This is a genomic window from Rhizobacter sp. P2_D12 (assembly GCF_056404395.1).
The window spans coordinates 1-91,199 of sequence record NZ_JBFUEB010000010.1; the positions used below are offsets into that span (position 1 = coordinate 1).

At 70.4% G+C, this 91,199-nt stretch carries 77 protein-coding genes, 4 tRNA genes and 1 pseudogene; 47 read left to right on the forward strand and 35 right to left on the reverse strand.

Annotation, left to right across the window (positions count from 1 at the left end; genetic code table 11):
• The 18 genes and pseudogenes from AC1DYN_RS04780 to AC1DYN_RS04865 all read left to right on the forward strand — a co-directional run.
• On the forward strand, positions 1 to 1,375 hold a 1,375-nt coding region (locus tag AC1DYN_RS04780; RefSeq protein WP_477957967.1), incomplete at its 5' end, for a motility hub landmark protein FimV.
• Positions 1,372 to 2,184 (forward strand): tRNA pseudouridine(38-40) synthase TruA, encoded by an 813-nt coding sequence (truA, locus tag AC1DYN_RS04785; RefSeq protein WP_477957968.1) that lies wholly within the window; start codon positions 1,372 to 1,374, stop codon positions 2,182 to 2,184. The genes AC1DYN_RS04780 and truA, both read left to right, overlap by 4 nt.
• Positions 2,181 to 2,828, forward strand: coding sequence for a phosphoribosylanthranilate isomerase (locus AC1DYN_RS04790; RefSeq protein ID WP_477957969.1), 648 nt, complete (start codon positions 2,181 to 2,183; stop codon positions 2,826 to 2,828). Before truA ends, AC1DYN_RS04790 begins: the two co-directional genes overlap by 4 nt.
• Positions 2,829 to 2,841: 13 nt before the next feature.
• Positions 2,842 to 4,086 (forward strand): tryptophan synthase subunit beta, encoded by a 1,245-nt coding sequence (trpB, locus tag AC1DYN_RS04795; protein WP_477957970.1) that lies wholly within the window; start codon positions 2,842 to 2,844, stop codon positions 4,084 to 4,086.
• Positions 4,083 to 4,910: a tryptophan synthase subunit alpha gene (gene trpA, locus AC1DYN_RS04800; protein WP_477957971.1), complete on the forward strand. Its 828-nt coding sequence runs from the start codon at positions 4,083 to 4,085 to the stop codon at positions 4,908 to 4,910. Before trpB ends, trpA begins: the two co-directional genes overlap by 4 nt.
• A complete protein-coding gene (accD, locus tag AC1DYN_RS04805; RefSeq protein ID WP_477957972.1) occupies positions 4,907 to 5,779 on the forward strand; it encodes an acetyl-CoA carboxylase, carboxyltransferase subunit beta in 873 nt (290 codons plus the stop codon). The genes trpA and accD overlap by 4 nt, the downstream gene beginning before the upstream one ends.
• Positions 5,780 to 5,871: 92 nt before the next feature.
• Positions 5,872 to 7,173, forward strand: a complete 1,302-nt coding sequence (gene folC / locus AC1DYN_RS04810; protein WP_477957973.1) for a bifunctional tetrahydrofolate synthase/dihydrofolate synthase — start codon at positions 5,872 to 5,874, stop codon at positions 7,171 to 7,173.
• Positions 7,174 to 7,205: 32 nt separating this feature from the next.
• Complete coding sequence (locus AC1DYN_RS04815; protein ID WP_477957974.1) at positions 7,206 to 7,997, forward strand: SPOR domain-containing protein; 792 nt, start codon at positions 7,206 to 7,208, stop codon at positions 7,995 to 7,997.
• Positions 7,998 to 8,006: 9 nt separating this feature from the next.
• Entirely contained in the window at positions 8,007 to 8,495 is a 489-nt protein-coding gene (locus tag AC1DYN_RS04820; protein WP_477957975.1) for a CvpA family protein, read from the forward strand.
• 34 nt (positions 8,496 to 8,529) lie between these two features.
• Positions 8,530 to 10,053, forward strand: coding sequence for an amidophosphoribosyltransferase (gene purF / locus AC1DYN_RS04825; RefSeq protein ID WP_477957976.1), 1,524 nt, complete (start codon positions 8,530 to 8,532; stop codon positions 10,051 to 10,053).
• Positions 10,053 to 11,279 carry an O-succinylhomoserine sulfhydrylase gene (locus AC1DYN_RS04830; protein WP_477957977.1) on the forward strand — a complete coding sequence of 409 codons (1,227 nt, stop codon included), beginning with the start codon at positions 10,053 to 10,055 and terminating at the stop codon, positions 11,277 to 11,279. The genes purF and AC1DYN_RS04830 overlap by 1 nt, the downstream gene beginning before the upstream one ends.
• Before the next feature lie 12 nt (positions 11,280 to 11,291).
• A complete protein-coding gene (gene gltX, locus AC1DYN_RS04835) occupies positions 11,292 to 12,683 on the forward strand; it encodes a glutamate--tRNA ligase (protein ID WP_477957978.1) in 1,392 nt (463 codons plus the stop codon).
• Between the two features lie 99 nt (positions 12,684 to 12,782).
• Positions 12,783 to 12,858: transfer RNA gene (locus tag AC1DYN_RS04840), tRNA-Ala, on the forward strand.
• Between the two features lie 79 nt (positions 12,859 to 12,937).
• Positions 12,938 to 13,013 (forward strand) — tRNA-Glu (locus AC1DYN_RS04845).
• A 79-nt stretch (positions 13,014 to 13,092) separates the two neighbouring features.
• Positions 13,093 to 13,169: transfer RNA gene (locus AC1DYN_RS04850), tRNA-Asp, on the forward strand.
• Positions 13,170 to 13,516: 347 nt separating this feature from the next.
• A pseudogene (locus AC1DYN_RS04855) lies at positions 13,517 to 13,667 on the forward strand (transposase); the annotation flags it as partial.
• A gap of 88 nt (positions 13,668 to 13,755) precedes the next feature.
• Entirely contained in the window at positions 13,756 to 16,611 is a 2,856-nt protein-coding gene (locus AC1DYN_RS04860) for a response regulator (protein WP_477957979.1), read from the forward strand.
• A 31-nt stretch (positions 16,612 to 16,642) separates the two neighbouring features.
• On the forward strand, positions 16,643 to 17,392 hold the full coding sequence (locus tag AC1DYN_RS04865) for a substrate-binding periplasmic protein (protein ID WP_477957980.1): 750 nt from the start codon (positions 16,643 to 16,645) through the stop codon (positions 17,390 to 17,392).
• Between the two features lie 135 nt (positions 17,393 to 17,527).
• On the opposite strand, the gene AC1DYN_RS04870 is transcribed toward AC1DYN_RS04865, so the two are convergent.
• From AC1DYN_RS04870 to AC1DYN_RS04895, 6 genes are all read right to left on the reverse strand, one after another.
• Positions 17,528 to 17,923 (reverse strand): hypothetical protein, encoded by a 396-nt coding sequence (locus AC1DYN_RS04870; protein WP_477957981.1) that lies wholly within the window; start codon positions 17,921 to 17,923, stop codon positions 17,528 to 17,530.
• A 93-nt stretch (positions 17,924 to 18,016) separates the two neighbouring features.
• A complete protein-coding gene (locus AC1DYN_RS04875; RefSeq protein ID WP_477957982.1) occupies positions 18,017 to 18,370 on the reverse strand; it encodes a hypothetical protein in 354 nt (117 codons plus the stop codon).
• Between the two features lie 91 nt (positions 18,371 to 18,461).
• Positions 18,462 to 19,127: a biliverdin-producing heme oxygenase gene (locus tag AC1DYN_RS04880; RefSeq protein WP_477957983.1), complete on the reverse strand. Its 666-nt coding sequence runs from the start codon at positions 19,125 to 19,127 to the stop codon at positions 18,462 to 18,464.
• Positions 19,128 to 19,161: 34 nt separating this feature from the next.
• On the reverse strand, positions 19,162 to 19,521 hold the full coding sequence (locus AC1DYN_RS04885) for a hypothetical protein (protein ID WP_477957984.1): 360 nt from the start codon (positions 19,519 to 19,521) through the stop codon (positions 19,162 to 19,164).
• Positions 19,518 to 20,537 carry a GlxA family transcriptional regulator gene (locus AC1DYN_RS04890; protein ID WP_477957985.1) on the reverse strand — a complete coding sequence of 340 codons (1,020 nt, stop codon included), beginning with the start codon at positions 20,535 to 20,537 and terminating at the stop codon, positions 19,518 to 19,520. The genes AC1DYN_RS04885 and AC1DYN_RS04890 overlap by 4 nt, the downstream gene beginning before the upstream one ends.
• A 292-nt stretch (positions 20,538 to 20,829) precedes the next feature.
• Positions 20,830 to 21,972: an ATP-binding protein gene (locus tag AC1DYN_RS04895; protein ID WP_477957986.1), complete on the reverse strand. Its 1,143-nt coding sequence runs from the start codon at positions 21,970 to 21,972 to the stop codon at positions 20,830 to 20,832.
• 59 nt (positions 21,973 to 22,031) lie between these two features.
• Between AC1DYN_RS04895 and AC1DYN_RS04900 the strand changes: the two genes are divergently transcribed.
• Positions 22,032 to 23,915 (forward strand): diguanylate cyclase domain-containing protein, encoded by a 1,884-nt coding sequence (locus AC1DYN_RS04900; protein ID WP_477957987.1) that lies wholly within the window; start codon positions 22,032 to 22,034, stop codon positions 23,913 to 23,915.
• Between the two features lie 54 nt (positions 23,916 to 23,969).
• Here the strand turns inward: AC1DYN_RS04900 and AC1DYN_RS04905 are convergent, their stop codons facing one another.
• The 5 genes from AC1DYN_RS04905 to AC1DYN_RS04925 form a co-directional block, all read right to left on the reverse strand.
• Positions 23,970 to 25,013, reverse strand: coding sequence for a type II toxin-antitoxin system HipA family toxin (locus tag AC1DYN_RS04905; protein ID WP_477957988.1), 1,044 nt, complete (start codon positions 25,011 to 25,013; stop codon positions 23,970 to 23,972).
• Positions 25,014 to 25,220: 207 nt separating this feature from the next.
• Complete coding sequence (locus AC1DYN_RS04910; RefSeq protein WP_477957989.1) at positions 25,221 to 25,472, reverse strand: hypothetical protein; 252 nt, start codon at positions 25,470 to 25,472, stop codon at positions 25,221 to 25,223.
• A complete protein-coding gene (locus AC1DYN_RS04915; RefSeq protein WP_477957990.1) occupies positions 25,469 to 26,362 on the reverse strand; it encodes a DMT family transporter in 894 nt (297 codons plus the stop codon). Before AC1DYN_RS04915 ends, AC1DYN_RS04910 begins: the two co-directional genes overlap by 4 nt.
• Positions 26,359 to 26,895, reverse strand: a complete 537-nt coding sequence (locus AC1DYN_RS04920; RefSeq protein WP_477957991.1) for a methylated-DNA--[protein]-cysteine S-methyltransferase — start codon at positions 26,893 to 26,895, stop codon at positions 26,359 to 26,361. Before AC1DYN_RS04920 ends, AC1DYN_RS04915 begins: the two co-directional genes overlap by 4 nt.
• On the reverse strand, positions 26,892 to 28,400 hold the full coding sequence (locus tag AC1DYN_RS04925; protein ID WP_477957992.1) for a DNA-3-methyladenine glycosylase 2 family protein: 1,509 nt from the start codon (positions 28,398 to 28,400) through the stop codon (positions 26,892 to 26,894). Before AC1DYN_RS04925 ends, AC1DYN_RS04920 begins: the two co-directional genes overlap by 4 nt.
• 137 nt (positions 28,401 to 28,537) lie before the next feature.
• Here AC1DYN_RS04925 and AC1DYN_RS04930 point away from each other — a divergent pair, with 137 nt between their 5' ends.
• The 5 genes from AC1DYN_RS04930 to AC1DYN_RS04950 all read left to right on the forward strand — a co-directional run bounded on the left by AC1DYN_RS04930 (position 28,538) and on the right by AC1DYN_RS04950 (position 34,750).
• On the forward strand, positions 28,538 to 29,929 hold the full coding sequence (locus tag AC1DYN_RS04930; RefSeq protein ID WP_477957993.1) for a phosphomannomutase/phosphoglucomutase: 1,392 nt from the start codon (positions 28,538 to 28,540) through the stop codon (positions 29,927 to 29,929).
• Between the two features lie 13 nt (positions 29,930 to 29,942).
• Positions 29,943 to 30,914 (forward strand): lipopolysaccharide heptosyltransferase I, encoded by a 972-nt coding sequence (waaC, locus tag AC1DYN_RS04935; protein WP_477957994.1) that lies wholly within the window; start codon positions 29,943 to 29,945, stop codon positions 30,912 to 30,914.
• A gap of 4 nt (positions 30,915 to 30,918) precedes the next feature.
• Positions 30,919 to 32,214: a 3-deoxy-D-manno-octulosonic acid transferase gene (locus AC1DYN_RS04940; protein ID WP_477957995.1), complete on the forward strand. Its 1,296-nt coding sequence runs from the start codon at positions 30,919 to 30,921 to the stop codon at positions 32,212 to 32,214.
• 257 nt (positions 32,215 to 32,471) lie between these two features.
• Positions 32,472 to 33,245, forward strand: coding sequence for an alpha/beta fold hydrolase (locus AC1DYN_RS04945; RefSeq protein WP_477957996.1), 774 nt, complete (start codon positions 32,472 to 32,474; stop codon positions 33,243 to 33,245).
• 71 nt (positions 33,246 to 33,316) lie between these two features.
• Complete coding sequence (locus tag AC1DYN_RS04950) at positions 33,317 to 34,750, forward strand: HD domain-containing phosphohydrolase (RefSeq protein ID WP_477957997.1); 1,434 nt, start codon at positions 33,317 to 33,319, stop codon at positions 34,748 to 34,750.
• A 6-nt stretch (positions 34,751 to 34,756) separates the two neighbouring features.
• Here the strand turns inward: AC1DYN_RS04950 and AC1DYN_RS04955 are convergent, their stop codons facing one another.
• The 4 genes from AC1DYN_RS04955 to AC1DYN_RS04970 all read right to left on the reverse strand — a co-directional run bounded on the left by AC1DYN_RS04955 (position 34,757) and on the right by AC1DYN_RS04970 (position 39,593).
• Positions 34,757 to 37,507 (reverse strand): carboxypeptidase regulatory-like domain-containing protein, encoded by a 2,751-nt coding sequence (locus AC1DYN_RS04955; RefSeq protein ID WP_477957998.1) that lies wholly within the window; start codon positions 37,505 to 37,507, stop codon positions 34,757 to 34,759.
• Positions 37,508 to 37,553: 46 nt separating this feature from the next.
• Positions 37,554 to 38,459: a c-type cytochrome gene (locus tag AC1DYN_RS04960; protein WP_477957999.1), complete on the reverse strand. Its 906-nt coding sequence runs from the start codon at positions 38,457 to 38,459 to the stop codon at positions 37,554 to 37,556.
• A 14-nt stretch (positions 38,460 to 38,473) separates the two neighbouring features.
• Positions 38,474 to 39,160 carry a hemerythrin domain-containing protein gene (locus tag AC1DYN_RS04965; RefSeq protein WP_477958000.1) on the reverse strand — a complete coding sequence of 229 codons (687 nt, stop codon included), beginning with the start codon at positions 39,158 to 39,160 and terminating at the stop codon, positions 38,474 to 38,476.
• Positions 39,161 to 39,248: 88 nt separating this feature from the next.
• Positions 39,249 to 39,593 carry a cupin domain-containing protein gene (locus AC1DYN_RS04970; RefSeq protein WP_477958001.1) on the reverse strand — a complete coding sequence of 115 codons (345 nt, stop codon included), beginning with the start codon at positions 39,591 to 39,593 and terminating at the stop codon, positions 39,249 to 39,251.
• Between the two features lie 135 nt (positions 39,594 to 39,728).
• On the opposite strand from AC1DYN_RS04970, the gene AC1DYN_RS04975 reads away from it, so the two are divergent.
• Complete coding sequence (locus AC1DYN_RS04975) at positions 39,729 to 42,425, forward strand: winged helix-turn-helix domain-containing protein (RefSeq protein ID WP_477958002.1); 2,697 nt, start codon at positions 39,729 to 39,731, stop codon at positions 42,423 to 42,425.
• Positions 42,426 to 42,544: 119 nt separating this feature from the next.
• On the opposite strand, the gene AC1DYN_RS04980 is transcribed toward AC1DYN_RS04975, so the two are convergent.
• Together AC1DYN_RS04980 and AC1DYN_RS04985 are read right to left on the reverse strand one after the other, a co-directional pair.
• The gene (locus AC1DYN_RS04980; protein WP_477958003.1) at positions 42,545 to 43,513 is read right to left on the reverse strand and encodes a Bug family tripartite tricarboxylate transporter substrate binding protein; all 969 of its coding nucleotides are present in this window, start codon (positions 43,511 to 43,513) and stop codon (positions 42,545 to 42,547) included.
• Positions 43,514 to 43,577: 64 nt separating this feature from the next.
• Positions 43,578 to 44,645 (reverse strand): tartrate dehydrogenase, encoded by a 1,068-nt coding sequence (locus tag AC1DYN_RS04985; RefSeq protein ID WP_477958004.1) that lies wholly within the window; start codon positions 44,643 to 44,645, stop codon positions 43,578 to 43,580.
• 101 nt (positions 44,646 to 44,746) lie between these two features.
• Here AC1DYN_RS04985 and AC1DYN_RS04990 point away from each other — a divergent pair, with 101 nt between their 5' ends.
• Positions 44,747 to 45,655: a LysR substrate-binding domain-containing protein gene (locus tag AC1DYN_RS04990; protein ID WP_477958005.1), complete on the forward strand. Its 909-nt coding sequence runs from the start codon at positions 44,747 to 44,749 to the stop codon at positions 45,653 to 45,655.
• Here the strand turns inward: AC1DYN_RS04990 and AC1DYN_RS04995 are convergent, their stop codons facing one another.
• On the reverse strand, positions 45,656 to 48,349 hold the full coding sequence (locus AC1DYN_RS04995) for a winged helix-turn-helix domain-containing protein (protein WP_477958006.1): 2,694 nt from the start codon (positions 48,347 to 48,349) through the stop codon (positions 45,656 to 45,658). It abuts the gene before it with no gap.
• Between the two features lie 31 nt (positions 48,350 to 48,380).
• Entirely contained in the window at positions 48,381 to 49,904 is a 1,524-nt protein-coding gene (locus tag AC1DYN_RS05000) for a fumarate hydratase (RefSeq protein WP_477958007.1), read from the reverse strand.
• 93 nt (positions 49,905 to 49,997) lie between these two features.
• On the opposite strand from AC1DYN_RS05000, the gene nhaA reads away from it, so the two are divergent.
• Entirely contained in the window at positions 49,998 to 51,161 is a 1,164-nt protein-coding gene (gene nhaA, locus AC1DYN_RS05005) for a Na+/H+ antiporter NhaA (protein WP_477958008.1), read from the forward strand.
• Between the two features lie 61 nt (positions 51,162 to 51,222).
• Here the strand turns inward: nhaA and AC1DYN_RS05010 are convergent, their stop codons facing one another.
• On the reverse strand, positions 51,223 to 51,825 hold the full coding sequence (locus AC1DYN_RS05010; RefSeq protein WP_477958009.1) for a YqhA family protein: 603 nt from the start codon (positions 51,823 to 51,825) through the stop codon (positions 51,223 to 51,225).
• 142 nt (positions 51,826 to 51,967) lie between these two features.
• Between AC1DYN_RS05010 and acs the strand changes: the two genes are divergently transcribed.
• Positions 51,968 to 53,938: an acetate--CoA ligase gene (gene acs / locus AC1DYN_RS05015; RefSeq protein WP_477958010.1), complete on the forward strand. Its 1,971-nt coding sequence runs from the start codon at positions 51,968 to 51,970 to the stop codon at positions 53,936 to 53,938.
• A 63-nt stretch (positions 53,939 to 54,001) separates the two neighbouring features.
• Here the strand turns inward: acs and AC1DYN_RS05020 are convergent, their stop codons facing one another.
• A complete protein-coding gene (locus AC1DYN_RS05020; protein ID WP_477958011.1) occupies positions 54,002 to 54,310 on the reverse strand; it encodes a c-type cytochrome in 309 nt (102 codons plus the stop codon).
• Between the two features lie 127 nt (positions 54,311 to 54,437).
• On the opposite strand from AC1DYN_RS05020, the gene AC1DYN_RS05025 reads away from it, so the two are divergent.
• Entirely contained in the window at positions 54,438 to 54,695 is a 258-nt protein-coding gene (locus AC1DYN_RS05025; RefSeq protein ID WP_477958012.1) for a TIGR04438 family Trp-rich protein, read from the forward strand.
• A gap of 31 nt (positions 54,696 to 54,726) precedes the next feature.
• Here the strand turns inward: AC1DYN_RS05025 and ilvD are convergent, their stop codons facing one another.
• A complete protein-coding gene (ilvD, locus tag AC1DYN_RS05030) occupies positions 54,727 to 56,415 on the reverse strand; it encodes a dihydroxy-acid dehydratase (protein ID WP_477958013.1) in 1,689 nt (562 codons plus the stop codon).
• Positions 56,416 to 56,519: 104 nt separating this feature from the next.
• Between ilvD and AC1DYN_RS05035 the strand changes: the two genes are divergently transcribed.
• The 9 genes from AC1DYN_RS05035 (at position 56,520) to ligA (ending at position 67,620) form a co-directional block, all read left to right on the forward strand.
• A complete protein-coding gene (locus AC1DYN_RS05035; protein WP_477958014.1) occupies positions 56,520 to 57,455 on the forward strand; it encodes a LysR family transcriptional regulator in 936 nt (311 codons plus the stop codon).
• Between the two features lie 27 nt (positions 57,456 to 57,482).
• Complete coding sequence (gene lgt, locus AC1DYN_RS05040) at positions 57,483 to 58,307, forward strand: prolipoprotein diacylglyceryl transferase (RefSeq protein WP_477958015.1); 825 nt, start codon at positions 57,483 to 57,485, stop codon at positions 58,305 to 58,307.
• Complete coding sequence (gene dnaQ, locus AC1DYN_RS05045; protein WP_477958016.1) at positions 58,304 to 59,008, forward strand: DNA polymerase III subunit epsilon; 705 nt, start codon at positions 58,304 to 58,306, stop codon at positions 59,006 to 59,008. The genes lgt and dnaQ overlap by 4 nt, the downstream gene beginning before the upstream one ends.
• A gap of 48 nt (positions 59,009 to 59,056) precedes the next feature.
• Positions 59,057 to 59,131 (forward strand) — tRNA-Val (locus AC1DYN_RS05050).
• A gap of 126 nt (positions 59,132 to 59,257) precedes the next feature.
• Positions 59,258 to 59,887, forward strand: coding sequence for a hypothetical protein (locus AC1DYN_RS05055; protein WP_477958017.1), 630 nt, complete (start codon positions 59,258 to 59,260; stop codon positions 59,885 to 59,887).
• 426 nt (positions 59,888 to 60,313) lie between these two features.
• Positions 60,314 to 62,383 (forward strand): right-handed parallel beta-helix repeat-containing protein, encoded by a 2,070-nt coding sequence (locus AC1DYN_RS05060; RefSeq protein ID WP_477958018.1) that lies wholly within the window; start codon positions 60,314 to 60,316, stop codon positions 62,381 to 62,383.
• A gap of 131 nt (positions 62,384 to 62,514) precedes the next feature.
• The gene (locus AC1DYN_RS05065) at positions 62,515 to 64,650 is read left to right on the forward strand and encodes an Ig-like domain-containing protein (protein ID WP_477958019.1); all 2,136 of its coding nucleotides are present in this window, start codon (positions 62,515 to 62,517) and stop codon (positions 64,648 to 64,650) included.
• A gap of 226 nt (positions 64,651 to 64,876) precedes the next feature.
• Positions 64,877 to 65,470 (forward strand): hypothetical protein, encoded by a 594-nt coding sequence (locus AC1DYN_RS05070; protein ID WP_477958020.1) that lies wholly within the window; start codon positions 64,877 to 64,879, stop codon positions 65,468 to 65,470.
• A 38-nt stretch (positions 65,471 to 65,508) separates the two neighbouring features.
• Positions 65,509 to 67,620, forward strand: a complete 2,112-nt coding sequence (gene ligA / locus AC1DYN_RS05075; protein WP_477958021.1) for an NAD-dependent DNA ligase LigA — start codon at positions 65,509 to 65,511, stop codon at positions 67,618 to 67,620.
• 67 nt (positions 67,621 to 67,687) lie between these two features.
• Here ligA and AC1DYN_RS05080 read toward each other — a convergent pair whose 3' ends face one another.
• From AC1DYN_RS05080 to AC1DYN_RS05095, 4 genes are all read right to left on the reverse strand, one after another.
• Positions 67,688 to 68,437, reverse strand: coding sequence for a metal ABC transporter permease (locus AC1DYN_RS05080; protein ID WP_477958022.1), 750 nt, complete (start codon positions 68,435 to 68,437; stop codon positions 67,688 to 67,690).
• The gene (locus AC1DYN_RS05085) at positions 68,434 to 69,339 is read right to left on the reverse strand and encodes a metal ABC transporter substrate-binding protein (protein ID WP_477958023.1); all 906 of its coding nucleotides are present in this window, start codon (positions 69,337 to 69,339) and stop codon (positions 68,434 to 68,436) included. Before AC1DYN_RS05085 ends, AC1DYN_RS05080 begins: the two co-directional genes overlap by 4 nt.
• Before the next feature lie 8 nt (positions 69,340 to 69,347).
• On the reverse strand, positions 69,348 to 70,739 hold the full coding sequence (locus AC1DYN_RS05090; protein WP_477958024.1) for a hypothetical protein: 1,392 nt from the start codon (positions 70,737 to 70,739) through the stop codon (positions 69,348 to 69,350).
• A gap of 82 nt (positions 70,740 to 70,821) precedes the next feature.
• The gene (locus AC1DYN_RS05095) at positions 70,822 to 71,148 is read right to left on the reverse strand and encodes a hypothetical protein (protein ID WP_477958025.1); all 327 of its coding nucleotides are present in this window, start codon (positions 71,146 to 71,148) and stop codon (positions 70,822 to 70,824) included.
• 117 nt (positions 71,149 to 71,265) lie between these two features.
• Between AC1DYN_RS05095 and def the strand changes: the two genes are divergently transcribed.
• Together def and AC1DYN_RS05105 are read left to right on the forward strand one after the other, a co-directional pair.
• A complete protein-coding gene (def, locus tag AC1DYN_RS05100) occupies positions 71,266 to 71,808 on the forward strand; it encodes a peptide deformylase (protein ID WP_477958026.1) in 543 nt (180 codons plus the stop codon).
• A 349-nt stretch (positions 71,809 to 72,157) separates the two neighbouring features.
• Positions 72,158 to 74,275, forward strand: coding sequence for a DUF6600 domain-containing protein (locus AC1DYN_RS05105; RefSeq protein WP_477958027.1), 2,118 nt, complete (start codon positions 72,158 to 72,160; stop codon positions 74,273 to 74,275).
• A gap of 8 nt (positions 74,276 to 74,283) precedes the next feature.
• Here the strand turns inward: AC1DYN_RS05105 and AC1DYN_RS05110 are convergent, their stop codons facing one another.
• The gene (locus AC1DYN_RS05110; protein WP_477958028.1) at positions 74,284 to 74,925 is read right to left on the reverse strand and encodes an arylesterase; all 642 of its coding nucleotides are present in this window, start codon (positions 74,923 to 74,925) and stop codon (positions 74,284 to 74,286) included.
• A gap of 19 nt (positions 74,926 to 74,944) precedes the next feature.
• Between AC1DYN_RS05110 and AC1DYN_RS05115 the strand changes: the two genes are divergently transcribed.
• On the forward strand, positions 74,945 to 75,616 hold the full coding sequence (locus tag AC1DYN_RS05115) for an ABC transporter ATP-binding protein (RefSeq protein WP_477958029.1): 672 nt from the start codon (positions 74,945 to 74,947) through the stop codon (positions 75,614 to 75,616).
• 18 nt (positions 75,617 to 75,634) lie between these two features.
• Here the strand turns inward: AC1DYN_RS05115 and AC1DYN_RS05120 are convergent, their stop codons facing one another.
• From AC1DYN_RS05120 to AC1DYN_RS05155, 8 genes are all read right to left on the reverse strand, one after another.
• Complete coding sequence (locus AC1DYN_RS05120) at positions 75,635 to 77,119, reverse strand: NAD-dependent succinate-semialdehyde dehydrogenase (RefSeq protein WP_477958030.1); 1,485 nt, start codon at positions 77,117 to 77,119, stop codon at positions 75,635 to 75,637.
• A complete protein-coding gene (locus AC1DYN_RS05125) occupies positions 77,116 to 78,771 on the reverse strand; it encodes an ABC transporter ATP-binding protein (protein WP_477958031.1) in 1,656 nt (551 codons plus the stop codon). The genes AC1DYN_RS05120 and AC1DYN_RS05125 overlap by 4 nt, the downstream gene beginning before the upstream one ends.
• Positions 78,771 to 79,625 (reverse strand): ABC transporter permease, encoded by an 855-nt coding sequence (locus AC1DYN_RS05130; RefSeq protein ID WP_477958032.1) that lies wholly within the window; start codon positions 79,623 to 79,625, stop codon positions 78,771 to 78,773. Before AC1DYN_RS05130 ends, AC1DYN_RS05125 begins: the two co-directional genes overlap by 1 nt.
• On the reverse strand, positions 79,622 to 80,578 hold the full coding sequence (locus tag AC1DYN_RS05135; protein ID WP_477958033.1) for an ABC transporter permease: 957 nt from the start codon (positions 80,576 to 80,578) through the stop codon (positions 79,622 to 79,624). Before AC1DYN_RS05135 ends, AC1DYN_RS05130 begins: the two co-directional genes overlap by 4 nt.
• 9 nt (positions 80,579 to 80,587) lie before the next feature.
• Positions 80,588 to 82,207 (reverse strand): ABC transporter substrate-binding protein, encoded by a 1,620-nt coding sequence (locus tag AC1DYN_RS05140; protein WP_477958034.1) that lies wholly within the window; start codon positions 82,205 to 82,207, stop codon positions 80,588 to 80,590.
• A 57-nt stretch (positions 82,208 to 82,264) separates the two neighbouring features.
• Positions 82,265 to 83,554: an NAD(P)/FAD-dependent oxidoreductase gene (locus tag AC1DYN_RS05145; protein ID WP_477958035.1), complete on the reverse strand. Its 1,290-nt coding sequence runs from the start codon at positions 83,552 to 83,554 to the stop codon at positions 82,265 to 82,267.
• A 7-nt stretch (positions 83,555 to 83,561) separates the two neighbouring features.
• Positions 83,562 to 84,227 carry a haloacid dehalogenase type II gene (locus AC1DYN_RS05150; protein ID WP_477958036.1) on the reverse strand — a complete coding sequence of 222 codons (666 nt, stop codon included), beginning with the start codon at positions 84,225 to 84,227 and terminating at the stop codon, positions 83,562 to 83,564.
• Positions 84,228 to 84,419: 192 nt separating this feature from the next.
• A complete protein-coding gene (locus AC1DYN_RS05155; RefSeq protein ID WP_477958037.1) occupies positions 84,420 to 85,907 on the reverse strand; it encodes an aldehyde dehydrogenase family protein in 1,488 nt (495 codons plus the stop codon).
• Positions 85,908 to 86,185: 278 nt separating this feature from the next.
• Here AC1DYN_RS05155 and AC1DYN_RS05160 point away from each other — a divergent pair, with 278 nt between their 5' ends.
• The 6 genes from AC1DYN_RS05160 to AC1DYN_RS05185 all read left to right on the forward strand — a co-directional run.
• A complete protein-coding gene (locus AC1DYN_RS05160) occupies positions 86,186 to 87,004 on the forward strand; it encodes a GNAT family N-acetyltransferase (RefSeq protein ID WP_477958038.1) in 819 nt (272 codons plus the stop codon).
• 6 nt (positions 87,005 to 87,010) lie between these two features.
• Positions 87,011 to 87,937 (forward strand): 2-hydroxyacid dehydrogenase, encoded by a 927-nt coding sequence (locus tag AC1DYN_RS05165; RefSeq protein WP_477958039.1) that lies wholly within the window; start codon positions 87,011 to 87,013, stop codon positions 87,935 to 87,937.
• 292 nt (positions 87,938 to 88,229) lie between these two features.
• A complete protein-coding gene (locus AC1DYN_RS05170; protein ID WP_477958040.1) occupies positions 88,230 to 89,627 on the forward strand; it encodes an aspartate aminotransferase family protein in 1,398 nt (465 codons plus the stop codon).
• A 71-nt stretch (positions 89,628 to 89,698) separates the two neighbouring features.
• Positions 89,699 to 90,193, forward strand: coding sequence for an Lrp/AsnC family transcriptional regulator (locus AC1DYN_RS05175; protein ID WP_477958041.1), 495 nt, complete (start codon positions 89,699 to 89,701; stop codon positions 90,191 to 90,193).
• 25 nt (positions 90,194 to 90,218) lie between these two features.
• On the forward strand, positions 90,219 to 90,566 hold the full coding sequence (locus AC1DYN_RS05180; protein ID WP_477958042.1) for a (2Fe-2S)-binding protein: 348 nt from the start codon (positions 90,219 to 90,221) through the stop codon (positions 90,564 to 90,566).
• Positions 90,563 to 91,199 (forward strand): NAD(P)/FAD-dependent oxidoreductase (locus AC1DYN_RS05185; protein WP_477958043.1); only part of this gene is annotated, 637 nt, incomplete at its 3' end. The genes AC1DYN_RS05180 and AC1DYN_RS05185, both read left to right, overlap by 4 nt.

Below are 91,199 nucleotides of genomic sequence, written 5' to 3' on the forward strand. Positions count from 1 at the left end.
CCCGGTCCCCGCGCCGACGCCGGCGCCCGTGGCCGCCCCCACGCCGGCCCCGGCGCCGGTCGCGCTGCCCGCATCGGCACCGGCTGAAGCCACGCCGCCCGTCGTCGCTGCGCCGGCGCCCGAAGTCGTTGCCAGCGCCCCAGTCGTCGCGCCGCCGCCGCCCAAGCCGGCTCCGGCGCCTGCCCCGGTGGCCGAGCCGCCGGGCTTCTTCGCCTCGCTGTTCGAAGACAACCTGCCGGCCGTGCTCGGCGGCCTGGCCGTGCTGCTGCTCGGCGGCTTCGCGGCCTGGCGCTTCAGCAAGCGTGCCAAGCGCGACAGCGGCGAGACCTCGTTCCTCGAAAGCCGTCTTCAACCCGACTCGTTCTTCGGCGCCAGCGGCGGTCAGCGCATCGACACGCGCGATGCCGGTGGCGCCTCGTCGTCGATGAGCTACTCGCTGAGCCAGCTCGATGCGATCGGCGACGTCGACCCGGTCGCCGAAGCCGATGTCTACCTGGCCTATGGCCGCGACCTGCAGGCCGAGGAAATCCTCAAGGAAGCGATGCGCGCGAGCCCGGAGCGCCTGGCGATCCGCACCAAGCTGCTCGAGGTCTACGCGAAGCGCCGCGACACCAAGGGCTTCGAGCTGCTGGCCACCCAGCTGTTCGGCCTGACCGGCGGCCAGGGCGAGGACTGGGCCAAGGCGCAAGAGATCGGCCAGCAAATCGATCCGGAGAACCCGATGTACCGCCCGGGCGGCGCGCCGTCCACCGGTGCCGGCGAGGCCCGTCCGTCGGCCGAGCTGCTGGGTGCCAGCACGATGCCGCAGTCGGTGCTGCCGTCGCCGTCCGAGTTCGGCACCAGCGGATCGCATGGCAGCGGCTTCGACACCACCGGTGGTGGCGGCATGGACCTCGACCTCGACCTGGCACTGCCGGGCAGCACCTCGTCGCACGCCTCGCGCCTGCCCGAAGAGACGCAGCCGCTGCCGACCGCCGAGGCCGTGCATTCGCTGGACGACATGAGCTTCGACCTGCCGCTCGAGCCGCCGTCGGCACCGCCGCCGCCGGCCCCGCGCAGCGCCGTGGGCAGCGGCTCGATGGACTTCGACCTGTCCAGCATCTCGCTGGACCTGGGCGACGCGACGATCCCGGCACCGCCCGCGGCGTCGCGCGCCGCACCGGCGCCCGCATCGGCCAACGAGTTCGGCGACATCGACCTGGGCGACGCGCCGGACGACGGCTCCGACCCGATCGCGCGCAAGCTCGAACTGGCCGACGAGTTCCGCCAGATCGGCGACATGGAAGGCGCCCGCGACCTGCTGCAGGAAGTGGTGGCCAAGGCCAGCGGCGCGACAAAGTCCCGCGCGCAAGCCATGCTGAACGATCTCGGGTGAACGGCGAGAGACTGGCCCTCGGTATCAGCTACCAGGGCCAGGCCTACCAGGGCTGGCAGAGCCAGCCGGGCGGGCAGACGGTGCAGGACCACCTTGAACGGGCGTTGTCGCAATTCGCGGCCACGCCCGTTCGCACGATGTGCGCCGGGCGCACCGATGCGGGCGTGCACGCGCTGAACCAGGTGGTGCACATCGACGCGCCGGTGCCGCGCGAGACCGAATCGTGGATGCGCGGCAGCAACCGCTTCCTGCCGTCCGACATCGCGGTGCAGTGGTGCCGTCCGGTGCCGGACGACTTCCACGCCCGCAACAGCGCGCGCGGGCGCCGCTATGCCTACCTGCTGCTCGAGTCGCGCGTGCGCGCCGCCATCGAGGCCGGCGCGGCCGGCTGGGTGTTCCGCCCGCTCGATGGCGATGCGATGCGCGAGGCCGCCCGGGCGCTGATCGGCGAGCATGACTTCAGCGCCTTCCGGGCGGCAGGTTGCCAGTCGCCGACGCCTGTCAAGACGTTGCACGCGATCGGCATCCGCCGCTTCGGCGCCTACTGGCGTTTCGACTTCGACGGCAACGCCTTCCTGCACCACATGGTGCGCAACATCATGGGTTGCCTGGTGGCGATCGGCGCCGGCCAGCGCGCGCCCGATTGGATGGGCGAGGTGCTGGCCTCGCGCACGCGCAGCGTGGCGGCACCGACCTTTGCCCCCGACGGGCTGTACTTCGTCGGGCCGTACTACGATGCGCGCTTCGAGATCCCGAGCCACACGCCGCCGATGGACTGGCTTCCCGGTGGCGCCGACCCGACCCGATGAGCCTTCGCACCCGAATCAAGATCTGCGGCCTGACGCGCGAGGCCGACGTGGATGCCGCCGTCGAGGCCGGCGCCGATGCCGTGGGCTTCGTGCTGTATGAGCGCAGCCCGCGCCATGTGACGATCGAGCGCGCCGCCGAACTGGCGCGCAGGCTGCCGCCCTTCGTCACGCCGGTCACGCTGTTCGTCAACGCGGCGCCGGCATCGGTCGAGCGCGCGGTCGCCGCCATCCCGAACCTGCTGCTGCAATTCCATGGCGACGAGACCCCGGACGACTGCAGCGCGGCCGGCCGGCCCTTCCTGCGCGCCGCGCGCATGGCGGGGGATTTCGATTTGCTAGACTTCGCCGCTCAGTACCCGCTCGCCCAGGGGCTGCTGCTCGACGCCCATGTCGATGGGTATGGTGGGGGCGGAAAGGTCTTCGATTGGTCACTCATTCCTCGAAACGTGCGCTCTCCAGTCGTTTTGTCTGGTGGGTTGCATGCCGGAAATGTGATCGAAGGAATTCTTCGGGTGCGGCCCTGGGCCGTTGACGTGAGTTCCGGCGTCGAACAGGCCAAAGGCATCAAGGATGCCGAGGCCATCCGCCGATTCTGCGATGCCGTGCGCGAAGCCGATGCGCGCATCGCGGCCACCCCGACCTGAAGCGAGTCATTCCATGTCCAAGTACCAGCAACCCGATGCCAACGGGCATTTCGGGCCTTATGGCGGCACCTTCGTCGCCGAAACCCTGATCCACGCGCTCGATGAGCTCAAGGCTGCCTACGCCGAGGCGCAGCGCGACCCGGCCTTCCAGGCCGAGTTCCAGAGCGAGCTGAAGCACTTCGTCGGCCGGCCCAGCCCGGTCTACCACGCCGCGCGCATGAGCCGCGAACTGGGCGGCGCGCAGATCTACCTGAAGCGCGAGGACCTGAACCACACCGGTGCGCACAAGGTGAACAACACCATCGGCCAGGCGCTGCTGGCGCGCCGCATGGGCAAGCCGCGCGTGATCGCCGAGACCGGCGCCGGCCAGCACGGCGTGGCCACCGCCACCATCTGCGCCCGCTACGGCATGGAGTGCGTGGTCTACATGGGCAGCGAGGACGTCAAGCGCCAGTCGCCCAACGTCTACCGCATGAAGCTGCTGGGCGCGACCGTCGTGCCGGTGGAAAGCGGCTCGAAGACGCTGAAGGATGCGCTGAACGAGGCGCTGCGCGATTGGGTCACCAACGTCGAGAACACGTTCTACATCATCGGCACCGTGGCCGGGCCGCACCCGTACCCGGCGATGGTGCGCGACTTCCAGCGCGTGATCGGCGACGAATGCCTGCTGCAGATGCCCGAACTCGCGGGACGCCAGCCCGACGCGGTGATCGCCTGCGTGGGCGGCGGCAGCAACGCGATGGGGATCTTCTATCCGTACATCGAGCACGAGGCCACGCGGCTGATCGGCGTCGAGGCCGCAGGGCAGGGCCTGGACACCGGCAAGCATGCCGCGAGCCTGAGCGCCGGCTCGCCCGGCGTGCTGCACGGCAACCGCACCTACCTGCTGCAGGACGAGAACGGCCAGATCATCGAGACGCACTCGATCTCCGCCGGCCTCGACTACCCGGGCGTCGGTCCCGAGCATGCGTACCTGAAGGACACCGGCCGTGCCGAGTACGTCGGCATCACCGACGACGAGGCGCTGAAGGCCTTCCACCACCTGTGCCGCACCGAGGGCATCATCCCGGCGCTCGAGTCGTCGCACGCGGTCGCGCATGCGATGAAGCTGGCGCCGACGATGCGCCCCGACCAGATCCTGCTCGTCAACCTGTCGGGCCGCGGCGACAAGGACATCGGCACCGTGGCCGACCTGTCGGGCGAGAAGGTGTACGACCAGCCCTCGGCCGCCGGCCAGGCCGTGAAGGGGCTGAAATGAGCCGCATCGCCACCCGTTTCGCCGCGCTGAAGAAGGAAGGTCGCAAGGCGCTGATCCCGTACATCACCGCCGGCGACCCGTACCCGGACGCCACCGTCGAGCTGATGCTCGCGATGGCCGAGGCCGGTGCCGACGTGATCGAGCTCGGCGTGCCGTTCTCCGACCCGATGGCCGACGGCCCGGTGATCCAGAAGGCGGCCGAGCGTGCCCTCGCCAAGCAAATCGGCATGCTGCAGGTGCTCGACTACGTGCGCGGCTTCCGCCGGCGCGACACGACGACGCCGCTGGTGCTGATGGGGTATGCAAACCCGATCGAACGCTACGACCAGCGCCATGGTGCGGATGCCTTCGTGCGCGACGCCGCCGAGGCCGGCGTCGACGGCGTGCTGGTCGTCGACTACCCGCCGGAAGAGTGCGAGGCCTTCGCCGCGCGGCTGAAGGCCAGGCAGCTCGACCCGATCTTCCTGCTGGCACCCACGTCGACCGAGCAGCGCATGAAGGACGTCGGCCGCATCGCGACCGGTTACGTCTACTACGTCTCGCTGAAGGGCGTGACCGGCGCCGGCCACCTGGACACCGCGGCGGTGGCCGCGATGGTGCCCCGGATCAAGGCCCATGTCGGCGTGCCGGTCGGTGTAGGCTTCGGCATCCGCGATGCGCAGACGGCGATCGCGGTGGCCCGGGTATCCGACGCGGTCGTGATCGGATCCCGCATCGTGCAATTGCTTGAAACCCAGACGCGCGACAATGTCGTTCCCGCGGCCGCGGCGTTCATCGCCGAGATCCGGACCGCCCTCGATACCCTGAAAGGAGCTCCTGCATGAGTTGGCTTGAGAAACTGCTTCCGCCGAAGATGCAGCAGACCGACCCGAGCGAGCGCCGCACGGTGCCCGAAGGTCTGTGGATCAAGTGCCCGTCCTGCGACACCGTGCTCTACAAGAGCGACCTCGAGCAGAACATCAACGTCTGCCCGAAGTGCAGCCACCACCACCGCATCCGCGCGCGTGCGCGGCTCGATGCCTTCCTCGACGGCGAAGGCCGCTATGAGATCGGCCAGGAGGTGCTGCCGGTCGACGCGCTGAAGTTCAAGGACAGCAAGCGCTACCCCGAGCGGCTGAAGGAATCGCTGGAAAGCACCGGCGAGACCGATGCGCTGGTGGTGATGGGCGGCGCGGTGCACAGCATCCCGCTGGTGGCCGCCTGCTTCGAGTTCGACTTCATGGGCGGCTCGATGGGCTCGGTGGTCGGCGAGCGCTTCGTGCGCGGCGTCGAGACGGCCGTCGAGCAGAAGGTGCCCTTCGTCAGCTTCGCGGCGACCGGCGGGGCGCGCATGCAGGAAGGGCTGCTGAGCCTGATGCAGATGGCCAAGACCAACGCGGCGCTGACGCTGCTGGCGAAGGCGAAGCTGCCCTACGTCAGCGTGCTGACCGATCCGACGATGGGCGGCGTGTCCGCGAGCTTCGCCTTCGTCGGCGACATCGTGTTCGCCGAGCCGAAGGCGCTGATCGGCTTCGCCGGCCCGCGCGTGATCGAGAACACCGTGCGCGAGAAGCTGCCCGAGGGCTTCCAGCGCGCCGAGTTCCTGGTCAAGACCGGCGCGATCGACGGCATCGTCGACCGGCGCGAGCTGCGCGGCGCGATCGCCCGTTCGCTGGCGATGCTGCAGCGGCAGAGCGCCGACGCGGTGGCCTGAAACACGCCGCGCCCCCACGGAAGGCGGCCTCGGCCGCCTTTGTTTCTTTGCAGTCCGGATGCCCGTCCGGGGATCGTCCTCCACGAATCGACATGGCAACGCCCACCACCCTGGCCGATTGGCTCGCCCACTGCGAGCGCCTGCACCCCAAGGAGATCGACATGGGGCTGGAGCGCAGCCTCCTGCTGAAGCAGCGCCTGGACATCGCCTTCAAGGTGCCGGTGATCACCGTGGCCGGCACCAATGGCAAGGGGTCCACCTGCGCGATGCTCGAGGCCATCGGGTTGCAGGCAGGCTACCGCGTCGGGCTGTACATCAAGCCGCACTTCGTGCACTTCGAGGAGCGCTGCCGCGTCAACGGCCGCAGCGTCGAGGCCGCCGAGCTGATCCCGCACTTCGAGGCGGTCGAGGAGGCGCGCGCCGGCATGGCGCTGACCTACTTCGAGTTCACGACCATGGCGATCCTGCGGCTGCTGGCCAGCGCGCCGCTGGACATGGTGATCCTCGAGGTCGGCCTGGGCGGGCGGCTCGACACCGTCAACGCGATCGACACCGATTGCGCGGTGATCACCAGCATCGACATCGACCACACCGCCTACCTGGGTCCCGACCGCGAATCGATCGGCCGCGAGAAGGCCGGCATCATGCGCGCCGGCAGGCCGGTGGTGGTGGGCGACCCGGTGCCGCCGGCCAGCATCGTTGCGCGGGCCGCGGAGCTGGGCGCCGACCTGCGCCTGCTGGGCCGCGATTTCAATTACGCCGGCGACAAGCAGCAATGGGGCTGGGGTGGGCGCGACAAGCGCTTCAGCGGGCTGGCCTACCCGGCCCTGCGCGGCGCCAACCAGCTGCTGAATGCCTCGGCCGCGCTGGCGGCCTTCGAGGCGCTGCGCGACCGGCTGCCGATCACCGCGCAGTCGGTGCGCAACGGCTTCGCGACCGTCGAGCTGACCGGCCGCTTCCAGATCGTTCCCGGGCAGCCGACGCTGGTGCTGGACGTCGCGCACAACCCGCATGCGGTGGGCGCGCTGGCCGAGAACCTGGACCAGATGGGCTTCTTCCCGCGCACCCACGTCGTGTTCGGCGCGATGGCCGACAAGGACCTGGAGGCCATCCTGCGCCGCATGGCACCGCTGGTCGATGCGTGGCATTTCACCGACCTGCCGATCCCGCGCGCGGCCAGTGCCGAGCACCTGCAACAAATGCACGAGCGCCTGGCGCTGAAAGGCCCCGGCCCGGTCGCCACATTCCGTCACGACAGCCCCGAGGCCGCGCTGCGCGCCGCGCTGGAGGGCGCGGACCCCGCTGATAGAATCGTGGTCTTCGGCTCGTTCTTCACCGTGGGCGGCGTGCTGAAGGACGGCATCCCCCGTCTGTCCGCCAAGCACCTGGGCTGATCACCGCTCTGCTCACCTGGAATCAGCTCTTCATGGGTCTGCTGTCTTTCCTGAAGCGCACGCCGGGCAATGCGTCCAACGCGAAGGCGAAGGCGCCGCCGGCCGCAGAATCCCCCGACACCGTCGCGCAGGCCCGCACGCGCGCCCGCCAGCGGCTGATCGGCGCCGCGGTGCTGGTGATCGCCGGCGTCATCGGCTTCCCGCTGCTGTTCGAGACCCAGCCGCGGCCCTTGCCGGTCGACACGCCGGTCGAGCTGAAGCGCGATGGCACCGCCGCCCCCGTGCCGGCCGCCACGCCGAAGCCTGCTGCGGCCAAGCCGGCGCCGCTGCCGCCGAGCGTGATCACCGAGAGTCCGGCCGATGCCGGGCGCGAGCTGGCGGCGTCTGCGCCGGTGGCTGCACCGGCTCCGCCGGTGGTGGCCGCCGTCGCGCCGAAGCCGGCGCCGGTGGAGCGCAAGCCGGCCGAGAAGCCTGCTGACAAGCCGGCAGAAAAGCCCGCCGAGAAGCCCTCCGAGAAACCCGCCGCCAAGCCCGCTGCCGACAGCGCCCGCGCCCAGGCCTTGCTCGACGGCAAGCCCGCCGTTGCCGAGGCACCCGGTCGCTTCGTCGTGCAGGTCGGCGCCTTCGCCGAGGTCACCGCCGCGCGCGAGGCGCGCCACAAGGTCGAGAAGCTCGGCCTGAAGACCTACACGCAGGTCGTCGAGACCTCGGCCGGCAACCGCATCCGCGTGCGCGTCGGCCCGTTCGCGTCGCGCGACGAGGCCGACAGGGCGGCCGTGAAGATCAAGTCCGCCGGCCTGCCGTCGGCCATCCTGACGCTGTGACGGCGCACGATGGGCTGGGTCGATGGCATCCTCCTCGGCATCCTGGCGATCTCGGTCGTCGTCGGCATCGTGCGCGGCCTGGTGTTCGAGCTGCTGTCGCTGCTCGGCTGGTTTGCCGCCTGGTTCGCGGCCCAGTGGCTGACGCCGATGGTCGCGCCGCACATCCCGGTCGGCCGCATCGGCTCGGGCATCAACCAGGCCGCGGCCTTCGCGATCACCTTCGTCGCGGCGCTGATCGTCTGGGGCATCGTCGCGCGGCTGCTGCGATTCGTGATCCATGCCACGCCGCTGAGCTTGGTCGACCGCCTGCTGGGCGCGTTCTTCGGGCTGTTGCGTGGCGTGATCGTGCTGCTGGCCATCGGGCTGGTGGTGGGCATGACGCCGCTGGTGACATCGCCGGCCTGGCGCGCATCGATCGGCGCGCCGTGGCTCAATGGTGCGTTGGCGGGCTTGAAGCCGCTGCTTCCGCCTCAACTCTCTTCCCATCTGCCTGCCTGACCCGGGCGGGCTGACCCACCAAGGAAACCCTCCCATGTGCGGCATCGTTGGCGTGATATCCAGAACGCCGGTCAACCAGCTGATCTACGACGCGCTGCTGCTGCTGCAGCACCGCGGCCAGGATGCGGCCGGCATCGTCACCATGCAGGGCACCAAGTGCTTCATGCACAAGGCGCGCGGCATGGTGCGCGACGTCTTCCGCACCCGCAACATGCGCGGGCTGCCGGGCACGGTGGGCCTGGGCCAGACGCGCTACCCGACGGCCGGCAACGCCTACAACGAGGAAGAGGCGCAGCCGTTCTACGTCAACGCGCCGTTCGGCATCGTGCTGGTGCACAACGGCAACCTGACCAACGCGCACTCGCTGAAGCAGGAGCTGTTCGACATCGACCGCCGCCACATCAACACCGAGAGCGACACCGAGGTGCTGATCAACATCCTGGCGCACGAGCTCGAGATGGCCGCGCGCGACCTGCCGCTCACGACCGAGGAAATCTTCAAGGCCGTGAGCGCGGTGCACAAGCGCATCAAGGGCTCGTACGCGGTGGTCGCGCTGATCGCCGGCTACGGGCTGCTGGCCTTCCGCGACCCGTTCGGCATCCGCCCGCTGTGCTTCGGCGAGGCGATGACGCCGGACGGCCCCGAGGTGATGGTGGCCAGCGAATCGGTGGCGCTCGAAGGCACCGGGCACAAGCTGGTGCGCGACGTGGCGCCGGGCGAGGCGGTCTTCATCGACCTGGCCGGCAAGGTCCACACGCAGCAGTGCGCCGAGAACCCGACGCTGAACCCGTGCATGTTCGAGTTCGTCTACCTGGCACGCCCCGACTCGGTGATGGACGGCGTGTCGGTCTACCAGGCGCGGCTCAACATGGGCGAGACGCTGGCGCAGCGCCTGATCTCGACCATGCCGCCGAACGAGATCGACGTGGTGATCCCGATCCCCGAATCGAGCCGCCCGTCGGCGATGCAGCTGGCGCAGAAGATCGGCAAGCCGTACCGCGAAGGCTTCGTGAAGAACCGCTACGTCGGCCGCACCTTCATCATGCCGGGGCAGGGCGTGCGCAAGAAATCGGTGCGCCAGAAGCTGAACGCGATCGCGGTCGAGTTCAAGGGACGCAACGTGCTGCTGGTGGACGATTCCATCGTGCGCGGCACCACGTCGAAAGAGATCGTGCAGATGGCGCGCGAGGCCGGTGCGCGCAAGGTCTACATGGCCTCGGCCGCGCCGCCGGTGCGCTTTCCCAACGTCTACGGCATCGACATGCCGACCAGCGAAGAGCTGATCGCGCACAACCGCAGCATCGAGGAGATCCGGCAGTTCATCGGCGCCGATGCGCTGATCTACCAGGACGTCGCCGCGATGAAGAAGGTGGTGGGCGCGCTGAACCCGTCGCTGAACGGCTTCGAGGCCTCGTGCTTCGACGGCTATTACGTGACGGGCGACGTGTCGGCCGCCGACTTCGACGCCATTGCCACGCAGCGCAAGTCGCAGGGCGACGAGGAAGAGGGCGGCGACCGCTCGCGCCTCGCATTGCAGAGCGCGACGGAGCAGGGTTGATGGTGCAGGGGCGCATCCCTCGCGTGGCGCTGCCGGCCGACGCGCGGCGCGACACGCTGGCCGTGCGCGAAGGGCTGCCGCCGAGCGCCTGGGGCGAGAACTCGGAAGCGCTGTTCCTGACCAGCAGCTTCGTGCAGCCGGATGCGGCCAGCGCCGCGGCGCGCTTCGCGAACGAGGAAGAGGCGTTCATCTACTCGCGCTTCAGCAACCCGACGGTGACGATGTTCGAGCGGCGCCTGGCGGCGCTCGAAGGCGCGCAGGCCTGCATCGCCACCGCCAGCGGCATGAGCGCGATCCTGCTGCTGGGCATGGCGCTGCTGAAGGCGGGCGACCACGTGGTCTGCTCGCGCAGCGTGTTCGGCGCGACCATCATGCTGTTCGGCCGCGAGTTCGCGAAGTTCGGCGTCGAGACCAGCTTCGTGTCGCAGACCGATCCGGCACAGTGGCGTGCGGCAATCAAGCCGAACACGAAGCTGCTGTTCGCCGAATCGCCGACCAACCCGCTGACCGAGGTGTGCGACATCCGCGCGCTGGCCGCCATCGCGCACGAGGCCGGCGCCTTGCTGGCGGTCGACAACTGCTTCTGCTCGCCGGCGCTGCAGCGGCCGATCGAGTACGGCGCCGACCTGGTCGTGCACTCGGGCACCAAGTACCTGGACGGGCAGGGCCGCGTGATCGCGGGCGCCGTGTGCGGGCCCGAGTCACTGATCAACGACAGGTTCGTGCCGGTGATGCGCAGCGCCGGCATGTCGCTGTCGCCGTTCAACGCCTGGGTGGTGCTGAAGGGGCTGGAGACGCTGTCGATCCGCATGCAGGCGCAGGGTGCGCGCGCGCTGGAGCTGGCCGGCTGGCTGGAGCAGCAGCCGCAGGTCGAGCAGGTGTTCTACCCCGGCCTGCGCTCGCACCCGCAGCACGCGCTGGCGATGGCGCAGCAATCGGGCTCGGGCGGCGCGGTGCTGTCGTTCACCGTGAAGAGCGGCGACGCGGCGAGCGCCCGCAGGAATGCCTTCCACGTGATCGACCGGACGCAGGTCTGCTCGATCACCGCCAACCTGGGCGACACCAAGACGACCATCACGCACCCGGCCAGCACCTCGCACGGCCGGCTGACCGAAGAGCAGCGCCAGGCGGCCGGCATCACGCAAGGCCTGGTGCGCGTGGCCGTCGGCCTGGACGACGTGCAAGACCTGAAGGCCGACCTGCTGCGCGGCCTGGATACCCTTTGATTCCCTGACCCCATGACCCGACCGATCCGCACCCGCATCGCCCCGTCGCCCACCGGCTTCCTGCACCTGGGCACGGCCCGCACCGCGCTGTATTCGTGGGCCTTCGCGCGCCACCATGGCGGCGAGTTCGTGCTGCGCATCGAGGACACCGACGTCGCGCGTTCGACGCAGGATTCGGTGGACCAGATCCTCGCGTCGATGCGCTGGCTGGGGCTGGACTGCGACGAGGGGCCGATCTACCAGATGCAGCGGCTGGACCGCTACCGCGCGGTGGTCGACCAGATGCTGGCCGAGGGCAGCGCGTACCGCTGCTACACGACGCCGGCCGAACTGGACGCGATGCGCGAGGAACAGCGTGCGCGCGGCGAGAAGACGCACTACGACGGGCGTTGGCGCCCCGCGCCGGGCAAGACCTTGCCGGCACCGCCGGCGGGTGTCGAGCCGGTGATCCGCTTCGCCAATCCGCAGGACGGCATCGTCAGCTGGGACGACCTGGTGAAGGGCCCGATCAGCATCGCCAACAAGGAGATCGACGACCTGATCATCATGCGTGCCGACGGCGTGCCGACCTACAACTTCGCGGTGGTGGTCGACGACTGGGACATGGCGATCAGCCACGTGTTCCGCGGCGACGAGCACGTCAACAACACGCCGTGGCAGATCAACATCTTCCACGCGCTGAAGGCGCCGCTGCCGCTGTTCGGCCACGTGCCGGTGATCCTGGGGGACGACGGGCAGAAGCTGTCGAAGCGGCGCGGCGCGGTCAGCGTGACGGCGTACGAAGAGAACGGCTTCCTGCCCGARGCGATGCTSAAYTACCTGGCGCGCCTGGGCTGGAGCCACGGCGACGAGGAGCTGTTCTCGCGCGAGCAGCTGGTGTCGTGGTTCGACGGCAGCCACCTGTCGAAGAGCCCGGCGCAGTGGGACGCGGCCAAGCTGGCGTGGGTCAATGCGCACTACCTGAAGACCATCGACGAGCGGCGCCTGGCGGCCCTGGTGGTGCAGCAGTTCGCGCGCCGCGGCGTCGTGGTGGCGCAGGCCGACGTGGCGCCGCGCTGCACGCTGTTCAAGGACCGCTGCTCGACGACGGTGGAACTGGCCGACTGGCTGCAGATGTTCTTTGCCGACGTGTCACCGAGCGCGGAAGACCTGGCGGCGCACGTGACCGATGCGGTGAAGCCCGCGCTCGCGACGCTGCGCGAGAAGCTCGCCACGGCGGAGTGGAGCAAGGCCGCGATCGCGGCCGCGATCAAGGAAACGCTGGCGGCGCACGGGCTCAAGATGCCGCAGCTCGCGCATGCCGTTCGCGTGCTGGTGTGCGGGCGTGCGCAGACGCCTTCGGTCGATGCGGTGCTCGAGCTCTTCGCAAGAGAAAAAGTTTTGAGCCGTTTGCAGACCGCCTGAAAAGCTGCCTATAATCGTGGTCTTCGCTAGTGAGAACAGCGCAGCGTTCTGAAAGAGGTTTGAAAGAGCTTCCGACAGAACCACCCAAGAGGATTCATTGGGGGTATAGCTCAGCTGGGAGAGCGCTTGCATGGCATGCAAGAGGTCAGCGGTTCGATCCCGCTTACCTCCACCAAGACTCTAAAGTTTTGGGGCGCGCTGTTCGAAACGGTGAAGGCGGTTGGCAACAACAGATAGCAAAATCGAAGGTTTCAGTCCCCTTCGTCTAGAGGCCTAGGACACCACCCTTTCACGGTGATTACAGGGGTTCGAATCCCCTAGGGGACGCCAAGTTTGGCAGGGCTTGCGCGAAGAACTAAAGTCGAAAGACGGTAGTTCGATGCGGAACCTGCTGCGGTAAGAAGAAACTGGAGTGGTAGTTCAGTTGGTTAGAATACCGGCCTGTCACGCCGGGGGTCGCGGGTTCGAGCCCCGTCCACTCCGCCAACAAAAAGCCCTTGTGAGTCAATGACTTGCAAGGGCTTTTCCGCTTTCGAAGGGGCCATCTTTTTTGCTGCCGCTCGCGAACGTCAGCTTCTATGAGGCCTCGTTCGTCAGTCCGCCTTTTGATCTGAGCCTCGACGGGTGGGTGCACCACATGCTCAATGCTTGCCGTGCTGGAGGTAACGCCACAGTGCGATGGCCAGGCGGCGCGCGAGTGCGACGATGCCCACGCGGCGCATGCACTGGTCCCCTGCCGCGAAGCGCCGGTGGATTCACTGGGTCAGCCAGCTGGCGGGCTGCAAACGCAGCCATCCCCACGGCAGCCAACGCCGAGTGAGCTTCTTGGTCGCGGCTGGAGGTGCTTCGCCCACCGGTGCGAGCTCCCCGGCTGCCTGGGGCTGACGCCCATGCCTTTCGACAGTGGTGGCAGCCAGTGGTGGCAGCCAGGTCGAGCAAGGCATCAGCAAGGCGGGCAACAAGCGAGCGCGGAGGTTGCTGGTGGGGGTCCGACTGGAGCCGCGCAGCAAGGCGCCGGTGCTGCTCGCCTTGCGGCGCGCAGCGGCACGTCACGCCGCTGCACGGCAGGCGCATGCGAGAGGAAACACGCGCACGTCCGCGCCGACAAACGCGGGAGAATGAGTGCCTCAACGACGCCCGGGCCCCGCCTGGCGAAAAGGCCATGCAAGTCAGTCTTCGCGCAGCCAGCTTGCACACGAAGCTGATGCTCGCGCTTGCGGTGGTCGTCTGCGCGATGGCCATCGTCTCGGTCGCGCTGCTGACCGAGCGGGAGCGCGGGCGCCGCATGCAGGAGCTCGATGCGCGCGCCGAGCGGATCGCGGACCTCTTCAGCCGCTCGCTCGCCCCGACGCTCTGGACGGTCGACTGGGGCGAGATCAAGGGCCAGCTCGAGGCGCTCGCGCCCAACCCGGAGGTCGTGTACTTCCGCGTCACGGCGGTGAATCACGGCACTGTCGCCGAGGTCGTGCGCCAACCCGACGCCGATCTGTCGCGCGCGGTGATCCGCCGCCGTCCGATCGTCTACACGCCGCCGGGCGGAAAGCCGCGGGTGCTTGGCGAAGTGGAGACCGCGTTCACGCGCGACGTCGCCGAGCGTGCGATCGAGCAGGCGCGCAACACGATCGCAGCGCTGATCGTCACGGTGATGCTCGTGGTCTACGCCGTCACCTTCTGGCTGCTGCGCCGCCTGGTGACCCGGCCGATCATGCAGATGCAGGCCACGATCGACCGCATCTCGTCGGGCGACCTGACCGCCCGCTGCAGCGTGCACAGCCAGGACGAGTTCGGTCAGCTCGCCGGGCGGGTCAACACGATGGCCGATGCGCTGGACCGTTCGAACCAGCGGCTGCGCGAGCACCTGGACACGCTGGAGCACACGGTCAAGGACCGCACCGCGCAGCTCGAAGACGCCAAGGAGCGCGCCGAGATCGCCAACCGCGCGAAAAGCGACTTCCTCGCGAACATGAGCCACGAGGTCCGCACGCCGATGAACGCGATCCTCGGCATGTCGCACCTGGCGCTGCAGACCGGGCTCAGCGCGCGCCAGGGGAACTACGTTCGCAAGATCAACGCCTCGGCCAAGGCGCTGCTCGGCATCATCAACGACATCCTCGACTTCTCGAAGATCGAGGCCGGCAAGCTGGACATCGAACGTGCCGACTTCGACCTCGGCGCCGTGCTCGACAACTTCGCCCATGTCGTCGGACTGAAGGCCGAGGAGAAGGGGCTGGAGCTGCTGTTCGTCCAGCCGCCGGACCTGCCGACCGCGCTGGTGGGCGATTCGCTCCGCCTCGGCCAGGTGCTCCTGAACCTGGGAAACAACGCGGTCAAGTTCACCGAGCGGGGCGAGTTGATCCTGGCGCTATCCGTGGATGAGCGCGGCGACGGCTGGGTCTCGCTGCGCTTCGAGGTGCGCGACACAGGCGCGGGCATCGACGCGGACCTGCAGCAGCGGCTGTTCCGGCCGTTCGAGCAGGCCGACGCATCGACCAGCCGGCGCTACGGCGGCACCGGCCTTGGCCTGGCGATCTGCCGCCAGCTCGTGCGCCTGCTGGGCGGCGAACTCGAGGTGGCGAGCGAGCCGGGCCGGGGCAGCCGCTTCTTCTTCACGCTGCGCCTGGAGCTGCAGCCCGCAAGCGCGGCCGCGGCATCGCTGAGCGCGGACGGCCTGCGCGGCAGGCTCGCGCTCGTCGTCGACGACAACGCGGCGGCGCGCGAAGTGCTCGCCGAAATGCTCGCCTCGCTGGGCTTGCGGCCCGAAGTCGCCGCGGACGGTGGCGAGGCGCTCACGAAGGTGGCCCGAGCGCAGACCCGCGGCCGGCCTTACGACTTCCTCCTGCTCGACTGGAAGATGCCGGGCATGGACGGTGTCGAATGCGCCCGCCGCATCGCCGGGACCACGGCGCCCGGCGCGTGTCCGCCGACCGTGCTGATGCTCACCGCCTTCTCGCGCGAGGACGTGGTGCGGCGCATCGACGAGTCCGGCGTCAGGGTGGCTGGCCTGCTGAACAAGCCGGTGACGCCATCGACGCTGCTCGACGCGTGCTGCCGGGCGCTGGGCTTCGCGTCGCCGGCCGCGTCGAGTTCCGTGCGGCGCAAGGGCGTGCAGCGGGCGAACCGGGCCCAGCTGAAGGGGGCGCACCTGCTGCTCGTCGAGGACAACGACATCAACCGCGAACTCGCGCTCGACCTGCTGCATCGCGAAGGCATCACCGTGGAGGTCGCCCGCGACGGGCGCGAGGCGCTCGATGCCTTGCGCTCGAGCAGCTTCGACGCCGTCCTGATGGACTGCCAGATGCCGGTGATGGACGGCTACGCCGCGACCCGGGCGTTGCGCGAGCGCGCCGAGTTGCGTGACCTGCCGGTGATCGCGATGACGGCCAACGCGATGGTCGGCGACAAGGAGAAGGTGCTCGCGTGCGGGATGAACGACCACATCGCCAAGCCGATCGACGTCGAGCAGCTGTTGGCGACGCTGGTCCGATGGATCGCACCGCTGCGCGCCGCCGCTTCGCCGCCGCCATCGCAGGCGTCGGCCGCCTCGGCCGCCGACCTCCACGCGTTGCCGGGCGTCGATGCGGACGAAGCACTCGACCGGCTCGGCGGCGACGAGCCGGTGCTCAGGCGTACGCTGCTGCGCTTCCTTGCCACCTATCGCGACTTCCCCGCGCAGTTCGCCGACGCCTGTGCCGCCGGCGACCCGGCCCGGGCACAGCGCATGGCGCACGACCTCAAGTCCGTGGCTGGCACGCTGGGCATGCATGAATTGCAGGAGCGCGCTCGCGCACTGGAGGAGGCCTGCATGGCCGGCGGCGAGGCCCGGGTGCTCACCCGGCTCGATGACCTTTCCGGCACGATCCGGCCGATCCTGGACGGCCTCGAAGCGTGGTGCGGCCAGCAGGCGGCCTCGCCCGCAGGAATGACTTGAAGGAGTTCGCATGCGTCACCCATCCTCTCCCGTGCCCTCGCGATCCGGCGTGACGAGACGGCGCTTCGCGGCCTTCGGCGGCGCGTGCCTGCTGGCGCGGTTCGGCATCGCGCGTGCCGAGCCGGCGCTGCAGCTCGCGCGCCTGGAGAACGTGCCGGACCAGGCGCTCGGCGCCGAGATCCTGAAGGCGGTCTACCGTCGGCTCGCGATCCAGGTCGAGTTCGTCGACCTGCCGGCCAAGCGCTCGCTGCTCGAGTCGAGCGAGGGCCGCGTCGACGGCGAAGTGCAGCGGATCCTCGCGGTGCAGACGCAGTACCCGACGCTGGTCGCGCTGCATCCTTCGTTCAATTACATCGAGCCGTCGGCCTTCGTCAAGGACGTGGAGCTGCGCGTCGAGGGCTGGCCCTCGCTCGCGCCGCACTCGGTGGGCATCGTCCGCGGCGTCGGCTCGTCGGAGGCCGGCACCCGGGGGATGCCGCGTGTCGAGGCGGTCAGCACGATGGACCAGCTGATGCAGGCGCTCGCCGCGGGCCGCTACGAGGTGGCGGTCAACGACCGCTTCAGCGGCCTGCTGATCATCGAGCGCCTGGGCCTCGGTGGGGTCGTGCGGGTGGTCGAGCCGCCGCTCCAGCACATCCCGCTGCATCACTTCCTGCACGAGCGACACCGCGCGCTGGTGCCGCGCGTCGAGCAGGTCCTTCGCAGCATGCAGGCCAGCGGCGAGCTGCAGCGGGTGCGGCAGGACGCCGTCGCGGCGATGTTGAGCAGCGCCCGGCGCTGAGGCGCTTGTGGACGTGAAAAAGCCGCTGGGGCTTGCGCCCGCAGCCAAACACCCGCCCGCATCAATGCGCAAGTGTTGGCGACGCATGGCGCCCATCGTCGCCAAGTTCGAGCCCGGAATCCGCATCTCCTTGTCTTATTCCTTGTCGGCCCGCTGTGAGGCGGACGCCTTTCGGGGAAGCAGGCCGAGGGCGCCTGCAGCCATCAGAACTGCTGCGACCCAAAAGGTGAACATCGCCGGCAGGAGGAAGAAGACCACGAGGTAGGTCTCGTGCGTCACGAACGTGCCCGCGAAGGCGACGATGGTGAAGGCGACCCAGCCAAGCAGGGACTTGACGGCAAACATCCTCTTGGCTGGCTGCGCCAACATCACCAGGAACATCAAGACAGCCACTGTCGCAGGAAAGTAGAAGAACCCGATCAGGAAGTCCGGGCCCTTCTCAAGGTTGAGCTTCTGGCAGTTCGCATCGGTGCACGCCAGCAGCAGCGGCAGATGGATGAAGTACTTCGTGGTCGAGGCGGTCGCATGCATGCGGGCGACTCTACGACACTGCAGATCAACGCCCTGTGATCGTCGCCCGCGTGGCCGCAAGGCCCGCAGCGCCCGCCTGCCAAGCGTCCGGCCTCAGTCCTTCACCCAGCTCATCGCCCCCGCCCCACGCGGCACCCCGCGCCGCGTGCGCAGCACCGCATCGAAGCCCTGCCGCCCGCCATTGCGCGTCGCAACCATCAGGCTGACGACGTCGTCGCGCGTCAAGGCCTCGGTGTCGGCCCGGTACTGCTTCACGGCGACGGCCAGGATCTCGAGCGGCAGCCCATGGTGCGTGGCCAGCACGACGAACACCGCACCGAACAGTTCCGTGTGCATCGCGCAGATCTGCCGGATGCGGTCCAGCGCCTCGGCCGGTGCGGCCCGGTAGGCGGGTCCCAGCCATTCCAGGTTGGATGGCGGATCGGATGAGGATGACGTTGACTGCATGTCACACCTGTGAAGCCTGAAGGACGGGTCGGCGCGGGGCAAGCGCCGACCGCATTCGATCGCTATCGGCTCCGCGGGCGGAAGCTTGAGTTCAGGCGTTCGCCGTGCGCGGCCGCAGCGCCAGCGACAACAGCTCGTCGAAGCGGTGGTACGCCAGGCTCGCCCCGGCGACGAACTCCGTCCCCTGTTCCTGCGAGAAACGCGACGAATCCAGCGCCTTGGCCAGACTGCGCCACGCGCGCGTGCGGCCGTCCACCGGCGACAGCAGGTGCCGCCCCCCATGCGCCTCGCTCAGCCCCAGCTGCACGCCCAGGTCCTGGGCCTGCGCCACCATGTGCAGGCTCAGCATCAGGCCCTCGGCCGTGTGCAGCCAGCCCAGCGCCTCCATCAGCCCGAGGCCGCTGCTCGCCGGCGCCGGTGTCACTTTCAGCGGCCAGGCGCCCAGGTCGCGCAGGTCGGCCTCGATGCGGCTGGCGCGCGGCGGGTCGGCCAGGCCGGGGTCCGGGATCACGCGCCAGATGTCCTCGTCGGCATACAGCCGCCGCACGTCGCACAGCATGTGGTACTGCACCGTCAGGAAGCCGGCATAGTGCGCGCGCGTGCGGAACGGCTCGATCAGGTTCAGGCCGTCGCGCAGGTAGGCGTGCAGGAAGCCGGCGTCCTCGTTGAGACGCTGCGTCAGCGTCCGGCTCGACGGCGGCGGCGCGAACGGCGCCGGCACGGTCGGGAACTGCAGGACGATGGGGCTGTGTTGCATGGCGTGCGTCCGTCGGGGCCTCGTTGGCGGGTCGTCAGTTGCTGGTGTAGCGCATCGGCCGCGTGGTCGCGAAGGCACGCTCGGCGGCCTTGCGCGACAGCGGCGCCGATCGCCCCGTCGAACGGGCATGGGCCTGGGCCTGCGCCAGCTTGTCGGCCGCCTCGCGCAGCCCCTGCTTCACGCGCGCTTCCTTCAGCTCGCGGGCCTGCTTCGCGAACGTGGTGTGAAAGCGGTCCAGCTCCTTCCTGTGCCGGCGTTCCACCTGCCCCAGCACGATGGCCACGCGCTGCGACACGCGCTTCATCTCGCGCGAGCGTCCCAGGTGCCAGCCGGTGGCCACGCCGGCCGCCGTGAACACCACCGAACTGCCCAACCAGATCAGCCACTCGATCATGCGGGTTCTCCTTGCGCCTGGGTTTCATGCCGAAGGTCCGCGGCCCGTCGCACCTGGCGCAGGCGCGCGCGGTAGTCGGCCGGCGTGCAGCCGAGCTGGCGGACGAAGGCGCGGCGCATGCGCTCGTCGTCGACGAAACCGGTCTGCGCCGCGATCGCCTTGATCGACACCGCCGACGACTCCAGCAGGTGACAGGCGCGCTCGACGCGCAGCTGCTCCACCACCTTGGCCGGCGTCTGCCCGGTGCTGCGCACGAAGAAGCGGGCGAAGTTGCGCGGGCTCATGCCGGCGCGCCCGGCCATGTCGCCCACCGTGATGGGCTGGCTCAGCCGCGCCGCCACCCAGCCCAGCAGGTCGGTCAGCAGGCTGTCGGCACCGCGCTGCGCCACCCGCTCCTGCAGCGTCAGCAGGCTGCTGCGCTGCGCCTGGCTGCCCGAACGCGCCATGAACACGACCAGCGTGCGTGCCACGTCCAGCCCGAGCTGCGACCCCAGGTCGGCGCGCACCAGCGCCAGCGCCATGTCGATGCCGGCCGTCATGCCGGCCGCCATCCAGTACTTGCCCGACTGCACGTAGATCGGCTCGTCGTCCACCTGCACGCGCGGAAAGCGTGCCCTGAAATCGTCGCCATAGCCGGCCTGCGTGACGCTGCGCCTGCCGTCCAGCAGGCCCGTCGCGGCCAGCAGGAACGAGCCGGTGCCGATCGAGCCGGCGCGCCTGGCCCTCGGCGCGACATGGGTGATCCAGCCGGTCAGCGCCGCATCGCGCAGCGCCGTGCCGATCTCCGGGCCGCCGCACACCAGCAGCGTGTCGATGGCCGCGGGCGCGATGGAGTCCAGCGGCTGGGTCTGCAGCGCCAGCCCCGACGAGGTGCCGACCCAGCCCCCTGCGCGCGAGAGGCAGGCGACGCGGTAGGCCGGTGGGCGGCCCGCGCGCGCCAGCAGCGCATTGGCGACGGTGAACACTTCGGCCGGTCCGGCCACGCCCACGATGCTCGATCCGTCCGGCACGAGCATGGCGATGCATCGCACATCAGAGATGGCTTCCATTCTTTTTTTGCTCCCTGTCCCAACATTGTTGCTGTTCGTAACGAACCTATCTTCACCGCCCAGTGTGGAATGCGACTGTGCAATTTCTCGCATCTTTGCTTTCCTTGGCGGGAATGGAGGCCGCATTGGCCTTAACCGATGCCTGCAGTCGGCCTCGGCGGCCAGCGATCCCGTGTCGGGCCACGCGCACTCAGGAGAACGATATTGGAAGCGCGCGCGAGGCGCTCCAGGAAGACGGCCTCGTCGTCCGGCTGACGTTTTACGCCGACCGCACGCAGAAGCGCGGCAGCCGAAGCTCGAAGCGCGTGGCCGACGCGTCGGAGGTGACCTCGACCGTTCCGCCGTGCGCACCGGCAATCTCGCGCACCACGTACAAGCCCAGGCCCAGGCTGGCACCGGCCACCTGCGAATCCGCGTGGCCGTCGTCGCCCCCGGCGCGCACGAGCGGGTCGAAGAGCGAGGGCAGCAGTTCGGGCGGGATCGGCTTGCCGCTGTTCTGCACCGCCAGCACCACCTCCTGCGTGTCGTCGCCATCGAGCGTGATGCGGATCGCGGAACTCGGATGGCCGTACTTCAACGCGTTGAAGACCAGGTTGGACAAGGCCTGGTGCAGGCGCCTTGCATCCCATTCACCCTGCATGTCGCCACGCACCTCGAGTTGCAGGATGCGCCCGGAGCTGATGGCATCGATCTCGTCCAGCGTGTTGCGTGCAAAGTGGTCCAGTGCCAGTGGTGCCGGGTCGATCGTGAGGCCGGATCCGAGCCGGTGCCGGGTGTACTCGACCATGTCGTTCAGCAGGGCCTTCATCTGCCCGGCGCTGCGCAGGATCATCGCGGCCTGCCGCGGGTCGTCCGGCCAACGCCGCAACTCCAGGCTCGCGCAGCTGACGATGGTGCTGAGCGGCCCGCGCAGGTCGTGCCCCAGCATGCCCAGGAACAGGTCGCGGGTCTTGTCGACCTCGGCCGCGAAGATGGTCACCGATTCGGCCACCGCCTGGTCGATGGCCTCGTTGAAGCGGGTCATGTCCTCCAGGTCCTGGACCCGGTCCCCGCCGGAGGACGGGTGCCACTGGCGCAACACGGTGGCACGCAGCGCACGGTACTCCGCGATCATCTGCTCGAGCGCGAATCCCTGGCGTTCCCGCTGGCGGGCATGGCTGCCGGAAGGCAGGTTGGGGGCGGTCGAAGGCTGCGCGGCCTGGCCTTCCGACTTGGCCTGGCGTTCTTCGTCGTTCTCGGGCCGCTCCATGTCGGCCGCGATCTCGGCCAGGATCAGCTTGCCGTGGTCGAGCAGCGCTGCTTCGTCCATGCCCGTTGCGGCCGGCAGCTGCCTGCGAGCGAAGGCGACCCAGTCGACGAGGATGGCATCGGCGTTCGCGGTGATGAAGCTGGACAGGCGCACACCCCATTTTGCGCCCGAGCCCTTGATCTTTGTCTGGAAAGGACGATAACGCTGGCGTCATGTTCTCGACAGCCCCAGCCCGTCCCGACGCCTTCCAGCTGCGCAGGCTGGCGTTCGCCCTGGTGGCCGGCAACGTGGCGATCCTGCTCGTGCTCGTGCTGGCCGCCGTGCTGGCGCTGCGCGCCGGGCGGGCCTCCGAAGAGGCGCGCGCCAAGGAATCGGTCGAGAACCTGGCCAACGGCCTGGCGATGGAGATCGGCGCCGAGCTGAAGCAGCTGGACAACGCGCTGTCGACGGTGGCGTTGCGCTTCCGGTCCGTCGATGCGTCCACGCCGGCGGGGCGCGCCGAGATCGAGACCAGCCTCAGCGAGCAGCGTTCGCTGCTGCCGCAGGTCGACGTGATCGGCATCGCGGACGCGAGCGGCGCCGTCCGCTTCGGGCCGGGGCAGGGCGGCGCCATCGACCTCTCCGACCGCGACTACTTCCGCCAGGCGAAGGACAGCGACGGCATGGTGGTCTCCGAACCCATCCAGGGCCGCATCGTCCCCAAATGGGGCATCGCGGTGGCGCGCCGGCTGCAACGGGTCGATGGCTCGTTCGCCGGTGTCGTCTTCACCAACCTGTCCAGCGAGCACTACGCCGAGCGCTTCAACCGCATCGCGCTGGGCAGTGCGGGCGCGATCTCGCTGCGCTCGCCGGGCCTGCGGCTGGTCACGCGCTACTCCGTCATCGACGGCGCGCAGGAGAAGAACCTCGGCTCGACCACCGTGTCCGACGAGATGATCCGCCGCATCGCGGCCAATCCGGAGAAGGGCGCCTACCTCACGCCCACCGCGCTCGACGGCATCGAGCGCTACACCGCCTACCAGCGCGTGCCCGGCCACGCGCTGCGGGTGTTCGCCGGCCTCAGCGCGCGCGATTTCCTCGCCAGCTGGTACCGCGAGGTCTGGCAGATGGTCCTGCTGCTGTCGCTGGCGGTGCTGACCATCGCCGGCTTCTCGGCCCAGCTGTTCCAGCAGCAGCGCCGGCAGATCCGCGCGCGCCGCGAGATCGCCCGCCTGGCGCAGGAGCAGAGCGTGATGCTCGACAACGAAGTCGTCGGCATGGCCAAGCTGAAGAACCGCCGGATGCTGTGGAAGAACCGGGCACTCGACCGCATCTTCGGCTACGAGCCGGATGAACTGGTCGGCGAATCGGCGCGCATCCTCTACCTGGACGACGCGTCGTTCGACGACATCGGGCAGCGCGCCTACCCGCTGCTGCAGTCGGGGGGCCGCTTCCGCGAGCAGCTGCGCATGCGCCACAAGGACGGCCACGCGATCTGGATCGACCTCGGCGGCGCCGCGGTGTCGGGCGACGAATCGCTGTGGTCGATGACCGACATCACCGCCATCAAGGACAGCGAGGCGCACGCGCGCCACCTGGCCTTGCACGATGCGATGACCGGTCTGCCGAACCGCGTGTCGTTCTCGGAGCGGCTGGTCTACATCCTGGCCGATGCCGACCGGCGCCGCCAGATGACCGCCGTGTGCTACCTCGACCTGGACGGTTTCAAGGCCGTCAACGACGCGCATGGGCACGACGCCGGCGATGCGGTGCTGCGCGAGGTCGCGAAGCGGCTGCAGGGCTGCATCCGGGCCAACGACGTCGTCGCGCGCTTCGGCGGCGACGAGTTCGCGCTGGCCCTGGGCGGCATCCAGGACGTGCGCGAGGTCGACCTGGTGCTGCGCCGCGTGCTGCAGGCCATCGAGCAGCCGATCCACCTGCCGCAGGGCGGCAGCGCGAGGGTCGGCGCCAGCATCGGGGTGGCCATCGGCCCGGAACACGGCAGCGACCCCGACACGCTGATGGGCCGCGCCGACCATGCGATGTATGTGTCCAAGCGGGCCGGCAAGCACCGGGTGTCGGTACATCGCGAGGAGCCGGCTGCCGAGCTGACCTGAGCGCGTTTGCGTCGCTGTCCCGGATGCCCATCCGGGGCCCGGTCACGCCAAGCGCTACCTGATCGTCGCCGCCACGCGCGCCGGCGCGTCCGCCAGCAGCGCCGGCCACAACTCTCGCGCCCGTTCGCGCGTCTCGCGCACGACGCGCCGGAACCGGTTGAACGCCAGCAGCCCCGCCGCCTTGGCCAGCGCCTCGGCGGCGTCCTCGTTCCAGGCCTTCAGCGATTCGTCCATGTGCCGGTTCTGCGCCAGCGCGCGCGGGTCGGCCGGATCGAAGTACGCCGCCACGCACACCATGTCGTAGGCCGGCGCGAGCCGCGGGTGCACGCCGTCCTCGTACAGCAACGCCCAGTTCTTCGTGTGCGCATCGGTGTTGCCCATCAGCGCATAGGCGGTCCAGCGCCGGAACACCTCGTCGAGCTCGCGCACGTCGCCCGCCGGCGACTGCTTCAGCAGCACCAGCAGGGCCCGCATCGCGGCCGGCAGGTCGCGGACCTTGCGGCGGCTGTCGATGCCCAGGGCCTGCGCCAGCTCCTCGAAGTGGATGCGCTGCGTGCGCCCGTCCAGCAGGCGCCGCCGGTCGAAGCGCGGCACGTGCAGGTAGTGCGTGAACGGCAGCGCGACGCCCGGCAGGTCCAGTTCGGCGATCGGCCGGGCCGTCGCGCCCGCGGTGCGCACGCCGGCGGCCTCGTTGTGCACCAGGTCGGGGTACTGTGTGGACGGCAGCTTGGCCAGCAGTTCGCCGGCCTCGGTGCCGCTGCGCACCACGTAGCGCCGGCCGCGGTTCACCATCGAGAACTTGGTGACGAAGCCACCGAGTGAGAAGCCGTCGTCGATCGGCGCTGCCACGGCCGACGGTTCCAGCGGCTCGAGCCGCTTCGTCGCATGCAACTCGACGACGGCCGAGGGCACGTCGTGCGCCGGCAGCACCTCCAGCGCGCCGGGCAGGTCATGGCCGGCGGCGGCCAGCAGTTCGAACTCGTCCTCGCGGGCGACGCCGCGCCGCTCGGCCAGCCGGTCGCGGTTGTGGCCCTCGGGCAGCAGGTTCTCGAAGAACACCGGCAGCCGGCCGATGCGCACCARCCGCTCGTCGTTCACCGCGGCGAGGATCGCGCGCGTCTGCGCCTCGTCCGCCCCGGTACAGCTGCGACAGCGTCGGCCGTGCGGTGTCGCCCGCGTAGCCGTCCTCGAACGACACGCGGATGTTGTCGCCGACCTGGGACAGCCAGCCGACCCGGCGCGGATGCGCGGCATCCGGCACGTGCAGCCGCAGCTCGGCCATCGTGATGGGGCCGGCGATCCTGCTCATGACAGCTCGTCGCCATCCCCCGACGCCGCAGCCTCCAGGAAGGCCTGCTGCCCGACGCCCAGCGGCGCGCTGACGCCGGCCGGCAGCGACACCGACTGCCCCTGGTTGTTGATGAAGGCTGCCGTCTTGGCCAGCAGCGGCTTGGGCACCGGCAGCAGCACGTAGCCCAGCTCGTCGAACAGCGCGACCATCGACGACAGCCGCGTGTCGGACTTGCCCTCGGCCGCCGCCACCGTCAACCGGCTCAAGCGGAATGTCTGGAAAAGTAGGCGGGCAGCTTCAGGATGCCGGTCGTCAGGCTGGTGCCCAGCAGGATCACCGCGCAGCCCACCAGCATCTGCGCCGTGAGGCCTTCGTGCAGGAACATCCAGCCCCACAGCACCGCGAACACCGGGATCAGGAAGGTCACCGACAGCGCATTGGCCGGGCCGATGTGCGCGATCAACCGGAAGAACAGGATGTAGGCGACGCCGGTGCAGCCGACCGCGAGCAGGGCCGCCGCCGACCAGGCGGTGACCGACGGCATCCCCGACGGCCACCACAGCACCGCCGGCACGGCCAGCAGCAGCGCCGACGACAGCTGGCTGCCGGTGGCCACCGCGAGCGGTGGCACGCCGGTCAGGAAGCGCTTCGTGAAGCTGCCCGAGAAGCCATACAACAGCGTGGCCGCCAGGCACGCGAGCACCGCCCAGCCGCTGCTCGCGCCGGGCTTGAAGCTCGCCTTGTCCCAGGCCAGCCACAGCACGCCGAGGAAGCCGATCGCTAGCCCGAGCGTGCGCGACGGCGTGAGCCTGTCCTTCAGCCACAGCCATGCGATCAGCGCGCCGAACAAGGGTGTCGACGCGTTGAAGATCGACGACAGCCCGGCCGTGATCGACAGTGCCGCATAGCTGAAGCACAGGAAGGGCAGGGCCGAGTTGGTGATGCCGACGATGAAGATCGGCCGCCAGTGCGTGCGCAGCGCACCGGTCTGGCCGCGCAGCGCGAGCAGCGGCAGCAGGAACAGCGTGGCGCCCCACACCCGCACGGCGGCCAGCGCGACCGGGCCGAACTCGGCCGCGCCCATGCGCATGAAGAGGAATGAGGCGCCCCAGATGGCGGCCAGCCCGGTCAGCTCGATCGTGTCGGCGCGCTTCAAGAGGTGGCCTCCAGCACGCCTTCCATCTCCAGCAGCGCCTGCTTGCGGTGCAGGCCGCCGGCATAGCCCGTCAGGCTGCCGTCGTGCCCCAGCACGCGGTGGCACGGCACGATCACCGACACCGGGTTGCGTCCGACCGCCGCGCCGACCGCGCGCACCGCCAGCGGCGCGCCGACCTCGCGCGCGATCGCCGCATAGGTGCGCGTGCCGCCCGGCGGGATGCGCAGCAGCGCCTGCCAGACGATCTGCTGGAACGGCGTGCCCTGCAGGTCCAGCGGCAGGTCGAACTGCTCGCGCCGGCCGGCGAAGTAATCCTGCAGCTGCTGCGCGGCCTCTTTCAGCAGCGGGTCGTGCGGGTCGTGCGGCACCGCAGGCAGCTCGCCCGGGTGCGCCTTCTGGCCTTCGAACCACATGCCGGCCACGCCGGTGGCGGTGCGCGCGAGCAGCATCGGGCCGAGCGGCGAATCGAAGCCGGCCTGGGCGGTGCAGACGGCCTGCAGGCGGCGCGACAGGGTGGAGGAGGTCGTGTTCATGTCGGTTCTCCGGTCGGGGACGAGGAAGGTGCGAGGCTGTTCCACAGCCTGAGCACCGCATAGGAGCGCCAGGGCCGCCAGGCCTCGGCACGGGCGTCGGCTTCGCGCTGGTTCTGCGTGCCGAACAAGGCCTTCATCGCGTTCAGCACCGCAATGTCCTTCGGCGGGAAGGCATCGGGCCAGCCGAGCGCGCGCATCGCGAGGTAGTGCGCCGTCCACGGGCCGATGCCGGGCAGGTCGTTCAGCGCCGTCATCAGCGCCTCGGGCCGGTGCGGCAGCGCCAGCAGGCGCGACAGCTCGGGCCAGGCATTCGCCAGCGCCTGGATCGCGCCGGTGCGGCTGCGGATGATGCCGAGCTCGGCGATGCGCTCGACCGGCGCCGCTGCCAGCACCGCCGGCGACGGGAAGCAGCGCACCACCTCGTCCCACGGCGTCGCGATCGGCTCGCCGAAGCGCTCGATCAGCCGGCGCGCCAGCGTGCGGGCCGCGGCCACGGTGACCTGCTGGCCCAGCACCGCGCGCACCGCCATCTCGAACGCGTCGAGGCTGCCGGGCAGGCGCAGCCCAGGCGCGCCGGGCAGGTCGTGCAACGCTTCGTCGATGGTCTGCGGCGCGGCATCGAGGTCGAGCCAGCGCCGCACCGCCATCACGACGCGCCCGCTGTGCGGCGCGAGGCTGGCCGCGTAGCGCAGCCGCAGGTGGGCCGGGCGGGTGGGTGTCTCGGCGATGAACTGCGCCTCCAGCCAGCCCGCCTCGGGGCCCAGCACGCCGGCGCGCACGCTGCGCCGCACCTGCATCGCGGCGACCGCCTCGACGCCCGGCACCGCACGCGCGGCCAGGAAGCGCAGCATCGCCGCCGTGTCGTACGGCGAGCGAAAGCCGAGCGACACCGAGACCGCGTCGTCGGTGAACTGCGTGTCGACGGCCGCATCGCCGCGCAGCCGCGTCGGGCTCATGCGGTAGCTGTCGGCGAAGGCCTGGTTGAAGCGGCGCAGGCTGCGAAAGCCGCTGGCCAGCGCGACCTGCGCCACCGGCAGCCGCGTGTCGGTGAGCAGCTGCTTGGCGAGCAGCAGCCGGCGCGTCTGCACGTACTGCAGCGGCGTCACGCCGTGCTCGGCGGCGAAGATGCGGCGCAGGTGGCGGTCGCTGACGCCCAGGTGCGCGGCCAGGTCGGCGATCGACGGTGTTTCTTCCTCGCCTGCCGCATGGTCGAGCCAGTGCGCGGCCTGGCGGGCCAGCGTGCGCGAGGCATCCATCACCGTCCAGGCGAGGCCCGGGCCCGGGGCCACCTCGGGGCGGCACTTCATGCACGGCCGGAAGGTGGCGGCCTCGGCCTGTGCCGGCGTGTCGAAGAACACGCAGTTCTCGCGGCGCGGCGTGCGCACGCGGCAAATCGGTCGGCAATAAATGCCGGTGGACGTGACGCCGACGAACCAGCGGCCGTCGAAGCGGGCGTCGCGGGCCTTCAGTGCCAGGTAGGCGGCATCGGGGTCGATGTGTGACATGGCCTCATTATCGAACCCTGGCTGCAGAAGACTCGCCGTTTCCGGACATGTCGCGATGGGGCCGGCGGGCCCCGGTTGGCCTGAAGCCTGCATGGGCTGGCGCTCTCTACAATCCCCCACTCTCCAGGAGAATCTGCATGCAAGTCACCGCTTCCAACTTCAAGGCCTATGACATCCGCGGCATCGTCGGCAAGACCATCGACGAAGCCTTCGCGGAACACCTGGGCCGCGCCTTCGGCAGCGAGGCGGTGAAGGCGGGCGAGAAGGCGGTCGCCGTCGGGCGCGACGGGCGCCTGTCGGGGCCGGGGCTGGTGGCGGCGCTGATCCGCGGCCTCGCGTCGACCGGCCTCGACGTCGTCGACCTGGGCGCGGTGACGACCCCGATGCTCTACTACGTGGCCGCCACGCGCGGCAAGCACGGCTGCAACAGCGGCATCCAGGTCACCGGCAGCCACAACCCGAAGGACTACAACGGCTTCAAGATGGTGCTGGCCGGGCGCGCGATCTACGGCGACGAGATCCAGGCGCTGCGCATCCGCATGGAATCCGAGAACTACACGACGGCCACGGGCCGCACCGGCGCGATGGACGTGCTGGCCGAATACCGCGCCCGCATCGTCGGCGACTGCAAGCTGGCCCGCAGGATGAAGATCGTGGTCGACTCGGGCAACGGCATCCCCGGCGCCTCCGCTCCGGGCATCCTGCGCGCGCTGGGTTGCGACGTGACCGAGCTGTACTCCGAGGTCGACGGCGACTTCCCGAACCACCACCCGGACCCGAGCAAGCCCGAGAACCTGGCCGACCTGATCCGCACCGTGAAGGAGACCGATGCCGAGCTCGGCCTCGCGTTCGACGGCGACGGCGACCGCCTGGGCGTGGTCACCAAGGACGGCAGCATCATCTACCCGGACCGCCAGCTGATGCTGTTCGCCACCGACGTGCTGACGCGCAACCGGGGCGGCACCATCATCTTCGACGTCAAGTGCACCCAGCGCCTGGCACCCGCGATCCGTGCTGCCGGCGGCAAGCCGCTGATGTGGAAGACCGGCCACTCGCTCGTGAAGGCGAAGATGAAGGAGCTGAAGGCGCCGCTGGCCGGCGAGATGAGCGGCCACATCTTCTTCGGCGAGCGCTGGTACGGCTTCGACGACGCCACCTACACGGCGGCGCGCCTGCTGGAGATCCTGTCGCGCGGCAAGAACCCGAGCAAGGTGCTCAACGAGTTGCCCACCAGCTTCAGCACGCCCGAGCTGAACGTGCCGTGCGCCGAGGGCGAGCCGAAGGTGGTGGTGCAGAAGCTGCTGGACGAGGCGAAGTTCCCCGGCGCCAAGGAGATCATCACGATCGACGGCCTGCGCGCCGAATACGACGACGGCTTCGGGCTGATCCGCTCGTCCAACACGACGCCGGTGCTGGTGCTGCGTTTCGAGGGCCACACCGAAGAAGCGCTGCACCGCATCGAGCGCGACTTCATGGCGGCGCTGCGCGTGGCCAAGCCCGACGCGAAGATCGCTGCCGCCGCGCACTGAACGCGCTGCCTTCGTGCGTGTCCTGATCGTCAAGCTGTCGTCGTTGGGCGACGTGGTGCACGCGATGCCCGTCGTCCACGACATCCGCGCGGTCTACCGCAATGCGCAGGTCGACTGGGTGGTCGAGCCGGGATTCGCGCCGCTGGTGCGGCGCGTCCACGGTATCGATGGCGTGATCGAGTGCGCGCAGCGGCGCTGGCGCCGCGCCTGGTGGACGCGCGCGGTGCGCGCCGAGTGGCGCACGTTCCGCGAGCAGCTCGGGCGCCACCGCTACGACGCGGTGCTCGACCTGCAGGGCCTGACGAAATCGGCGCTGGTGGCGCGGCTGGCCGACGGCCCGAGCTTCGGCCTGGGCAACCGCACCGACGGGTCGGGCTTCGAGTGGCCGGCGCGCTGGCTGATCGACCAGCCGATCGCGATGGAGCCGCACGTGCATGCGCTGGACCGCTYGCGCAAGCTCGCGGGCCTGGCGCTGAACTACACCGTGCAGGGCGCGCCGCAGTTCGGGCTGCGCGCCGACGTGGTGCCGCTGCCCTTGCCGACGCTGGTGTTCGTGCACGGCAGCTCGCGCGACGACAAGCTCTGGCCCGAGAACCACTGGATCGATTTCGGCAAGCGCTGCATCTCGTCGGGCTACCGCATCGCGCTGCCGCATGCCGGCGCGGCCGAGCTGGCGCGCGCGCAGCGGCTGCAGCAGGCGCTGGGCGCGAACGCCGAGGTGTGGCCGGCGATGTCGCTCGACGCGCTGGTCGACCGCATGGCGGCCACGCAGGGCGTGATCGGCGTCGACAGCGGGCTCAGCCACATCGCGGTGGCGCTGGGGCTGCCGCACGTGCAGCTGTACAACTTCGCGACCGCATGGCGCACCGGCCCGCAGATCGCGCATGGGCACCGGCACCAGGTGTCGGTGGAGCGCGCGCCGACGCCCGAGGTCGACCTGGTGTGGGCCACCTGGCAGGTCGTGCGGACCGCAGCGCGTGGATGACGTCGTGAGACAGTCCCAGGGCACGTGGCGGCAATGGTTGGCGCGGCAGGCCTACTCGGGCCTGCTGCGCTCGCTGAAGCCGGTCTACCTGGTGCGGCTGTGGCTGCGCGGGCGTGCCGAGCCGCTGTACCGGCACCGTGTCCGCGAGCGGCTGGGCGACTACCGCGGCGAGCGCTGGTCGGGCGACGTCTGGGTGCATGCGGTGTCGCTGGGCGAGACGCGGGCGGCATCGGCATTGATCGACACGCTGCGCGCCGAGCGGCCGGGCCTGCGGCTGCTGCTGACGCACGGCACGGCCACCGGGCGCGAGGCCGGGCAGGCGCTGCTGCGCGACGGCGACGTGCAGGCCTGGCTGCCCTACGACACGCCGGGCGTGGTACAGCGCTTCTTCGAGCAGTTCAGGCCGCGGGTCGGCGTGCTGATGGAGACCGAGATCTGGCCCAACCTGTTGCGCCGGGCGCAGGGCACGGGCGTGCCGATGGTGCTGGCGAACGCGCGGCTGAGCGAGAAGAGCCAGCGCCAGGGGCAGCGCCTGGCGGCGGTGCTGAAGCCGGCGGTCGAGGCGATCACGCTGGTGCTGGCGCAGACCGAGGCCGATGCGCAGCGCCTGCGCGCGTCGGGCGCGCGCGACGTGGTGGTCTGCGGCAACCTCAAGTTCGACATGGCGCTCGACCCGGCGCTGCTGGCGCGCGGGCAGGCGTGGCGCCACGCGCTGGCGCGGCCGGTGCTGCTGGCGGCGGTGATGCGCGAGGGCGAGGAGGCGATGCTGCTGGCCGAGTGGGCGAAGCGTCCGGCCGCCGACCGGCCGCTGCTGGTGATCGTGCCGCGCCATCCGCAGCGCTTCGACGAGGTCGCGGCGCTGGTGCAGGGGGCCGGGCTGTCGCTCGCGCGGCGCAGCAGCTGGGGCGACACGCTGCCGGACGAGGCCTTGCGGGCCGACGTGTGGCTGGGCGACTCGATGCGCGAGATGCCGCTGTACTACGCGGCGGCCGACGTCGCGCTGCTCGGCGGCAGCTTTGCCCCGCTGGGGGGGCAGAACCTGATCGAGGCCGCGGCTTGCGGCTGCCCGGTCGTGATGGGGCCGCACACCTTCAACTTCGCGCAGGCGGCCGAGCTGTCGCTGGCGGCCGGCGCGGCGCTGCGGGTGGCGGACATGGCCGAGGGGGTCGAGACGGCGTGCACGCTGCTGGGCAGCCCGCAGCGCGAGCAGCGCGCCGCGCAGGCGCGGGCCTTCGCGGCGGCGCATCGCGGCGCGGCGGCGCGCATGGCGCAGCATCTCCTCAAGTGGTTGCCGGCCTGACGCCAACGCCCCGCTCGCCCTGAGCGATGTAGCCCGGATGCCAAGCCGGGACGAAGCAAGCGCAGCGAAGCGACCCATCAAGCAACGCGCCGGGATCCGGCTTTGCCGGGCCCAGGCGTGGCGCCCCTCGGGGGCAGGAGGAGCGCAGCGACGACTGGGGGGCCAACATCCTCATCGGATATTCGTCCAATGGCCCGAATCCTCCCGCGAGACGACAGTCTGGGCTCCGACAACTCACTGACCCACCGGAGAACATCATGAACTTCATCAAGCTGGCCACCCTCGGCCTCACCGCCTCCATCGTTTCCGCCTCGGCCGCAGCCGCCACGCCGGCCGCGCCGGACACCGCCAAGCCCAGCGTCGTGATCGTCCACGGCGCCTTCGCCGACGGCTCCGACTTCGCCAAGGTCATCCCGCTGCTGCAGGCCAAGGGCGTGCACGTGGTGTCGGTGCAGAACCCGCTGACCTCGCTGGCCGACGACGTGGCCGCCGCGAAGCGTGCCATCGAAGCGCAGCCCGGCAAGGTGGTGCTGGTCGGCCATTCGTGGGGCGGCATGGTCATCACCGAAGCCGGCGACAACCCCAAGGTCTCGGGCCTGGTCTACGTCGCCGCCTTCGCGCCCGATGCCGGCCAGTCGGTCGGCGACGTCGGCAAAGGCTTCGCGCCCGGTGCCGGCCTGGCCCACCTGGTGGCCGATGCGTCCGGCTTCCTGTCGCTGACGCAGGAAGGCATGAGCAAGCATTTCGCGCAGGACCTGCCGGCCGCCGCCACCGCGGTGATGACCGCCACGCAAGGACCGATCTTCTCGAAGGCCTTCGAGCAGAAGGTGTCGGTCGCCGCGTGGAAGCAGAAGCCGTCGTGGTACCTGGTGGCCGACGCCGACCACATGATCGTGCCCGAGCAGCAGCGCGCGATGGCCAAGGCGATCAACGCCAAGGTCAGCAGCGTGAACAGCAGCCACGTGCCGCAGCAGTCGCAGCCGGCCAAGGTGGCCGCGGTGATCCTCGACGCGGTGCAGGCCGCCAGGTAAGCGCGGCATGATGGGCGGTGCGCGCTGCCGCCGGCCGTGCGCACCGCCCGTTGCCATTGTCGAGTCCGTCCATGTCGCTGCCGTCTCCCTCCTCCCAGGTCCAGGTCTTCGATGCCGTCAAGGCACTCGCCTTCGTCGGCGACCTCAGCATGGGCCAGCCGATCGACCACTCCGCCCGCACCGCGTGGATCGCCGCGCAGCTGGCGGCCGCGCTCGGCTGCGAGGCCGAGGTCTGCTCCAACGCCGCCTACGTGTCGCTGCTGCGCTGGTCCGGCTGCACCGCGAACGCGCCGGAGTTCTCCGAGCTGATGGGCGACGACGTCGGCGGCCGCGAGGCCATGCTCGCCGCCGGCCTGCCGGCCCACCTGACCGGCTCGATCGCCCCGCTCGCGCAGATCCACTGCGAGGTCTCCGGCGACGTCGCCCGCACGCTGGGCATGCCGGCCGCCGTCGAGCTGCCGCTGCGCCGCATCTTCGAACACCTCGACGGCAGCGGCACGCCCAACGGCCTGCGCGCGCCCGACATCCCGATCGAGGTGCTGCTCGTCAACGCCGCCAGCGACCTCGAGATCTTCAGCCGCGTCTACGACCTGCAGCGCGCGCTCAGCTACCTGGCCGCACGCGCGGGCAAGCACTACCCGGTGGAACTGGTCGACGCCGCGCGGCGCCATGCCGCCGACTGGCTGCACACGCTGGAGCAAACCCCGGCCTGCGTCGACGACGCACCCGCGGCCACCGGCGGCAGCACCTCGCTGGAGCTGGTCGCCGACGTGATCGACCTGAAGCTGCCCTGGCTCACCGGCTTCTCGCGCCGCGTCGCCGACGTGGCCGCCGCCTGCGCTGCGCGCCTGGGCCTGCCGGCCCCCGCGCAGCAGCGGCTGTACCGCGCGGCACTGATCCACGGCATGGGACGCGCGGCGGTGCCGAACGCGATCTGGAACCAGCCCGGCCCGCCCAGCGAGGCCGCGATGGAGCGCCTGCGCCTGGTGCCTTACTGGACGGCGCGCGCCGCGCGGCGCATCGGCAGCCTGGCCGGCGAGGCCGAGCTCGCGTCGTATGCCGACGAACGGCTCGACGGCTCGGGCTTCTTCCGCAATGCATCGGGCGTCGCGATCGGCCTCGAGGCGCGCGTGCTGGCCGCGGCCACGCACGGCGTGATGCTGCAGACCGAGCGGCCGGGGCGGGCAGCGCTGTCGCTGCCCGACGCGATGCGCGAACTGCAGCGCGGTGCCGAGCGCGGCTGCTTCGATCCGGCCGTGGTCGCCGCGATGGGGGATGGTCCGGTCGCCGCATCCCGCGACGCCGAGACTCCCACGCAGCTCACCGGCCGCGAGATCGAGGTGCTGCGCCGCATCAGCCACGGCGAGAGCAACAAGGAGGCGGCGCGCACGCTGGGCATCAGCCCGAGCACCGTGCGCGCCCACCTGGAGAACATCTTCCGCAAGCTCGAGTGCACCACGCGGGCCGCGGCCACGCTGAAGGCGTTGACCACCGGCCTGCTGTGAAGGCCCTCAGAACCGCCGGCGCAACTGCTGTGCGACGGCCTTCGCCGCCTGCGCCTGCGCCGGCGGCAGGCTGCCCAGCAAGCCGCCGTTGACGATCTCGACCACCAGCCCGCCGGCGGTGCCGCGCACGCGGCCGATCACCTGGCCGTTGCCGCTGACCGTCACCGTGCCGCTGCCGCCGTTCGGCAGGCCTTGCCCGCCGAAGTCCAGCTCGAAGAAGCCGTCCAGCACGTAGCTGACCCCGCCGCGCGTGAAGCTCAGCTGCGCGTACTCCTGGCGCGTCAGCTGCGGCAGCTGCTGCGGCGACGTGCCGGTCATCACCGTCTTCAGCAGCGCGTTGCCGCCGGTGAAGGTCGCGACCGCCTGGCTCGCCACGTCGGTCACCGTCAACCCGTTGGCCGGGATGTAGCGCAGCTGGCTGGTCTCGGTGTTGCCGACCAGGCTGCCGTCCAGCTCGACCTTGGCATTGCCCTGCACGCGGCTGGTCTTCTCGGCGCCGTTGATGTCGGTCGCGGTGACGCGGAAATCCGTCGTCGTCGACTGGCCGGAGCCGGCGCGGTGCGCCAGGTCGGCGAAGGTGTAGGCGAGGCTGCTGCCGCCGTCGTAGGTCGACAGCGATTCGGTCTGGCAGCCGCTGAACTGCGCGGCCAGCGTGTGCGTGCCGGTGGGCAGCGTCGTGCCCGCGGCCGGAGCGGCCGCGCCATCGAGCTTGAGCGTCGCCGTGCCGCCGGCACACACCGCCCCCAGCGCCAGCACCTTGAAGTCGTCGTCGGCGAACTGCAGCGGCGCGCCCGCGCCCTCGAGGCCCGGAGCCCAGGTCATCATCAGCGCCAGCAGCTTGGCCTGCTGGTCTTCGCTGGCCTGGCCGACCGTCAGCGTCGCGGCCGCGCTGGTCACGCTGCCCTTGGCATTCTTGACGACCACGCGGAACTGCGCGCCGTCATCGGCCGCGGTCACGCCGGCGAGCGTCAGCACCGGGCCGGTCGCGCCGGCCACGTCGGCGCCGTTGCGCTGCCACTGGTACGACAGCGGGTCGCTGCCCACCGCTTCCACCGCAAAGGCCGCGGTGCCGCCGACGTTGACGACGATGCCCTGCGGCTGGGTCGTGATCACCGGCGCCGATTGCGCCGGCACCACCGTCAGCGTCGCCGCGCTGCTCTGCACCTTGCCGCCGGCGTTGCCGACCTCGACGCTGAACTGCGCGCCGTTGTCGGCATCGGCCGCCGTGAACGCGTACCCGGCCTGCGTGGCGCCGGCGATGGCCTGGCCGTTGCGCTTCCACTGGTAGCTGAACGGCGCACTGCCCTTGGCGGCCACCGAGAAGGCCGCGGTCTCGCCGCTGTTCACCGTGCGGTCCTGCGGCTGCGCCAGCAGCGTCGGCGGGATCGGCGTCGCGCTGACGGTGAGCGTCGCGGTCAGGCTGGTGATGGTGCCGGCGGCGTTGGTCGCGCGCAGGCTGTAGACGGCGCCGTTGTCGGCCAGCGTCGCTTCGGTGATCCACAGCCAGGCGTCGGTGGCACCGGCGATCGGCTCGCCGTTGCGCAGCCACTGCAGCGTCATCGGCTGCGTGCCTTCGACGGTCGCCGAGAACCAGGCCGTCTCGCCGATCGCGATGGTCTGGCTGCGCGGGTTGCCCATCATCTTCGGTGCCAGCTTGTTGCCGCTGGTGGCGGGCTCGAGCACCATGCATTCGGTCATCGCGCCGTTCTCGCCTTGCATCGTCACCTCGTGGATGGCGGTGACGAGCTTGTCGGTGGCCGCCCACACGCCGGTGGTCGAGTCCTTGCGCACCTGGATCACGAAGTGGCCGGTGCTGTCGGTGATGGCGGTGTTGCGGCCCGAGTAGTCGACGCCGCTGCTGCTGACGATCACGTTGGCGGCCGGCTTGCCGTCGGCGGTCTGCACGCAGCCTTCCAGCTCCACCGTCTCGGCGATCCGGTCGGCGTTCCAGTAGCTGAAGTGCGTGACCGTGCCCTCGTAGTACTGGTTCGCGCCGCTGCCGGTCAGCGTGGCGCTGCCTTCCTGCACCCAGCGCGCGCTGGCCTCGTCGAAGTGCCACAGCGGCAGCGTCGCCGGCGGGTTCGGCGAGCGCGTCGACAGCGGGATGCGCAGCGTCGCGCTCTTGCCGGGGGCCAGGTTCAGGCGCTTGCCGGCGGCGTCGCGCAGGTCGACCTTGACGGCGCCGAAGCTCTCGATCGAGCGCACGTTGCCGTCCTGCAGCGTCGTGTAGCCGCCGGGCATGCGCTCGGGGTCGCGCGCCGGGTCGACGCTGGTGACGCTGACCGACACGGTGCCGGTCGCGGCGGCGCCGGTGGCGGCGTCGACCAGGCCGGCGGCCGGCAGGCTGACCTGCGCGGTGCCGGCGGCATTGCCGATGGTGGCGGCGCTGGCGGCGTCGAAGGCCTGCGGCGCGGCCAGCTTGAGCAGGCGCACGCGGATGTCGGCAGTGCTGCCGGAAGCCAGCTTGACGACGGCGGCGTTCGGGCCGTGCTGCGCGGCCTCGACCTGCACCGCCAGCCGCTCGGACGCGGCCAGGCCGTTCAGCGTGAAGCTGCCGTCGGCCGCGGTCTGCGTGCTGGCGCTGCCGGCGCTGACGGTGGCACCGGCCAGCGGGGTGTCGCTGTCCATGTCGACGACGTGGCCGGTGACGCTGGCGCTGGCAGGGGGCGTGTTGCTGCCCGAATCGCCGCCGCCGCAGGCGACGAGGGCCAGGCTGCCGATCAAGGCAGCCAGCCAATGGGTGAAGGGTTTCTTCATGGGTGTCTCTGGTTTGAAGGTGAATCCGGGGATCGTTTCAACAGGCTCAGCGTTGTCCCGCGGCGCGCGGTGCCAGGCCTTTCAAGTGCAGGTACAGCGCCTGCACGTCGGTGTCGTTCATCGCCTGCAGCGACGCGAACGGCATCACCTGGCTGACGGCGCTGCCGTCCGGCCGCCGGCCGCTGCGCAGCATCGCGGCGAAGGCCTCGGCGTCCGGGTAGTGCGCCATCGCGCTGCCCTGGCCCGGCGTCAGGTTGGCCGCGGCCGGCCACTCGGGCGGCGCGCCGGGGATCCGGCCGCCCGACAGGCCGGCGCCATGGCAGCCGATGCAGGCATTGGCGACATAGCCACCGTGCGCCGCGGTGGCCGCTTCCGGAATCGGCTGCGACGACGGCAGCGCATGGTCGATGGTCTCGGCCGCGTCGTGGATCATCCCGGCGGCGTACAGCGCCTTCACCGGCAGCGGGAACTCGATCACCGCCGGCCCGCCGTCCGCGGCCGGCATCTGCTTCACGTACGCGATCAGCGCGCCCAGGTCGGCGTCGGTGAGCCGGTTGTAGTCCTCGCTCGGCATCACGATGGCCGGCCGGCCATCGGGCTTGACGCCGTGGCGCACGGTGCGCACCCAGTCCTGCACCGTGTAGCGCTCGGTCGCGCCGCCGGGCCGCGGCGTGATGTCGGGTGCGCGCACCCGCATGCCCTTGCCGTCGTTGACGACGTCCTTGCCGGCGCCGTCGGCGCCATGGCATTCGGTGCAGCCGCGCGACAGGTAGAGGTACCTGCCGCGCGCCAGCGCCGCCGCGTCCGACGGCAGCGCGACCGCGTCGACCTGCAGCGCGATGCGCCGCTGCATCTTGCGCTCGCCCATCTGCGCGCCCAGCACCAGCGCGCCGGCCAGCGCCGCCACCAGCCCCGTCAGCGCGAAGGCGCCGCGTTTGAGCCACTTGTTCATGTCGGTGCTCCCGGTCAGGCGATGGCGGGCGCGAGCTTGTCCCAGGCCTGCGCGTCGAGGTGGGGGCGGATGTGCGCGATGACGCCGGCGAAGGCCTCGGGCGGCATGCCTTGCTTCGCGTCGTTCAGCATCCCGGCGCGCTCGACCGGCGCCATGGCCGGCACGATCCAGCGCACGCTTTCCAGCCGCTCCAGCGGCGTCAGCGACTGCAGCAGTGCAGCGTGGACGGCGTGCAGCTCGTCGTCGCTGTACAGCGCCCACAGCGCCGCGTTGTTGGCGGTCTCCTCGACGTGCATGTGCTGGAAGTTCTCGGCGACGAACAGCGCCAGGTGCCGGTACAGGCGCAGCGCCAGCGGCATGCGCAGCGGCGCCGCGGCCCGCTGCAGCGCGGCGACGTCGGCACGCAGCGCGGCGATGGCCTCGTGATGGCCTGCGTGCTCGTCGGCCGTGCGTTGCGCGCCGCCGGGCCGGCGGGCCTCGATCGCGGCATGCACGAAGTCGTTCTCGTGCTCGATGTGGGCCAGGCAGAAGTCGAGCAGGTCATCGACCTGCACCAGCGTGCGCTGCAGGTCCGCCGCGTCGAACACGTCGACCTGGCCGGCGCGCAGCAGCGTCTCGGCCATGAAGCTGCGCAGCCCCTTGTGGATCGGGGCGTACAGGTCGTAGCGGGGCGGGGTGTGGGCGGTGTCGAGGGCTGTCATGGGGCGATGGCTCGGGGTGTTGCGGGGAGGTTCGCAGTGTTCCGGCGCCGGCCGCCGGCCACATCGCCCGAAGGAGCCAGCGTGCGGGTCAGCGAGGAGCCAACCCTTTTGGGGGGGCCGTCACCGTCACCAGCTGCAGCAGCGTGCCGCCGTGGTTGACGACGTGGTGCTCCGCCCCAGGCGGCACGATCAGCGTGCACGGCGCCTGGAAGCGTTGCGGTCCGTCCGGCAGCAGCAGCTTGCCGCTGCCCTGCAGCGCCAGGATCGCGAGTTCGCCGTCGTGGCAGCGCGTGGCGGTGCGGCCGCCCGGCTCCAGCTGTTGCAGCCAGGCCTCGAAGCCGGACAGGCCCTGGGCGGCACCGGCGACGCAGATGCGGTGGTCGCGGCTGCCGGGCGGGTCGTGGGGCAGGGCGCTGTGGCGGATGACGAGCATGCCGCGATGCTGCGGGCCCGGGCGGTGGGCCCGCATCGGCCGAAAGAGCCATTGACGGCGGCCGGGCGGGCCATCCCCCTGTTCGCTGGGGGTCGCGGCCACGCCGGCGCGGGTGCGCTTCGGCAGAATCCCGCCATGTCGCCCGCCACCGCTTCGCACGCCTTCGCGCTGGCCAAGATCCAGCCGCCGCGCCCGCGGACCAGCCTGGTCGAGCGGCCGGTGCTCGAGCAGGCGCTCGGCGCAGCGTTGCGCCAGCAGCGCCTGACACTGTTGCTGGCACCGGCCGGCTACGGCAAGACCTCGGCGCTGGCACGGCAGATCCGCCAGTTGCCGCCCGGCACCGCGCTCGCGTGGGTGACAGCCGACGAGGACGACCAGCTGCCGCGCTTCCTGGCCTGCCTGGGCAGTGCACTGGAGCCGCACGACCTGCCGTGGCGCGTGGCACCCGATGCGCTGGCCACGCTGGCCACGGGCGAGCGCGGCCTGCGCGCGGTGGCCGACGAGCTGGTCAACGCCCTCGCCGGGGCCGAGGCGGCGCGCGGCCTGCTCGTGCTGGACGATGCGCACCGGCTGACCGATCCGCAGGTGTTCGAGCTGATGCAGCTGCTGGTCGAGCGGCTGCCGCAGCAGTGGGGCGTGGCGATGGCAAGCCGGCTCGAGCCGCCGCTGGCGCTGGGCCGCTGGCGCGCAGCCGGCGAGCTGAGCGAGTTCCGCCAGTACGAGCTGCGCTTCAGCGAGGCCGAGGTGGCGGCGCTGCTGGCGAGCGCCGGCCTGCCCGGCGGCGACACGGTGGTGCGCGAGCTGCTGGAGCGTACCGACGGCTGGGCCGCCGGGCTGCGGCTGAACCTGTCGGCGCGCCCCGAGGCGGCCGGCACGCGGGCCGGTGCGCTGACGCAGCGCCACCTGTTCGACTACCTGGCCGCCGAGGTGCTGGACCAGATGCCCGCCGACCTGCGCGGCTTCCTGCTGCGTTGCGCGGTGCTGCCCGAGCTGACGGCGGCGCGCTGCGCGCAGCTCAGCGGCGAACCGCAGGCGGCGCGGCTGCTGGCCGAGGTGGAGCGGCGCGGCCTGTTCGCCAGCGTGCTCGACGCCGACGAGCTGACGCTGCGGCTGCACGACCTGTTCCGCGACTTCCTTGAAGACCGGCTGCAGCGCGAGCATGCCGGCGAGCTGCCGGCGCTGCTGCGCCGCGCCGCCGAGGGCGAGGACGACCTGCCGCGCGCGGTGGGCTACCTGGCGCGCGCGGGGGCGTGGGACGAGGCGGCGCAGGCGGTGGCCGGGCGCGGCGTCGAGCTGCTGTCGGCGGGCGGCGGGCCGAGCCTCGCGCAGATGCTGGCGCTGATTCCGCCGGCCGAGTTCGCGCGCCGGCCCGAGCTGCACTTCCTGCGCGGCCTGAGCTGTTTCCCGACCTTCGCGTTCGACACCCTGCTGGCCGAGATGCAGCAGGCCGAGGCCGGCTTCCATGCCGCCGGGCGCGCTGCCGAGGCCTGGCGGGCGCGCGCCTTCGCCTGTGTCGCGATGGAGAACATGGGGCAGGCCGAGGTCGCCGCGCGCGAGCTGCCCAAGCTGCTGGCGCTGCCGCTGGACGACGGCACGCGCGCCTTCGTCTGCTTCGGCGCGGCCTGGGCGGCGTATGCGCAGGCGCGAGCCGGCGACGTCGCGCCGTGGTTCGCGCAGATGCTGCAGGCGCTGGAGCGCGTGCCGCAGCTGCCGGTGTGGGACCCGTGCTTCTTCCACAGCCTGATGGTCGGCATGCCGGGCATGAACCCGCTGCTCGAGCGCTTCGGCGAACGCGCGACGGCGCTGTTCGGCGACACGCCGACGCAGCTGCGTGCCGGCGTGCTGCATGCGCGCGTCTGGCTCGCGTTCTCGGCCGGCCGGCTCGACGAGGCCGAGCACTGGATGGCGCGTGCCGATGAAGACTGCCGCTGGCTCGGCCGGCCGCGCAGCGTGCTGACCGAGAACCTGATGGTGCACACGCTGGTCGACGCGGTGTGCGGGCGGCGCGAGGCCTCGTATGCGGCGGCGCTGGAGTGCCGGCACGACATGGTCGAGCACGGCTCGTCGCCGAACCGGCTGACGCACGAGTACGAGGTGCTCTTCACGCACAGCCGGGCCGCCTGGATCCTGCAGGACGAGGCGACGCTGCGCGAGCTGGACGCGCGGCTGGCGCGGGTGGCGAACCCGCACGAATGGGCGGCGGCCGAGGCCGCCCGTCGCTTCAGCCGGGCCTTCGTCGCGATGGTCGACGGGCGCTGGCGCGATGCGCAGGCACTGTTGAGTTCACTGGTGACGCCGCACGAGAGCTCGTGCTTCTTCCCGGCCGGCCAGGCGCGCGTGCTGCTGGCCGACGTGACGCTGCGGCTGGGCGAAATGGATGCGGCGGCGGCGCTGCTGCGCGAAGGTTTTGCGCAGGCGATGGAAGGCGGCTCGGTCGGCGGGGCCCTGCTGTGCGGCTGGCCGGTGCTGCAGCGCCTGCGCGACACGCGCTGGGGCGACCGGCTCTCGGCGGACGAGAAGGCGCTGCTCGGGCGGCTGGCGGCGACGCTGGCGCCGCGCGAGGATCCGGCGGTGCGCGCTGCCCGGCCCGGGGGCGCGGCGGCGCGTGCAATGCCGGACAACGAGGACGTGGTGTCGGGCGCCGGCCTGGAAGGCCTCAGCGAACGTGAACGCGAGGTGCTGGCCCGCATGGCCGCGGGCGACAGCAACAAGCTGATCGCGCGCACCTTCGACCTGAGCCCGCACACCGTGAAGCGGCATGTCGCCAACATCCTCGGCAAGTTGGGCGTCGAGACCCGCGGCCAGGCTGCGGCGCGCTGGCGTTCCGGGTAGGCAAGGCCGGTCGCGCTGCGGCACCCACCCTTCGACACGGGCCCTCGACAAGCTCGGTCCCTGCTCAGGGCGAACGGCCGTCTTTTCCGTCCGCCCTGCGCTTGTCGAAGCCCTCGCCATCATTCGATGGCGACCTTCCCGTCCTTGACGATGCGCGCGAAGCGCTCGGTCTCGCCGGCGATCTGCGAGGCCATCTGCGCCGCGCTGCTGCCGATCGGTTCGGCGCCGATCTCGTCCATGCGCTTGCGGAACTCCGGCGACTGGATCACCTTCACCATCTCCGCGTTCAGGCGCGCGACGATGTCCTTCGGCGTCGCGGCCGGCGCGAGCACGCCGAACCAGGTGCCGATGTCGACGCCCTTCACGCCGGCCTCGGCGAGCGTGGGCACGTCCGGCAGCGCGGACGAGCGCCTGCCCGTCGTGACGGCCAGCGCGCGCAGCTTGCCGCCCTTGATGTGCTGCAGCACCGGCGTGACGGTGTCGAACGACATCGTGATCTGGCCGCCCAGCAGGTCGGTGGCGAGCGGGCCGCTGCCCTTGTACGGGACGTGGACCAGCTCGGTGCCGGTGAGAGCCTGGAACTGCGTGCCGACCAGGTGCTGGGCCGTGCCGTTGCCGTTCGAGCCGTAGCTGAGCTTGCCGGGCTGCGCCTTCRCCAGCGCAACGAGCTCGGCCACGTTCTTCACCGGYGTCGCCGCATTGACCACCAGCACGTTGGGCACCAGCGCAACCAGCGTGACCGGTGCGAAATCCTTCTGGAAGTCGTACGGCAGCTTCTTGTAGACGCTGGTCGCGATGGTGTGGTGCACCGCGCCGACCAGCAGCGTGTAGCCATCCGGCCTGGCCTTGGCCACGTAGTCGGCCCCGAGCGTCGCGCCGGCCCCGGGCTTGTTCTCGACGATCACCGCCTGGCCGAGCGCGAGCGACAGCTTGTCGCCCAGCGCGCGGGCCAGCACGTCGGTGGTGCCGCCCGGCGGAAACGGCACGACCAGGCTGACCGGCTTGCCCGGCCAGGCGTCGGCGGCGAGGGCGCTGCCGGCCGACAGCGTGGCGGCGAGGGCGCAGGCGAGCGGGGTGTGAAGGCTCATGCGAAGGCTCATGCGTGTCTCCGGGTCGTTGTGGGTGTCGTGGTCGATGTCGTGGTGGGGCGCGTCAGGCGGCGAGCTGCGCGCAGACCGCCCGCGTGACCTCGGCCGTCGTCGCCGTGCCGCCCAGGTCGCGGGTGTGCAGCGCCGGGTTGGAGGTCACCTGTTCGATGGCCCGCATCACGCGCGCCGCGGCTTCGGTCTCGCCCAGGTGCTCCAGCATCATCACGACCGACCAGAAGGTGCCGACCGGGTTGGCCAGCCCCTGGCCCATGATGTCGAAGGCCGAGCCGTGGATCGGCTCGAACATCGACGGGTAGCGGTGCTCCGGATCGATGTTGCCGGTCGGCGCGATGCCCAGGCTGCCGGCCAGCGCCGCGGCCAGGTCGCTCAGGATGTCGGCATGCAGGTTGGTCGCGACGAGCGTGTCGAGGCTGGCCGGGCGGTTCACCATGCGCGCGGTGGCCGCGTCGACCAGCTCCTTGTCCCAGCGCACGTCGGGGAACTCCTTCGAGACCTGCAGCGCGATCTCGTCCCACATCACCATCGCATGCCGCTGCGCATTGCTCTTGGTGATCACCGTCAGCAGCTTGCGCGGCCGCGACTGCGCCAGCTTGAAGGCGAAGCGCATGATGCGTTCGACGCCGGCGCGGGTCATCATCGACACGTCGGTGGCCGCCTCGATCGGGTGGCCCTGGTGCACGCGGCCGCCGACGCCCGCGTACTCGCCCTCCGAGTTCTCGCGCACGATGACCCAGTTCAGGTCGTCCGCCGTGCAGCGCTTGAGCGGGCCGTCGATGCCCGGCAGGATGCGCGTCGGCCGCACGTTGGCGTACTGGTCGAAGCCCTGGCAGATCTTCAGGCGCAGGCCCCACAGCGTGATGTGGTCGGGGATGTGCGGGTCGCCGGCCGAACCGAACAGGATCGCGTCCTTGTCGCGCAGCGCGTCCAGCCCGTCGTCCGGCATCATCGTGCCGTGCTCGCGGTAGTGGTCGCCGCCCCAGCCGAAGTTCTCGAACTCGAAGCGGAAGTCGCTGCCCGACGCGGCGAGTGCCGCCAGCACCTGCTGGCCGGCCGGAACCACCTCCTTGCCGATGCCGTCTCCGGGGATGGTTGCGATGCGGTAGGTCTTCATGGCGTTGTCCGGTGGGTTGTCGATGGGGCGACTGTAGAAACTGGACCTGCCCCCGTTGCGCCGCTAAAGTGAATCCATCGTTAACCTGAGGTGAACAATCGATGGGTCCCATCCAGCCTGCCGACCTCGGCTTCTTCTCGGCATTGGCCGGTGCCGGCAGCCTGAGCGCGGCGGCGCGCGAGCTCGGCATCACGACGCCGGCCGTCAGCAAGCACCTGGCGCAGATGGAGGCACGCGTCGGGCTGTCGCTGGTCAACCGCACGACGCGGCGCATGAGCCTGACGCCCGAGGGCGAGGTCTACCTGCAGCATGCGCGGCGCATCCTCGGCGAGATCGACGAGATGGGGCAGCTGCTGGGCGTCTCGAAGGCCACTCCGAAGGGGCTGCTGCGCGTCAACGCGACGCTCGGCTTCGGGCGCATGCACGTGGCGCCGCTGATCTCTCGCTTCGTGCGCAAGCATCCCGAGGTCGAGGTGCAGCTGCAGCTGTCGGTGAACCCGCCGCCGCTCACCGACGACGCCTTCGACGTCTGCATCCGCTTCGGCGCGCCGCCGGACGCGCGCGTGATCGCGCGGCACATCGCGCCGAACCGGCGGCTGCTGTGCGCCGCGCCGGCCTACCTGGCGCGACATGGCATCCCGAAGGTGCCGCAGGACCTGGCCGGGCACAACTGCATCGGCATCCGCCAGGGCGAAGAGGCCTATGGCACCTGGCGCCTGGCCGGAGGCCGCGGTCGCCATGCGACGGTGCAGGCCATCAAGACGCGCGGCAACCTGGCCACCAACGACGGCGAGATCGCCGTCAACTGGGCGCTCGACGGCCACGGCATCGTGATGCGCGCCGAATGGGACATCGAGCGCTACCTGAAGAACGGCCGGCTGGTGCAGGTGCTGCCGCAGTACGGCACGCCGGACGCCGACATCCACGCGGTCTACCCGCAGCGGCACCAGCTGTCGGCGCGGGTGCGGGCCTTCGTCGACTTCCTGGCGCTGTCGTTCGCGCAGCGCTGATCAGGCCGGGTGGGTGCCGCGCGCGTCGCGCCATTGCGCGGCCGCCTGGCCGCGCGTCTCGGCGCCGAGCTTGTCGAGGATGTTGGCCACGTGCCGCTTCACGGTGTGCGGGCTCAGGTCGAAGGCGCGTGCGATCAGCTTGTTGCTGTCGCCGGCGGCGATGCGCTCGAGCACCTCGCATTCGCGGGCGCTGAGGCCGGGGAAGCTGCTGGTCGCGCCTGCTGCCGGTGCGGCCGCCGATGCGGGGAGGATTGGCACGGCCGGCGCAAGCGGCTGCCGGTGGCCGCGCAACTGCTCGGCACGGTCCAGCCAGTGCGCGAGCGCCGCCTGCGTCGCCGGTGCCAGCACCAGCCCGCCGTGCGCCAGCGTGGCCAGCGCCCGCGGCCCGCACAGCAGGGCCGAGCCGATCCAGCCATCGGCCCGGCAGCGTTGCGCCGCCGCCTCGACCAGCGGCGCAGCCTCGGCGGGGCGGCCCAGCCGCACCAGCGCCGCCGCGCAGCGCAGCCGGCCTTCGGTCAGCAGGCCGTACCACTCCAGCGCGTCCGGCGCCTGCAGCGCGGCGTGCCAGCATTCGCACACCTGCGGCCAGCGTTCGGCCAGCTCGGCCGAGAAGGCCGGCAGCGCCAGTTCGCGCGCGCGCTGCGCGATGCGCTGCGACAGCACCAGGTCGGGCGCGCCCAGCGCCTTCGCCAGTTCGCGGGCGCGCTCGCCGTCGTCGGCGATCATCGCCAGCCGCAGCGCCTGGAACTGCATGTTGCGGCGCAGCTTCTCGCGGCGCGCGCTCGGCGGTTCCTGGTCGGGGTCGGCCAGCAGGTGGGCTGCCGCCGCACGCGTGGCGGCCTGGTCGCCGCGCAGCGCATGCAGCATGCCGCGCGCCAGCGCCAGCATCGTGCAGACGTTGCGCGGCTGGCCGAGCCAGCGGGATTCCTCTTCGGCACGTTCCAGGCGCTCGGCGGCGCTGGCCGCGTCGCCGTGCCACAGCGCGATCAGCCCGTAAAGCAGCCACGAGATCGCGCTCATCGCGGTCGGGTGATCCGGAGCCAGGCGCAGTGCGCGCTCGACGAACACCGCCAGCGCCGGCCCGGCACCGGGCAGCGTGACGTCGCGCGGGTTGGGCGTCGCCTGGTACCACAGGCCGACGTCCTGGCAATCGGCCAGCAGCGCGTTGCGCCGCACCATGAAGCCCGCCGCCGGCTCGACCGGGCCGTAGTCGCCGGCATGCCACAGGCTCGCGGTCAGCGTCGTCACCTCGGCCTCCAGCGGCAGCGGCTGGGCGCGCAGCCCGGCCAGCAGTGCAGCGGCCTCGTCGCGCTTGTCGACCTGGCACAGGCTCAGCGCGACATAGGCGCGTGCAAGCTGGGCCTGCGCGGGCTCGCGCTGCTGTTCGGCGATGCGCAGCGCCTGCTGGAAGTGCTCGGCCATCGCGAGGAACTCCCAGCGCGCCCACGCCGCCAGCCCCTGCAGCACCGTCAACGGCGACGAGCGCTCGCGCCATGCCGCGGGAAACTGCTCGAGCAGCCGCTGCGTCTGCGTCAGCAACCCGTCGGTCAGCCAGCCGCGGCCGACGGCCAGCAGCGCGGTCTCGGCCGCCGCCCAGTCGCCGGCGCGCTGCAAATACCCGATGCGGCGCGCGTCATCGGGTTCGGTCGCCGCGGCGCGCTGCAGCAGGCCGGCCAGCGCGTCGGGCGACTCCTGGCGCAGCCGGTCTTCGAGGAAGTCGCGGAACAGGTCGTGCAGGCGCAGCGTCAGCTGCGGGCCGTCGAGCACGGTGACGAACAGGCCGCGGCGCTCGATCTCCTCGAGCCAGCCGGCGGCCTGCGGGTCGCCGGTCAGCGCGGCACAGCGCGCGGGTTCCAGCTCGGCCAGCACCGAGGTGTGCAGCAGGAAGCGGCGCAACTCGCCGGGCATGTCGGCCAGCACCTCGCTCGCGAGGTAGTCGAACAGGTGGCGCTGGCTGCGCAGGGCCGGCAGCGCGCTGCGGGTGGCGGCATCCAGGCTCAGCCGGATGCCGGCCGGCCAGCCCTGCATGCGCTCGATCAGCGGCTGCACGGCGGCGGGCTCGGCGCCGCGCCGGCTGGCCAGCGCCTGCACCTCGTCCGCCTCGAAGCCCAGGTCGGGCTGGCGCAGCTCGACGAGTTCACCCTGGGCCCGCAGCCGGGCCAGCGACAGCGGCGGGTCGGTGCGGCTCGCGAGCAGCAGCGTCCACGGCGCCGGCAGGTGCTCGAGCAGCAGGTCGAGCAGCTCGAAGATGCGCGCGTCGGCGATGCGGTGCGCATCGTCCAGCACGATCAGGCCGCGCCGCAGGTCGGCGCCGCCGAGCGCGCTCAGCAGCTCGTCGGCGATGCGGCGCAGGCCGCGCGGCTGCTGCTCCAGCGTGGCCAGCGCCTGCGGCGAGATGCGCCACGGCAGGTCGTGCGGCTCCATCGCGGCGACCAGGCAGGCGATGAAGCGCGCCAGGTCGTCGTCATCGTCGGCTGAGATCCACGCGAGCGCGGTGTCGCCGGCCTGCTCGATCGACGCCAGCAGCTGGCCCATCAACGCGGTCTTGCCGAAGCCTGCCGGCGCGCTGAGCAGCATCAGCCGCGCCTGGCCGACCGCCGAGGCCAGCGGCCCTTCGAGCCGCGGACGTGCCAGGTGCTCGCCGCGCGGGCGCGGGGGCTGGATCTTGGTCAGCGCGAAGGGCAGGGCGTGCATGGGCGAATCCCGGATCGGCGTCCGGGCTACGTCATGCGACGGCGACCGGGATCTTGCCGATCTTCGCCTGCCATTCCTTCGGGCCGGTGGTGTGCACCGAGGTGCCTTCGGAATCGACGGCCACCGTCACCGGCATGTCGCTGATCTCGAACTCGTAGATCGCCTCCATGCCCAGGTCGGCGAAGCCGACGACCTCGGCCTTGCGGATCGCCTTCGAGACCAGGTAGGCCGCGCCGCCCACCGCCATCAGGTAGGCCGACTTGTGCTTCTTGATGGCGTCGATGCCGGTCGGGCCGCGCTCGGCCTTGCCGATCATGCCGATCAGGCCGGTCTGCGCCAGCATCATCTCGGTGAACTTGTCCATGCGCGTGGCCGTGGTCGGGCCGGCCGGGCCCATCACCTCGTCGCGCACCGGGTCGACCGGGCCGACGTAGTAGATGACGCGGTTGGTGAAGTCCACCGGCAGCTTCTCGCCCTTGGCCAGCATGTCTTGAATGCGCTTGTGCGCGGCATCGCGGCCGGTCAGCATCTTGCCGTTCAGCAGCAGCGTCTCGCCGGGCTTCCAGCTCGCCACCTCTTCGCGCGTCAGCGTGTCGAGGTTGACGCGGCGGCTCTTGTTGTAGTCGGGCGCCCACTTGACGTCGGGCCACAGGTCCAGGCTCGGGGCTTCGAGGAAGGCCGGGCCCGAACCGTCGAGCACGAAGTGCGCGTGGCGCGTCGCGGCGCAGTTCGGGATCATCGCGACCGGCTTGCTGGCCGCGTGCGTCGGGTAGGTGGCGATCTTCACGTCGAGCACGGTGGTCAGGCCGCCCAGGCCCTGCGCGCCGATGCCCAGCGCGTTGATCTTGTCGCACAGCTCGATGCGCAGCTCCTCGAGCTTGTTCTGCGGGCCGCGCGCCTTCAGCTCGTACATGTCGATGTCCTGCATCAGCGAYTCCTTGGCCAGCAGCATCGCCTTCTCGGCCGTGCCGCCGATGCCGATGCCCAGCATGCCCGGCGGGCACCAGCCGGCGCCCATCGTCGGCACCGTCTTGAGCACCCAGTCGACCAGGCTGTCGCTCGGGTTCATCATCACGAACTTGCTCTTGTTCTCGCTGCCGCCGCCCTTGGCCGCGATCTGGATGTCGACCGTGTTGCCCGGCACCAGGCTCATGTGGAYCACSGCCGGSGTGTTGTCCTTGGTGTTCTTGCGCTCGAARTGCGGGTCGGCCACGATGCTCGCGCGCAGCTTGTTCTCGGGGTCGAGGTAGCCGCGGCGCACGCCTTCGTTGACCGCGTCTTCCACGCCGGCCGGGAAGCCCTCGAAGCGCACGYCCATGCCGATCTTCAKGAASACGTTGACGATGCCGGTGTCCTGGCAGATCGGGCGSYKSCCTTCGGCGCACATSYKCGAGTTGGTCAGGATCTGCGCGATCGCATCCTTGGCGGCCGGGCCCTGCTCGGTCTCGTAGGCGCGGGCCAGGTGGGCGATGTAGTCAGCCGGGTGGTAGTAGCTGATGTATTGCAATGCGGCGGCGACGCTGTCAACCAGGTCGGTGTAGCGGATCGAGGTCATGTGGCTATCCCGGAAAGTGGGCGGAACTGCGGAACAATCCGCGCGGGTGGGCGTGGCTGGAAGCCGCGAATTTTACTGAACAGGGGAGATTCCATGCTGAACAGCATCCGGCGCTTCATCGCGTCCGAATCGGCCGGCGGCGTCGTGCTGGCACTGGCCGCGGTCGTCGCCTTGATCGTCAGCAACTCGCCGTGGCACGACGCCTACCAGCGTTTCGTCGGCCTGCCGGGCGAGGTGCGCGTCGGCGGCGACCTGCTGGTGCTGGCCAAGCCGCTGCTGCTGTGGGTGAACGACCTGTGGATGGCGGTGTTCTTCTTCCTGGTCGGGCTGGAGATCAAGCGCGAGCTGCTGGCCGGCGAGCTGGCCTCGGTGCGACAGGCGCTGCTGCCGGCCGGCGCGGCCATCGGCGGCATGGCGGTGCCGGCCCTCATCTACGCGGCGATCAACCTGCGCGACCCGGTGGCGCTGCACGGCTGGGCCATCCCGGCCGCCACCGACATCGCGTTCGCGCTCGGCATCCTGATGCTGCTGGGCTCGCGCGTGCCGGCCTCGCTGAAGGTGTTCCTGACGGCGGTGGCCATCATCGACGACCTGGGCGCGATCGTCGTGATCGCGCTGTTCTACACCGCCGACGTGTCGCTCGCGATGCTGGGCGCCGCGCTGGCCGGCGGCGTCGTGCTGTTCCTGCTGAACCGCGGCCGGGTGAGGAGCGTCGGGCCGTACGTGGTGGTCGGGCTGGTGATCTGGGTTTGCGTGCTGAAGTCGGGCGTGCACGCGACGCTGGCCGGCGTGGCGACGGCGCTGGCGATCCCGTTGCGCGGCGGGGAAGAGGGGCACTCGCCGCTCGAGACCACCGAGCATGCGCTGCACCCGTGGGTGGCCTTCGCGGTGCTGCCGATGTTCGCGTTCGCCAATGCCGGCGTGTCGCTGCAGGGCGTGAGCTTCGCGACGCTGGCGCAGACGGTGCCGCTGGGGATTGCCACCGGGCTGGTGCTGGGCAAGGCGATCGGCGTGTTCGGCGCATCGTGGCTGCTGATCAAGCTGGCCGGCGCCGAGCTGCCGGCCGGTGCCAGCACGCGCCAGTTCTTCGGCGTGTGCGTGCTGTGCGGCGTCGGCTTCACGATGAGCCTGTTCATCGGCGCGCTGGCTTTCGAGGGCCGCGGCGGCGACTACGAGACCCAGGTCAAGCTGGGGGTGCTGTGCGGCTCGCTGGTGGCCGGCATCGCAGGCACGCTGTTGCTGCTCGGCAAGCGGTAGCCCGGATGCCAATCCGGGTGCGGCTGCGCTGAAATGCCCGGAATGTCTTCCGGGCTACGACTCAATGATCGCCTGCGCTCTTGGCCAGCAGCCGGTCGGTCATCGCGATCGCCATCGCCGACAGCAGGAAGGCGCAGTGGATCACCGTCTGCGCGATCAGCACGCGGTCGCTCAGCGCGTCGGCGTTGATGAACGTCTTCAGCAGGTGGATCGACGAGATGCCGATGATCGCGGTGGCCAGCTTCACCTTCAGCACCGAGGCATTGACATGGCTCAACCATTCGGGCTGGTCGGGGTGGCCTTCGAGGTTCATGCGCGACACGAAGGTCTCGTAGCCGCCGACAATCACCATGATCAGCAGGTTGGAGATCATCACCACGTCGATCAGGCCCAGCACCACCAGCATGATGGTGGTTTCGGTCAGCTTGGTGCCCTTGGCGGCCTCGCCGGTGACGCCGACCGCGGTGAACACCGCCTGCAGCGCGTTCTGGTTGCCGAACGCGGCCTCGATCAGGTGCACCAGCTCGACCCAGAAGTGGAACACGTACACCGCCTGCGCCAGGATCAACCCGAGGTACAGCGGCAGCTGCAGCCAACGGCTCATGAAGATGAGGTTGGGCAAGGGGCGCAGCTTGCTGTTGCTGTGGTCGGGGATCTGGGTCATGGGGGTGTGCAGGGATAGTCCGGTTGCCGGAAATTGTAGTTGGCGGACCATCCGGGCAAGACCCGGCGCCGCCGTCAGTCGTTCGTAAGAGCAGCTGTCTATCGTGCGTGCAGAATTCGCAAACCCGCAGAAGGAGACAAGCATGAGTTCCAGCGAACACAAGGTCTACGCGCCGCCGGCCGAGCTGGCGAAGGCCGCCCACGTGTCCGGCATGGCGGCCTACGACAGGCTGTGCGCCGAGGCCGAGGCCGACTACGAAGGCTACTGGGCGCGCCTGGCGCGCGAGCTGGTCAGCTGGAAGACGCCGTTCACGAAGACGCTGGACAGCAGCCAGGCGCCGTTCTTCAAGTGGTTCGAGGACGGCACGCTGAACGTCTCGTACAACTGCCTGGACAAGCAGGTCGAGGCCGGCCTGGGCGACAAGGTGGCCATCATCTTCGAGGCCGACGACGGCAAGGTGACGCGCGTCACCTACCGCGAGCTGCTCGCGCGCACCTGCCGCATGGCCAATGCGCTGAAGTCGCAGGGCGTCCGCAAGGGCGACCGCGTCGTCATCTACATGTCGATGTCCGTCGAGGGCGTGGTCGCGATGCAGGCCTGCGCCCGCATCGGCGCGACGCATTCGGTGGTGTTCGGCGGCTTCTCGGCGCAAAGCCTGCGCGACCGCATCGAGGATGCCGGCGCGGTGATGGTGATCACCGCCGACGAACAGCTGCGCGGCGGCAAGCAGCTGCCGCTGAAGGCCATCGTCGACGACGCGATCGCGCTCGGCGGCTGCGAGAGCATCAAGAGCGTCATCGTCTACCAGCGCACCGGCGGCAAGATCGCGTTCGACGCGAAGCGCGACCGTTGGATGCACGAGCTGACCGATGCCCAGCCCACAACCTGCGAGCCCGAGTGGGTGGGCGCGGAACACCCGCTGTTCCTGCTGTACACCTCGGGCTCGACCGGCAAGCCCAAGGGCGTGCAGCACTCGACCGGCGGCTACCTGCTGCATGCGGCGCTGACGACGAAGTGGACCTTCGACCTGAAGCCCGACGACATCTTCTGGTGCACCGCCGACATCGGCTGGGTCACCGGCCACACCTACATCGCCTACGGGCCGCTCGCGCTGGGCGGCACCGAGATCGTCTTCGAGGGCGTGCCGACCTATCCGGACGCCGGGCGCTTCTGGCGCATGATCCAGGACCACAAGGTCTCGATCTTCTACACCGCGCCGACGGCGATCCGCTCGCTGATCAAGGCCGCCGAGAGCAACGATGCGGTGCACCCGCGCAACTACCGGCTGGGTTCGCTGCGCATCCTGGGTTCGGTGGGCGAGCCGATCAACCCGGCCGCATGGGAGTGGTACCACGAGCACATCGGCGGCGGCCGCTGCCCGATCGTCGACACCTTCTGGCAGACCGAGACCGGCGGCCACATGATCACGCCGCTGCCGGGCGCCACGCCGCTGGTGCCGGGCTCGTGCACGCTGCCGTTCCCGGGCATCATCGCCGCGGTGGTCGACGAGACCGGCAAGGACGTCCCGAACGGGCAGGGCGGCATCCTGGTGGTGAAGAAGCCCTGGCCGTCGATGATCCGCACGATCTACGGCGACCCGGAGCGCTTCAAGAAGAGCTACTACCCGGCCGATTTCCAGGGTCGCTACTACCTGGCCGGCGACGGCGCGATCCGCGACGAGAAGACCGGCTACTTCACGATCACCGGGCGCATCGACGACGTGCTGAACGTCAGCGGCCACCGCATGGGCACGATGGAGATCGAGTCGGCGCTGGTGGGCTGCACCGAGCTGGTGGCCGAGGCCGCGGTGGTCGGGCGTCCGGACGACACCACCGGCGAGGCGATCTGTGCCTTCGTGGTGCTGAAGCGCCCGCGCCCGACCGGCGACGAGGCGAAGGCGATCGCCAAGCAACTGCGCGACTGGGTCGGCAAGGAGATCGGGCCGATCGCCAAGCCGAAGGACATCCGCTTCGGCGACAACCTGCCGAAGACGCGCTCCGGCAAGATCATGCGGCGCCTGCTGCGTTCGGTGGCCAAGGGCGAGGCGGTGACCCAGGACACCAGCACGCTGGAGAACCCGGCCATCCTGGAGCAGCTGGGCCAAGCCTACTGATCCGGTCCGCACCAAGAAAAAGCCCCGCGTCGCGGGGCTTTTTTTCATCTCAGTTGACGCAGATCACTTCAGCGTCAGGATCCACTGGACGAGTTGCTTGGCCTCGGCCTCCGAGACCTGCGTGTTGGCGGGCATCGGGACGGCACCCCAGACACCGGCGCCACCCTTGATGACCTTCTGCGACAGCTTGTCGACGGCGTCCTTCTGGCCGGCGTACTTGGCAGCGACCTCCTTGTAGGCCGGGCCGACGAGCTTCTTGTCGACGGCGTGGCAGGCCATGCAGTTCTTCTTCTGGGCCAGTTCGGGGTTGGCGAAGGCCGGTGCGGCTGCCACGGCGGACAGGGCGACGATCAGCGAAAGCAGCGACTTCATGATTTCCTTCCGAAGGGGTGGGGGCGATCGTGATTTACATTTCGATCACTGTGAGACACAACGAATTCTACGGGGCGCGGTTGACCGTTGCGTTGCGTAGGACAAGCTTCGAGGGCGAGGGCTGACCATGTATTTCGTCGTATTGGGCGTGTTGCTGCTGATCATGAAGGTCGCCGAGGTGGGGCCGGCCGCCGATTGGGGCTGGCTGGCGATCCTGTGGCCGTTCGGCGCGGCCGTCCTGTGGTGGATCTTCGCGGACAAGACCGGCTACACGAAACGGAAGGAAGTCGAGAAGATGGACGCGCGCGTCGCCAAGCGCCGCGAAGAGAGCCTCGCCCACCTGGGCATGGACAAGCGGGGCCGCCGCAAGAAGCGGAAGGTTTGAACGGGGCCCCCCAGGCGGCGCCGGTCGAAGCTCAGTCGATCTTGTCGAGAACAGCCCCCTGGCTCGCGCTGGCGGCGTTCTTGAAGAACTTGGCCATCACGCCGCGGGTATAGCGCGGCGCCGGAGCCTTCCAGGCGGCCCGCCGCTGCGCGAGCACCTCGTCGCTGACGTTCAGCTGCAGCGTCAGCGTGTGCGCATCGATGGTGATCGAATCGCCCTCGTGCACCAGCGCGATGTTGCCGCCGGCATAGGCCTCGGGCGCCACGTGCCCCACCACCATGCCCCAGGTGCCGCCCGAGAAGCGGCCGTCCGTCACCAGGCCGACCGATTCGCCCAGGCCCTGGCCGATCAGCGCGCCGGTCGGGGCCAGCATCTCCGGCATGCCGGGGCCGCCCTTCGGGCCCAGGTAGCGCAGCACCATCACGTCGCCGGCGACGATCTTGCGCGCCATGATGGCCGCGAGCGCCGACTGCTCGTCGTCGAACACCCGCGCCGGGCCGGTGATCACCGGGTTCTTCAGCCCGGTGATCTTGGCCACGCAGCCCTCGGGCGACAGGTTGCCCTTCAGGATCGCCAGGTGGCCCTCGGCATACATCGGCTTGTCGATGGTGCGGATCACGTCCTGGTCGGCGCGCGGCACGTCGGGCACGGCGGCCAGGTTCTCRGCCACCGTCTTGCCGGTGATCGTCATGCAGTCGCCGTGCAGCAGGCCGGCCTTCAGCAGCACCTTCATCACCTGCGGGATGCCGCCCGCGCGGTGCAGGTCGACCGCCAGGTACCTGCCCGAAGGCTTCAGGTCGCACAGCACCGGCACCTTGCGGCGCACGCGCTCGAAGTCGTCGATCGTCCAGTCGACGCCCGCCGCATGCGCGATCGCCAGGAAGTGCAGCACCGCGTTGGTCGAGCCGCCGGTCGCCATGATCACCGCCACCGCGTTCTCGATGGCCTTCTTCGTGACGATGTCGCGCGGCTTCAGGTCATTGCGCACCGCCTCGACCAGCGCCTTCGCGGCCGCCTTCGCGGTGTTGGCGGTCTCGTCGTGCGGGTTGGCCATCGTGCTGCTGTAGGGCAGGGCCATGCCCAGCGCCTCGAACGACGAGCTCATCGTGTTGGCGGTGTACATGCCGCCGCACGATCCGCTGCCGGGGATGGCGCGGCGCTCGATCTCGCAGAAATCCTGCTCGCTCATGTTGCCGGCGGTGAACTGGCCGACCGCCTCGAACACGCTGACGATGTTCAGGTCCTGGCCCTTGTAGCGGCCTGGCAGGATGGTGCCGCCATAGACGTAGATCGCCGGCACGTTGGCGCGCAGCATGCCCATCATGCCGCCGGGCATGTTCTTGTCGCAGCCGCCGACCACCAGCACGCCGTCCATCCACTGGCCGCCCACGCAGGTCTCGATGCAGTCGGCGATCACCTCGCGCGACACCAGGCTGTACTTCATGCCCTCGGTGCCCATCGCCATGCCGTCGCTGATGGTCGGCGTGCCGAAGATCTGCGCGTTGCCGCCGGCCTCCTCGATACCGGCCACCGCCGCGTCGGCCAGCTTCTGCAGGCCCGAGTTGCACGGCGTGATCGTCGAATGGCCGTTGGCCACGCCGATCATCGGCTTCTTGAAGTCGCCTTCCTCGTAGCCGAGCGCGTAGTACATGGACCGGTTGGGCGCGCGCGCGACGCCTTCGGTGATGTTCTTCGACCGGCGGTTGATGGGGGTGCTCATCGCGGGTGTCTCCTGGCAGGGGGCTCGGTGGGAAGCCGCCAGTATCGGCCGCGTGCAGAATGTCGTCCAATATATCCAGCGCCATCCATTGATATGCCTGCTGTATGAATGACGACTCCCGCGTGCCGCTGCCGGCGATCGAGCTGCGCGCCTGGCGCCAGTTCCTGGTGCTGGCCGACACGCTGCATTTCACGCAGGCGGCGCAGCGCCTGAACATGACGCAGCCGCCGCTGACGCTGGCGATCCGCCAGCTCGAGTCGCGCCTGGGCACGGCGCTGTTCGAGCGCACGCGCCGCCGCGTCGCGCTGACGCCGGYCGGGCAGGCCCTGGTGTCGCCGGTGCGGCAGCTGCTGCAGCAGGCCGCGGCGCTGGCCGACGTGGCGTCCGCGGCCGGCAGCGGCGCGGTCGGGCGGGTGCGGCTCGGCTTCGTGTCGACGGTCGGCTTCGGGCCCTTGCCGGGCTGGCTGCGCGATTTCCGGGTCGCGGAGCCGGGCATCAGCATCGTGCTGCGCGAGGCGACCACCGACGTGCAGCTGCTGGCGCTCGCGCAGGGCGAAGCCGATGCCGGCTTCGTGCTGCACGCGCCCGGCATCGCGCCCGGCAGCGGCCTGCAGCGCCTGTCTCTGGGCACCGAGCCGCTGGTGCTGGCCTTGCCGGACACCTCGCCGCTGGCCACGGCGCGCCGTCTCACGCCGCAGGCGCTGCTGGCCCAGCCGCTGATCATCTTCCCGCGCGCCATCGCGCCGTCGATCCACGATGCGGTGTTCGCGTTCTACCACCGGCATGGCGCGACGCCGGTGATCGGCCAGGAGGCGATCCAGATGCAGACCATCGTCAACCTGGTGTCGGCCGGCCTCGGCCTGGCCTGGGTGCCGGAGTCGGTGACGCAGCTGCAGCGCGCCGGCGTCGTGTACCGGCACGTGCCGCCGTCGCTGGCCGACAGCGCGCCGCGGTCCGAGACCAGCCTGGTGTGGCGCGGCGATGCCGGCCCGGTGGTCGAGCGTTTCGTGCGCTTCGTCGGCGCGTCGATGCCGGGCTGAGCGGCGGCTGAGGTATCGTTCGCCCCCATGCTTGTCCACCCGCATTTCAATCCCGTCGCCGTGCAGATCGGCCCGCTGGCCATCCACTGGTACGGCATCACCTACCTGGTCGCCTTCGGGCTGTTCCTGTGGCTGGCCTCGATCCGCGTGCGCCAGGCGCAGTTCGCGCAGGCCGGCTGGACGCGCCGCGACGTCGAGGACCTGCTGTTCTACGGCGTGATGGGCGTCGTGATCGGCGGCCGGCTCGGCTACGTGCTGTTCTACAAGCCCGGCTACTATGCAGCGCACCCGCTGGAGATCTTCGCGGTCTGGAAGGGCGGCATGGCCTTCCACGGCGGCCTGCTGGGCGTGATCGCCGCGATGGGGCTGTTCGCGCGGCTGCGCAAGCGCCCGTTCTGGCAGGTCACCGACCTGATCGCGCCCTGCGTGCCGACCGGCCTCGCGTCCGGGCGCATCGGCAACTTCATCAACGGCGAGCTGTGGGGCCGCTTCAGCGATCCCGACCTGCCCTGGGGCATGGTGTTCCCCGACTCCGGCAGCATGCTGCCGCGCCATCCGTCGCAGCTCTACCAGTTCGGCATGGAAGGGCTGCTGCTGTTCGGCGTCCTGTGGTGGTTCGCGCGCAAGCCGCGGCCGATGGGGCAGGTGTCGGGCGTCTTCCTGATCGGCTACGGCCTGTGCCGCTTCGTCGCCGAGTTCTTCCGCGAGCCGGATGCGTTCCTCGGGCTGCTGGCCTTGAACATGAGCATGGGCCAGTGGCTGTGCGTGCCGATGGTGCTGGCCGGCATCGTGCTGTGCGTCTGGTCGGCACGGCGCGGCCTGGGCAGCGACGGCAGCAAGGTGGCCGCATGAGGCAGGTCTTCTTCGATACCGAAACCACCGGCCTGAGCCCGGAGTCCGGCGACCGCATCATCGAGATCGGCTGCGTCGAGATGGTGAACCGGCGCTTGACCGGCAACAACAAGCACTTCTACGTCAACCCCGAGCGCTCGAGCCACGAGGACGCCGTCAAGATCCACGGGCTGACCGACGAGTTCCTGGCCGACAAGCCGCTGTTCTCGGCCATCGCCGACGAGCTGATGGACTACCTGTCGGGCGCCGAGATCATCATCCACAACGCAGGCTTCGACGTCGGCTTCATGAACGCCGAGTTGCGCCGGCTCGGCCGCCAGCCGTTCCCGGAGCACGTTTCGGGCGTCAGCGACAGCCTGCTGATGGCGCGCGAGATGTTCCCCGGCAAGTCGAACTCGCTGGACGCGCTGTGCAAGCGCCTGGAAGTCGACAACTCGAACCGCTCGCTGCACGGCGCGCTGCTCGACGCCGGGCTGCTTGCCGAGGTCTACATCCGCATGACGCGCGGGCAGAACTCGCTGGTGATCGATGCGGGCACCTCGTCGACGCAGGACATCGTCGTCGCGGCCATCGACCTGGCCTCGTTCGACCTGCCGGTGCTGCTGGCCGACGAGGATGAACTCGCGGCGCACGAGAAGCAGCTGGCCGACCTCGACAAGGCTTCCGGCGGCAAGACGKCATGGCGCCAGCTTGTGGCATAATCCAAGGCTTCGCAGCGATGCGAGGTTCTGCAACAGAGCCGAAAAATCGGGCGGTTAACTCAGTGGTAGAGTGCCACCTTCACACGGTGGAAGTCGCAGGTTCGAACCCTGCACCGCCCACCACCCGATCCAGAAGAAGGCAGCGTCCCGCGACACTGCCTTTTTTGCTTTTCGGGCGGCTATAGTTCCCCGCGCAGCACGCCGTTTCCTTCACCTTGCGACCGGCCGGTCGCTCACGGTACCGAGGCCATGCCCCCGACCCTCATCCAACGGGCCAGAACCCTGGCCGTGCTGTACACGCTCGGCGTGGCCGCCGCCGCATCCGCCGGCCCGATCGAAGGCGACCTGTTCGGCTACAAGCTGGCCGCGCCCTACACGCCCGGCGAGGCCACGCTGCAGCGCACGCGCGTGTCGCCGATGGTCGAGATGCTGGTCGACAGGCCCGAGAAGGGCAGCGAGTTCAAGGCGATCGAACTGCTGGCCACGCCGAAGAGCCTGCTGCTGATCAGCGTGCACGGCGTCGCCGATTTCCCCGACGAGGCCCAGGCGCGCGCCTTTGCGGCGCGCCAGGCGGCCCAGGTCAACGCCGCCTATGGCGACAAGTGCCCGAAGAGTCCGTCGTTCATGAACGACGTGCTGAAGCTGGCCTGCCCGGGCGGCATCGAGCTGTCGGTGTCGTACTACCCGCCCGACGCGGCGCGCACCCAGCACAAGGTGCACCTGGGCCTGCGCCTGTCGCCCGACAGCGAAGGCGGACGCCGCCTGAACCGCCTGGCGGAACAGGAATCGACCACCCCGGCGGCTGCCGCGGCCAGCGATGTGGATTCGGCGCAACGCGGCGACGCCAAGCCCAGGTCCGACTCCCCGCCGATCAAATAGATGGAAATGGCGCCCGAAGCGCGTCCATCTTCGAAACCGCACAACTCGCCATCGCTTGATCTGGCCGGCTTTTGCCGTGCTGATTCGCCAATCGAATCAAGTACTTATCGCTAGCAAACTGCGGTTTTGTAGCGAGCGCCTACGAGTCTGTAACCAAGCCTGAAACGTGTTTGGCGTCGGATAAGTCCTACGCCAACCCATCGTGAAGTCCGATGGAAGGCGGGATCCCCCTATGCCACCCCCTCGAACAAGGGGGGTCTTGCTGCATTCCGACACTTGCAAAAACAAAAGCCCCTGATCTGACGCCTCGTAACAGGCGATACCCCCGGTCGTTCAATGATTCGTCCCAGCCGTCGAAACAGGGATGCCACGTATCGACGGGCGCAGGGATTGGCCCGGCGTTTAGGTTGGCTTAGGAGCTACGTAATGAGTTGGTTTCAGAAGGTGTTGGGCGCGTTCTGCGTGACGGCCGTGCTGGCCGGATGCGGCGGGTCTTCGACGGATCAGGAAACGACGGATGCGGCCGCGGGCGGCACGTCCGAATCGGCGCAGGCCTTGATCGGTACGCGCTACACGCTGACGGTGTCGGGCCAGGCCGGCGGCCTGATCGGCACGCAGCCCTCGGGCATCGTCTGCGGCGAAGGCAACACCCAGTGCACGGCGACGTTCGCGGCCGGCACGCAGGTGATGATCGGTTCGCGCGCCAGCAGCGGCTACACCTTCAAGGGCTGGAGCGGTGGCTCGTGCACGGGCACCGCGTTCTGCTACGTGACGATGAACCAGAACCGCACGGTCGTCGGCAGCTTCGTCTCGAACACGGCGCCGACTCCTACGCCGACCCCGACCCCCACCCCGACGCCGACCCCCACGCCGACGCCGACCTACTACAACCTCGGCTTGACCGTCACCGGCAGCGGCTCGCTGACGTCCAGCCCGGCCGGCGTGTCGTGCAGCGCCTCGTGCACCAGCGTCTTCCTGTCGGGCACGCCCGTCACGCTGATCCCGGCGGCCGCCAACGGCTACACCTTCAGCGGCTGGAGCGGCGCCTGCTCGGGCACCGGCACCTGCACCGTCCAGATGAACGCGGCGGCTGCGGTCGGTGCGTCCTTCACGGCCACCAGCAGCGGCGGCACCGGCGGCACCGGCGGCACGGGCACGGCCCCGGGCGTCGGTACCGGCAAGGCGTACTTCGTCGCGACCACCGGCAGCGACAGCAACGCCGGTACCCTGGCGGCTCCGTTCAAGACCCTCAACAAGGCGGTCGGCCTGGCCAGCGCCGGCGACACCATCGACGTGCGCGCCGGCACCTACACCGAGAGCGTCGTCATCCGCCGCCCCGGCAGTGCCACCGCCTGGGTCACGCTGCGCGGCTACAACGGCGAGCGTCCGGTGATCAAGAGCACGAGCTCGGGCCCGACGGTCTACTTCTACAACTCGGCCTGCGATGAAGACGCCGTCGGCAGCGCCAGCGGCAACACCGATTGCCTGGCGATGTACTGGGTGGTGACGGGCCTGGAGATCCAGGGCAGCGCCTCCGGTGGCGGCGACGGCAACGCGATCAAGATCGACACGCCGAAGGTCAAGCTGGTCGGCAACCGCCTGTGCTGCAGCGTGGCCGACATCGTCAAGCTGGTGCGCACGTCGAACGACGTCGAGGTGCTGGACAACGAAATCTGGCAGGACGCGTCCATCGTCAAGCCGGGCACCAATGCGCAGGGCGTCGACATCGTCGGAGCCGACCGCACCCGCGTCGCCGGCAACTACATCCACGACGTGCCGGACATCGGCGTCTACGCCAAGGGCAATGCCCGCAACACGATCTTCGAGAACAACCGCCTCGTCAACATCGGCAGCTCGGCCAACGGCCATGCGCTGATGCTGGGGCAGGAGACCGATGCGGACCGCCTGGTCGACGGCACCTACGAGACCTATGACGGCATCGTCCGCAACAACGTCGTGATCGGGTCCACCTGGGCCTGCCTCGCGACCTCGTCGTCGAGCAATGCCCGCTTCTACAACAACAGCTGCTACGACACCGGCAAGCTGATGCACGGTTCGATCTTCCTCTCCAACGAGTCGGAGATCGGCCAGGCCGGCACCAACATCTACTTCGGCAACAACATCATCTACGGTTCGTCGGCCAAGCCGGTGGTGAAGATCGGTTCCGGCGCCATGACCGACTACAAGACGCTGGTCTTCGACCACAACGTCTACTACACGAGCAACGGTGCCCCGACCTTCTCGAGCGACAACTTCTCCGGCATCAACTTCGCGTCCTGGCTCACCCAGTACAAGTCGCTGAGCGGCCGCGACGACACCGGCAGCAAGGTGGCCGATCCGAAGTTCTCCGCGACCACGGGCAGCACCCCGCTGACCCTGGCCACCGGCAGCCCGGCGATCGATGCCGGTGCCAACACGACGCTGGTGCCGAAGGACATCCGCGGCGTGCAGCGCGCACAAGGCGCGAGCACCGACATCGGGGCTTACGAGTACTGACGTCAATCCGGCGCCGGCGGTCCTGCCGGCGCCTTCTTCCGATCAACACAGTGCGGCCACAAGGGCTGCGCGAAGCCCAGCCCGGCGATCAAGACGATCGGGCCTGGACCGGGCTTGTCTGGAGCTAGGCAATGAATAGCGTGAACAAGGTGTTCGGTGCGATGTCGCTGGCAGTGATGCTGGCGGCGTGCGGCGGCGGCAAGAGCGACAGCGTCGCGTCGACCGACGTCGACCCCGAACTGGCAGCTGCCGGCGTGACCGAGAGCGCGCAGGCGCTCAGCAGCAGCTACTACCCCAGCCGCCCGATCACCGTCACGGTGACCGGCCCCGGCATGGTGGGCAACATGGTGAGCGGTGTGCTCGGCCCGATGAACTGCGGCAACGGCGGCACCGCCTGTTCCGTGAGCTACAGCAGGTACACCTCGGTGCTGCTGGGCGCGTTGCCCAACACCGGCATGGTGTTCCTCGGCTGGGGCGGCGCCTGCTCCGGCACCGCCAACACCTGCACGCTGGACAACAGCCAGGCCCGCAACGTGACGGCCAAGTTCGGCTCGGCGACGACCACGCCGCCGACCACGCCCAGCACGGTGCGCCTGAGCGTCTCCACCAGCGGCTCCGGCACCGTGACGACGCCGTACGGCGGCATCGCCTGCGGCACCGACTGCACGGAAGACCTGACGCCCGGCGTCTCGGTCACGCTGACCGCGAACCCGGCCACCGGCTACAAGCTGAATGCCTGGGGCGGCRACTGCGCCGGCAGTGCCAGCACCTGCACCGTGACGATGAGCCAGGCGCGCAACATCAGCGCCGCCTTCGTCGTCGCGGCCGACACCACGGCTCCCACGGTGTCCAGCGCGACGCCGTCTGCCGGTGCGACCAACGTGGCCGTCACGGCACCGGTGAAGGTCACCTTCAGCAAGACGCTGAACTGCGACACGGTGTCGGGCCAGACCTTCAAGGTCGGCTCGGTCTCCGGCACCATCTCGTGCAGCGGCAACACCGCCACCTTCACGCCGGTTGCGGCGCTGTCGACGGCGTCGAACTACCCGGTGGCCCTGGGCACCGGCAGCGCCGGCATCAAGGACACCGCCGGCAATGCGCTGACCGGCACCAGCAGCTGGACCTTCACGACCGAGGCCGGCACGACCACGACGCCGCCGACCACGCCGCCGTCCACCGGCACCGGCGCCTTCAGCTTCCTGGCCTACGGCGACAGCCGCTCGGGCAACGGCTGCGGCGGCAATGCCGTGCACATCGGCCTGGTGAACCGCATGGTCAACGAACCGGCCGCCTTCGTCTTCAACCTGGGCGACATGGTGACCGGCTACGACAAGTCGACCAACTGGGTGCAGCGCGGCGATTGCCCGAGCGATGCCTCGAAGGGCAGCTTCAAGGAGATCATCGCCCCGCTGCAGACCAAGACGCCGGCCGCGGGCCTGCCGACCTACTACTTCCCGGTGGTCGGCAACCATGACGACAACTTCGGCGACGGCTGGTACCCGGACAAGTTCGGCAACGGCTTCTGCGACGTGTTCGACCCGAAGAAGATCGGCATCCCGAACCATACGCAGAACAAGGCCTACTTCAAGGACTGGACGACCGCGAGCGTCACCCACTTCACCGACGACCAGTTCTACCAGCTGGCCTGCGCGAAGACCCGCAGCGGCGTCTACCCGGACTACATGTACTACTCGTTCGACTACAAGGGCACGCACTTCGTGGTGCTGCGCCTGAACTCGGACTACTACGACCTGACCGAGTGCTCGAGCAACTGCACGGCCGCCAACGAAAGCAACTACGACGCGTACTACTACAAGCACCAGCTCGACTGGCTGCGCTACGACCTGGCGCAAGCCGCGGCCAACAGCGCGATCCAGAACACCATCGTGCTGATGCACGCGCCGCTGATCTCCTATTCGGACGGCCATGCGCCCAACGCCTCGTGGCCGACGCTGATCAAGGACTTCAGCAAGTACGCCAAGGTCAAGATGGTGATCTCGGGCCACAGCCACGTGTACGAGCGCTCGGTGCCGGTGTATGCCGATGCGACCAACCCGAACGGCGTGCGCGACGATGCCAAGGGCACCGTCTACACGGTGACCGGCGGCGGCGGCTCGGCGCTGGCCGGCTTCAAGACGATCGGCCCGCTGAACGCGAAGGCGACGGCCGCGTACCACTACCTGCGCATCGACGTGGACGGCGCGAAGGTCAATGTGAAGACCATCGGCCAGGACGGCGCGGTGCTCGACACCTTCAGCACGCGCTGATCGCTTCTTCTGCATGAAAGGGCCCGGGCCGTGCATCGCACGACCCGGGCTTCGTGACTTGTTGCCGGCCGTCATCTGTCAGAGCTGACGACTGGTAACAGGCGGGGATTCCGGCCTCGCTTTTTGACCTTAACCGGACGGCCTGCCCCGCCGAAAGTACGGGCTTCACGGCGATCGCTGCGATGGGGCAGGGACGGACGTGGTCGGGATCTGATACATGAATGCGATGACGAGGATGGCTGGCGCGATCGCGCTGGCGACGCTGCTGGCGGCCTGCGGTGGCGGCAACGGAGGAGGTCACGAGGGTGGCAACGGCAGTGCGGCGGACAACGCCGCGGTGCCGGTGGCCGAGGCGCCGGTCGCCGATGCACCGGCCGCCGACGTGCCGGTCGCCGGGACGTCCGCGGATGCGGTCGATCCGTCGGCCATCATCCCGGGCGGCAGCGCGTCGGTGCACACGGACGGCATCGAGAGCGCGACCGCCGCCGTCACCCAGACCGCCGACCCGGCCTGGGTGCCGACCTGGGACGATGCGGTGCTGGATGCGTACTACCCGAACCGGCCGCTGACGCTGCAGGTCAGTGGTGCCGGTTCGGTGACCAACGTCGCGCACGGCGACGCCGGCCCCTTGTGCACGACCGGCGCGACCTGCGTGCTGAAGTACGGCAAGTACGAGACGGTGACGCTGGTCGCCTATGCCAAGCCCGGCATGGCGTTCCGCGGCTGGAGCGGCGGCTGCATCGGCGCCGGCATGGCCAGCACCTGCAAGATCACCAACAGCGTCGCACACACCGTGCTGGCGGTGTTCACCCCCGCCTGAGCGCCTGGAATCGCCCGTGCCGCCCCTAAACTGGCGGCATGGCACAGGACCCCACACCCACCCCCGACGAAGCCCGGCTGGCGCCGCGCGCCGCCGAGCTGCGTGCGCTGCTGCAGCAGCATGCGTACCGCTACTACGTGCTCGACGAGCCGCAGATCCCGGACGCCGAGTACGACAAGCTCTTCCAGGAGCTGCAGGCCCTCGAGGAAGCGCACCCCGCGCTGCTGACGGCCGACTCGCCGACGCAGCGCGTGATCGGTGCGGTGCTGCCGTGGCTGACACCGGTGCACCACGTCGTGCCGATGCTGTCGATCACGACGGAGACGGACACCACCGAGGGCGGCGCGATCGCCTTCGACGCCCGCGTGCGTCGCGAGCTGGGGCTGAAGGAGGGCGACCCGCCCGTCGACTACAACGCCGAGCTGAAGTTCGACGGCCTGGCCATCAACCTGCGCTACGAAGCCGGTGTGCTGATCCAGGCAGCTACGCGCGGTGACGGCGAGACCGGTGAGGACGTCACGCACAACGTGCGCACCATCGGGCAGATTCCGTTGCGACTACAGGGCGAGGCCCCGCTGGTGCTGGAGGTGCGGGGCGAGGTCTACATGCGCCGCGACGCCTTCGAGGCGCTGAACGAGCGTCAGCGCAGCAAGGGCGAGAAGACCTTCGTGAACCCGCGCAACACGGCTGCCGGGGCCATTCGCCAGCTCGATTCGAACCAGGCGCGCGACAAGCCACTGAGCTTCTATGCCTATGGCTTGGGCGAGGTGCAGGGCTGGGCGCTGCCGGCGACGCAGTCGGGCTTGCTGGATGCGCTGGCGGCCTTCGGCTTGCCGGTCAATGAACTGCGCACGGTGGCGTCCGGCACGGCCGGCCTGGTCGCCTTCCACCAGCGCGTGGCCGAGGCACGCGACGGCCTGCCCTTCGATATCGACGGTGTCGTCTACAAGGTCAATTCACGCGAGCAGCAGCAGCAGCTGGGATTCAAGACCCGCGAACCGCGCTGGGCCGTGGCCCACAAGTACCCGGCCCAGGAGCAGGTGACGACGCTGCTGGCGATCGACGTGCAGGTGGGCCGCACCGGCAAGCTGACGCCGGTGGCGCGGCTGGATCCGGTGTTCGTCGGCGGCACGACGGTCAGCAATGCGACGCTGCACAACGTTTTCGAGATGCGCCGCAAGGGCGTGCGCGTGGGTGACCGGGTCATCATCCGCCGCGCCGGCGACGTGATTCCCGAGGTGGTTGGCAGAGTGACGGATGTTGCAGTTGCTGGCCAGGCCCGCGCGGACTTTGCAGCGGCCGATGTCGTGCGCGCGACCGCTCGCGAGCCCTATGTGCCGAATTTCCGTATGCCGCCTCTTTGCCCGGTCTGCAAGAGCGCGGTGATCCGCGAGAAGGGCGGCATCGAATACCGCTGCACCGGCGGCGTCTTCTGCCCAGCGCAGCGCAAGCAGGCGATGCTGCATTTCGCCGGCCGCCGTGCAATGGACATCGAGGGCCTGGGCGACAAGCTGGTCGACCAGCTCGTCGATGCGGGGATCGTGCTGAGCCTGCCGGGCTTGTACAAGCTCGGCGTCGCAAAGCTGGCCGCGCTGGATCGCATGGCCGACAAGAGCGCGCAGAACATCGTCGACGCGCTGGAGAAGAGCAAGACGCCGACGCTCGCGCGCTTCCTGTTCTCGCTGGGCATCCGCCAGGTCGGCGAGACGACCGCGAAGGACTTGGCGCGCCACTTCGGCGCACTCGAGAAGCTGATGGCCGCGAGCGTCGAGCAACTGCTGGAGGTGCCCGACGTCGGGCCGATCGTCGCGGCCAGCGTTCACACCTTCCTGGCACAGCCGCACAACCGCGAGGTCATCGAGCAGTTGCTGGCCGCTGGCGTACAGCCGAAGGAAAGCGCCGGCGAGGCCGACGACCGCCCTCGCCCGCTGCTGGGCAAGACCTTCGTGCTGACCGGCACGCTGCCGACCTGGTCGCGCGACGAGGCCAAGGACGCGATCGAGGCGGCAGGCGGCAAGGTGTCGGGCTCGGTGTCGAAGAAGACGCACTACGTCGTCGCCGGCGAAGAGGCGGGCAGCAAGCTCGACAAGGCGCGCGAGCTGGGGGTCGAGGTGATCGACGAAGCCGCGCTGCGGGCGCTTCTCCCGTGACGGAACCCCGGATTGTCATCCGGGCTACGAGGGTGTTGCAGCCCGGATGTCAATCCGGGGAGGGCGGTCAGGGTGCCACCGCATGCACCGCCACCGCCAGCACGGCCAGGCACCACACGATCAAGGCCCCCGCCGGCAGATCGAACGCCGACGACAGCGCCAGCCCGATCGCATAGCCCAGCACGCCGATGCCATAGGCCAGCGCCAGCCGCCGTCCCTCGGGGTGCTTGCGCGTGCCCAGGCTCGGCACGATCAGCGTCGCGAACACCAGGTAGACGCCCACCAGCTGCACCGACACCGTGACCGCCAGCGCGAACAGCAGGTAGAAGCCCGCGCGCTCGACCAGCGCCCGCGCGCCGAACCACAGCCCGAGGATCGCGAGCGTCGCCACCAGGGGGATCGCCAGCTGCGCATAGCCCACCCACAGGATCTGCCCGGCCAGCAGGTCGCGCAGGTGCTCGCCGCCGTGCGGGTTCTTCGCCAGCAGCAGGATGCCGGCCGTCGCCGCCAGCACGAACAGCACGCCGATCTGCGCTTCCTGGACGTCGGGCCACTTCTTCTCGGTCCAGGTGAGCAGCAGCGCGCCGGCCAGCGCCGCCAGTGCCGCCGCCACCTGCACCTGCCAGCCGCCCGGGTCGATGTCCAGCATGCCGGCGACGATGACGCCCAGCGCGGCGATCTGCGCGATCGCCAGGTCGATGAAGACGATGCCCTTGCGCAGCACCTGCGCGCCCAGCGGCACGTGCGTGGCCACCACCAGCAGCCCGGCCGCGAACGCCGGCGCGAGGATCGCGAAGTCGATCGGCGCGACCGTCATTTGGCGGCCTCCAGCAGCAGCGCGAGGCTGCTGTCGAACAGGCCGAACAGGTCGCCGGCCTTGTCGTTGCCGCCGACCGTGAAGGGCAGGGCGACGGCCGGGATCTTCGCGTGCTCGGACAGCCACTTCGACGCGCGCGGGTCTTCGTACGCGGCGCGCACCACCATCTTTGCCGGCTGCTGCGCGAGCAGCGCGCTCAGCTCGGTCAGGTGGCCGGCGCTCGGCTCGACGCCGGGCTTGGGCTCGAGCGTGCCGATCTCGCGCACGCCCAGCCAGTTCCACAGGTAGCCCATGTTCTTGTGGTGCGCGACCACCGTGACGCCCTTCAGCGGCCGGGCCTGTTGCTCCCACTTCTGCAGCGCGGCCGTCCAGCGCGCGTTGAAGTCCTGCAGCCGCTGCTGGTAGGTCGCGGCATTGGCGGCGTCGAGCTGCGCCAGGCGTGCGCCGAGCGCCGCCGCCACCTTCGCGATGTTGCGCGGGTCCTGCTGGATGTGCGGATTGCCCTGCGCATGCACGTCGCCGTCGCCGCGGTCCAGGCGCGTGGGCACTTCCAGCGGCGTGACGAAGCGCCCGGCCTCGAACATCGCCGGCGCGCCCGGCGCCAGCTTCGCATTGCCCGACTGCTGGACCAGCACCGGCAGCCAGCCGATCTCGAGCTCCATGCCGGTGCACACCAGCAGGTCGGCGCCGCGCACGCGGGCGATCAGGCTGGGCCGGGCCTCGATGTGATGCGGGTCCTGCAATGCCGTGGTGGCCGACGAGACGTTCAGCTTGTCGCCGCCCAGTTCCTTGGCGAGCGCGGCCCATTCGGGCTCGCACGCGACGACGTTCAGCGCGGCGTGCGCATTCAGCGCGAGGCCGGCCAGCGCGGCCAGGCCCAGGGTCTTCAGAAGGGTTCTCATGCGGTGTCCTAGAACGAATGGGCACCATGGGCACCGAGGCTCATGATGTATTGCAGGAAGAGCTGGCGGTCGGTCGCATCGGCGCGGCTGCGGTCGCTGGCCAGCTGCAGGCGGAAGCGGCTGAATTCGGACAGCGAGTAGTCGACCATCAGCGTGCTGCGCGACGGCTTCGCGCCCTGCAGCACCGGCAGGTCGGCGGCGGCGAGCGTGCCGTTGTCGACCAGGCCGATGCGCGGGCTGCCGGAATCGAGCCGGTCGTAGCGCGCGCCGACGCGCCACTGCGGCATGAACTGGTAGACCGCCTGCACGTACCAGCCGCTCTGCGTGCTGCGGTAGTCGCCGAGCGCCGTGCCCTGCGACAGCGAGCCGTCCTCGGTGCGGCGGAAGTACTCGCCCTGCAGCTTGAGGTTCTCGCGCGTCGCGTTGCCGCCGGGGGCCCACTTGTAGATCGCGTCCGCGACCCAGGTGCGGCTGTGGCCGCTGAAGGACGCGCCGTGGTCGTCGCCGTTCGCGTCCAGGTCTTCGTAGCGGCGGTCTTCGGCGCGCTGGCGCAGGTACGACAGGCCGGCGCGCCAGCTGGCGCTGTCGCCGATGTCGTCGCCCAGGTGCGCGAACACGGCGGCCGAGCCGATGCCGTTGCGGCCGGTGTCGTTGCCGGGGAAGGTGGCGCCCGAGCCGATCTCGGCCCCGAGCTCGATGAAGCGCTCGGTGGGGGCCAGCCAGTGCAGGTGCAGGCCGTCGGTCTTCAGCGGGCCGCCGAAGAAGGCCTGGTAGGCGAGCGGCGCGTCGACGAAATCCCAGGCGTGCGCATGCTGGCTGTTCAGGTAGCCGATCGACGACAGGAAGCGGCCGCCCTTCAGCGTCGCGCCGTCGAACAGGCCCTGGCGCTCGAACACCGCCTCCTCGACGCTGACGCTGTCGTCGCCCGTCAGCGAGAAGGTCAGGTGCCCGGAGAAGGTCGGATCGATCGTCGCGGCAAGACCCAGCTCGGATTCGCCGAGCTGGAAGCTGCGCTTGCCCGGGCCGACCTCGCCGCCCGACGGCATGAAGCCTTGCAGGCGGTAGCGTGCCGGGTCCTGCGACAGGTTGGCATAGGTGCCGTTGAGGATCAGCGAGACGGCCGGGTTGAAGGCGGATGCCGATGGCGCGGTGGCCGTGGCGGGTGGTGCGGCGGGTGCTTCGGCGGCGGCGGCCGGCGGCGGGGCGGCCTGCTGCAGCTGCTGGAGGCGGCGTTCCAGGGCCTGGATGCGGGCCTCGTAGGATTGGCGCAGCTCGGAGATCTCGTTCTTCAGCTGGTCGATGTCGGAGGCGGACTGGGCGTTCGCGCCCGGCCAGGCCAATGCGGCGGCGAGGCCCAGGCCGGACCCCAGGCGCGTGGCCCAGGTGCGGTGGATGTGCATGAGAGTCGTCCTGCAGGCGTGTCTGCCGGGTGATCGGTGGCCGGCTCGCGCGCGAGGGGCGCGGCGGCAGCGGAACGTCGGTTCAGCCGAGCCGTGCCGGGGGCCCGCGGGCCAGGAAGGCCGGCGTCGTGACGCCGGCCCGGGTGGGTGCGGGCATCGGCACGGCGGCTGGCACGGCTTGGACGTCGGCGCGCCAGTCGAAGTGCGCCGGCATCGCGGTGTCGAGCTGCGCGAACGCGAGGCAGGCTTCGCACACCTTGTCGGACTGGCTCTGGCGTTCCTTGCCGGGCTGGCCGCCGGTCTGCGCGGGCAGGCCGTGCGACAAGGCGTGCGCCATCCACAGCTGCGGGGTCAGCAGGACCGACCCGACCAGCAGGGCCAGGCGCAGGGAGCGGAGGAAGGCAGTCACGGTGGTGGTCGCAAGCGGCCCGAAAATAGCACACGCCGGCAGGGTGCTGCGCGATTCACCGAGAATGCGGGATCGAACCGATGAGCTTCGGGACGCTTTGAAAAAGGACCCAGACCGATGAGCGTGCGCGAGATCCTGAAGATGGGCGACCCCCGGTTGCTGCGCGTGGCCCCGCCGGTGCGCCGCGACCAGCTGGGCACGCGCGAGATGGAGCAGCTGATCGCCGACATGTTCGACACCATGCACGATGCCAATGGCGCCGGGCTGGCGGCACCGCAGATCGGCGTCGACCTGCAGCTGGTGATCTTCGGCTTCAAGAACAACACCCGCTATCCCGATGCGCCGGCGGTGCCCGAGACGGTGCTGATCAACCCGGTGATCACGCCGCTGTCCGACGCGGTGGAGGATGGCTGGGAAGGCTGCCTGTCGGTGCCGGGGCTGAGGGGCGTGGTGCCGCGCCATGCGCGCATCCGCTACACCGGTCTGGACCCCGAGGGCAACGTGATCGATCGCGAGGCCGAGGGTTTCCACGCGCGCGTGGTGCAGCACGAGTGCGACCACCTGATCGGCAAGCTTTACCCGTCTCGCATCAAGGATTTCAGCCAGTTCGGGTTCACGAGCGTGCTGTTCCCCGACCTCGATCCCAACGACGACGATTGAATGACGGCCCCGGATTGGCATCCGGGCTACCCCAGTATTCGTAGCCCGGATGCCAATCCGGGATCGCGCTACACGACGCCAGAGCACGCGCAGCGAAGCGACCCATCAAGCAACGCGCCGGGGAACCGGCTTTGCCGGGCCCCTGGCGTGGCGCCCCTTGGGGGCAGGAGCGAAGCGACTGGGGGGCTGTCACTCCATGAAGAAACGTTTCTGGCGTCAGCCACAAAGGACCCCCGCGCGTTGTGCGCTCAGGAACCTCACCGGTTCCGCGCGGTCCCACCAGACCGTGACCATGCAACGTGAGGAGGTCGCCGTGCCCCGAAGCACCCGAAACGCTACACCCGCCCGCATGGGCACCCCGGCCGCGCGCTGGCTGGGGCTCGTGATCGGCCTGATGCTGGTCTCCCTGCTGGCACTGTTCGCGCAGCCCGCCCGCGCCGCCGACGACGATCCTCCGGGCCGCGTCGGCCGGCTGTCCGACGTCAACGGCACCGTGTGGGTCTATGCCCCCGAAAGCGGCGAATGGGTCGCCGCCTCGCGCAACCGCCCCGTCACCACCGGCGACCGGCTGTCCAGCGACAAGGACGGCCGCGCAGAGATCCGCATCGGCTCTTCCACGCTGCGCATGGGGGCCAACACCGAGCTCGAGGTGCTGCAGCTCGACGACGACCACCTGAGCCTGCAGCTGCACACCGGCAGCCTGTCGGCACGCCTGCGCACGCGCGAATCGGCCAACGAGTTCGGCGTCGCCACCGAGGAAGGGCGCTTCCGCACCGACCGCACCGGCAACTACCGCTTCGATCGCATCGACGACACCAGCCAGGTGACCGTCGTCAGCGGCCAGGCGCAGTTCGAAGGCGATCGCACCGCGCTCACCGTGATCCCGGGCCAGCGCGCCGAGTTCTGGCGCGACAAGCCCGAGGCGCCGACGCAATACAGCATCACCGACCCGCTGCGCGACCCGTTCTCCGACTGGGTCGCCTCGCTCGACCAGCGCGAGGACCGCAGCGTCTCGGCGCGCTACGTCTCGTCCGAGATGACCGGGGTCGAAGACCTGGACCGCTACGGCCGCTGGGAGCAGAGCCCCGACTACGGCGCGATCTGGATCCCGCGCAGCGTCGCCACCGACTGGGCGCCGTACCGCATGGGCCACTGGGCCTGGGTCAGCCCCTGGGGCTGGACCTGGGTCGATGACGCGCCCTGGGGCTTCGCGCCGTTCCACTACGGCCGCTGGGTGTGGTTCCGCAGCGCCTGGTGCTGGTCGCCGGGCACCTACGTCGCGCGCCCGGTGTACGCGCCGGCGTTGGTGGCCTGGGTCGGCGGGCCCAACCTGAGCCTGTCGATCTCGGTCGGCCACGGCCCGTCGGTCGGCTGGTTCCCGCTCGCGCCGCGCGAGGTCTACGTGCCGAGCTACCACGTGAGCCCGCGCTACGTGCGCAACGTCAACGTGACCCACGTGACCAACATCACCAACGTCACGAACATCATCAACAGCCCGGGCGCGGTGGTGCAGCAGACCAACTACATCAACCGCGGCATGCCGCATGCGGTGACCGTGGTGCCGACGACGGTGATGGAGCGCCGTCAGCCGGTGGCGCCGGCGATGACGCGCGTGAACGACCGCGTGCTGCGCGACATCATCCGCGAGCGTCCGCGGGCCGATGCGCCGGTCGCGACCCCGACGCCGCCGCCGGGCACCGCGGGCGTGCGCCGCGTCGAGGACCCGCGCACCGGCCGCATCAGCTATGCGCCGAGCCCGCTGGCACCGGTGGCGCCGCCGCCGGGACGGCGTGGCGACAACAACGGCAGCGGCGGCCGCGGCGGCGCCGACACGAGCTGGGGCCGGCCCGAACGGCCGATGCCGGTGCAGCAGGTGCAGGCGCCGCAGCCGCAGGCGCCCGTGACGGTGCAGCCGCAGCAGCCGGTCCAGCAACCCGCGCAGCAGCCATCGCCGCAGCAGCCGGGCTTCATCCCGCGGCCCCGCCCGGGCCGCGACGTGCCCGACATCGTGCAGCAGACCAACGGCGGCAACCGGCCGCCGGCCAATGCGGCGCAGCCCCAGCCGGTGCCGCAGGTGCAGGTGCCGCCATCGGTCAACACGCCGGACCGCCGTCACCCGCAGCCGGTGAATGCCGACGGCGAGCGCCGCAGCCAGGGCCGTGAACGGCCGGCGCCGGTCGGCGACCAGCCGCACACGATGCCGGTGCGGCCGCAGCAGCCGCAGGCACCGCAACCGCAGGCGCAGCGGCCCGCGCCGCCGCAGGTCCAGCAGCCCCAGGCACCCCAGGTGCAGGCGCCGCCGCGTCCGCAGCCGCAGCAACCCCAGGTGCGTGCGCCCGAGCCGCGCGTGCAGCAGCCGCCGCAGGTGCAGCAGCCGCGTGTCGAGCAGCCGCGCCAGGAGCGGCAGGAACGACAGGACCGCCAGGAGCCGCGCGGCGAGCGCAACGGCCGCGAGCAGAACCGCTGAGCGCCGGCTCAGCCCTGCAGCAGCGGTTTCAGGCCTGCCCAGACGTTGTCGAGCATCGTCGGGTGGGCCTGGGCGACCGGGTGGATGCGGTCGGGCTGGAACATCGCATCGGCCTTCGGCGAATCGGCCACGCCCTTCAGCAGGAACGGCACCAGCGCCGTGCCTTCGGCCTTCGCGACCTGCGCGAACAGCGCCGCGAAGTCATCGCCGTACTGCCGCCCGTAGTTGGGCGGCACCTGCATGCCCACCACCAGCACCTTGGCGCCGGCCTGTTTCGCGGCGCGCGCCATGCTGGCCAGGTTGTCGCGCGTCATCGCCAGCGGCAGGCCGCGCAGCGCGTCGTTGCCGCCCAGTTCGAGGATCACGACCGTCGGCTGGTGCTGCTTCAGCAGGGCCGGCAGGCGCGAGCGTCCGCCGGAGGTGGTGTCGCCGCTGATGCTGGCGTTGACGACGCTCGCGTTGATCTTGTCGCGCGCGAGCCGCTGGTCGAGCAGCGCGACCCAGCCCTGGCCGCGCTGCAGGCCGTACTCGGCCGACAGGCTGTCGCCGAGCACCAGCACGCGTTGCGGGCTCGCGGCCCGAATCCCCGGCACCGCGGCGGCCGCGGCAAGCAAGGTACATTGACCGAGCAGCGCGCGTCGCGTGAGCATTCCACCTGCAGAAGCATCCATGTCCGAATCCATCATTTCCGTCGAGGGCGTCACCAAGCAGGTGCAAGACTCGACCGGTGTGTTGACCATTCTCCACGAGATCGATTTTTCGCTGGCGCCGCGCCAGTCGGCGGCCATCGTCGGCGCGTCCGGCTCGGGCAAGAGCACCTTGCTGTCGATCATCGCGGGCTTGGACACGCCGACCACCGGAACAGTTCGCCTGGCCGGCAACGACTTGTTCGTGCTCGGCGAGGATGCACGCGCCGCGGTGCGCGCGGCCCAGCTGGGCTTCGTGTTCCAGAGCTTCCAGCTGCTGGGCAACCTGAACGCGCTGGAGAACGTGATGCTGCCGCTGGAACTGCAGGGCCGCAACGACGCGCGCGTGCAGGCCACCGAGATGCTCAGGCGCGTCGGCCTGGGCGAGCGGCTGTCGCATTACCCGAAGGTGCTGTCGGGCGGCGAGCAGCAGCGTGTCGCGCTGGCCCGCGCCTTCGTCGTGAAGCCCGCGGTGCTGCTGGCCGACGAGCCCACCGGCAGCCTCGATTTCGCGACCGGCGAGAAGGTGATGGAGCTGATGTTCGAGCTGAACCGCGAGTCGGGGACGACGCTGGTGCTGGTGACGCACGACCGCGGCATCGCGGCGCGCTGCGACCGGCAACTGCACATCGAGGCGGGCAGGTTGAACCCGTAGCCCGGATGCCCATCCGGGTCACGAACCCGTCCAGCACATGTATTTCGTGTGCATGTAGTCGTCCAGCCCATAGCGCGACCCTTCGCGGCCGTAGCCCGATTCCTTGACGCCGCCGAACGGCGCCGCCTCCGACGCGAGCACGCCTTCGTTGATGCCGACGATGCCGCATTCCAGCGCATCGGCGACGCGCCACACGCGGGCGATGTCGCTCGAATAGAAGTACGCCGCCAGGCCGAAGGGCGTGTCGTTGGCCGCCGCGACCACCTCGGCCTCGTGCCGGAAGCGCGTCACCGGCACCACCGGGCCGAAGGTCTCTTCGCACGAGCAGGCCATCGTCGCGTCGGCATCCACCAGCACCGTCGGCGCGTAGTAGTTCGGGCCGTCGCAGCGCGCCGAGCGCAGGCGCTCGCCGCCGACGATGACGCGGGCGCCGCGCGCCAGCGCATCCTGCACGTGGTGCTCGATCTTCTTCACCGCGCGCGCATTGATCATCGGGCCGATCTGCGAGTCGGCCTCGGTGGCCGGGCCGACCTTCAGCGCACCGACGCGCGCGGCCAGCCTGCCGACGAAGCGGTCGTGCACGGCCTCCTGGACGAAGACGCGGTTCGGGCAGACGCAGGTCTGGCCGCCATTGCGGAACTTGGCCGCCATCAGGCCGTCGACGGCCGCATCGATGTCGGCATCGTCGAACACGATGAACGGCGCGTTGCCGCCCAGCTCGAGCGACAGCTTCTTCAGGGTGTCGGCCGACTCGCGCGCCAGGTGCTTGCCCACCGGCGTCGAGCCGGTGAAGCTGATCTTGCGCACCCGCGGGTCGGCCAGCCACGCGTCGACCAGCTCGGGCGTGCGCTCGCGCGAGGCGGTCACGATGTTCAGCACGCCTGCCGGCACGCCGGCCTGCTCGGCCAGGCGCACCAGCGCGAGCGAGGTGAGCGGCGTGTCTTCCGCCGGCTTGGCCACCACGGTGCAGCCGGCCGCCAGCGCGGGCGCGATCTTGCGGGCGATCATCGCGGCCGGGAAGTTCCACGGCGTGATCACCGCCACCACGCCGACCGGCTCCTTCACCACCATCATGCGGCGGCCCGGCACGGCCGCCGGGATGATGTCGCCATAGCTGCGTGTCGCCTCTTCGGCGAACCATTCGACGTAGCTCGCCGCATACAGCACCTCGCCGCGGCCCTCGGCCAGCGGCTTGCCCTGCTCGCGCGAGATCAACCGGCCCAGGTCTTCCTGGTGCTCGACGATCAGCGCGTGCCAGCGCCTGAGCAGCTGCGCACGCTCGCGGTTCGGCCGGGCGCGCCAACCGGCGAAGGCCGCGTGGGCCGCGTCCACCGCGGCGCGGGCATCGCGCGCGCCGCTGTCGGGCACCTGGGCGAACACGGTGTCGGTGGCGGGGTCGCAGACGTCGAAGCTGCGGCCTTCGACAGCGTCGCGCCAGCGCGCGTCGATGAAGTTCTGCTGGCGCTGCAGCGCTGGTACGGACAGGGCGAGGGTCTGGCTCATGGCGTTGAAAGGACAGGGACGGAGGGGGCAAGCGCCGGCACGTCGCGCACGTCGGCCACGTCATCCAGCCAGCCACAGCGCAGCTCGGGCACCGAGCGCGCGAGCAGCTCGTAGTAGGGGTGGTGCGGGCCGCGCTCGAAGTCGGCGCGTGCCACCTGCGCCAGCTTGCGGCCGTGCTGCATCACGACGATCTCGTCGCACACCGATCGCACCGTGTGCAGGTCGTGGCTGATGAACAGGTAGGACACGCCGAGCTCGCGCCGCAGCTGCGCCATCAGGTCGAGCACCGCGGCACCGACCACGGTGTCGAGCGCCGACGTCACCTCGTCGCACAGGATCAGGTCGGGCTCGGCGGCCAGCGCGCGCGCCAGGTTCACGCGCTGCTTCTGGCCGCCGGAGAGCCCGCCGGGCAGGCGCTGCGCCAGCGTCGCCGGCAGTTGCACCAGGTCGAGCAGTTGCGCGATGCGCGCGCGCAGGGCCTCGCCGCGCAGGCCGCGGTAGAACTGCAGCGGTCGGGCCAGGATGCGTTCGATGGTGTGCGAAGGGTTGAGCGCGGTGTCCGCCATCTGGAAGACGATCTGGATGCGGCGCAGGTCTTCCTTCGAGCGCCGGTTCAGCGCCGGGCCGAGTTCGCGACCATCGAACACGATGTGCCCGCTGGACGGCGCGATCAGCCCCGCGATCGCGCGCGCCAGCGTGGTCTTGCCGGAACCGGATTCGCCGATCACGCCGATGGCCTGGCCGCGGTGCAGCGTCAGGTCGATGTCCTGCAGGATGGGCTTGGCCGCCCCGTAGCCGCAGCCCAGGCCGCTCACCTGCAGCAGCGGCCGCTCGTCGGTCGTGCCGCGGGCCGGGCCGGCATCGCGCTGCCTGGGCTGCGCGGCGGCCAGCAGGCTTTGCGTGTAGTCGTTGCGCGGCGCCTGGATGATCTGCCCGGTGCGGCCCAGCTCGCGCATCGCACCGTCGCGCAGCACCAGGATGTGGTCGGCCATCTGCGCGACCACGGCCAGGTCATGGCTCACGTAGACCGCGGTGGTGCGGCGCTCGCGCACCACGCGGCGGAAGGCGCGCAGCACCTCGATCTGCGTCGTCACGTCGAGCGCCGTGGTCGGCTCGTCGAGGATCACCAGCTCGGGATCGCTGATCAGCGCCATCGCCGCCATCAGGCGCTGCAGCTGGCCGCCCGAGACCTGGTGCGGGTAGCGGGCGCCGATGTGCGCGGGGTCGGGCAGCGCGAGTTCGCGGAACAGCGCGACCGCCTTGGCCTCGGCCTCGGCGCGCGGCATCAGCTTGTGGATGCGGGCCGGCTCGACCACCTGGTCCATGATCGTGCGCGACGGGTTGAAGGACGCGGCGGCGCTCTGCGCGATGTAGGCCACGGTGCGCCCACGCAAGGCGCGCTGCTGCGCCGCGTCCAGCGCCAGCACGTCGGTGTCGCCGATGCGGATGCTGCCGCCGGCGATGCGGCAGCCGGTGCGCGCATGGCCCATCAGCGCCAGCGCCGTGGTGGTCTTGCCCGAGCCCGATTCGCCGATCAGCGCCAGCACCTCGCCGGGCGCAATGCCGAAGGAGAGGTCGCGCACGATCGGTTGCTCGCCATCGCGCCCCTGGGCGACGACGTTCAGTCCGCTGACGGTGACGAGCGCGCCCATCAGCGTTCCCCTCGGGCCGAGCGGCCGGGCAGGTTGTCGATCAGCAGGTTGACCGCGATCGTCAGGCTGGCGATCGCGAGCGCCGGCATGACGATGGCGGCACTGCCCAGCGGCAGCGCGCCGATGTTCTCGCGCACCAGCGAGCCCCAGTCGGCGGCCGGCGGCTGCACGCCCAGGCCGAGGAAGCTGAGCGACGCGAGCAGCAGCACCACGTAGACGAAGCGCAGGCCGAGGTCGGCCGCCATCGGGCCGACGATGTTGGGCAGGATCTCGTGGAGCATGATGTACAGCCGCCCTTCGCCGCGCGTGCGCGCCACGGTCACGTAGTCCATCGCGTCGATGTTGACGGCGAGCGAGCGCGCGATGCGGTAGGCGCCCGGCAGGTAGATGAGGGCCGCGGTGGCCACCAGCGTCGGCATGGCCGAGCCGAAGGCCGCCACCATGATGAGCGCGAACATCTTGCCGGGCACCGAGGTCAGCGTGTCCACCGCGCGGCTGAGCAGCGCATCGATCCAGCGCCCGCTGGCGGCGGCCAGCAGCGCGAGCAGCGTGCCCATGCCGCTGGCGAGCAGCGTGGCGGTGAGCGCCACGCCCACCGTGTAGCGCGTGCCCTGCACCACGCGGGCGAACACGTCGCGGCCGAGGAAGTCGGTGCCGAACCAGTGCGCCGCGCTCATCGGCGCGAACACGGCGGCTTCGCCCATGCTGCCGCCGCTGTCGCTCAGCAGGCTGGGGCCGACCAGCGCGGCGACCAGCCAGAACAGCAGCACGGCGGCGCTGGCCCAGGCGAGCGGGCCGATGCGTGCCCGCCGGGACCTGGCGGGGGCGGGGACGGGGAGGGTGGCGTCGTTCATCGGTAGCGCAGCCGCGGGTTGGCCACGATGCTGCAGATGTCGGCCAGCGTGACCAGCAGCAGGTAGGCGGCGCAGAACAGCATCGCGCAGGTCTGCACCAGTGGCATGTCGCGCTGCGTCACGCCGTCGACCATCAGGCTGGCGACGCCGGGGTAGTTGAAGATGGTCTCGACGATGATCACGCCGCCCAGCAGGTACGACAGCGTCATCGCCACGGCGTTGGCGATCGGGCCGACCGCGTTCGGCAGCGCGTGCGCGAGCACGGTGCGCATCGGCGTCGCGCCCTTCAGCAGCACCATCTCGATGTAGGGGGCCTTGAGCTGGTCGATCACCGCGGCGCGCGTCATGCGCATCATCTGCGCCACCATCACGCAGCACAGGGTCAGCACCGGCATCGCGAACGAGCGCAGCATCTTCAGCGGCGAGTCGAAGCTGACGCCGTACGACAGCGCCGGCAGCCAGTGCAGCTCGACTGCGAACACCAGCACCGCGAGCGTCGCGACCAGGAACTCGGGCACCGAGACCACGGCGACCGCAGCGCTGCTGACGATGCGGTCGAACAGCGAGCCGCGGTACATCGCCGCGCCGATGCCCAGCAGCAGCGCGAGCGGCACCGCGACGACGACCGTGATCGCGGCCAGCAGCAGCGAGTTCGGCAGCCGGCTGGCCAGCATGTCGGCCACCGGCGTGTGGGTGACGATCGACTCGCCGGGCTGGCCGCGCAGCAGGCCCGCGAGCCAGCGCCCGTAGCGCACCGGGGCCGGCACGTCCAGGCCCATCTGGTGACGCAGCGCGGCCAGCGTCTCGGGCGTGGCGTCCTGGCCGAGCTGCGCCTGCGCCGCGTCGCCCGGCAGCACCGCGGTGATGGCGAACACCAGCGCCGAGACGACCAGCAGCGACACGGCCGCGAGGGCCACGCGCTGCAGTGCCAGTCGCAGGATCAGCAGGTTCATGGAGGCGGCTCAGGCGTCCAGCCAGACGTGCTCGGCGAACGAGTAGCCCATCAAGCCGCCGAGCGGGATCGGCGACAGGCCCTTGAGCTTGCTGCTGTGCCCGTCCAGGCTCGCCAGGAACAGCGGGATGCCCAGGCCTGCCTGTTCGTGGATCATCACCTGCATGTCGGCATACTGCTGCTTGCGCTTGGCGGCGTCGGTCTCGGCGCGCGACGCGACCAGCAATTGGTCGAACTTCTCGCTCTTCCAGCGCGACTCGTTCCAGGCCGCATCCGACTTGAAGAACAGCGTCAGCAGCGTGTCGGCGCTCGGCCGCGGGTTGACGTTGCCGAAGCCCACGGCGCTGTTGAGCCAGTGGTTGGACCAGTAGCCGTCGGCCGGCATGCGCTTGACGTCCAGGTTCAGCCCGATCTTCTGGGCCGACTGCTGCATCACCAGCGCCATCTCGACCGAGTAGAGCGCTGCCGGCGAGGCGACCACCGGCACCGGCGCATCGCCCAGGCCCGACTTCTTCAGGTGGAACTTCGCCTTGTCGAGGTCGAAGGGACGCTGCGGCAGGCCGGCGAAGTGGAAGCGGTTGGTCGGGTCGATCGGCTGGTCGTTGGCCAGCACGGCGTGGCCGAGCGCGACCGACTTGCGGATCTGCTCGCGGTCGATCAGGTGCTTCATCGCGAGGATGAAGTCGGGGTTGGTGCCCGGACCCATGTCCTTGCGCATGATGAGGTCGGAGTACTGGCCCGACTGGGTGCTGAACACCTCGAAGCCGGGCGTGCCCTTGATGCGGTCGACCGAGCGCGGGTTGACCGAGCCGGCCAGGTCGAGGTCGCCGGACAGCAGCGCGTTGACGCGCGCGCCCTCGTCGCCGATGCCGACGAACTCGATCTCGTCCAGGTAAGGCCGGCCCGGTTTCCAGTAGGCCTCGTTGCGCACGGCGATCGAGCGCACGCCGGGCTTGAACTCCTTCAGCTTGTACGGCCCGGTGCCGATGCCGGTGTTGAAGTCGGTGGTGCCGTCCTTGACGATCATGAAGTGGAAGGTGCCGAGGATCACCGGCAGGTCGGCGTTGGCTGCGCTCAGCGTCACCGTCACCTCGTTGGTGCCGCTCGCCTTCACGCTGTCGATCTGGTCTGCCAGGGCCTTGGCCTTGGAGGCGGTCGCCGGGTCCTTGTGGCGCATCACCGAGAACACCACGTCGGCCGGCGTGAGCGGCTTGCCGTCGTGGAACTTCACGTCCTTGCGCAGCTTGAAGACCCAGGTTTTCGCGTCCTTGGTGTCGAACGATTCGGCCAGTGCCGGCTGCGGTGTCAGGCTGCCGTCGAGCGAGGTCAGGCCGTTGTAGACCATGGTGCCGCGCGAGTAGTCGGTCTGGTTCGACATCTTGGCCGGGTCCAGCGTGTCGGTGATCGCCGCGGTGGCGCCGGCCACGCGGATGCGCCCGCCGCGTTTCGGCGTGGCGGCGTGGACCGATCGGGCCAGGCCCGACAGGCCGCCGGCCAGCGTGGCCTGCATGCCGCCCGCCATCAGCAGGGCCAGCACGTCGCGCCGGCTGGCGCCGCGCTTCATGGCTTCCAGCAGGCGCGTGCTCTCGTGCGGACCGACGAGGTCTTCAAACTTCTGGCGCTCGTTCATGGCATCTTCCTGTAGTGGGAGGGAGGGGTTGTCATTCAAGGCCGCTTCGGCGTCATCTCAGGCCACCATGTCCTTGACGCGGTAGTACAGGCCGACGGCGGGGAGAAACCACGGCGGGCCCAGGTGCCCGGGGATGGCCGGCCAGGGCCGGTCGCGCCATGGGTTGGCCGCGGCGTTGCCGGCCATCACCTCGGCCATGCGCTGTCCCATGTGCACCGACATCTGCGTGCCGTGGCCGCTGTAGCCCGTCGAGTAGTACAGGCCGTCGCGCTCGCCGGCGTGCGGCAGGCGGTCCTGCGTCATGTCGACCAGCCCGCCCCAGCAGTAGTCGATGCGGGTGCCGGCCAGCTGCGGAAAGGTCTCGACCAGCCCGCGCTGCAGGATCGCGCCGCTCTTGCGGTCGGAGGTGGGGCTGCTCACCGCGAAGCGCGCCCGTCCGCCGAACACCAGCCGGTGGTCGGCCGTCAGGCGGAAGTAGTGGTGGATGTTGGCCACCGTGACGCAGGTGCGGCGCACCGCCAGCAGCGAGCGCGCGCGCTCGGCGCCCAGCGGTTCGGTGACGATGATGAAGCTGCCGATGCCGACGATGCGCCGGCGCAGCCACCCGAAGCTCGCGTAGCCGCCGTGCTGCGAGGCACCGGTGGCCAGCAGCAGCTGCCCGGCCTGCAGCGTGCCGCGCGCGGTGTCCACGCGGTGCGCGTGGCCCGAGCCCAGCCGCGTGTAGCGCGTGGCGGCCGTGCCCAGGTGGATCTGCGCGCCCTGGCGCTCGGCTGCGCTCGCCAGGCCGTGCGCGAAGCGGCCCATGTGCATCTGCGCGCTCTTCTTCTGCAGCAGCCCGCCGACGAAGCGCTCGCTGCCGACTTCCTGGCGCACGCGCGCCGCGTCGATCAGTTCGACGTCGGGATCGACCTCGCGCCGCATGCGCTCGGCGCTGCGTGCCAGCGCCTCGTAGTGCAGCGGCCGCGTCGCCAGCTTGAGCTTGCCGTTGCGCTCGAAGTCGCAATCGATGCCCTCGTCGCACACGATGCGCTCGACGCTGTCGACCGCCGCGTCGAAGGCGTGGTACCAGGCGCAGGCCTGGGCCGTGCCATGGCGGTCTGCGGCCACGCCGTAGTCGACGGCCAGGCCGTTGTTCACGTGGCCGCCATTGCGGCACGAGGCCTCGCTCGCGACCCGGTCGCCGGCCTCCAGCACCGCCACGCTGGCGCCGCGCCGTGCCAGCGCGAGCGCCGCCGACAGCCCGGTGAAGCCCGCGCCGACGATGACCACGTCGGCGCGCGACGGCAACTCGGCCGCCTTCGGCGCGAACGCCGGTGCCGTGTCGGTCCAGTACGAGTCGAGCTTCATCGCGACGTCAGAGCCCGACCACGCCGGGCAGGCCGCCGATGTCGGCGATCTCGGTGTAGCCGTAGGCCGGGTTGCCCGGGCCGTGGCCGCGGTTCACGAACACCTTGTGCCTGATGCCCAGGTCGTCGGCCGACATCAGGTCGTAGCGCAAGCTGGACGACACGTGCAGCATGTCCTCGGGGTTCGCGTTCAGCGAGTCCAGCATGTATTCGAAGGCCTGCAGCCGCGGCTTGTAGGCCTGCGCCTGCTGCGCCGTGTAGACGCGGTGGAAGGGCGCGCCGAGCTGCGCGACATTCTTCTGGATCTGGTCGTCGCTGGCGTTCGACAGGATCACCAGCGGGATCTCCTTGGCCACCCGCGCCAGGCCGGCCGGCACGTCGGCGTGCGGCCCCCAGGTGGGCACCGCGTCGTAGTAGCGCTGTGCCTCGTGGTCCAGGTACTGCACGTTCCACTTGCGGCAGGTGCGGCGCACGGCGTTCTTCAGCACGTCGACGTACGGCTTCCAGGCGCCCAGCACCTCGTCGAAGCGGTAGGCGGAGAAGTCGGCGATGAATTGATCCATGCGCTCGGCGGGGATGCGGTCGGCGAAGATCTCGCGCGTCATCTCGCTCATGCGGAAGCGGGTCAGCGTGCCGTAGCAATCGAAGCTGATGAACTTGGGGCGGAAGGCCATGGCTTGGGAGCTCCTTGTCGTGTCAGGGCGGGTGGGTGTCAGTGGTTTCGCCTCGTCATCACCATTTCATTGAAGCATGTGCGACAAACGAGGAAGTGGGGATTTGGCGGGTGCCACGCGTCGAAGCTGTGGTTTCGCCACCCCGTCTCGGCATGGCGTGCGGTCTGCGCTGCGCCGGTGCGGCGGTGCACTTCATTGCGGCGCCGCGAAGTCGATGAGCACGCTTTTGACGCGCAGGTTGGCCTCGACCGCCTGGCGTCCCAGGTCCTTGCCGATGCCCGACTGGTGGTAGCCGCCGGTGGGGATGACGAAGTCGGCGCTGCGCCCGTAGCGGTTGATCCAGACCGTGCCGGCCTGGATCGCGCGCATCGCGCGCATCGCGCGCCCGAGGTCGGCGGTGTGCACGCCGGCGGCGAGGCCGTAGTGTTCGTGGGCCGCGAGCGCCAGGCCCTCTTCCTCGCTGTCGAAGACCTGGACCGTCAGCACCGGGCCGAAGATCTCTTCCCGCACTGCCGGGTTCGAGGCGTCGGCGCGTTCGACCAGCGTCGGCTGGTAGTAGGCGCCGCCGCTGCCCACGTGGACCGTCGCGCCGCCGCAGCGGATGGCGGCGCCGTGGCTGCGCGCGCGTTCGACGATGTCGCCGATGCGCGCCGCCTGGGTTGCCGAGATGATCGGCGCGAGGGTTGCCGCGGCGTCCCAGGTCGGGCCCGGCCGCAGTGCCGCGAAGCGCTGTGCGATGCGCTCGACGAGCGGCTCGGCGATGCGCCGCTGCACGATCAGGCGCGAGCCGGCGACGCACACCTGGCCCGCGTTGCCGGTGATGGCGCCGGCGAGGGTGGCGGCGAGCCGGTCCAGGTCGGGCACGTCGTCGAACACCAGCTGCGGGCTCTTGCCGCCCAGCTCCAGCGTCACCGGCTTCGGGCCGTGCAATGCGCAGCTCGACATGATGGCGGCGCCGGTGCGTGTCGAACCGGTGAAGGTCATCTTCGCGATGCGCGGGTGGCGGCTCAGGGCTTCGCCGGCCGTGAGGCCGTCGCCCTGCACGATGTTGAACAGCCCGGCCGGCACGCCGGCCTGCAGGGCCAGTTCGGCCAGGCGCAGCACCGAGAACGGCGTCAGCTCGGAGGGTTTCAACACCACCGCGTTGCCGGCCGCGAGCGCGGCGCCGACCTTCCACGAGGCCATCACCAGCGGGAAGTTCCAGGGCGTGATCGCACCCACCACGCCGTAGGGTTCGGTGACGGTCATGCCCAGGTGATCGCTGCGCGTGGCGGCGACCTCGCCGCCGAGCTTGTCGGCGTACTCGGCGAAGAAGCGCAGGCCTTCGGCGGTGAACGGCACGTCCCAGGCCAGCGCCTCGCGCAGCGGCCGGGTCGAGCCCACCGCTTCGAGCGGGGCGAGCAGCGCGCCGTCGGCCTCGACCAGGTCGGCCCAGCGCCGCAGCACGCGGGCACGTTCGCGCGGCGGGCGGCGGGCCCAGTCGCTGGCGCGCCAGCGGGACCAGGCGTTCTCGACCGCCTGGTCCACCAGGTCGGCATCGGCCAGCGGCAGCGCGGCATACGGGCGGCCATCGGACGGCCGCGACACCGCGCAGTCCTCGGCGTGCGCCGGGCGCACCAGCCGGCCATCGATGAAGTGGCCGCTCGGCACGTCAATCTGATCGGGATGGAAGGTGTGCACGCGCCGGCCTCGCAAAAGTGGGGTTCAATCGACCCGTGAATGCTAGGCAGGGTGGCGCGGAATTTGCGGCCGTACGCGTGGCGGCGAACGCAGCAAATGGCGAATCGCCCGGCCCGTGCAGCGCAAGCTGCGGTTTTGATCGCGGCGACAAGATCGTCCTATCCCCGGGGGTGGGAAGCTTGGAACCATCGCACGAGACGCCTGCGCTGGAGAAGCCATTGACTGAATCTGCTCACAAGGGAAACCCTGCCGCTGCCGACGGGGTCGTGCTGCGGCCCATGGGCCCCCGCGACCTGGAGGCCGCCCACGCGCTGTCGCTGCGCGTGCACTGGCCGCACCGGCTGGCCGACTGGCAGTTCGCCTTCGGCCTCGGTCGAGGCCTGGTCGCCGAACGCGATGGCGAGCTCGTCGGCACCGCACAGTGCTGGCGCTGGGGTGAACGGCACGCGACCATCGGCCTGGTGATCGTCGACCCGCGGTGCCAGGGGCGGCGCATCGGCTATCGGCTGATGGAGGCCTTGCTCGGCGAACTCGGCGAGTGCAGTGTGCTGCTGCACGCGACGCCCGAGGGCCGCGGGTTGTACGAGCGGCTGGGCTTCGTGCGGACCGGCGAGGTGCGCCAGCACCAGGGCACGGCCTTGCCGGCGCCGCTGGTCGCACTGGACACCGGCCGGCGCCTGCGTCCGGCCGACCACAACGACAGCGCCGCGCTGGCGGCGCTCGATGCACAGGCGCGCGGCATGCCGCGGCCGGCCTTGATCGACGCGTTGCTGGCGCAGGCCGACACGGTGGTGCTCGACCAGGACGGGCAGGCGCGCGGCTTCGCGATGCTGCGCCGCTTCGGCCGTGGCCTGAGCCTGGGGCCGGTGGTGGCACCCGACGCCGACGGTGCCAAGGCGCTCATCGCCCACCTGGTGGGCTTGAACGCGGGCAAGTTCGTGCGCATCGACATCGACTTCGACAGCGGGCTGGCCGAGTGGCTGGAGAGCCTGGGCCTGCTGCGCGTGGATGCGCCGACGGTGATGGTGCGGGCGGCGGTGCCGGTGGTGGCCGACGGGGCGCGGCTGTTCTCGTTGGTCAACCAGGCCCTGGGCTGATCGCCGATGAGCTTCGTCTACAAGTCAGACCCCGTGCGGGGCCGCCAGTGGGCCGAGATCTTCGCGCGCGAGGCGCCGCAGCTGCCGTTTCGCATCTGGCCCGACATCGGCGACCCGGCGCAGGTGCGCTTCCTCGCGGCATGGGAGCCGCCGGACAAGCTGGGCGAGGTGTTCCCGAACCTGCAGGTGCTGTTCTCGTCGGGCGCCGGCGTGGATCAGTTCGACCTGTCGGCGTTGCCGCCCGGCCTGCCGGTGGTGCGCATGGTCGAGCCCGGCATCATCGGCGGCATGGTCGAGTACGTCAGCTGGGCGGTGCTGGCCTTGCACCGCGACATGCTGCAGTACCAGCGCCAGCAGCGGCGCGCGCAGTGGAAGGCGGTGCCGGTGCGGCCGGCGGGGCAGTGCCGCGTCGGCGTGCTCGGACTCGGAACGCTGGGCCGGGCTGCGCTCGCACAACTGCGCAGCTTCGGTTTCGACTGTGCCGGCTGGAGCCGTTCGCGCCACCAGGTCGACGGCGTGCAGTGCTTTGCGGGCCAGGACGAGTTGCCGGCGTTTCTTGGGCGCACGCAGATCCTGGTGTGCCTGCTGCCGCTGACGGACGAGACGCGCGGTTTCCTGAATGCGGCGCTGTTCGCGCAGCTGCCGCGTGGTGCGGGGCTGGTGCAGGTGGGGCGTGGGCCGCAGCTGGTGCCGGGCGACCTGCTGGCCGCGCTCGACCAGGGCTGGATCGCCGATGCGGTGCTCGACGTGACCGACCCCGAGCCGCTGCCGCCGGCGCATCCGTTCTGGCAGCACCCGAACATCTGGCTGACGCCGCACATCGCGAGCATGACGCAGCCCGACACCGCGGCGCGCGTGGTGCTGGACAACCTGCGGCGTTTCGAGGCGGGTGAAGAGATGGTCGGCCGCGTCGACCGCGCGCGCGGCTATTGAGCCTGTGGCCCGGATGCCCGTCCGGGATGCGTTGTGCCACCGCCCTCCCGGATTGGCATCCGGGCTACGGCCTTGTCGGGCGCGCGGGCCGAGCGCCGGGCCGCCCCAAGCCGGCCCGCATCCCCTCGGGGGATCGACCGGTGTACCCACGGGGCGAGGGGTCGTCATCCACCAAACATTCTGCTGAACCGCCGCGAAGAACGGCGCTGCGTTGCGCCGCGCCGGCCCAAAGCAGCACCACGCGCCGGGGACGCCATCCTATTCTTGCGGCTCATCACCAAGAGCCCATCGCATGTCGTCCCGTGAACTTCCCCACCTCGATGCGCTGGTCGCGCTCGACCGAGACCACCTGATCCATCCGGTCGCGCCGTGGCGCAAGCACCAGCAGCGCGGCGTCACCGTGCTCGAATCCGGCCATGGCGCCTGGCTGAAGGATGCGAGCGGGCGCGAGCTGCTGGATGCCTTCGCCGGCCTGTGGTGCGTGAACATCGGCTATGGCCATGAAAGCGTCGTGCAGGCCGCGGCCGAGCAGATGCGCACGCTGCCCTACGCCACCGGCTACTTCCACTTCGGCAGCGAGCCGGCGATCCGCCTGGCCGCGAAGCTGGTCGAGCTGACGCCGGCCTCGCTGACGCGCGTGTACCTGACGCTGGGCGGCTCGGAGGCGGTGGACGCGGCCAGCCGCTTCATCGTGCAGTACTACAACAACACCGGCCGGCCGAACAAGAAGCAGTTCATCGCGCTGGAGCGCGGCTACCACGGCTCGTCGTCGTTCGGCGCCGGGCTGACGGCGCTGCCGGCCTTCCACCGCGGCTTCGACCTGCCGCTGCCGAACCAGCACCACATCGCGTCGCCGTACGCGTACCGCAGCGCCGCAGGCGCCGATCCGCAGGCGCTGATCGCGGCCTCGGTGGCGGCGCTGCGCAGCAAGGTGGCCGAGCTCGGCGCCGACAACGTGGCGGCCTTCTTCTGCGAACCGATCCAGGGGTCGGGCGGCGTGATCGTGCCGCCGGCCGGCTGGCTGAAGGCGATGCGCGAGGCGGCGCGCGAGCTCGACATCCTGTTCGTCGTCGACGAGGTCATCACCGGTTTCGGCCGCACCGGCCCGATGTTCGCGTGCGAGGCCGAGGGCGTCGAGCCCGACCTGATGACGCTCGCCAAGGGCCTGACCGCAGGCTATGCGCCGATGGGCGCGACGCTGATGTCGGAGCAGGTCTTCGCCGGCATCGCCGATGGCGCGCCGGCCGGTGCGCCGATCGGCCATGGCGCGACCTACTCGGCCCACCCGGTCAGCGCGGCCATCGCGCTCGAGGTGCTGCGCCTGTACGACGAAGGCGGCATCCTCGCCCACGGGCAAGCCGTGACGCCGCATTTCGCCGCCGTGCTCGACGGGCTGCGCGAACACCCGCTGGTCGGCGAGTCGCGCCACCGCGGGCTGCTGGGCGCGCTCGAGCTGGTCAGCGACAAGGCGACGAAGCGCGGCTTCGACCCGGCGCTGGGCCTGTCGGACCGGCTGTTCGACGCGGGCTACCGCCGCGGGCTGATCTTCCGCTCGTTCGGCGACCACATCCTGGGCTTCGCGCCGGCGCTGTGCTTCACCGAAGACGAGTTCGCGCAGATGGCGCAGCGCCTGCGCCTGACGCTGGACGACGTGCTGGGCGACGCCGACGTGCGCGCCGCGTTGGGCTAGGGCGGCGATGTTCTGTCCCGCCATGAGCTTTCCCGTCGCAAAATCGGCCAACCCCGACTCACCATCCTGCCGTGACCAGCTCCCTCAAGCTCGACCGCCTCGACCTGCGCATCCTGAGCCAGCTGCAGAAGAACGGGCGCATCACCAACGTCGACCTGGCCGAGGCCGTCGGCCTGTCGCCCAGCCCGTGCCTGATCCGCGTGAAGCGGCTCGAACAGGCCGGCTACATCGCGGGCTACGGGGCGCAGCTGCGCCTGGAGAAGCTGGGCGACACGCTGACGGTGTTCACCGAGGTGACGCTGTCCGACCACCACCGCGAGGACTTCGTGCGCTTCGAGGCGGCGATCCGCGGGGTCGACGAGATCCTCGAGTGCCACCTGGTGAGCGGCGGCTACGACTACCTGCTGAAGTTCACCACGCGCGGCGTCAACCACTACCAGGCGCTGATCGAGGACCTGCTCGAACGCAACATCGGCATCGAGAAGTACTTCAGCTTCATCGTGATCAAGTCGCCGTTCATCAAGACGCACTACCCGATCGAACGGCTGTTCCCGAGCAACCCCTGACCCCGGGTTCGCCCCCGGACCTCTCATGAAGCAGCCCATGCCCGGCGGCGGCGGTCGCTTCGTGCGCCTGGCCGAAACCGCACGGCCCGCCATCGCGCTGTGCATCGACGGCCGGCCCGCGAGCGCACTCGAAGGCGACACGTTGCTGGTGGCGTTGCTGGTGCAGGGCCGGCACCTGCGGCAGTCCGAGTTCACGGCGTCCGGGGATGGCGCGCGCGCCGGCTTCTGCCTGATGGGCGCCTGCCAGGACTGCTGGGTCTGGGACGACGCCGGACGGCGCCTGCGGGCGTGTTCGACGGTGGTGGCCGAAGGCATGAGCGTGCGCACCACGCCGCCGGCATCGCCGTGGGGCGAGACCGGGGCCCGGCCATGACGCCGCGCACCGTGGTCGTCGGCACCGGGCCGGCCGGCGTGCGGGCCGCGCAGGCGCTGGTGCAGGCCGGCGTGCGCCCGATCGTCGTCGATGAAGCACGCCGCGATGGCGGCCAGATCTACCGCCGCCAGCCCGAGGGCTTCCTGCGCAGTCACGCCACGCTGTACTGCAGCGAGGCCGCGAAGGCGCAGGCCCTGCATGGCGACTTCGATGCGCTGCGCGGCCAGATCGATCACCGCAGCGAAACCCTGGCGTGGAACGTGACGGCCGGCCAGCTGCACACGGTGCACACGCCGAGCGGGTGCACGCAGACGCTGGACTTCGATGCACTGATCGTCTGCGCCGGCGCGACCGACCGGCTGATGCCGGTGGCGGGCTGGAACCACGCCGGCTGCTACAGCCTGGGTGCGGCCCAGATCGCGCTGAAGGCGCAGGCCTGCGCGATCGGCTCGCGCGTGGTGTTCATGGGCAGCGGGCCGCTGCTGTACCTGGTCGCCGCGCAGTACCTGAAGGCCGGCGCGCAGGTCGAGGCGGTGCTCGACACCTCGCCCGCGCTGCCGGGCTGGGCGGCGCTGCGCGGGCTGCTGCGGCGCCCGCGCTTGCTGCTGCGCGGCGCAGCCCTGGTGGCCGGGC

What these genes read in the sequence shown, in the direction of transcription:
- trpB (WP_477957970.1), top strand. Translation starts at nt 2,842, where the DNA reads ATGTCCAAGTACCAGCAACCCGATGCCAACGGGCATTTCGGGCCTTAT.
- AC1DYN_RS04995 (WP_477958006.1), bottom strand. Translation starts at nt 48,349, where the DNA reads ATGCACGCCCTGCCCTTCGCGCTGACCAAGATCCAGCCCCCGCGCCCG.
- AC1DYN_RS05135 (WP_477958033.1), bottom strand. Translation starts at nt 80,578, where the DNA reads ATGAACCTGCTGATCCTGCGACTGGCACTGCAGCGCGTGGCCCTCGCG.
- AC1DYN_RS04875 (WP_477957982.1), bottom strand. Translation starts at nt 18,370, where the DNA reads ATGCAGTCAACGTCATCCTCATCCGATCCGCCATCCAACCTGGAATGG.
- AC1DYN_RS04860 (WP_477957979.1), top strand. Translation starts at nt 13,756, where the DNA reads ATGCGAGAGGAAACACGCGCACGTCCGCGCCGACAAACGCGGGAGAAT.
- AC1DYN_RS05090 (WP_477958024.1), bottom strand. Translation starts at nt 70,739, where the DNA reads ATGCACATCCACCGCACCTGGGCCACGCGCCTGGGGTCCGGCCTGGGC.
- AC1DYN_RS05055 (WP_477958017.1), top strand. Translation starts at nt 59,258, where the DNA reads ATGCCCCCGACCCTCATCCAACGGGCCAGAACCCTGGCCGTGCTGTAC.
- accD (WP_477957972.1), top strand. Translation starts at nt 4,907, where the DNA reads ATGAGTTGGCTTGAGAAACTGCTTCCGCCGAAGATGCAGCAGACCGAC.
- AC1DYN_RS05105 (WP_477958027.1), top strand. Translation starts at nt 72,158, where the DNA reads ATGGGCACCCCGGCCGCGCGCTGGCTGGGGCTCGTGATCGGCCTGATG.
- AC1DYN_RS05125 (WP_477958031.1), bottom strand. Translation starts at nt 78,771, where the DNA reads ATGGGCGCGCTCGTCACCGTCAGCGGACTGAACGTCGTCGCCCAGGGG.
- AC1DYN_RS04815 (WP_477957974.1), top strand. Translation starts at nt 7,206, where the DNA reads ATGGGTCTGCTGTCTTTCCTGAAGCGCACGCCGGGCAATGCGTCCAAC.
- trpA (WP_477957971.1), top strand. Translation starts at nt 4,083, where the DNA reads ATGAGCCGCATCGCCACCCGTTTCGCCGCGCTGAAGAAGGAAGGTCGC.
- AC1DYN_RS05140 (WP_477958034.1), bottom strand. Translation starts at nt 82,207, where the DNA reads ATGAACGAGCGCCAGAAGTTTGAAGACCTCGTCGGTCCGCACGAGAGC.
- AC1DYN_RS04945 (WP_477957996.1), top strand. Translation starts at nt 32,472, where the DNA reads ATGAACTTCATCAAGCTGGCCACCCTCGGCCTCACCGCCTCCATCGTT.
- AC1DYN_RS05020 (WP_477958011.1), bottom strand. Translation starts at nt 54,310, where the DNA reads ATGAAGTCGCTGCTTTCGCTGATCGTCGCCCTGTCCGCCGTGGCAGCC.
- AC1DYN_RS05130 (WP_477958032.1), bottom strand. Translation starts at nt 79,625, where the DNA reads ATGAACGACGCCACCCTCCCCGTCCCCGCCCCCGCCAGGTCCCGGCGG.
- AC1DYN_RS05150 (WP_477958036.1), bottom strand. Translation starts at nt 84,227, where the DNA reads ATGGCCTTCCGCCCCAAGTTCATCAGCTTCGATTGCTACGGCACGCTG.
- AC1DYN_RS04960 (WP_477957999.1), bottom strand. Translation starts at nt 38,459, where the DNA reads ATGAACAAGTGGCTCAAACGCGGCGCCTTCGCGCTGACGGGGCTGGTG.
- AC1DYN_RS05070 (WP_477958020.1), top strand. Translation starts at nt 64,877, where the DNA reads ATGACGAGGATGGCTGGCGCGATCGCGCTGGCGACGCTGCTGGCGGCC.
- AC1DYN_RS04900 (WP_477957987.1), top strand. Translation starts at nt 22,032, where the DNA reads ATGTTCTCGACAGCCCCAGCCCGTCCCGACGCCTTCCAGCTGCGCAGG.
- AC1DYN_RS04920 (WP_477957991.1), bottom strand. Translation starts at nt 26,895, where the DNA reads ATGAACACGACCTCCTCCACCCTGTCGCGCCGCCTGCAGGCCGTCTGC.
- AC1DYN_RS04885 (WP_477957984.1), bottom strand. Translation starts at nt 19,521, where the DNA reads ATGATCGAGTGGCTGATCTGGTTGGGCAGTTCGGTGGTGTTCACGGCG.
- purF (WP_477957976.1), top strand. Translation starts at nt 8,530, where the DNA reads ATGTGCGGCATCGTTGGCGTGATATCCAGAACGCCGGTCAACCAGCTG.
- acs (WP_477958010.1), top strand. Translation starts at nt 51,968, where the DNA reads ATGAGTTCCAGCGAACACAAGGTCTACGCGCCGCCGGCCGAGCTGGCG.
- AC1DYN_RS05160 (WP_477958038.1), top strand. Translation starts at nt 86,186, where the DNA reads ATGGGCCCCCGCGACCTGGAGGCCGCCCACGCGCTGTCGCTGCGCGTG.
- AC1DYN_RS04870 (WP_477957981.1), bottom strand. Translation starts at nt 17,923, where the DNA reads ATGCATGCGACCGCCTCGACCACGAAGTACTTCATCCATCTGCCGCTG.
- AC1DYN_RS04970 (WP_477958001.1), bottom strand. Translation starts at nt 39,593, where the DNA reads ATGCTCGTCATCCGCCACAGCGCCCTGCCCCACGACCCGCCCGGCAGC.
- AC1DYN_RS04975 (WP_477958002.1), top strand. Translation starts at nt 39,729, where the DNA reads ATGTCGCCCGCCACCGCTTCGCACGCCTTCGCGCTGGCCAAGATCCAG.
- nhaA (WP_477958008.1), top strand. Translation starts at nt 49,998, where the DNA reads ATGCTGAACAGCATCCGGCGCTTCATCGCGTCCGAATCGGCCGGCGGC.
- AC1DYN_RS04990 (WP_477958005.1), top strand. Translation starts at nt 44,747, where the DNA reads ATGGGTCCCATCCAGCCTGCCGACCTCGGCTTCTTCTCGGCATTGGCC.
- lgt (WP_477958015.1), top strand. Translation starts at nt 57,483, where the DNA reads ATGCTTGTCCACCCGCATTTCAATCCCGTCGCCGTGCAGATCGGCCCG.
- AC1DYN_RS04880 (WP_477957983.1), bottom strand. Translation starts at nt 19,127, where the DNA reads ATGCAACACAGCCCCATCGTCCTGCAGTTCCCGACCGTGCCGGCGCCG.
- AC1DYN_RS05115 (WP_477958029.1), top strand. Translation starts at nt 74,945, where the DNA reads ATGTCCGAATCCATCATTTCCGTCGAGGGCGTCACCAAGCAGGTGCAA.
- AC1DYN_RS04985 (WP_477958004.1), bottom strand. Translation starts at nt 44,645, where the DNA reads ATGAAGACCTACCGCATCGCAACCATCCCCGGAGACGGCATCGGCAAG.
- AC1DYN_RS05170 (WP_477958040.1), top strand. Translation starts at nt 88,230, where the DNA reads ATGTCGTCCCGTGAACTTCCCCACCTCGATGCGCTGGTCGCGCTCGAC.
- AC1DYN_RS05085 (WP_477958023.1), bottom strand. Translation starts at nt 69,339, where the DNA reads ATGAGAACCCTTCTGAAGACCCTGGGCCTGGCCGCGCTGGCCGGCCTC.
- AC1DYN_RS05025 (WP_477958012.1), top strand. Translation starts at nt 54,438, where the DNA reads ATGTATTTCGTCGTATTGGGCGTGTTGCTGCTGATCATGAAGGTCGCC.
- AC1DYN_RS05110 (WP_477958028.1), bottom strand. Translation starts at nt 74,925, where the DNA reads ATGCTCACGCGACGCGCGCTGCTCGGTCAATGTACCTTGCTTGCCGCG.
- def (WP_477958026.1), top strand. Translation starts at nt 71,266, where the DNA reads ATGAGCGTGCGCGAGATCCTGAAGATGGGCGACCCCCGGTTGCTGCGC.
- AC1DYN_RS05145 (WP_477958035.1), bottom strand. Translation starts at nt 83,554, where the DNA reads ATGAAGCTCGACTCGTACTGGACCGACACGGCACCGGCGTTCGCGCCG.
- ligA (WP_477958021.1), top strand. Translation starts at nt 65,509, where the DNA reads ATGGCACAGGACCCCACACCCACCCCCGACGAAGCCCGGCTGGCGCCG.
- AC1DYN_RS04890 (WP_477957985.1), bottom strand. Translation starts at nt 20,537, where the DNA reads ATGCTCGTGCCGGACGGATCGAGCATCGTGGGCGTGGCCGGACCGGCC.
- AC1DYN_RS05120 (WP_477958030.1), bottom strand. Translation starts at nt 77,119, where the DNA reads ATGAGCCAGACCCTCGCCCTGTCCGTACCAGCGCTGCAGCGCCAGCAG.
- AC1DYN_RS04820 (WP_477957975.1), top strand. Translation starts at nt 8,007, where the DNA reads ATGGGCTGGGTCGATGGCATCCTCCTCGGCATCCTGGCGATCTCGGTC.
- AC1DYN_RS04955 (WP_477957998.1), bottom strand. Translation starts at nt 37,507, where the DNA reads ATGAAGAAACCCTTCACCCATTGGCTGGCTGCCTTGATCGGCAGCCTG.
- AC1DYN_RS04950 (WP_477957997.1), top strand. Translation starts at nt 33,317, where the DNA reads ATGTCGCTGCCGTCTCCCTCCTCCCAGGTCCAGGTCTTCGATGCCGTC.
- AC1DYN_RS04965 (WP_477958000.1), bottom strand. Translation starts at nt 39,160, where the DNA reads ATGACAGCCCTCGACACCGCCCACACCCCGCCCCGCTACGACCTGTAC.
- AC1DYN_RS04925 (WP_477957992.1), bottom strand. Translation starts at nt 28,400, where the DNA reads ATGTCACACATCGACCCCGATGCCGCCTACCTGGCACTGAAGGCCCGC.
- AC1DYN_RS05060 (WP_477958018.1), top strand. Translation starts at nt 60,314, where the DNA reads ATGAGTTGGTTTCAGAAGGTGTTGGGCGCGTTCTGCGTGACGGCCGTG.
- AC1DYN_RS05080 (WP_477958022.1), bottom strand. Translation starts at nt 68,437, where the DNA reads ATGACGGTCGCGCCGATCGACTTCGCGATCCTCGCGCCGGCGTTCGCG.
- AC1DYN_RS05180 (WP_477958042.1), top strand. Translation starts at nt 90,219, where the DNA reads ATGAAGCAGCCCATGCCCGGCGGCGGCGGTCGCTTCGTGCGCCTGGCC.
- AC1DYN_RS04830 (WP_477957977.1), top strand. Translation starts at nt 10,053, where the DNA reads ATGGTGCAGGGGCGCATCCCTCGCGTGGCGCTGCCGGCCGACGCGCGG.
- AC1DYN_RS04930 (WP_477957993.1), top strand. Translation starts at nt 28,538, where the DNA reads ATGCAAGTCACCGCTTCCAACTTCAAGGCCTATGACATCCGCGGCATC.
- folC (WP_477957973.1), top strand. Translation starts at nt 5,872, where the DNA reads ATGGCAACGCCCACCACCCTGGCCGATTGGCTCGCCCACTGCGAGCGC.
- AC1DYN_RS05165 (WP_477958039.1), top strand. Translation starts at nt 87,011, where the DNA reads ATGAGCTTCGTCTACAAGTCAGACCCCGTGCGGGGCCGCCAGTGGGCC.
- AC1DYN_RS05010 (WP_477958009.1), bottom strand. Translation starts at nt 51,825, where the DNA reads ATGACCCAGATCCCCGACCACAGCAACAGCAAGCTGCGCCCCTTGCCC.
- AC1DYN_RS04790 (WP_477957969.1), top strand. Translation starts at nt 2,181, where the DNA reads ATGAGCCTTCGCACCCGAATCAAGATCTGCGGCCTGACGCGCGAGGCC.